Annotated in this window: 86 protein-coding genes (1 of these 86 only partly in view); 27 read left to right on the top strand and 59 right to left on the bottom strand. The window is 71.9% G+C overall.

Annotated elements, in window-relative coordinates; translation table 11 throughout:
• From AB0D34_RS06625 to zapE, 17 genes are all read right to left on the bottom strand, one after another.
• On the bottom strand, positions 1–1,444 hold the 5' portion of the coding sequence (locus AB0D34_RS06625) for an alpha/beta hydrolase (RefSeq protein ID WP_362657448.1). Its footprint begins 167 nt before the window's first position; the window shows 1,444 of its 1,611 coding nt (coding positions 1–1,444); the start codon lies at positions 1,442–1,444; its stop codon lies beyond the left edge, outside the window.
• A gap of 114 nt (positions 1,445–1,558) precedes the next feature.
• On the bottom strand, positions 1,559–2,401 hold the full coding sequence (locus AB0D34_RS06620; RefSeq protein ID WP_362657445.1) for a TIGR04222 domain-containing membrane protein: 843 nt from the start codon (positions 2,399–2,401) through the stop codon (positions 1,559–1,561).
• A gap of 100 nt (positions 2,402–2,501) precedes the next feature.
• Positions 2,502–3,290, bottom strand: coding sequence for a DUF4142 domain-containing protein (locus AB0D34_RS06615; RefSeq protein WP_362657442.1), 789 nt, complete (start codon positions 3,288–3,290; stop codon positions 2,502–2,504).
• 273 nt (positions 3,291–3,563) lie between these two features.
• Positions 3,564–4,868 (bottom strand): DUF692 domain-containing protein, encoded by a 1,305-nt coding sequence (locus tag AB0D34_RS06610; RefSeq protein ID WP_362657439.1) that lies wholly within the window; start codon positions 4,866–4,868, stop codon positions 3,564–3,566.
• Positions 4,869–5,275: 407 nt separating this feature from the next.
• The gene (locus tag AB0D34_RS06605) at positions 5,276–5,872 is read right to left on the bottom strand and encodes a TIGR03086 family metal-binding protein (RefSeq protein ID WP_362657436.1); all 597 of its coding nucleotides are present in this window, start codon (positions 5,870–5,872) and stop codon (positions 5,276–5,278) included.
• The gene (locus tag AB0D34_RS06600) at positions 5,872–6,279 is read right to left on the bottom strand and encodes a hypothetical protein (protein WP_362657434.1); all 408 of its coding nucleotides are present in this window, start codon (positions 6,277–6,279) and stop codon (positions 5,872–5,874) included. The genes AB0D34_RS06605 and AB0D34_RS06600 overlap by 1 nt, the downstream gene beginning before the upstream one ends.
• An 82-nt stretch (positions 6,280–6,361) precedes the next feature.
• On the bottom strand, positions 6,362–6,964 hold the full coding sequence (locus AB0D34_RS06595) for a TetR family transcriptional regulator C-terminal domain-containing protein (protein ID WP_362657431.1): 603 nt from the start codon (positions 6,962–6,964) through the stop codon (positions 6,362–6,364).
• Positions 6,961–7,677 carry an aminoacyl-tRNA hydrolase gene (locus AB0D34_RS06590; protein WP_362657428.1) on the bottom strand — a complete coding sequence of 239 codons (717 nt, stop codon included), beginning with the start codon at positions 7,675–7,677 and terminating at the stop codon, positions 6,961–6,963. The genes AB0D34_RS06595 and AB0D34_RS06590 overlap by 4 nt, the downstream gene beginning before the upstream one ends.
• Before the next feature lie 16 nt (positions 7,678–7,693).
• On the bottom strand, positions 7,694–7,873 hold the full coding sequence (locus tag AB0D34_RS06585) for a hypothetical protein (protein ID WP_362657425.1): 180 nt from the start codon (positions 7,871–7,873) through the stop codon (positions 7,694–7,696).
• Positions 7,874–7,882: 9 nt separating this feature from the next.
• Positions 7,883–8,704, bottom strand: coding sequence for a polysaccharide deacetylase family protein (locus AB0D34_RS06580; RefSeq protein ID WP_362657422.1), 822 nt, complete (start codon positions 8,702–8,704; stop codon positions 7,883–7,885).
• Between the two features lie 60 nt (positions 8,705–8,764).
• Positions 8,765–10,282: an FAD-dependent oxidoreductase gene (locus tag AB0D34_RS06575; RefSeq protein WP_362657419.1), complete on the bottom strand. Its 1,518-nt coding sequence runs from the start codon at positions 10,280–10,282 to the stop codon at positions 8,765–8,767.
• 21 nt (positions 10,283–10,303) lie between these two features.
• Positions 10,304–11,191, bottom strand: a complete 888-nt coding sequence (locus tag AB0D34_RS06570) for a polyphosphate kinase 2 family protein (protein ID WP_362657416.1) — start codon at positions 11,189–11,191, stop codon at positions 10,304–10,306.
• A gap of 87 nt (positions 11,192–11,278) precedes the next feature.
• A complete protein-coding gene (locus AB0D34_RS06565; protein ID WP_362657413.1) occupies positions 11,279–12,646 on the bottom strand; it encodes a PhoX family protein in 1,368 nt (455 codons plus the stop codon).
• Positions 12,647–12,746: 100 nt separating this feature from the next.
• Complete coding sequence (locus AB0D34_RS06560; RefSeq protein ID WP_362657411.1) at positions 12,747–13,523, bottom strand: slipin family protein; 777 nt, start codon at positions 13,521–13,523, stop codon at positions 12,747–12,749.
• 99 nt (positions 13,524–13,622) lie between these two features.
• Positions 13,623–15,107, bottom strand: a complete 1,485-nt coding sequence (locus AB0D34_RS06555) for a SulP family inorganic anion transporter (RefSeq protein WP_362657408.1) — start codon at positions 15,105–15,107, stop codon at positions 13,623–13,625.
• A 5-nt stretch (positions 15,108–15,112) separates the two neighbouring features.
• Positions 15,113–15,691 (bottom strand): carbonic anhydrase, encoded by a 579-nt coding sequence (locus AB0D34_RS06550; protein ID WP_362657405.1) that lies wholly within the window; start codon positions 15,689–15,691, stop codon positions 15,113–15,115.
• 690 nt (positions 15,692–16,381) lie between these two features.
• Entirely contained in the window at positions 16,382–17,479 is a 1,098-nt protein-coding gene (gene zapE / locus AB0D34_RS06545; protein ID WP_362657403.1) for a cell division protein ZapE, read from the bottom strand.
• A gap of 475 nt (positions 17,480–17,954) precedes the next feature.
• Here zapE and AB0D34_RS06540 point away from each other — a divergent pair, with 475 nt between their 5' ends.
• The 4 genes from AB0D34_RS06540 (at position 17,955) to msrB (ending at position 21,159) form a co-directional block, all read left to right on the top strand.
• Complete coding sequence (locus tag AB0D34_RS06540; protein WP_362657837.1) at positions 17,955–18,674, top strand: pyrimidine reductase family protein; 720 nt, start codon at positions 17,955–17,957, stop codon at positions 18,672–18,674.
• A 153-nt stretch (positions 18,675–18,827) separates the two neighbouring features.
• The gene (locus tag AB0D34_RS06535) at positions 18,828–19,301 is read left to right on the top strand and encodes an indole-3-glycerol phosphate synthase (RefSeq protein WP_362657400.1); all 474 of its coding nucleotides are present in this window, start codon (positions 18,828–18,830) and stop codon (positions 19,299–19,301) included.
• A gap of 45 nt (positions 19,302–19,346) precedes the next feature.
• Positions 19,347–20,738 (top strand): UDP-N-acetylmuramate--L-alanine ligase, encoded by a 1,392-nt coding sequence (gene murC, locus AB0D34_RS06530; RefSeq protein WP_362657397.1) that lies wholly within the window; start codon positions 19,347–19,349, stop codon positions 20,736–20,738.
• Between the two features lie 13 nt (positions 20,739–20,751).
• Entirely contained in the window at positions 20,752–21,159 is a 408-nt protein-coding gene (gene msrB, locus AB0D34_RS06525) for a peptide-methionine (R)-S-oxide reductase MsrB (RefSeq protein WP_362657395.1), read from the top strand.
• 260 nt (positions 21,160–21,419) lie between these two features.
• Here the strand turns inward: msrB and AB0D34_RS06520 are convergent, their stop codons facing one another.
• The 19 genes from AB0D34_RS06520 to AB0D34_RS06430 all read right to left on the bottom strand — a co-directional run bounded on the left by AB0D34_RS06520 (position 21,420) and on the right by AB0D34_RS06430 (position 46,572).
• Complete coding sequence (locus AB0D34_RS06520; RefSeq protein ID WP_362657392.1) at positions 21,420–24,608, bottom strand: DUF6519 domain-containing protein; 3,189 nt, start codon at positions 24,606–24,608, stop codon at positions 21,420–21,422.
• A 10-nt stretch (positions 24,609–24,618) separates the two neighbouring features.
• Positions 24,619–26,628, bottom strand: a complete 2,010-nt coding sequence (locus AB0D34_RS06515; RefSeq protein WP_362657389.1) for a hypothetical protein — start codon at positions 26,626–26,628, stop codon at positions 24,619–24,621.
• Positions 26,625–29,288, bottom strand: a complete 2,664-nt coding sequence (locus AB0D34_RS06510; protein WP_362657386.1) for a putative baseplate assembly protein — start codon at positions 29,286–29,288, stop codon at positions 26,625–26,627. Before AB0D34_RS06510 ends, AB0D34_RS06515 begins: the two co-directional genes overlap by 4 nt.
• Complete coding sequence (locus AB0D34_RS06505; protein ID WP_362657383.1) at positions 29,285–31,774, bottom strand: putative baseplate assembly protein; 2,490 nt, start codon at positions 31,772–31,774, stop codon at positions 29,285–29,287. The genes AB0D34_RS06510 and AB0D34_RS06505 overlap by 4 nt, the downstream gene beginning before the upstream one ends.
• Positions 31,771–32,136: a GPW/gp25 family protein gene (locus AB0D34_RS06500; RefSeq protein WP_362657380.1), complete on the bottom strand. Its 366-nt coding sequence runs from the start codon at positions 32,134–32,136 to the stop codon at positions 31,771–31,773. The genes AB0D34_RS06505 and AB0D34_RS06500 overlap by 4 nt, the downstream gene beginning before the upstream one ends.
• Before the next feature lies 1 nt (position 32,137).
• Positions 32,138–32,458: a hypothetical protein gene (locus AB0D34_RS06495; RefSeq protein ID WP_362657377.1), complete on the bottom strand. Its 321-nt coding sequence runs from the start codon at positions 32,456–32,458 to the stop codon at positions 32,138–32,140.
• Positions 32,459–32,965, bottom strand: a complete 507-nt coding sequence (locus AB0D34_RS06490) for a phage baseplate assembly protein V (protein ID WP_362657374.1) — start codon at positions 32,963–32,965, stop codon at positions 32,459–32,461. It lies immediately after the preceding gene.
• Complete coding sequence (locus AB0D34_RS06485; RefSeq protein WP_362657372.1) at positions 32,962–34,059, bottom strand: hypothetical protein; 1,098 nt, start codon at positions 34,057–34,059, stop codon at positions 32,962–32,964. The genes AB0D34_RS06490 and AB0D34_RS06485 overlap by 4 nt, the downstream gene beginning before the upstream one ends.
• 5 nt (positions 34,060–34,064) lie before the next feature.
• Positions 34,065–34,367, bottom strand: coding sequence for a hypothetical protein (locus AB0D34_RS06480; RefSeq protein ID WP_362657369.1), 303 nt, complete (start codon positions 34,365–34,367; stop codon positions 34,065–34,067).
• Between the two features lie 2 nt (positions 34,368–34,369).
• The gene (locus AB0D34_RS06475; RefSeq protein WP_362657366.1) at positions 34,370–34,930 is read right to left on the bottom strand and encodes a hypothetical protein; all 561 of its coding nucleotides are present in this window, start codon (positions 34,928–34,930) and stop codon (positions 34,370–34,372) included.
• Between the two features lie 75 nt (positions 34,931–35,005).
• The gene (locus tag AB0D34_RS06470; RefSeq protein WP_362657364.1) at positions 35,006–39,007 is read right to left on the bottom strand and encodes a DUF4157 domain-containing protein; all 4,002 of its coding nucleotides are present in this window, start codon (positions 39,005–39,007) and stop codon (positions 35,006–35,008) included.
• Positions 39,008–39,102: 95 nt separating this feature from the next.
• Complete coding sequence (locus AB0D34_RS06465; RefSeq protein ID WP_362657361.1) at positions 39,103–39,390, bottom strand: hypothetical protein; 288 nt, start codon at positions 39,388–39,390, stop codon at positions 39,103–39,105.
• On the bottom strand, positions 39,381–41,291 hold the full coding sequence (locus AB0D34_RS06460; RefSeq protein WP_362657358.1) for an ATP-binding protein: 1,911 nt from the start codon (positions 41,289–41,291) through the stop codon (positions 39,381–39,383). Before AB0D34_RS06460 ends, AB0D34_RS06465 begins: the two co-directional genes overlap by 10 nt.
• Positions 41,288–42,550, bottom strand: a complete 1,263-nt coding sequence (locus tag AB0D34_RS06455; protein WP_362657355.1) for a DUF4255 domain-containing protein — start codon at positions 42,548–42,550, stop codon at positions 41,288–41,290. Before AB0D34_RS06455 ends, AB0D34_RS06460 begins: the two co-directional genes overlap by 4 nt.
• Complete coding sequence (locus tag AB0D34_RS06450) at positions 42,547–42,771, bottom strand: hypothetical protein (protein ID WP_362657352.1); 225 nt, start codon at positions 42,769–42,771, stop codon at positions 42,547–42,549. Before AB0D34_RS06450 ends, AB0D34_RS06455 begins: the two co-directional genes overlap by 4 nt.
• 568 nt (positions 42,772–43,339) lie before the next feature.
• Entirely contained in the window at positions 43,340–44,077 is a 738-nt protein-coding gene (locus AB0D34_RS06445; RefSeq protein ID WP_362657349.1) for a hypothetical protein, read from the bottom strand.
• Complete coding sequence (locus tag AB0D34_RS06440; RefSeq protein WP_362657346.1) at positions 44,077–44,604, bottom strand: phage tail protein; 528 nt, start codon at positions 44,602–44,604, stop codon at positions 44,077–44,079. The genes AB0D34_RS06445 and AB0D34_RS06440 overlap by 1 nt, the downstream gene beginning before the upstream one ends.
• Positions 44,605–44,606: 2 nt before the next feature.
• Entirely contained in the window at positions 44,607–46,142 is a 1,536-nt protein-coding gene (locus tag AB0D34_RS06435) for a phage tail sheath subtilisin-like domain-containing protein (RefSeq protein WP_362657343.1), read from the bottom strand.
• Positions 46,143–46,188: 46 nt separating this feature from the next.
• Positions 46,189–46,572, bottom strand: a complete 384-nt coding sequence (locus AB0D34_RS06430; RefSeq protein WP_362657340.1) for a hypothetical protein — start codon at positions 46,570–46,572, stop codon at positions 46,189–46,191.
• An 858-nt stretch (positions 46,573–47,430) separates the two neighbouring features.
• Between AB0D34_RS06430 and AB0D34_RS06425 the strand changes: the two genes are divergently transcribed.
• Genes AB0D34_RS06425 through AB0D34_RS06415 form a run of 3 tightly spaced genes read left to right on the top strand, consistent with a single transcriptional unit; the run spans position 47,431 to position 58,517 of the window.
• Positions 47,431–55,467 carry a type I polyketide synthase gene (locus tag AB0D34_RS06425; protein ID WP_362657337.1) on the top strand — a complete coding sequence of 2,679 codons (8,037 nt, stop codon included), beginning with the start codon at positions 47,431–47,433 and terminating at the stop codon, positions 55,465–55,467.
• Positions 55,468–55,512: 45 nt separating this feature from the next.
• Positions 55,513–56,988 carry a tryptophan 7-halogenase gene (locus AB0D34_RS06420; RefSeq protein ID WP_362657334.1) on the top strand — a complete coding sequence of 492 codons (1,476 nt, stop codon included), beginning with the start codon at positions 55,513–55,515 and terminating at the stop codon, positions 56,986–56,988.
• A gap of 56 nt (positions 56,989–57,044) precedes the next feature.
• Positions 57,045–58,517: a glycoside hydrolase family 3 N-terminal domain-containing protein gene (locus tag AB0D34_RS06415; RefSeq protein WP_362657331.1), complete on the top strand. Its 1,473-nt coding sequence runs from the start codon at positions 57,045–57,047 to the stop codon at positions 58,515–58,517.
• 88 nt (positions 58,518–58,605) lie between these two features.
• Here the strand turns inward: AB0D34_RS06415 and AB0D34_RS06410 are convergent, their stop codons facing one another.
• Complete coding sequence (locus AB0D34_RS06410; protein WP_362657834.1) at positions 58,606–59,907, bottom strand: glycosyl hydrolase; 1,302 nt, start codon at positions 59,905–59,907, stop codon at positions 58,606–58,608.
• An 8-nt stretch (positions 59,908–59,915) separates the two neighbouring features.
• On the opposite strand from AB0D34_RS06410, the gene AB0D34_RS06405 reads away from it, so the two are divergent.
• Positions 59,916–60,998: a BadF/BadG/BcrA/BcrD ATPase family protein gene (locus AB0D34_RS06405; RefSeq protein ID WP_362657328.1), complete on the top strand. Its 1,083-nt coding sequence runs from the start codon at positions 59,916–59,918 to the stop codon at positions 60,996–60,998.
• Positions 60,995–63,214 (top strand): glycoside hydrolase family 3 N-terminal domain-containing protein, encoded by a 2,220-nt coding sequence (locus AB0D34_RS06400; protein ID WP_362657325.1) that lies wholly within the window; start codon positions 60,995–60,997, stop codon positions 63,212–63,214. Before AB0D34_RS06405 ends, AB0D34_RS06400 begins: the two co-directional genes overlap by 4 nt.
• Here AB0D34_RS06400 and AB0D34_RS06395 read toward each other — a convergent pair.
• The 6 genes from AB0D34_RS06395 to AB0D34_RS06370 all read right to left on the bottom strand — a co-directional run bounded on the left by AB0D34_RS06395 (position 63,204) and on the right by AB0D34_RS06370 (position 72,495).
• Positions 63,204–64,088, bottom strand: coding sequence for a carbohydrate ABC transporter permease (locus AB0D34_RS06395; RefSeq protein WP_362657322.1), 885 nt, complete (start codon positions 64,086–64,088; stop codon positions 63,204–63,206). The two genes, AB0D34_RS06400 and AB0D34_RS06395, sit on opposite strands and share 11 nt — an antisense overlap.
• On the bottom strand, positions 64,085–65,086 hold the full coding sequence (locus AB0D34_RS06390) for a sugar ABC transporter permease (RefSeq protein WP_362657831.1): 1,002 nt from the start codon (positions 65,084–65,086) through the stop codon (positions 64,085–64,087). The genes AB0D34_RS06395 and AB0D34_RS06390 overlap by 4 nt, the downstream gene beginning before the upstream one ends.
• 17 nt (positions 65,087–65,103) lie before the next feature.
• Complete coding sequence (locus AB0D34_RS06385; RefSeq protein WP_362657319.1) at positions 65,104–66,480, bottom strand: extracellular solute-binding protein; 1,377 nt, start codon at positions 66,478–66,480, stop codon at positions 65,104–65,106.
• A 118-nt stretch (positions 66,481–66,598) separates the two neighbouring features.
• Complete coding sequence (locus AB0D34_RS06380) at positions 66,599–67,288, bottom strand: peptidyl-prolyl cis-trans isomerase (protein ID WP_362657316.1); 690 nt, start codon at positions 67,286–67,288, stop codon at positions 66,599–66,601.
• The gene (locus AB0D34_RS06375; RefSeq protein WP_362657313.1) at positions 67,285–71,499 is read right to left on the bottom strand and encodes an NEW3 domain-containing protein; all 4,215 of its coding nucleotides are present in this window, start codon (positions 71,497–71,499) and stop codon (positions 67,285–67,287) included. Before AB0D34_RS06375 ends, AB0D34_RS06380 begins: the two co-directional genes overlap by 4 nt.
• A gap of 111 nt (positions 71,500–71,610) precedes the next feature.
• Positions 71,611–72,495 (bottom strand): MurR/RpiR family transcriptional regulator, encoded by an 885-nt coding sequence (locus AB0D34_RS06370; protein ID WP_328779795.1) that lies wholly within the window; start codon positions 72,493–72,495, stop codon positions 71,611–71,613.
• 119 nt (positions 72,496–72,614) lie between these two features.
• On the opposite strand from AB0D34_RS06370, the gene AB0D34_RS06365 reads away from it, so the two are divergent.
• Positions 72,615–73,379 (top strand): SIS domain-containing protein, encoded by a 765-nt coding sequence (locus tag AB0D34_RS06365; RefSeq protein ID WP_362657309.1) that lies wholly within the window; start codon positions 72,615–72,617, stop codon positions 73,377–73,379.
• 85 nt (positions 73,380–73,464) lie between these two features.
• Here the strand turns inward: AB0D34_RS06365 and AB0D34_RS06360 are convergent, their stop codons facing one another.
• The 4 genes from AB0D34_RS06360 to AB0D34_RS06345 all read right to left on the bottom strand — a co-directional run bounded on the left by AB0D34_RS06360 (position 73,465) and on the right by AB0D34_RS06345 (position 79,351).
• Positions 73,465–76,542 (bottom strand): beta-N-acetylglucosaminidase domain-containing protein, encoded by a 3,078-nt coding sequence (locus AB0D34_RS06360; protein WP_362657306.1) that lies wholly within the window; start codon positions 76,540–76,542, stop codon positions 73,465–73,467.
• Between the two features lie 47 nt (positions 76,543–76,589).
• The gene (locus tag AB0D34_RS06355) at positions 76,590–77,666 is read right to left on the bottom strand and encodes a lysylphosphatidylglycerol synthase transmembrane domain-containing protein (protein ID WP_362657303.1); all 1,077 of its coding nucleotides are present in this window, start codon (positions 77,664–77,666) and stop codon (positions 76,590–76,592) included.
• Between the two features lie 221 nt (positions 77,667–77,887).
• Complete coding sequence (locus AB0D34_RS06350) at positions 77,888–78,346, bottom strand: hypothetical protein (protein ID WP_362657300.1); 459 nt, start codon at positions 78,344–78,346, stop codon at positions 77,888–77,890.
• A gap of 90 nt (positions 78,347–78,436) precedes the next feature.
• Positions 78,437–79,351, bottom strand: coding sequence for a hypothetical protein (locus AB0D34_RS06345; protein ID WP_362657297.1), 915 nt, complete (start codon positions 79,349–79,351; stop codon positions 78,437–78,439).
• Between the two features lie 382 nt (positions 79,352–79,733).
• Here AB0D34_RS06345 and AB0D34_RS06340 point away from each other — a divergent pair, with 382 nt between their 5' ends.
• The 5 genes from AB0D34_RS06340 (at position 79,734) to AB0D34_RS06320 (ending at position 89,089) form a co-directional block, all read left to right on the top strand.
• Positions 79,734–83,231, top strand: coding sequence for a BTAD domain-containing putative transcriptional regulator (locus AB0D34_RS06340; RefSeq protein WP_362657295.1), 3,498 nt, complete (start codon positions 79,734–79,736; stop codon positions 83,229–83,231).
• Between the two features lie 162 nt (positions 83,232–83,393).
• Positions 83,394–84,059, top strand: a complete 666-nt coding sequence (locus AB0D34_RS06335; RefSeq protein ID WP_362657292.1) for a M15 family metallopeptidase — start codon at positions 83,394–83,396, stop codon at positions 84,057–84,059.
• A gap of 88 nt (positions 84,060–84,147) precedes the next feature.
• Positions 84,148–84,687, top strand: coding sequence for an RNA polymerase sigma factor (locus tag AB0D34_RS06330; RefSeq protein WP_362657289.1), 540 nt, complete (start codon positions 84,148–84,150; stop codon positions 84,685–84,687).
• Positions 84,688–84,923: 236 nt separating this feature from the next.
• The gene (locus AB0D34_RS06325; RefSeq protein ID WP_362657286.1) at positions 84,924–86,069 is read left to right on the top strand and encodes an NlpC/P60 family protein; all 1,146 of its coding nucleotides are present in this window, start codon (positions 84,924–84,926) and stop codon (positions 86,067–86,069) included.
• 152 nt (positions 86,070–86,221) lie between these two features.
• Positions 86,222–89,089: a SpoIIE family protein phosphatase gene (locus AB0D34_RS06320; RefSeq protein WP_362657283.1), complete on the top strand. Its 2,868-nt coding sequence runs from the start codon at positions 86,222–86,224 to the stop codon at positions 89,087–89,089.
• On the opposite strand, the gene AB0D34_RS06315 is transcribed toward AB0D34_RS06320, so the two are convergent.
• Positions 89,076–90,377 carry a hypothetical protein gene (locus AB0D34_RS06315; RefSeq protein WP_362657280.1) on the bottom strand — a complete coding sequence of 434 codons (1,302 nt, stop codon included), beginning with the start codon at positions 90,375–90,377 and terminating at the stop codon, positions 89,076–89,078. The genes AB0D34_RS06320 and AB0D34_RS06315 overlap by 14 nt on opposite strands.
• Before the next feature lie 114 nt (positions 90,378–90,491).
• Here AB0D34_RS06315 and AB0D34_RS06310 point away from each other — a divergent pair, with 114 nt between their 5' ends.
• The gene (locus tag AB0D34_RS06310; protein ID WP_362657277.1) at positions 90,492–91,718 is read left to right on the top strand and encodes a molybdopterin-dependent oxidoreductase; all 1,227 of its coding nucleotides are present in this window, start codon (positions 90,492–90,494) and stop codon (positions 91,716–91,718) included.
• A 298-nt stretch (positions 91,719–92,016) separates the two neighbouring features.
• On the opposite strand, the gene AB0D34_RS06305 is transcribed toward AB0D34_RS06310, so the two are convergent.
• Genes AB0D34_RS06305 through AB0D34_RS06295 form a run of 3 tightly spaced genes read right to left on the bottom strand, consistent with a single transcriptional unit; the run spans position 92,017 to position 94,135 of the window.
• A complete protein-coding gene (locus AB0D34_RS06305) occupies positions 92,017–92,829 on the bottom strand; it encodes a methyltransferase domain-containing protein (RefSeq protein WP_362657274.1) in 813 nt (270 codons plus the stop codon).
• Entirely contained in the window at positions 92,826–93,434 is a 609-nt protein-coding gene (locus tag AB0D34_RS06300; protein WP_362657271.1) for a DUF2064 domain-containing protein, read from the bottom strand. The genes AB0D34_RS06305 and AB0D34_RS06300 overlap by 4 nt, the downstream gene beginning before the upstream one ends.
• Positions 93,431–94,135, bottom strand: a complete 705-nt coding sequence (locus AB0D34_RS06295) for a glycosyltransferase family 2 protein (protein ID WP_362657268.1) — start codon at positions 94,133–94,135, stop codon at positions 93,431–93,433. The genes AB0D34_RS06300 and AB0D34_RS06295 overlap by 4 nt, the downstream gene beginning before the upstream one ends.
• 103 nt (positions 94,136–94,238) lie before the next feature.
• On the opposite strand from AB0D34_RS06295, the gene AB0D34_RS06290 reads away from it, so the two are divergent.
• Together AB0D34_RS06290 and AB0D34_RS06285 are read left to right on the top strand one after the other, a co-directional pair.
• Positions 94,239–94,952 carry a response regulator transcription factor gene (locus AB0D34_RS06290; RefSeq protein ID WP_362657265.1) on the top strand — a complete coding sequence of 238 codons (714 nt, stop codon included), beginning with the start codon at positions 94,239–94,241 and terminating at the stop codon, positions 94,950–94,952.
• A gap of 2 nt (positions 94,953–94,954) precedes the next feature.
• Positions 94,955–96,067, top strand: coding sequence for a HAMP domain-containing sensor histidine kinase (locus AB0D34_RS06285; protein WP_362657262.1), 1,113 nt, complete (start codon positions 94,955–94,957; stop codon positions 96,065–96,067).
• A 113-nt stretch (positions 96,068–96,180) separates the two neighbouring features.
• Here the strand turns inward: AB0D34_RS06285 and AB0D34_RS06280 are convergent, their stop codons facing one another.
• Genes AB0D34_RS06280 through AB0D34_RS06270 form a run of 3 tightly spaced genes read right to left on the bottom strand, consistent with a single transcriptional unit; the run spans position 96,181 to position 99,369 of the window.
• Positions 96,181–97,182: an NAD-dependent epimerase/dehydratase family protein gene (locus AB0D34_RS06280; RefSeq protein ID WP_362657259.1), complete on the bottom strand. Its 1,002-nt coding sequence runs from the start codon at positions 97,180–97,182 to the stop codon at positions 96,181–96,183.
• 52 nt (positions 97,183–97,234) lie between these two features.
• Positions 97,235–98,683, bottom strand: coding sequence for a HAMP domain-containing sensor histidine kinase (locus tag AB0D34_RS06275; protein WP_362657256.1), 1,449 nt, complete (start codon positions 98,681–98,683; stop codon positions 97,235–97,237).
• Positions 98,680–99,369, bottom strand: a complete 690-nt coding sequence (locus tag AB0D34_RS06270; protein WP_362657254.1) for a response regulator transcription factor — start codon at positions 99,367–99,369, stop codon at positions 98,680–98,682. Before AB0D34_RS06270 ends, AB0D34_RS06275 begins: the two co-directional genes overlap by 4 nt.
• Before the next feature lie 151 nt (positions 99,370–99,520).
• Between AB0D34_RS06270 and AB0D34_RS06265 the strand changes: the two genes are divergently transcribed.
• From AB0D34_RS06265 to AB0D34_RS06255, 3 genes are read left to right on the top strand one after another with little or no spacing between them, the layout of a single operon-like run.
• A complete protein-coding gene (locus AB0D34_RS06265; protein ID WP_362657251.1) occupies positions 99,521–100,861 on the top strand; it encodes a ferredoxin reductase family protein in 1,341 nt (446 codons plus the stop codon).
• A 10-nt stretch (positions 100,862–100,871) separates the two neighbouring features.
• Positions 100,872–101,576 carry an FMN-binding protein gene (locus AB0D34_RS06260; RefSeq protein WP_362657248.1) on the top strand — a complete coding sequence of 235 codons (705 nt, stop codon included), beginning with the start codon at positions 100,872–100,874 and terminating at the stop codon, positions 101,574–101,576.
• A gap of 8 nt (positions 101,577–101,584) precedes the next feature.
• Positions 101,585–102,316 (top strand): FAD:protein FMN transferase, encoded by a 732-nt coding sequence (locus tag AB0D34_RS06255; protein WP_362657245.1) that lies wholly within the window; start codon positions 101,585–101,587, stop codon positions 102,314–102,316.
• Positions 102,317–102,339: 23 nt separating this feature from the next.
• Here the strand turns inward: AB0D34_RS06255 and AB0D34_RS06250 are convergent, their stop codons facing one another.
• Positions 102,340–104,253: a glycosyltransferase family 39 protein gene (locus AB0D34_RS06250; protein ID WP_362657242.1), complete on the bottom strand. Its 1,914-nt coding sequence runs from the start codon at positions 104,251–104,253 to the stop codon at positions 102,340–102,342.
• A 227-nt stretch (positions 104,254–104,480) separates the two neighbouring features.
• On the opposite strand from AB0D34_RS06250, the gene AB0D34_RS06245 reads away from it, so the two are divergent.
• The 5 genes from AB0D34_RS06245 to AB0D34_RS06225 all read left to right on the top strand — a co-directional run bounded on the left by AB0D34_RS06245 (position 104,481) and on the right by AB0D34_RS06225 (position 109,709).
• On the top strand, positions 104,481–105,944 hold the full coding sequence (locus AB0D34_RS06245) for an alpha/beta fold hydrolase (RefSeq protein ID WP_362657239.1): 1,464 nt from the start codon (positions 104,481–104,483) through the stop codon (positions 105,942–105,944).
• Positions 105,945–105,991: 47 nt separating this feature from the next.
• Positions 105,992–107,155 (top strand): RES family NAD+ phosphorylase, encoded by a 1,164-nt coding sequence (locus AB0D34_RS06240; protein WP_362657236.1) that lies wholly within the window; start codon positions 105,992–105,994, stop codon positions 107,153–107,155.
• 72 nt (positions 107,156–107,227) lie between these two features.
• The gene (locus AB0D34_RS06235; RefSeq protein ID WP_362657233.1) at positions 107,228–108,358 is read left to right on the top strand and encodes an ABC transporter ATP-binding protein; all 1,131 of its coding nucleotides are present in this window, start codon (positions 107,228–107,230) and stop codon (positions 108,356–108,358) included.
• A complete protein-coding gene (locus tag AB0D34_RS06230; RefSeq protein ID WP_362657230.1) occupies positions 108,355–109,044 on the top strand; it encodes an ABC transporter permease in 690 nt (229 codons plus the stop codon). The genes AB0D34_RS06235 and AB0D34_RS06230 overlap by 4 nt, the downstream gene beginning before the upstream one ends.
• Positions 109,041–109,709: an ABC transporter permease gene (locus AB0D34_RS06225; RefSeq protein WP_362657227.1), complete on the top strand. Its 669-nt coding sequence runs from the start codon at positions 109,041–109,043 to the stop codon at positions 109,707–109,709. Before AB0D34_RS06230 ends, AB0D34_RS06225 begins: the two co-directional genes overlap by 4 nt.
• A 32-nt stretch (positions 109,710–109,741) precedes the next feature.
• Here the strand turns inward: AB0D34_RS06225 and AB0D34_RS06220 are convergent, their stop codons facing one another.
• Genes AB0D34_RS06220 through AB0D34_RS06205 form a run of 4 tightly spaced genes read right to left on the bottom strand, consistent with a single transcriptional unit; the run spans position 109,742 to position 113,882 of the window.
• A complete protein-coding gene (locus AB0D34_RS06220) occupies positions 109,742–110,344 on the bottom strand; it encodes an ATP/GTP-binding protein (RefSeq protein ID WP_362657225.1) in 603 nt (200 codons plus the stop codon).
• Positions 110,331–110,747, bottom strand: coding sequence for a DUF742 domain-containing protein (locus AB0D34_RS06215; RefSeq protein WP_362657222.1), 417 nt, complete (start codon positions 110,745–110,747; stop codon positions 110,331–110,333). Before AB0D34_RS06215 ends, AB0D34_RS06220 begins: the two co-directional genes overlap by 14 nt.
• Before the next feature lie 19 nt (positions 110,748–110,766).
• Positions 110,767–111,243, bottom strand: a complete 477-nt coding sequence (locus AB0D34_RS06210; protein ID WP_362657219.1) for a roadblock/LC7 domain-containing protein — start codon at positions 111,241–111,243, stop codon at positions 110,767–110,769.
• On the bottom strand, positions 111,240–113,882 hold the full coding sequence (locus tag AB0D34_RS06205; RefSeq protein ID WP_362657216.1) for a sensor histidine kinase: 2,643 nt from the start codon (positions 113,880–113,882) through the stop codon (positions 111,240–111,242). Before AB0D34_RS06205 ends, AB0D34_RS06210 begins: the two co-directional genes overlap by 4 nt.
• Positions 113,883–114,251: 369 nt before the next feature.
• Here AB0D34_RS06205 and AB0D34_RS06200 point away from each other — a divergent pair, with 369 nt between their 5' ends.
• Complete coding sequence (locus AB0D34_RS06200; protein ID WP_362657213.1) at positions 114,252–115,217, top strand: ABC transporter substrate-binding protein; 966 nt, start codon at positions 114,252–114,254, stop codon at positions 115,215–115,217.
• The last annotated feature ends 126 nt before the right edge of the window (positions 115,218–115,343 follow it).

Genomic DNA, 115,343 nt, shown 5'->3' with positions numbered 1-115,343 from the left:
CGTCCCGCTCGGTCACCAGCACCGAGCCGGACAGCCGCCGGTGCAGCTCCAGGGCACCTTCGTACGGAGTCGCCGCGTCCCGCTCGGCCGCCAGGATCAGCGTCGCGGGCAGCTCCGCGGGCCCGGTGCGCACGTCCAGCGGCTCCTGCCGGGCAGCGGGCCAGTACGCGCAGGGCAGGTTCATCCACACGTTGTCCCACGTCTCGAACGGCGCCACCCGCGCCAGCCGCGTGTTGTCCCGGTCCCACACCGCCCAGTCCGTCGGCCAGGACGCGTCGTTGCACTCCACGGCCGTATAGACCGCGCTGGAGTTCTCCGCCTCCTTCGCCGCCTCCTGATGCGGCCCGGCCTGCTGGATCAGCGGCTTCGGATCGCCCTTGAGATAGGCCGACAGCGCCTGCGCCCGATGCGGCCAGAAGTCGTCGTAGTACCCGGTCGACAGGAACGCCCCCTGAAGCTGACCGGGCCCGACCTTCCCGCCCGCCGGCTTCGCGGCGAGCCGCGCCGCGGCCTTCTCGTAGCTGCGTTGCACCTTCTCCGCCGTGTCCCCGAGGCCGTACACCGCGTCGTGCTTGGCGGCCCACTCCCGGAAGTCCGCCCAGCGTCCCTCGAACGCGGCCGACTGGTCGAGGTTGTTGCGGTACCAGATCTGCTCAGGGTCCGGGTTCACTGCCGCGTCGAACACCATCCGCCGTACGTGCGAGGGGAAGAGCGTCGCGTACAGCGCACCGAGGTAGGTCCCGTACGACGCCCCCATGAACGTCAGCTTCGGCTCCTCCAGCGCGGCCCGCAGGACGTCCAGGTCCCGGGCGTTGTTCAGCGAGGTGTAGTGCTTGAGCGCCGCCCCCGTCCGCTTCGCGCACCCGCGCGCGTAGGCCTTCGCCTGCGCGATGCGCTCCTTCTTGTACGACTCCGAGGGGTGCGTGGGTGCCTGCGTGGGTGCCTTGAAGAACTTCTTCGGGTCCGTGCAGGACAGCGGTGCCGAACGGCCGACTCCGCGCGGGGCGTAGCCGACGAGGTCGTACGCCGCCGCGAGCCCCTTCCACTCGGGCATTACGCCGATCAGCGGGAAGTACATGCCGGAGGCGCCGGGGCCGCCGGGGTTGTAGACGAGGGCGCCCTGCCGGGGGACCCGGCGCTTGCTGTTGTGCGGGTCCCTGTGGGTGGCCGGCACCCGGCTGACGGTCAGTCTGATCTGCCGGCCGTCGGGGTGCGCGTAGTCGAGCGGTACGGACACCGTGCCGCATTGCACGGTGTCCGGCAGGTCCTCCACCGCGGGGCAGGCGCCGAAGCGGATCCCGGCATCCGCGGCGCGCGCGGCGGCGATCGCGGTGCCGTGCAGCTCCACCGCGCCGGGGGCGGCCGGAGCGCCCCCGGCCGGAGCGGCGGCGAGCGTGGTCAGGAGCAAGGACCCGGCGGCCGTGTAGAGGGCGGGAGCTCTCATCAGGTGTCCCTTCGGTGCGCGGCGGCGACAAAAGGGATGTTTCGTTCGGGTGTGGGTGAAGGCAAGCACCGACCGCGGGTGTCGTCCTCAATGCCTCCGTGCGCCCCCGGGCGCTCAGTCGCGCCAGTGCGGCCGACGGTGCTTCTCGCCGTGTCCGTCGTGCCGTACGCCTCGCCACTCCTGGCGGAGCGGGGCGCGGTGCGGCTCGCCGTGTGCGAAGGCCGCGCGCAGGTCCGGTTCGCCGATCGCGCTGATGCCGCGGACGGCGACGCAGGTGAGATACGTCCGCTCGTCCGTGCCGCCGGAGCGCCTGGTCAGGGCGCCGAGCAGCCGCTGACCGGCCGGTGAGGCCCAGCGCGAGTACGGGTGGACCTCCACCCGCGCGACGGCCAGACAGCTCAGGGACAGCGCGAGCGGCAGCGCGAACCAGAGGGCGACCAGGTGCCGCGGCATCTCCGACGGGGCGGGCGACAGCAGCGCGATCGCACCCAGCGCGACCACGGCCACCGCGGCCGACCGCACCTGGCGGAGCGCCGCCGCGATGCCGGACCGGGCGCCGTCGGGCACGGCGAGACCCGCGTCCACCAACCGGTCGGCGAGGCTGCGCACCGCGTCCGCCGAGGCCGCGTCCGCCCGCACCGGTGCGATCCGTGACTGCCCCTCAGGGCCGATGGCCCCGATGACCGTGCGCTCCATCTCGTCCCGCCCGCGCGGATCGACGACGGTGGCCCAGCCGGTGTGGGCCAGCAGCAGCCGTCTCTGCCGGGCCATGGAGACCAGCGTCAGATCGGCGACCCGCCGGGGGCCGCCGGACAGGAACGCGGCCTCGTACAGCGTCAGATCGTGTCCCCGGGCATCCGCGTCCGCGGCCGCCGCGTGTACGGCGGCCAGGCACAGCCGCGTACACGCGGTGCCGGCGGCGGCCCAGGCCAGCAGCAGAAGGAGAACCCAGAACATGCCGCGTTTCTATGCCAAAGGCTCCTGGCGGCGCCATGGGCTGTTCACAATCCGGACGGAGTGTTGTCGGTGTGTGACGTTCCGTTTGTCCGGAAGTGGACTACGACGCCACGGGGACCGGAGGCGGGCTGGAGGCGGCCGGGGGAAGGGTGAAGGTCGTCGCATACGGCGACGGGGTGACCGGAACGACCTGGCCCGGGTCGGTCGTCGGGCCCGGCGGAGCGGGGGAGTTGGTGATCGGCGGGGTGCTGCCCGCGGCCAAGTCCCGGGCCAGGGCGCCGAAATCGACGTACCCGGTGGCCTCCAGGACCTTGATGTGGTCCAGGACGGTGGTGTTGGCGTCGTCGGCCAGGGCACGGACCAGGGAGTTCTGGGTGCTCGCGCGGACCTGGGCGACGACCGAGAACACCCTGCCGTGCGCGAGGCGCAGGATGTTGGCGAACTGGCGGTCGTAGTCGACGCCCTGAGCCTGGTTCAGGGTGGCGAGCCACTGCTTCTGCTGCTCGTTGGGCTCGTTGGGCAGGGCGAGTCCGAGCTTCGCCGCCACGTCACGTACGCGCGCGTCGAGGAAGGTGTGCCCCTCGACGAGGTGCTCGCCGGCCGTCCGTACGGCCTGTGTCGTCCCCTTCTGCTCCGCCTGCTGACCCGCGGGCAGCTCCCACAGCCCCGCGAGACGCACCTTCTCGACGAACTCCCGGTCCAGCGCGGAGAGCGGCCCGTACGGCGTCGTCACGGTCCCGGCGTTGAACACGCTGAGTCCCGTGCCGGAACGGTCGGCGTACGACCACATCGGGATGAGCAACGCCACGAGGGTCGCTGTCAGCCCGGCGATGATGATTCCGGTGCCGGTGAAGATGCCTCGTCCCTTGACGGGCGGTCGGGATCGCATGGTGCCTCCTGTTGCGGCACCGCACGCTAGGGAGTCTCAGGTGCGGGATTGACATATTACCGTCGGGTCCGCGGGGGTCGTTTGTCGGCTGCGGGCCGTGGGGGGCTGGTCGCGCCCACGCGGCGGAGCCGCACATCGACACAACCCCGCGCCCCTGGGTGGGTTGCAGTAACCGTCGGCCGCTATGCCTGCGCAGCCCGCAGCCGCGGGCAGTTGTGCCGCTGGGACGGCTCCCGACCGAGCGACAACGCATCCCCCGGGCACCCCGCACCCTCAGTGCCGCAGCAACACCCTCCGCGTGGCCCGGGCCAGTCGAATCCCAGGCCTCCGGGACCTCGGCGTGGGTCCCGTCCGCTCCAGCCACCACTCCCGCAACTCCCGCCCCACCCCCGCGTCCCCCAACTCCCCACCCAGCAACAGATGTTCGGCAAAGCTCAACGCATCCCGCCGATACCCGTCCGTCATCGGAGCCCTCTGCGCATAGGCCAAGAACGCCGCCCGATAAGCCACCGCCCCGAGGATCACCGGCAACTCCGGCGCCACCTTCGCCACCACATCCGCCCGCTTCCCCGCCAGCGCCCGCGCCTGTACCCCCAGTCGCACCCGGTCGAACCTCTCCGGAACCGGCGTCCCCGCCACGAGCGCGGACAGCAGCGCGGTCTGGGCGAGGGCGAGCCGCTGGCGGGCCCGGTCGGTGGGAACACCCGGCGGCTCCTCGGGGGCAGCGGCGCGCCACGCGAGGCCCGGCTGCGCCCCGCCCTTCTCCACCGCCTCCCGAATCGCCCCCAACTCCCGCTCCAGCTCAGCCGGTTCGGGAAAGTTCTCGTCCCGCTCCAGCAGTACGCCCGGCGGCGAGATGCGCGACGCGAGGTCGGTGAGGATGTCGAGCACCGGCCGCGGGACCGGGTGGGCGTGGCTGTCGTGCCACACCCCGTCCCGCTCGAACCCGCCCGCGACATGGACGTACGCCATGGCCTCCAGGGGAAGCCCGGCGAGCGCCTCGGCCGGGTCCTCGCCGCGGTTGACGTGGTTGGTGTGCAGGTTGGCCACGTCGATCAGCAGCCGTACGCCGGTGCGGTCCGCGAGCTCGTACAGGAACTGCGCCTCGGTCATCTCCTCGCCCGGCCACGAGACGAGCGCGGCGATGTTCTCGACGGCCAGCGGCACCGGCAGCGCGTCCTGCGCGACACGGATGTTCTCGCACAGGACGTCGAGGGCGTCCCGGGTGCGGGGGACCGGGAGCAGATGCCCGGCCTCCAGGCGCGGGGACGCGGTCAGCGGGCCGCCCGCCCGGACGAACGCGATGTGCTCGGTGACCAGCGGCGAGCCGAGCGCCTCGGCGCGCTCGGCGAGCGCGGTCAGCCGCCCCTCGTCGGGCCGGTCCGCGCCCCCGAGCCCGAGCGAGACCCCGTGCGGCACTACGGTCACCCCGCGCTTGCGCAGCCGTCGCAGCGACTCGGGGAGATGCCCGGGGCAGACGTTCTCGGCCACGACCTCGACCCAGTCGATGCCCGGCATGCCCTCCACGGCGTCCGCGATCTCCGGCCGCCATCCGATACCCGTCCCCAGTCGCTGCATGGCCCGTCCCTCCGCCGTGAATCGGCCGCTCCCGCATCCGCTCGGTGGCCGCTCGCGCGGCGTGACGGAGATATGGCCCCGGCCCCCGGACCCGAACCGCGCCCAGGGGACCTTCAGAGCAACATTTGAGGTTCGGGCACGAGGTGGCCGGTGAGATCAGACACGGATTCCGGGCCGCGCCTCCGGCTCGCGGCCCAGCCGCCGCAGGATCTCTTTCAGTGGCCCGGCCTCGTACCGAGGTTCGACCTTGCCGCGGCCGGTGAGATCAGACACGGATTCCGGGCCGCGCCTCCGGCTCGCGGCCCAGCCGCCGCAGGATCTCTTTCAGTGGCCCGGCCTCGTACCGAGGTTCGACCTTGCCGCGGCCGGTGAGATCAGACACGGGTTCCGGGCCACGCCAGGTGAGGTCACAGACCTGTCCCCGGCCACGCCTCCGGCTCCCGGCCCAGCAGCCGCAGCGCCTCCTCCAGCGGCCCGGCCCCCTCCGGCACCTTCAGCGCGGGCGCGAACGCGAACCCCGGCCCCCGGCCGGCCGGATCGGTCGGCACACGCCGGGCCACGGCCAGCGCCGCCACGGTGACGTCCTCCGCCAGCCGGAGCCGCACACCCAGCGTGGCAGCCACGTCCCACGCGTGCACCACGTAGTCGACGAAGTGGAAGCCGATCGCGGTACGCCCGGCGAACCCTCCGCCCAGTTCGGGCAGCACGAACTCCCGCTCCTGCACGCCCCGTTCGGCGAACGCCCCGAGCACCTCGTCCGCGGCCGCCCGATGTGCCCGGGCGGGCTCTTCCGCCTCTACCGGCTCGCGCCAGTACCCCGGCTCACCGCCCACGCCCCGGGCGGCGGCCGCGAACCCGTGGTGCTGCGCGGTCATATGCGCCACGAGTCGGCGCAGGGTCCACCCCGCACAAGGCGTCTCCCGCTCCCAGTCGCCGCCCCGGACCGCCTCCACCACCCGCACGGCCTCCTGTACGGCGATACGGTCCAGCTCCACTACGTCCATCAGCGCTCCTCGGCGATCAGGTCCAGGGCGTACGCCCACACGGCATCGGGATCGAACTCCTCGAACTCCCGCCTGACCGACCGCAGTTCACCGCGCCCACGATGCGCGCGGACGATCCGCACATGGTCGGGGCGGCCGGTGAACCCCTTCAGCCCCCGCTCGTCGGCCCACACGGACACGGACCCGGAGCGCCGGCGGAGAGGGTCCGCCCACAGCCACATCCCGACCGCGCCGGGAGTCGACGGCCAGGTACGGCGCAACCGCATCCCGGCCAGCGCGACGGCGACCGCCTGCCCGTGAGCTTCGGCCGTGAAGTCCGTGACGCCGACGAGTACGGGACCGTCGAGCGGGATGGCGGGGCCCGACTTCCATCGGGAGCGAAGGATGCGTCGTCGAGGAGTACCCATTCCCCGACCATAAAACTAAACGAACGATCGTGCTACTAGTTTTCGAGCCGAAGTGACTGAAGCAGCCGACCGACTTCAGCTCTCAGGCCCGCAACCGCGCGGCAATGCCCCGCCGCGCCCTGACATAGGGCGTGGACTCGCCGTGGAGCACCGACATCGCGTTCGCCGTCTCCATCAACGCGACAACCTCGAAGGCGAGTTGTGCCGGATCGGTGTCCGCGCCCAGCTCACCCGCGGCCCTCGCCTGCTCGGCGCACCTCTCCAACTCTGCGAGCCACGCGTGCTGTGCCTCCACGAGGGCGTCATGGACCGCTCCCTCGCGGGCGTCGAACTCGGCCATCACGCCGTAGAAGAAACAGCCCCCCGGGAAGACCCGCTGCTCCGAGTACCGGAGCCAGCTCTCGCACAGCCCGCGCAACCGGGCGAGCCCGTCGGCCGCCTCGGAGACCGGCTCCAGAACCTCGGCGACGAAGATCCGCGAGGCCTCCCGCACGGTCGCCAGCTGCAGCTCCTGCTTGGATCCGAACAGCGCGAACACGCCGCTCTTGCTCAGCTCCAGCTCCCCGGCCAGCCGTCCCACGGACAGCGCCTCCAGCCCCTCCACGGATGCGATGTCGACGGCCCGTCGCAGCACCGTGCGCCGGGTCCGGTTGCCACGCTCGACGCGACCGTCGACCCTGGTCATCGCAGCGCCGGATGGTCGGCGACGACCGTGCAGGAGCCGGGCGCGATCTCGGTGAACCCGGCGTCACGGACCAACGGCAGTCCGCCGGCGGTGAGTTCGGGCCAGCGCCCGGGATCCGCCGTCCGTACGGCGAGCGGGAACCCGGCGTCCCGCCAGGCGGCCCGCTCCTCGTCCGACAGTTCCCACCAGGCCAGTTGGGCGCCGTGTCCGGCCTGGGCCATCGCCTTGCCGGCCGACATGTCGAGGTCCGGGTTGAGCCACAGCACGGGGGCCGTCGTATCCGCCTCGGCAAACGGTTCGGGGTCGTCGAGGTCGGTGCCGGAAACCTGCAGCTTGGCCAGCTCCTTGGGCCACCCGTCGAGCGGTACCGGCGGGAACACCCGCACCTCCGCCGCCTTCCCCGTCACGGTGATCCCGGGCAGCGCCTCGGCCCGCCGCCACTCGGCGCCCCGGGCCCGCCGTACGACCTTGCGGATCCGGGCGTCCTGCCAGTGCCGCATGGCCTCGGCCCACTCCCCGTCGCCGACGGAACGCTCGTCGCTGAGCATGACGAGAACGGCGCGCGCGGCGGTCTCCAGGGCGTCGGTCCGAGCGGGCGGCGCGGCCTTCTCGATGCGGACGACCAGGGGCAGCACGAACTGGGGTGCCTGGTCGCGTGCGGTCGGCTCGGAGCGGAAGGGGCTGTCGGTCGAAGGCGTCACATCGTGGCTCACCCGGACAACCCTAAGGTCACCCCGAACAAGCCGTCCGCTGTGCCTCCTGCCACTCGCACACCGGACACAGGGTGATCCCCTTGTACGACTCCGGATACTCCGTCGGCTCGCGGCACAGCACACACTCCGCGTACGGTGGCCCGTCGGCGACCGGAGGGTTCGGCACGTTCCCGATCGTGCAGTAGTCCTCGCTCATACCTCCAGCCTAGGACCCGATCAGCTCGGACACCCGTACGAACCGGAACCCCCTCTCCCGCAGCGCCGGCACCACCGCCCGCACCACCCGCTCCGTCGTCGGCGCGGCACTGTGTGTGCAGTGCATGACGACGACCGACCCCGGCCGCACCCCCTCCAGCACCTGCCGCGACACGGCCTCCGCGTCCGTCGCGAACGCGTCCCCGCTCACCACGTCCCACTGGACGGCGGTCACCCCGACCGGGGTCAGCGCCTTCAGCGCCCGCCGGTCGTAACACCCGCCGGGGAAGCGGAAGTACGGCCGCGCGTCCGGCACCCCCGCCTTCCGGAACGCCGCGTACGCCCGCTCCACATCCGCCCGCATCCGGTCACCGGAGACCGTCGGCAGCCCGTAGCAGTCGTCGGTGAAGGCGTAGTGGCTGTAGGAGTGGTTGGCGACCTCGAAGAGCGGGTCCCGCCCGATGGAACGCGCCTGTTCCGGGTACTCCTCGGCCCACCGCCCGGTCATGAACACGGTGGCCGGCACCTTCAGGGCGCGCAGCGCCGCGATCAGCCCCGGGTTGTCGAAGTGCTCGCCGGCCGCCGCCCGGGCCCCCTGGTCGGCGGTCATGTCGGCGTCGAAGGTGAGCGCGACCGTCTTGCCGTGGGTGCGGGAGCCGTTCTTGAAGACCGGGGTCAGCCCGCCCGGGCCGGGAGCGAGCGTAGGGGGCGCGCTGGTTCTCGCAGGGGCCGTGTGGACCGCCCCGGGGGCCTGGTGGGGCGTGGTGGCGCAGGCGGTGAGGGCGGCGCCGAGGACACAGGTGGCGGTGACGCGTCGTACAAGAGTGATCACCGTACGAAAATAGGGCGAACCGACTTATTCGCCTCTCACCCCGGCCGTGACGTCACCCGCTCAGATGTCCCGCCGCTCCAGGGGCTTGGTCGCCGGGCCCTGGATGACCTTGCCGTTGGTGTCGAAGCGGGAGCCGTGACAGGGGCATTCCCAGGCGTCCTCGGCGCCGTTGAAGGAGACCAGGCAGCCCATGTGCGTGCAGCGGGGGGAGACCGCGTGGAGGGCGCCCTCGTCGTCGCGGTAGACCGCGAGGCGGTCGCCGTTCACGCGGACCACCGCGCCCTCGCCGGGCGGGAGGGACTCCAGCGGGGGCGCGGGACGCAGCCGGTCGCCGACGAAGTGGCGGGCGACCTGGGCCTGGTGCTTGAGGAAGGCCGGGGCCTCGCGGACCGTCGAGCGAAGGCGGCGGGGATCGTACAGCTCGCTCCACGCGCATTCCTCGCCGGTGAGCAGCGCCCTGAGGAGCCGGCCTGCCATGATTCCGCCGCTCATGCCCCAGCCGCCGAAGCCGGTGGCGACATAGGTGTGCCGGGCGCCCGGGTGCAGGGGGCCGACGAGGGGCACGGTGTCGGTGGGGTCGTTGTCCTGGGTGGCCCAGGCGTGGGTGAGGTCCACGTCGGGGAAGTGTCGGGTGGCCCAGGCGGCGAGGTGGTCGAAGCGGGTCCGGGTGTCGCCCGTGCCGGGTGTGAAGTGCTCACCGGTGACGATGAGCAGGCGGCGGTCGCCGTCCCAGGGGGCCGTACGGACCGAGCGGGTGCCCTCGTCCGGGGTGATGTACATGCCGTCCGGGTCCTGGGCCCGGTCGATCGTGCCCGCGACGACCAACTCGCGCCGGGGGGAGAGCCGGGTGAACAGGAGGGACCGGTCGAAGATCGGGTAGTGGGTGGCGACCACGACGTCCCGGGCCGTCACCGTCGCCCCGGTGTCGGTCGACAGACGGCACGGCTCGCCCTCGTCGAGGCCGATCACGGCGGTGTGCTCGTGGACGGCCGCCCCGGCCGCGACCAGGTCCTCGACCAGGGCCAGCAGGTACTTGCGCGGATGGAACTGGGCCTGGTCGGTGACCCGTACCGCGCCCGCCACCGGGAACGGCAGCCCGGTCTCCGTCACGAACGACGCCGACAGCCCCGCCTCCCGGGCGGCCGCCGCCTCGGCCCGCAGCTCCTCGACCCGGCCGGCCTCACCGGCGTAGGTGTAGGCGCTACGGCGCTCCCAGTCGCAGTCGACGCCGAGCTCGTCCGCGATCTCCCCCGCCCGCTCGACCGCTTCGGACTGCGAGCGGGCGTACAGCCGGGCGCCCTCGGGGCCGCGGGTGCGGCGCAGCTTGTCGTAGATCAGGGTGTGCAGCACCGTGAGCTTGGCGGTGGTGTGCCCGGTGACCCCGGCCGCCACCTGGCCGGCTTCGAGGACCGCGACCCGCCGTCCGGCGCGCATCAGCTCCCACGCCGTGCTCAGCCCGGCGATGCCGGCGCCGATCACGGCCACGTCGACATCGAGGTCCTCGGTCAGTGGCGGCTGAGGTCCGCCGGGTGCCGTCTCCAGCCAGTACGAGCCCTTGACGTGTCGGTTCTCGGCCATGCGGGCCGAGTACCCCGGGATTCACTGTTCGAGCAGCCGCTTCCGGGCGTCCGCCACGTCGAAGTCCGCCTTGGGGTAGCGCGGGTCCAGCTCCGACAGATGCTCCAGGAGGAGGCGGCTCACCGCCCAGTTGCGGTACCACTTGTGGTCGGCGGGGACCAGGTACCAGGGGGCGTGCGGTGCCGAACAGCGCTCCAGGGCGATCTCGTACGCCCGCTGGTACGCGGGCCACAAGGCGCGGTCGTCGATGTCCGAGACGTTGAACTTCCAGTGCTTGTCCGGGCGGTCCAGGCGCTTGAGGAGACGGTCGCGCTGTTCGTCGTACGAGATGTGCAGGAAGCACTTGACCACGGTGACGCCGTCGTCGGCGAGGGACTTCTCGAAGCGGTTGATCTCGTCGTAGCGGCGCTCGATCTCGTCGGCCGGGACGAGTCCGCGGACCCGGGCGATCAGGACGTCCTCGTAGTGCGAACGGTCGAAGATGCCGAGCTCCCCGGCCTGCGGGAGGGCCCTCTTGATGCGCCAGAGGAAGGGGTGTTCGAGTTCCTTGGGCGTGGGGGCCTTGAAGGCCTGGATACGGCAGCCGGACGGGTTGAACAGGCCGATGACGTGCTTGACCGTGCCGCCCTTGCCGCTGGTGTCCATGCCCTGCAGCACCAGCAGGACCCGGCGCCGGTCGCCCGCCGTGCTCGCCGCCCACAGGCGTTCCTGGAGGTCGGCGAGCGGGGCACCCAGAGCGGTGATCGCGGCCTGGCCCGCCTGCTTGTCCCGGGGGCCGGCCGGGGTCTCCCGGGCGTCGTGGGCGGCCAGGTCGACCGGCTTGCCGCCCGGTACGCGCAACAGCTCGCGCAGGGAGAGGTCGTCCCCACCCTTCGTCGCCGCGCGGGACGTCGAGCCCTTCTTCGTCATCGGGCACCCCTTCCGGTCCGGGCCCGGGTCCGGTCCCTCGATCCTGCGCCAGGGGGACCGGGGCACGTCAGCCCTCGCGGCGGGCGGCTACCTGCGCCAGGGGCCCGTCACCGCGAAGGTCGTCCCGGGCGTGTAGCAGTTGACGTACATCGTCTGCCCGTCGGGGGAGAAGGTGACTCCGGCGAACTCGCCCCACTCCGGGGCGTCCGGCGTCCCGATGTTCTGCGCGTTGCGGGCCATCGCGTAGACCTCGCCGTGCCGGGTCACGCCGTAGACGTGCTGGGCGCCGTTGCCGTCCTCGCACACCATCAGGCCGCCGCTGGGGGCGAGACAGATGTTGTCGGGGGACTCGCCGGGCAGCTGGACGTCGGTGTCCGGGCCGAAGACGATCACCAGGGTGAGCCGGCGCGCCGAGGGGTCGTAGCGCCAGATCTGCCCGAAGTGGTCGGCGGCCGAGCCCTCGGCGCGGTGCGCGAACGAGGACACGAAGTAGACGGACTTCCCGCCCCAGTAGCAGCCCTCCAGCTTCTGGGCGTGCGTGATGCCCTTCGGGCCGAAGTCCTGGAGGCGGATGGGGGTTTGGGTGGCCAGCGGGTCCGGTACGTCGACCCACTCGATGCCCTCGAAGCAGGCACCGGTCTCCTGGATCACGGACAGGTCCGGTACGCCGGGCACCCGCATCGCCTGGAGCCGGCCACCCGCGCGCAGTGAACCGAGGCCGCCCTGCGGCTTGTTGGGCAGGAAGCGGTAGAAGAGGCCGAAGGGCTTGAGGAAGGCGTCCTCGGTCTCGTAGACGATGCCGCGCTTCGGGTCGATCGCGATGGCCTCGTGCTGGAAGCGGCCCATCGCGGTCAGCGGTACGGCCCCGGAGCGGTGCGGGTCGACCGGGTCGACCTCGAAGATGAAGCCGTGGTCCTTGGTGTAGCCGTTGGTGCCGGCCTTGTCCTCGGTCTCCTCGCAGGTCAGCCAGGTGCCCCAAGGGGTGGGCCCGCCCGCGCAGTTGACGGCGGTGCCGGCGATGGCGACCCGCTCCGACAGCACGTTGTCGCGGGCGTCCAGGGTGAGGGCCGTACAGCCGCCCTTGCCGGCCGGGTCGTAGGTCAGGCCCTTGACGGTGGGGACGGCGAGAGGCGCGGTGGGGCGGTTCTCGTGGTTGCGGACCAGGTGGACACGGCCGTGTCTGCCGGGCAGAGCGGTCATACCGTCGTGGTTGGAGGGAACCTTGCCCTCGCCGGAGCGGAGCTGGTCGCCCTCGCGGGAAAGGACCTTGTAGCGGAAGCCCTTCGGGAGGTCCAGCAGGCCCTTCGGGTCGGGGACGAGGGGGCCGTAGCCGGTGTGGCCGAGGGACTGGGCCGCGGCGGTACCGGCGAAGAGTTCGGAGAGGGCGCCGCTGAAGGCGATACCCACGCCCAAGGCCCCAGAACGGGCCAGGACCTGACGTCGTGTTGCGGACATGGCGAAGCAACCTTCCTGCTGGCGGACAGGACTGTGACGCCGCTGTGTCTATCACCTGGCTCGGCCCGCGGGAACCACGCGCGTAGCGTGTCCCTGCCCGTCAGGTCCCGGTCGGGTGCTCCTGCGCCCGCTCCAGGAAGCGCAGCAGCTCCACCGGGAAGGGCAGGACGAGCGTCGAGTTCTTCTCGGCGGCCACCGCCACGACCGTCTGGAGCAGCCGGAGTTGGAGTGCGGCGGGCTGCTCGGACATCTCCTTGGCGGCCTCCGCGAGCTTCTTGGAGGCCTGGAGTTCGGCGTCGGCGTTGATGATCCGGGCCCGCCGCTCACGGTCCGCCTCGGCCTGCCGGGCCATCGACCGCTTCATCGCGTCCGGCAGCGACACGTCCTTGATCTCGACGCGGTCCACCTGCACGCCCCAGCCGACGGCCGGGCTGTCGATCATCAGCTCCAGGCCCTCGTTGAGTTTCTCGCGGTTGGACAGCAGGTCGTCGAGCTCGCTCTTGCCGATGATCGAGCGCAGCGAGGTCTGGGCCATCTGGGAGACGGCGAACCTGTAGTCCTCGACCTTGACCAGCGCGCTCGCCGCGTCGACGACCCGGAAGTAGACGACCGCGTCCACGCGCACGGTCACGTTGTCCCGGGTGATGCCCTCCTGGGCCGGCACCGGCAGCGTGACGATCTGCATGTTGACCTTGTGCAGCCGGTCCACGAACGGCACGATCGCCGTGAACCCGGGCTCGCGCACCTCGCCCGCGAGGCGTCCGAGGCGGAAGACCACCCCGCGCTCGTACTGCTTGACGACCCGGGCCGCCGCCGCGAGGTAGACGATCCCCGCGGAACCGGCCGCCACGGCCGCCGTCAACAGTTCCTGGAGCATTCCGACCTCCTCGTCCAGAGGTCCGTATGTCTGCTCCTGTAACGATATGCCCGGTGCCCGGTCCGGGGCCACGACGGCCCCGGACCGGGCGGGAGAGCACTACGGGGCGGCGGTGGCCTTCACCGGCTCCGGCTCCGTGACCCGCACGGGTTCCGTGCCGACCGCGCTGTGCCGCTCGGCCCAGTTCTCCAGGGCCGTTTTGCAGGCGTGGTCCAGGTGGTGCAGACCGGAGAGGTCCAGCTCCACGGGACGGTCCTGGGGCAGCGACTCCAGGCTGTCGAGGATCTTCGGCAGCCTGAGGAAGGTCGCGTTGCCCGACAGGTGGGCCTGGATCGGGCCCGCGCCCTTGTCGACGATCTCCAGCTTGAGGTGCGAGGCCTCCCACGCGGTCTTGACGACCGACAGGGCCAGACCGATCAGCACGCCCTCGAACATGTTCACCGCGACGATCGAGACGGCCGTGGCCACCAGGATCAGCGCCTCACCGCGGTGTCCGCGCCACAGCGACACGATCTCCTTGAAGGGGATCAGCTTGAATCCGGCGTGGACCAGGATGCCGGCGAGCGCGGGCAGCGGGATCAGTGCCAGCGTCGAGGGCAGCAGGGCCGCGAACAGCAGCAGCCACACGCCGTGCATGACCCGGGACGCCTTGGTCTTCGCGCCCGCCTGGACGTTGGCGGAGCTGCGCACGATGACCGCCGTCATGGGCAGGGCGCCGAGCGCGCCGCACACCGTGTTGCCCACGCCCTGGGCCATGAGCTCCTTGTCGTACTCGGTGCGTGGACCGTCGTGCAGCCGGTCCACGGCCGCGGCGCTGAACAGGCTCTCGGCGGAGGCGATCAGGGTGAAGGCGATGATCGTGCCGAAGATGGCGGGGTTGGCCAGTTCGCCGAAGGCGTCCATGCCGGGCGGCTGGATGGAGGCCAGCAGGCCGTTCACCTCGACGGTGGCGATCGACAGACCGAAGACCTGGGTGACCAGGGTGGCCAGCAGGACCGCGGCGAGTGCGCCGGGCACCGTCTGCGCCTTCTTGGGCAGCTTCTTCCACAGCACGAGCACCGCGATGGTGCCCGCGCCGACGGCGAGCGAGGCGAGCGCCGTGGTGCTGCCGAGCGCGTCGGCGGCGGCGCCGGGCAGGCCGAGGATCTTGTCGAGTCCGGAGGCGGGGGCCTTCAGGCCGGCCGCCGAGTAGAGCTGGCCCGCGATGATCACTAGACCGATACCGGCCAGCATGCCCTCGACGACCGAGACGGATATCGCGCGGAACCAGCGCCCCAGTTTCAGGGCGCCCATGACGAGCTGGATCAGTCCGGAGACCAGCACGATGACACCGAGCGCGGGCAGCCCGAACTCGTTCACCGCTTCGAAGACGAGGACGGTCAGACCGGCCGCGGGGCCGGAGACCTGGAGGCTGCTGCCTCGCATCAGGCCGGTGACGATGCCGCCGACTATGCCGGTGACGAGGCCGAGTTCGGCCGGGACACCGGAGGCGACGGCCACGCCCACGCAGAGCGGGAGCGCGACCAGGAAGACGACCAGGGAGGCGGCGAAGTCCTGCCGCAGGTGAGGGTATTTGGTCATCATGCCGATCACAGACCCTCGAACGCGTCGGTCTCGGTGCGGTGGACGCGCACCGCGCCCGTGTGCACCTCGTAGTACCAGGCGTGCAGGGTCAGTTGCTCTTCCGCCAGCTTCTTGTCGATGAACGGGTACGACCGCAGGCGCAGCACCTGGGCGAGGACATGGCTCTGCACGCCCTCGGCCACTTCCGGGTCCTCGACCGCGCCGACCGGGCGCGGGGTGGCGTGATTGAGCCAGTCACGGACGGCCGGGACGGCGTCCAGGTCGTCGCCGCGCACGAGGGCGCCGACGGCGCCGCAGTGGGAGTGCCCGCAGACCACGATGTCGCGGACGCCCAGCACCTCCACGGCGTACTCGATGGTGGCCGCCTCGCTGGTGGGGTGCTCGGAGGCGTAGGGGGGAACGATGTTGCCCGCGGTGCGCAGCTCGAAGAGCTCGCCCGGGCGGGCGCCCGTGATCAGGGCAGGGACGACCCTGGAATCCGAGCAGGTGATGAACAGAACCTGGGGGGACTGGCCTTGGGCCAGCGGGGCGAACTCCTCAGGGCGCTGTCCGAACGTACGGGCGTTGTCGATGAGGGGCTGCATGTGGTGACTCCTCCTGGCGCGCCGTGGGGGCGCGTCGGGTTACCAGGCGCGCCGAAGGGCGCGTCGGCTTACATGACAGGTGGGGGAACAGAGGTGGGGCACTGCTCTGCTGTCAGCAGCGGAAAACCTGAAGTGCCGCCGGAGCATGGGCTGTCGAGGGTCTCGACAGGGGGAACTCGCCTGATGCGACCCGCTCGGGCGCGGCCGCCTGCTCCTGAGCAGGCAGTGAGCGCTCGGGCCCCTCGGGGGCGAAGTCGACGGCGCGGTGCCGGTCGCGGGTGCGCAGGGGACCGGTCGGGTCCCCGGCGTGGTTGCAGTGACGTTTGCCGGAGGCTTCGGCGCGTGACGCCTTGCCGGAGATCTTGGTTCCGGCCTGAGCTTTGGCCTCAGCCTGACGTCCTGTGTGCGCGGTTGCGAATCCCTCGGACGGTGCGAAGAACGGGAGCGCCAGAAGAACGGCGGCGAGGACCGCTACTACGGTCCGTACCGTCGCACCTCGGAACATGCGCCCCCCTCTCGGCAGTTCACACTTCTAGTCCAGACCAACCGTTGGTCAACGGTCGGTCAAGAAACACCTTAACTCGGCAAAGTTGTTTGCAGGGTTAACTTAACGTTTCCGGCTGAAGAGAGGCTGAAGCGCGCCGGGTCGCTGACGCGAACTGGCCCTTGACGTGCGAGGTTTCGCTGTGATTAAGCGACGAGACCCTTGGCGTCGCGCGCCAGGGCGGTCAGTCGGGATATCGCGCGGAAGTACTTCTTGCGGTAACCGCCGTTCAGCATCTCCTCGCTGAACAGCCGGTCGAAGGGCAGTCCGGACGCCAGGACCGGGACCTCGCGGTCGTAGAGGCGGTCCGCGAGCACCACGAGACGCAGTGCCGTGGACTGGTCGGGCACCGGCTGGACGTCCGTGAGGCACACCGCCTTCAGGCCGTCGGTCAGGGCGCCGTACCGGCTGGGGTGGACCTTGGCGAGGTGCACGAGCAGCTGCGGGAAGGTGTCGAGCGAGGCGCCCTCGGTGGCGTGCGCCGCCCTGGTGACCTCCTCGTCGGCGAACGGCGCCGGTGCCTCGGGCAGCCCGCGGTGGCGGTAGTCCTCGCCGTCGATGCGCAGGGGGCGGAAGCGCGCCGCGAGGCCCTGGATCTCGCGCAGGAAGTCGGCGGCGGCGAACCGGCCCTCGCCGAGCTTGCCCGGCAGGGTGTTGGAGGTGGCGGCGAGCGCCACACCCGCGTCGACCAGCTTGCCGAGCAGGGTGGAGACCAGCACGGTGTCGCCCGGGTCGTCCAGCTCGAACTCGTCGATGCACAGGAGGCGGTGGCCGGAGAGCGTCTGGACCGTCTTCTGGAAGCCCAGGGCGCCGACCAGGTTGGTCAGCTCGACGAAGGTGCCGAAGGCCTTGAGGGAGGGCTCGGCGGGGGTGGCGTGCCAGAGGGAGGCCAGCAGGTGGGTCTTGCCGACGCCGTAGCCGCCGTCGAGGTAGACGCCTCGGGGGCCGGCGGGGGCCTTCTCGCGGGGCTTTCCGAAGCCGAAGAAGCCGCGCTTGCCGCCGCCGGCCGCGTGGGCCCCGCCGAGTCCCGCCGCGAAGCCTTCCAGGATCCGTACGGCCTCGGTCTGGCTGGGCTGGTTCGGGTCCGGGATGTACGTGTCGAAGCGCACCGAGTCGAACCGCGGCGGCGGCACCATCTCGGCGACCAGCCGGTCCGCGGGGACGTGCGGCTCACGGGCGCACAGGGACAGCGGGGCGGAGTCGGCTATCGGGCCGAACCCGGACGCGGCGGGGGAAGTAGACACGGTTCACCATGCTAAGGGCCGTGCCACACTGCACGACATGCGACGCCTGTTCCCTGTGACCGACGAGACAGTGGCCCGGACCTCGGAGGAGGCGGGTGGTGCGGCTCCCGGGGCCGGTGCGGTCTCCGGGGCCGACGTGACTCCCAGGGGTGGCCGGATCACTGGTGCCGGCGGGCTTGATGGAGCGGCCGGGGTCGGTGAGGCCTTCGGTGCGGGCGAGGGCTTCCGTGCGGGCGGGGGCTCCCGTGCTGGCGGGGGCTCTGGTGCGGCTGAGGGCTCCCGTGCTGGCGGGGGCTCTGGTGCGGCTGAGGGCTCCCGTGCTGGCGGGGGCTCTGGTTCGGCTGAGGGCTCCCGTCCCGGCGAGGGCTCTGGTGCGGCCGAAGGCTCCCGTCCCGGCGAGGGCCCCCGTCCCGGTGAGGGCCCCCGTCCCGGCGAGGGGTCCGGTGCCGGTGATCGTGAATGGAGCCTCGCCGAGCTGGCTGCCGCCTACGTCTACCCCGAGCTGGGGCCCGGCTCCGGCCCCGGTGCTCCGGAGGTGTGGCTGCGCGCCAACATGGTCTCCACCCTCGACGGGGCCGCCCAGCATGACGGTCGTTCGCAGCCCATCTCCACCGCGACGGACATGCGGATCTTCGGGACGCTGCGGGCGCTGGCGGACGTGGTGATCGCCGGTGCGGAAACGGTCCGCCAGGAGGGCTACCGGCCCGCACGCGTGCGTGACGAGTTCGCGGGGATGCGGGAGGCCGCCGGACAGGGCCCGGTCCCGGCGATCGCGGTGATCACCGCCAGCCTGGACCTGGACTTCTCGCTCCCGCTGTACACCTCGCCCCTGGTGCCCACGCTGATCCTCACGGGCGCGGCGGCGGCCCCGGACCGGATCGCCGCGGCCGAGAAGGCGGGGGCCCAGGTGGTGATCGCGGGTGACGGCGTCGGCGTGGACCCCGTGCGGGCCGTACGGGAGCTGGCCGCCCTCGGACACACCCGGCTGCTGACCGAGGGCGGCCCCCGGCTGCTCGGGCAGCTGGTGGCGGCCGGGGTGCTCGACGAGCTCTGTCTGACCCTGTCCCCGATGCTCACCGCGGGGGACGCGCAGCGGATCGCCGGGGGACCGTCGGTCGCGGTTCCGGCGCGGTTCGTACTGGACTCGCTGCTGGAGGAGGACGGGTTCCTCTTCAGCAGGTACCGCAGGGCGTGACCGCTCGGACGGGGGTTCGATCGGTACCGCTGACGCCGACATCGGTGGAATCTGTCGTTCCGGTTGGCTTCCGGCGGGCACACTGAATCCGGCAGTACCCGTGCGATCACGGGGCAGGATGGTTTCCGCAGAGCGCAGAGAAGGGGACGCCCGGTGTTCACAAGCGTTTTGATGATCGAGAAGGCCCTGACATCCGCTGACGTGGAGTTCGTCACCACCTTGCACGGGGACGAGTCAGTCGCGTTCCACGTGCTGCTCCAGCCACGCGGGGACCAGGCGGACCGGCTCCTGCGGGCCATCGACGACGTGGCGCTGGGCGAGCTGGACGAGGCCGTACGGGAGCGGGAGACACCCGAGGGCGAGGCCGCGAAGGGCATGGGGGAGCGGGCACTCGAGGTGTCCCTGCAGGCGCTCAGAGCCTCCGGAAGCGAGGCCGAGGGGCGGCTCATCGAGGACCACCCGCTGGACGCTCTGAAGGCCCTGGTCGAGGAGATCGGCGCCGACGAGGTGATCGTGCTGACCGACCCCCACTACGTGGAGGAGTTCTTCCACCGGGACTGGGCCTCCCGCGCACGTCACAAGGTGGGCGTACCGGTGCTGAAGCTGTTCTCGCACAGCAAGGCATAGGCTGAGCCCCGCATCCGTACCGCACCACTCTGGGGAGACACACGCATGGCACCCGGCCTTCCTACCGCCATGGACCGACCGCACTTCATCGGGATCGGTGGGGCCGGGATGTCGGGGATCGCCAAGATCCTCGCCCAGCGCGGAGCGAAGGTGGCCGGCAGCGACGCCAAGGAGTCGGCGACCGCCGAAGCCCTGCGCGCGCTCGGCGTGACCGTGCACATCGGCCATGCGGCGGAGCACCTGGCGTCCGACGCCACCTGCGTCGTGGTGTCCTCGGCGATCCGGGCCGACAACCCCGAGCTGGCCCGCGCGGCCGAACTCGGCATCCCGGTCGTGCACCGGTCCGACGCCCTCGCCTCGCTGATGGACGGCCTCAGGCCGATCGCGGTCGCGGGGACGCACGGCAAGACCACCACGACCTCGATGCTGGCGGTCTCCCTGTCCGAACTGCGCCTCAAGCCGTCGTACGCGATCGGCGGCGACCTGGACGCACCCGGCTCGAACGCCCTGCACGGCGAGGGCGAGATCTTCGTCGCCGAGGCGGACGAATCGGACCGCAGCTTCCACAAGTACGCCCCCGAGGTCGCGATCGTCCTCAACGTCGAGCTCGACCACCACGCCAACTACGCCTCGATGAACGAGATCTACGAGTCCTTCGAGACGTTCGTCGGCCGGGTCACCGAGGGGGGCACGCTGGTGGTCAACGCGGACCACGAGGGCGCCCGGGAGCTGACCCGGCGCGTCACGCCGAGTGGCGTGCGCGTGGTGACGTACGGCGACGCCGAGGACGCGGACGTGCGGGTGCTGTCGGTCGTCCCGCAGGGCCTGAAGAGCGAGGTGACCGTGGTGCTGGAGGGCGCGGAGCTCACCTTCACGGTCTCCGTCCCCGGCCGTCACTACGCGCACAACGCGGTGGCCGCGCTGGCCGCCGGAGTGGCCCTCGGGGTCCCCGCCGCCGAGCTGGCGCCGGCCCTGGCCGCGTACACCGGCGTCAAGCGGCGCCTCCAGCTGAAGGGCGAGGCGGCCGGGGTCCAGGTCATCGACTCCTACGCCCACCACCCCACCGAGATGACGGCCGACCTGGAGGCCATGCGCGCGGCGGCCGGCGACGCCCGCATCCTCGTCGTCTTCCAGCCCCATCTGTTCTCGCGCACGCAGGAACTCGGCAAGGAGATGGGCGACGCGTTGGCGCTCGCGGACGCCTCGGTCGTCCTGGACATCTACCCGGCCCGCGAGGACCCGATCCCCGGGGTGACGAGCGAGCTGATCATCGAGGCGGCACGGGCCGCGGGCGCGGACGTGACGCCGGTCCACGACAAGGCGGACGTGCCGGCGGTGGTCGCGGGAATGGCGAAGGCCGGTGATCTCGTTCTCACCATGGGTGCGGGCGATGTCACCGACCTCGGCCCGCTGATCCTGGACCGTCTCGCGAAGTAAGGGGCTGACAGTCATGTCGTACGACGTCGACAAGCCGGACGAGCAGTGGCGTGCGGAGCTGAGCCCGGCCGAGTACGCCGTACTCCGCCAGGCCGGAACCGAGCCCGCCTTCACCGGTGAGTACACCGACACCAAGACCGAGGGCGTGTACTCCTGTCGCGCCTGCGGTGCCGAACTCTTCACCTCCACCACGAAGTTCGAGTCGCACTGCGGCTGGCCGTCCTTCTACGACCCGAAGGACACCGACGCGGTCGAGCTGATCGAGGACCGGTCCCACGGGATGGTCCGCACCGAGGTGCGGTGCGCTCGGTGCGGCTCGCATCTCGGGCACGTGTTCGCGGGCGAGGGGTACCCGACCCCCACCGACCAGCGGTACTGCATCAACAGCATCTCGTTGCGGTTGACGCCGGACGAGAGCTGATCCGGCCGCGCACCCGAATCGTCCCAGGTGACGGCCTTGACCACGACCTCGGGTATGGGTTCCGCCTTTCGACGTGAATGCCCGCCGTAGTACTTGAGGTTGGCCGTGTACTGCGTGACGCCGTGAGTGAGTTCGTGGCCGATCACCTCAATGGGCAGGGTGAAGTCGGTTGACCGTGGCGAACGTACTGCTACCCGTCGCACCCTTCCACGGGGACCGCCATTGCCAGCCGTAGCCGGGGTAGGGCGTGCTCCGCGCGGTCAGACGATCCCGACCTCGATGTTCAGGCCTCCCACGAATGTTCTGGTCACCTGGCGGATCTGGACCAAACCGCCGCCGGGTTTGGCGTGGTTGGAGGAGACGACCGCCGAGTCGGCGATCGCCAGGGCGGCGGTTCGCAGAGGGGCCGCCGCGCTGGGCGCCGGTGGCAGGACGGCTCCGTCGGTGAACTCGTTGCCGGACAGCGTGATGTGGCGGGCCAGGGTGATGCTGTCCCGGTTCTCGAAGACGTTGTCCACGACGTGGAGGGTGTCGTACACGGTCGTCAGCGCGATCTGGTTGGTGATCCTGGTGCGCAGGGCGCTGATCATTCCTTCGGAGACCGTCAGCCGGTGCAGGTGGTTCTCCCGCACATGGACGCTTCCGCCGTGGGCGGTCAGCAGCGTTCCGCCCTTCACCCAGCCCCCGAGCTCGGCGAGTTCCCCGCTCGTGAGCTCCTCCCGGGAGCGCACACCGTAAAGGCTGAGGTCGCCGGCGATGTCGTTGCGGGCGACGACCACCTCGGCCTCACGGGTGAACGCGGGCTGCTCGATGGCGTCCTGGAACCCGTCCCGCGGACCGATCTCCAGGGCGACGCCCGCCTCGAACCCGCCGAGCGCCGCCGGGAGCAGTTCCAGCGCGGCCAGCAGAGCCGGTGCGGTGACGACGTCGTGGGCGAGGAGCCGGCCGAGGTGGTCCAGTCGCCGTTCCAGGAGCCAGGGCAGCCGTCGCCGTCCGTCGGCGGCCAGCCGGCGCAGCGCACCGCCGAGCTCGGCCCGGCGGTCCGCGGGGATCGCCTCCAGCTCCTCGGCGAGCGCGCGCACCGCGTCCGCGAACCTCTCGTGGTCCTCCAGCCAGGGGCGGTCCAGCGGCTTGAGGTCCTCCAGCAGACCGGACAGCCGGCCCAGTGCCTTCAGGGCCGGCGGCACCAGGCGACAGCCGATGACCGACACCCGCTGCGCGTCGTGGATCCGCACCTGTGCCCGCTCGTCGACGACGCCGGTGACATGGACGTTCTCCAGCCGTACCTCGAGTGTGTCCCACGTCGTCAGTCCGCCGCCGCGGGGCAGCCAGAGGTCGAGGTCGAGGAGCCGGACCGAGGCCCAGCCGGCGAGTTCCCACGCCTCCCGGAGAAAGACCCGGGTGCCGCGGCCGCAGCCGCGCAGCGAGAGGTGGAACGGGCGGCGCCGCACCCCGGCGTCGAGAGTGCCGCCCCTGACGAAGTGATCGCCCGGCGCCAGACACAGGCACAGGACGAGCTCGCCCCGGTCCATGAGGGTGGAGACGGCCTCGTCCACCGTCGGGAAGTCCCCGGCGGGGCCCACGGAGACACAGCAGTCCTCCCGGCCGAGCCGGGCGTTGAAGGCCACCACCTGATGGGCGATCTCCGTGCCGCCGCGATCGAGCAGACGCGCCTCCACCGTCTGTGCCGGGGTGGATCCGTCCGGTGTCCAGTCGGCCCGGGCGATGCCGTGGTCGTCGGTCGTGGCTTGCTGCGGCGACACCTGGCCCGTGCCCCGGGTCACCCGGAAGGCCACCTCGGCTCCCGGGACCGGGAAGGGGCCGTTGGCGACACGCGCCGTCAGCGGGGTCGGCAAAGTGAGGGGCGCCCCCGAGGAGGCCCGCCGGACCTCCTGCCCGTCTCCTCCGACGTACAGCAGATTCGTCAGGTCCGTCAGCGGAGGGACCAGGGGGCGGCAGTCGTGGGCGACCTCGGTCCGCCGCCTGGTGACGTCGACACGGGCGAGGGGGCAGTAGTGGTGCACGACCCCGGCGGGGGGCGCCTCCACCGGGTCGCCGTTGTCGTCGTGCGGCCACTCGATCGTGCCGGACTCCCGGTCGACCACGGCCGTCCGGGCCGGGAACTGCCAGTAGGCTCCGTTGACGTAGTCGCCCGCTGTGAACCTGATCCGGATGCCCTCCTCCAGATGGATCCAGCCGGATCCGTCCTGGCCGAAGGTGACGGCACGGGCCGCGTCCCAGCGGCGCAGCTTCGGATGGCGGTCCGGGGCCACCCCGTCGGCCAGGTCGGCCAGCCGGACCGCCGGGGAACTGAGCGTGATGATGTTCAGGTCCTTGTCGATGGCCTCCACCTGCCTCAACTGCCGGGGCAGACCTTCGAGTTCGACGGTGTCGTCGGTGAGCTCGACCCACTGGCCGGGCGCGAAGCCGAGCACGCTGTCGGGCCCGAGGTCGGTGACCGTCACCTGAGTGCCGTCGACCCGGGTCACGCCGGTCACCACCGACCCGTTCTCACGGGAGACCACCACCGCGGCCCGGGCCTTGCGCACGGTGGGCGCGTCGGCGGGCCCGATGTGCGGTACCCGCCCCGTGAGCGTGACGGTCGCCCGGTCGACCTCCACGACCTGGGCGAACGTGGCGTCGAACGGGTTGCTGCCCGGCCCGGTCGCCACCAGCTCGACGACATCGCCCGCGGCGAGCGTGGCCGCATCCGCCGCGGACAGCTCGACCCTGTCGTCCGTGCCCTCCGGAAAGGCGACCACAGGCAGCAGCGGGGCGGGGCCGAGGTCGAGGGCCGGGCCGGTCACGAGCACCTCCACCCGGTAGAGCTGGTTCTCCAGACCGGTGTAGCCGGCGAGCGGCGGCAGGAGACAGGGACTGGTCGGCGCGGCCTCCGGATCGGCCTGCGCCGCCATCCGCCCGGTGGTCCCTTGGGGAAGGGGCAGCCCGTCCTCGCAGGTCCAGCCGGGCTTCACCGGGACCTGCCTGACCTGCCACACCGTGCGTTCCCGCGCCGATGCCGTCGGCCCACCGAGCGCGACCTCGCGGATCGACGGATCGTCCAGCGCGGTCACGAGGCGCCGCCACACATCGAGATAGAGGGCGTACGAGCCCGGCGCGGGCGGCCAGTCGATGTGCTCGGTGTGCCGGTCGGGCTGGGCGTCGTAAGCGACGTCCTCCTCGTTGACGACGAGGACGCCGTGGGCGTAATAGCGTCCGGCCGACAGCCGCAGACCCACCCCGTCCGGGCTGGTCACCGCAAACCCGGCCGCACCCACCGGCGCCCCGCACAGGCCCGCGAGATCGGCCACGGCCGTCTCGTGGGCGCCGGAGAGGATCCGGTGCTCCTCGTCGAAGTCCGCGTCGGTGAGCACCCGGCCCTGCTCGTGCAGCACCGCGCTGTAGTGCTTGTGCGGTTGGTGCGTGCGCCGGCTGAAGTCGCCCTTCATACCCGTCCTCTCAGGTTGCGTACACAAGGCCCACTTCGAGGCCGAAACGGAGGTAGTCGTCGAGGCGTGCCCGCAGGTAGGCCTCGCGCAGCGGCTGGCGCAGATGGTGGTAGACACCGAGTTCCGACCTGTCGTCGGCGCCCCGCCACACCGCGTCGGGGGTGCGCCGGTCGAGCCGGCAGTACGCGGGGTCGCCGTAGCGGGCCGACTCCAGCACGGGCCGCAGCCGCACGTCCTCGGGCACGCAGCGGTGGCGCCGCGGGGTGCGCGAGCCCGGGGGCACACTGCTGAAGCGCACACAGCCGCGCTGACGCCGGTCGGCGAGGACGGGCCGCCCGGCCCCGTCGTCGGCCAGGACGATCGAGTTGGAGAGCCGGTCCAGGATCCGTGCGTGGACCCGGCCGAGCACCGTGCACGCGTCGTACGCGACCCGCCCGCCACCCGTCGCCGCGCCGCCCGGCGCCGCATGGGCGACACCCGCCCCGCCCGCGTCCACGACACAGTCACGGAAGGCGGCCTCGGCGTCGACGTGGCAGCGGACGCCGCCGAGGATGCTGCGCTCGACGGCCACCGATGTCTCCCCGGTGTCCACATGCAGGCTGGGCTCGCCGGGCCGCACGGGAGCGCCCGCCGCGTCCAGGGCGATGCCGGGCACCAGGGTGCAGTGGCGTACGCCGAGACTGCCGTCGCCCGCGACGCGCACGGCGCCGCCCGCGAGGAGCAGCCCGTTCAGCACGACCGCACCGCCGCCGGAGACGGTGACGTCGAGGTCCGCCCGCAACTCGACCGTGGGCCGGAACCGGTCGGCGGCGCGCAGCTCCACGGTGACCGAGTGCGCGGTGAGGGAGAGCGCCTCGCTGTAGCGGGCGTTGTCCCGAATCTCGACGACCCCGCCCCCCGCCGGAAGCGCCGCCAGCGCGCCCGCGATCGTCGTGTGATCGGCACCGCCGCTCGCCCGTACGGACACCAGGGCCGGGGGGTCGGTGACGGCAAAGCTGCCGACGCGCTCGTACTCGCCGCCGCCGAGATCGGCGCCGAATCCCCGGTGGTACGACACGGTCGGCGCCTGCGCCTGCTTGTCGCCGAACGCCACGCGGCCCAGCGCGGGGTCCAGCCGCACCCGCCCGCCCGGGACGGGTGTGTGCGCCCACGGGCCGCCCGGCGCCACGTCGCTCAGGTCGCACACCTCGACCAGCTCGCGCACGACGCCGTGCACGTGGACGGAGAGACCGGCGCCGTAGCAGGACGCCAGGTCGGCGTCCATCGCCCAACGGGTCAGCGGCATGGGCAGGTTGACGGGCTCGGCCAAACGCGTGAGGTCGGACTCGGCGACAGGTTTGGTGAACAACTGGACGGGTGCGCCCAGCGGATCGAGCAGGAAGCGGTGCGGGTCGCCCGGCGCGGCGGGGCGGGCGGTGACGTCGGAGACAGGACAGGCCCGCAGCCGCCACAGGAACAGGCCCACGTTCGGGATGCCGTAGCGCCCGCCGCGCGTCGCGGCGCGCCGCATCTCAGGCAGGTGGACGAGATCCGCCGCTCGGCCCCGCTCGAACGCGTCGCCCAGCCACGCCAGTTGTGTGGCGGATCGCATGCCGACCGTGGAGTGGTTGCCCGGCCGTGCATGGTTGACGTGCTGGGTCGTCGCCAGCAGTTCGAAGAACTCGACGGCACGGGCGGGCCAGCCGGTGGTGTCGCGGGCGACCTGCTCCAGCACGGCCGCCGTCCCCTTGCGCGTGCGGTACGCGATCGTGTTGGCCACCTCGGCGCGCGAGGTAAGCCCTGCCGCCTCCCGGCCCGGCAGCCCGCGCAGACCGATCAGATCTGCCAGATACGGCAACACCCACGGTGCGGCCGTTTCCACGAAGAGATCGTCGTGGAGCTGATCGATCCCGTCGGCCACGATCGCCAACTGGTCGGTGAGCAGCCGGAGATACTCCCGAAGCGCACCGCCGGAGGCCGCGTCCCGCTCGCGGTAGAGGGCAGGCAGCAGCTCGTACAGGTGGTCGCGCGGGATGCTCACCAGCCCACCTCCAGATCCAGGCCGTCGCGCGCCAGAGTGAGGATCTCGGCCGGGGGTGCGTCCGGCGGCCCGCCCGGGAGCGGGGCGTAGGCGGGCAGCCGGGTGTGCAGCGCGACCGACTCGCCCCGCCGGTGGAGCCGGTCGACCCGGACTCCGTCCACCCCGGCCACGGAATGGACCACAGCGGTGAGCTCGCTGAGCGACACGTCCTGGCCGAAGTCCCGTGCGGGCAGCGAGAAGGCGGCCAGCAGCGCGTCCACCACGGCGGCGCGCACCCGCGGCGCGTCGTGGTCCGCGGCCACCCGCAGCACCGCCCGGACGGCGAAGGACGCCGTGTCGCAGCCGGCCACGACGAGGGGGACCCGGGGATTCCCCGCGGCCGACAGCGCCTGGCGCAGGGAGGTGAGGAGGTCCGGGGCGGGCCCGTTCAGGACGACGGTCACGGCGACACCCTTGCGCGCCCCGTCCCAGGTCCACGCCGCAGTGGCGTTGGTGACACCGGCGTAGGAGGCGGCGAAGTCGGCGTAGTCGCGCAGGGAGACCACCCGGCCCAGTGTGAGGACGCTGCGCGGGGCGTTGGTGCGCGCGTCGGCGGTGCTCTGCGGGTCCTGCCCGCCGGTGGCCGGCAGCGGGTTGGTGACGGAGCCCAGGCCGAGCGGGCGGACCATCGGGAGCGTGAGCTGCCCGGCCTGTACGTTGCCGTCGGCACCGATGCCCCAGCGGTAGGTGGCGATGACGTTGTCGACGCCGGTCGGCGTGGCCGCGCCGCTGCTCCCGTTGCCGAACTCGACCGTGGTCGAGCCGTTCTCGTCGCTCCGGGTCGTGTAGAGGCGATCGCGTGGTCCGGTGCCGTACAGGACCTGCGTCTCGTGCCAGGCGAGGCCGTTGACCCGCAGCCGGAGCGTCGAGGCGGCGCCGGTGACGGTCTGGGCGGGGACCCAGGTCAGCGGCTTGTGGCGCACGGTGAAGCGCTGGTACGGCCGTGCGGCGTCGGCGCTTCCCAGCACCTCGTCGGTGACGGTCTCGCCGTGGGTGGCGGTCGCGACGTTGCCGTAGAGCTCGATGGGCGTCGGACCCAGCACGTCGTAGACGTGGGTGAGTGGTGTGCGCAAGGTGAGGGCGGACAGCGGCGTCGGCGAGGCCGTCACCGTGACGACCTCGCCGACGGTCTCGTCCTCGGGGCGCGCCGGCAGGTACTCCACGGCTTCGCGCCGGGCGAGTTGGACGTGGTCGATGCCGTCGTCGGTGCGGACCGTCCACCTCAGGAGGCCCGGCAGTTCGGCGACGGGGTGCACCGACAGGACGGTGGCCTCGACGTGGCGTGGTGTCGGGCGGGGCCGGTGGCGGCCGAACGGCCTGGGGCGCACGGCCGGGGTGATCTGCAGCCGTGCGCGGGCGCGTTTGCCGCGGACCAGGACCTGACGGTCGGCGGGCTGCGGCGGCAGCGGTTCCGCCAGCGGGACGGTCCGGCCGGTCAGCGGCTCGGTCAACGGGACGTTCGCGAGCGGGAGTTCACTGCTCTGGAACTCGACGACCGTCCGCCGGGTGGCTGGGCCCCCGTGCTGGTTCAGTGCCCCCTGGAGGAGTTGGACGCCGAGGACGGTGACACGGCCGCTCACGCCGTAGTCGGCGGCCGAGGTGACCGACACCGCGTCCACCCGGGCGAGGGCGACGGCGGTGTCCGACGTCAGCACGGCCCAACTGGCCGGGACGGTCCCCTCATACAGTGCGTCGAGCTTGATGCCGGCCGGTGTGAGCGCCGCGAACTTCCAGTCGATCCGGGGCTCTGCGACCAGGTCGAGCCCCGACCTGACGGACGGGTCGAACAGCCGTGGGTCCGGCGCGTTGAAGCCGAACAGGGCCGCCTGCCGGGCCAGTACATGAACGGTCACCTCGTCCCCGGCCACCAGGGCGAGCCCGGCCAGCGGCGGAGTGAAGACGACCGCCGTCCGTCCCGCGGCAGAGTCCGGCGTCACGTCGACCACGTGGGCCCTCGTCCACCGCAGGGCCGCTGACCACGGCCGTCGTCCGGCCACGAACAGCAGTGCGTCCCCGGCCCTGAGCCCGGTGGCCGTCCCGTCGAGCAGCACGGTCGAGTCGCCGGTGCGGGGCGGGCGCGGCCCCGTCGCCTTCCACCGCGGCCGGTTCCACGCCCCGACCGCCGTCACGTCCTCGGTGGTCTCGAACGTCTGCGGCCTCTCGCCGGGCCCCGGCAGCGACTGCACGCGGGTACCGGTCGGCAGCGCCGTCGCTGCCGGGGCTCCCGGCGCGGTCTCCAGGAAGAACGCCAGCCAGGTGCGGGCGGCCACTCCGGGCGCGAGACGGTAACCGATGAGCGCGGTGAGGTCGTTGACGGAACGGCGCTCCGTCGCCGTACGCAGATAGTGCTCGTTGGCGATCCGCTCCGTGTAGAAGGTGAGCACGTCGGCCACCGCCGCCCAGGCGTCGATGAGCGCGATCGCCGGATCGTCGTCCGCGCGCGTACGCAGCGCGGCGAGCGCAGACGACCCCGTCAGTTTCGCGTGCATGCTCGCCCGGAACGCCGCCCAGGTTCCGGTGCGGTAGGCGACGGCGGGCAGCCCGGGCCGGTTGACGATCTCGATCGGAGTCCGCGCGGTCGGGCCCAGACAGCACGCGCAGCGGCAGGCGGCCACGCTCATCGGCCTCCCTCCAGCTCCAGGGTCAGGGTTCCGCGGTCGGGGAAGTCGGGGTCGTTGTCGAGGCGGGCGATCTCCAGGTGTCCCATGGGGAGTTCGGCTACGGGAACCGTCGCCCGCCGGGCGGTGGCACGGCGCCGGAAGGTGACGGGTTCGACGAAGACGACGCCCGCGACCTCGTGCGCGGCGGCCAGCAGCGCGCTCAGGACGACGGGAGCGCCGAAGGTGAGGTTGTCGGGGTGGAAGAACGCCCTGCGCCCGTCGGCCAGTCGGCCCGGGCCGAGCCGTTCCAGCAGGGCAGCGGCCACGTCCGAGCGGTGGTAGTCCGGGCCCACGCAGACCCGCAGGACGACGTCCAGGGCGGCGAAGTACGGCCCGTCGATCCGCAGGTCGTCCCCTGCCATGCGGTACTTCTCCAGGAACTCCCGCAGTCCGGCGGCGAATCGGGCGTCCACCGGCCGCCCGCCGGACCGGTCCACGGCGAGGAAGACGGTGTACCAGGAGCCCGTGTAGCGGGCGACCGCCACGGCGCGCTGCACTTCAGGGTGGCGTGCCGCCATGCGGGCGTAGTCCTCGGCGGTCACCGCCCGTTCGGGGACGAGGAACGCGGCGGGAGCGTCCTGCCGTATCCGGGCAAGGTTGTCGGCGTCGGTGCCGCCGTGGCCCGGCAGGGGGTTGGTGGCCCCGGTGATGCCCGGCAGGGCGGTGACGATGTGGGCCAGGGTGTCGCCGCCGATGTTCCCCGCCCGGCCGTTGCCCTGCCGCCAGATCAGGTCGAAGACCGTGCCGGCGTGCGGGCGCATGCCGTGCCCCTCCGTTCCGAAGCGGCAGACGGCCGTGCCGTCGGACTCGACCTCGACGACGAAATCGCGGGCGAACGCGTCGCTGCCCAGCAGGTCGGGCACCGGCCTCCAGGCATGACCCGCACCGTCCTTCAGCCGTACGGCGGGCAGCACATGGCGGCGCTCCCAGGCCGGCGCGGATGCCGCCGGGGCGCCCGGGTCGAACCGGGCCATGTCCCCGGGGCGGCCGCCGGGCAGGACCCGGCCGAGCGTGCTGACCATGGTGACGTCCGGCTCGGGCACGGGCAGGGTGAAGCGGGCGGGCCGGAGGCCGGCCCGTCCGGGAGAGCAACGGCGGTCGGCGCCGGGCAGCGCCAGTCGGGAATCGGGATCGGGGACCGTCGCGATGCGCTGTGCCGTCCGAGTGCGTCCGTGGTCGGCGAGCACGATGTTCCCCCACACCACGCCGATGTCCCGGATCACCCGGTCCGCAGTCCGCGCCGACAGACACAGATCGAACGGCAGCGCGTCCTCGTCGGCCCACGTCAGCTCAGTGACGTCCATCCCACCCAGCGGGTCGGTACCGGGGGTGGCCGCAGTCAGTCGTACGGCGTGCCGGTGCGCGGGGTCGGCGCCGGCCGGCGTGCCGGTGCGCGCGTCGACGCGTTCGCCAAGGACGACGACATCATCGGGATCGAGCGGCGGACGGCCGAGCACGGTCGCCGACGTCGCCCCCGCGGGCAGGCAGCACTCGTCGTCGCCCCAGGTGTACAGCGGCAGTTCGGCGCGGCCCACGGCCACGACCGCGTCGTGCATCGTCTCGAAGACGACCGGCCCTTCCGACAGCGCCTGGTGATACGCGGCGGAGCCGGGCTCCACGACCGGGCCGAGCCAGGGGAGCCGGGTGAGCAGCTGAGTGCCCGCCGGGACGGTCGTGTCAGGGGCGCCGGGTGTGGTGAGGATACGGACCCAGGTGCGGGCGTTGCTGCCGTCGTGCGGACGATGGGCGACGAGACGGGCGTGGCGACGGGCGGAGATCCGCGAGCGAGCGGTGGCCAGGGTCGACTCCATGCCGATCGCGTCCAGGCGGTAGCTCTGGTGGTCGGCGCTGTAGGCCAGTGCCTCCACCAGCACGACCGCGAGGTCCGCGGCGTGGCGCTCGCGCAGCTCCGGGGCCAGCACGGCGAGCCGGTCGAGCATCAGCCGGCGGAAACCGGCGTAGTCCCGGGTCAGATAGTCGATGTCGGGCGGCTGGAGCGGGAGTGCCTCGGGGCCGTGGCTCGGGCAGCGGTGGTCGCAGTCGAAGTCCGAGGGGCAGTCCGCCTTGAAGGAGAAGCCGATCTCGCTGAGCCGCTCGTCCAGATCGGGCAGGGGCGCTCCCGACCGTGTCCGCAGCCGCAGGGTGTAGACGGAGTGGTCGCCGGGGCGTCCGACCCGCACGGTGAGGACTTCGTTCGCCCACGCGACGCTCTCCACGGGCACCTGGGGGATCCGTACTCCGCCCGTGACGGCGACACAGTCCGAGGTGAGTGCCGACACGAGCGCCGGAGCGGGCGCGCGGAGGAAGTGGACGTCCAGCAACCGCTGCCGGTCGGCCGCCGGTACCCCGGGGCCGTCGTGTACCTCCAGGTAGTCGATGCCGTTGGACACGCCGTCGCGCCGGATGGCTTCGCGGCGGTCGTCACGGCAGCAGTCGAGGTCCGTCATGGCGCCACCGGCCCGCGGAAGGCGGCGCTCGTCCGCTCGCCGGTCGCCCGGACCACGTATCCGACCCGCACCGCGAGCGTCGACTCGACCGCCTCGACGGTCACCGTCTCCACCTGGATCAGCTCACCGAGCCACCGGTGCAGGGCCGCCTCCACGCGGGCCCGCACCGCCGAGGCCAGCGCCTCGCTGTGGGGCTCGAAGACAAGGCCGAGCAACCCCGATCCGAAGTCAGGCCGGTTGACCCGCTCGCCCGGCGCGGTGAACAGCACCTGCTCCACCAGGGCGCGCAGGTGGTCCTCGGCGCCGGTGGTGGCGGTACGGCCGTCGCCGCCGATGCCGAAGGGATGATCCAGGTACGTCATCTCACACGCCCTTCGCCTGGTTCTGGCCGCCGCTGATCGTCGCGGGGGTGCCGTTCGGGGCGCACACCGCCTGGCTGTCCTGGAGCAGCACCGGAGAGCCGAGCGACGTCAGCCGGGTCGCGGCCGAGGTCCACTGGGCGAGGACGCACGGCATCGGGGAGCCGCCGGCGTTGAACGGGCAGCCGGTCACCGTGTGCGGGGTGCTCATGACCGTGATCGGGTTGCCGCCGACCCGGACGCGCGGGCTCGGCATCGTGGGGGTGGCGCTGCCGCCGTGCGTGCAGGACACCGTCGCGGAGACGTCGAGGAGCGGGCCGGGCACTCAAGTCACCTCCAGCGCACCGTCGTTGACCGAGACGCGGGGGCCCTGGAGGCTGATCCTCGCGCCCGTACCGCTGTCGATCTCGATCCCGTTCGCCGACAGGACGATCTTCTGCCCGGCCGCGGTCTGGAGCGTGATGCCGCCGGTGCCGGGGGTGTCGTCGAGGAGCAGACTCGCCCCGTCCGCCGTGCGCAGGAGTACCTTGCCCGCCTGCGGCGGCGTGACGGCCGACCTCGGCATCTCGGCCGCCGCCCCCCACCACGAGCCCGACCAGATCGGCCGGTCCCGGTCACCCTGCTCGTACTCGATCCACACCCACGCCCCTTTCGCGGGCAGTGCGAGGAAGCCCATTCCGGAACCGGCGAACGGCATGCACGGCAGGGCCCAGCCGCTCTCGCGGTCGCCGAAGGCGGGCACTCGGGCATTGATCCGCCCGGTCCGTTCCGGGTCCTCGTTGTCGACGACGACTCCCCGGTACTTCCCGAAGTGCTTGGCCTCATCGCTCATATGGGAACCCCCGGGGTCGTCGTTCCCAGCCCTTCGCGGCTGATCCGGAAGCGCTGGGTGTACTCACCGCGTGCGAGCTTGTGGGTGACGGAGTCGACCAGGTACAGGCCGTCCAGGGACAGGCCGCAGCCGCGGATGCCCACCAGCCTGCGTGGGCGCAGGACGTGCCCGTAGGCGCTGGTGTCCAGTTCGCCCTCGCCCGACACCGCGTTCGGGGCCGCGGTGGCGGTGGCGAGCAGTTCGGTCGCCGCGGCAACCGTGTCCTTGCCCGCGGTGGTCCGCAGCTTCGTCGAGCGCAGGGCCGGGGCGGGGGAGGCGGCCAGCGGCGGGATCTTCAGGGAGGGCAGGGCAGGGACCGGGAGGCTCAACTTGAAGAGGGGATCCGTGAAGACGCCCTGGGGCTGCACGGGTTCGAGGGCGTCGAAGGAGAAGGACAGGGACTTGACGTTCGACATCGAGCCCATGTCCTTGCTCAGGGCGGGCTGGGGAAGCCCGAGGCGGATCTCGGGCCCCCAGTGCGCGGTGTTGACGCCGAGGGTCAGGGGCTGGACGTAGAAGACGAATCCGTTGCGCCGGGCGATGCGTTCGAGGAAGGCGCGGTCCGTCTCGTGCTGCTGCGGGGTGTGCTGCACGGACAGCGGCACGTGGGGGGTGTTGGTGACGTCCGGGATCAGGCCGAAGCGTGCGTACCGCGTGATGATGCGCGTCGCGATCGTCGAGTCCGACTGGTTCTCGAAGGTGTCGTCCTTCTCCTCCAGGCTCATCACCCCGCCGACGATGTCCTGTCCGGTGAGGGTGAGCGTGTCCCCGCTGACCTGCTGATGGATGAGGGTCCCGTCCATCAGGATGTGCGGGACGATGCCGGTCAGTACGCCGATGACGACCCTGGTGCCGGGCGTGAACAACGGCTCACGCAGCAGCGGGAAGTCGAGCGTTCGGTCCTTCACCAGCGAGAAGGTCAGCTGGAAGCCGTCTCCCTTCTCACGGTCGGCGGTGACCTCGGCCGAGGTGAGGGCGTGCAGCACGTACGGCGGAGCGGGGCGCGGCACGGTCGCCCCCAGCCAGAGCAGCAGCCGTGTTCCGAGATCGGGCACGCCGTTCACCGCCTCGCCATCGCGATGCGCACGACGCGGCCCACCGCTTCGAGTTCGGCGGGGTCGAGGACGGAGTTCGCGTCGCAGATCATCCAGAACAGGGTGGGATCCCCGGCGTGACGGGCCGTCAGTACGTCGAGGCGCTCGCCCTCGGCGACCCGGTGCTCGGCGAGGACCGGCTGGTCCTCGTAGGAGGGGATCACACGGCGCCGGGTGTAGGCGACAGTACGCAACGTCCCGTCGACGTCCGGCACTTGGAGATGGACGGTCTCCAGCCCGAGGTAGCGGCTGCCGGTCTCGTACGTCATGATCACCATCCCAGTCCGGCGAGCACTTCTCGTCCCACATGTGCCGCCATCGACAGCGCGCCGGCCTCACTCAGCATCGGCACGTCCGGGTGGTTGACGACCTTCAGGCCCAGATCGACCTTGGCGCGGATCGGGTTGAGGGTGGTGTCGAAGGCATCCTCAGTGACGGAGAGCTCCGTGACTCGGACCGGGAGGATGCGCTGGGCGCCCCAGACGAGGACGGTCAGCGGAGCCTCGGCGGGGAGGATCTCGACGACTCCCGCGCGCAGCAGCGCCTCGTTGGCGATGACGGTCGCAGCGGCAGGCTGCACCAGCAGTTCGAGCCGCGCCAGCGCGGGCGCGATCCCCACGGCTCTGGTCAGCGGGTCCCCCTGCTCCAACTGATCGGTGGCGTCCAGTTCGACTGCCAGCTTCAGCGTCTGCTCCGCGAGCCCGGCGAACCGGGGAGGGCCGGTGCCGCTCTGGTCACCTGCGGTGCGGGCGGTGAGGGTGCGGGTGAGGGTCTCCGGGTTGTACTGGAAGACGATGACGCCGGTGGCGGGGCGCAGGGGGTCGGTGGTCACCAGGGCGCCTTTGAAGACGGGTGGGGAGATCGGGCTCGCCATCGCACTTGCCTTTCTGACGTGTGCTGCGGATGCCTAGGAGGTGGTTCCGGCCCTGGCCCTTTTCACGCGTTCCATCGCGGTGTGCGCGGCCTCGGCGAAAATGCGGCCGCTGACGGTCTGCTTCGATTTCGCTTTGAGTTGACTGAGCTCCCAACCCGCGGTGGCTAGTTGGACGAGACCGCCGAAGGTCGTCTTGTCGTCGGTGAGCTGCACGCGGTTCAGCCGCTCGCGGATCAGGGCTTCCTTCGAGCGGCCCAACTTTTTGGCCAATTCCCCCAATTCCTTGCGCTGCGCGTCGATGACGGAGGCCTCCAGTGCCTCCGTCGGCTCGTACAAGCCCGTCGGGGTGAGGACGAAGCGGACGCGCTTCTTCAGTGATTCCTCGACCGCGTTCAGGGCGTTGACGAGCTTCGTCGTGCAGCTGCGGCACGGAGCTCGGTTGATCGCGACAGCGATCACCGGCTTGGCATTCCGGTTCTCGGCGATTGCTTCCCTCGCACGAGCAACCACCCCGTGCCAGTAGCGGTCGAGCAGGTTCTGTTCCGCGTGTCGGTTCCTGTCGCTGGGGGCAACCTCACCCTGACGCTCGCCGTTGAACGCGATGGCCGCGTGCGTCTCGTTTCTCGGCTGGACGGTGAAGAGAGCCTTTGCCGGATCGCCGACTCCGAATATCTCGGTCCACTCGATCACCCTCTGCTCCGGCGGGCTCGCGGCGGCGACGAGACGTCCCTTGAGGGTCGTTGCCTCGACGATGTCGAACCGCAGTGAGGTAAGCCCGCGCTGCCTGAACTCCTTGAAGACGGTTGCGACGACATCTGCGATCTGGTCCGGGGAGGACAACTGTCCCGCCGTCAGGCGACGTGCGGCCTGAGCAAGGGCGTCCCGTTTGACCGTTGGGCTCTTGGGGCCCGCGGCTGCCTTCTTCGAGGAACCACCCTTGCGGGAGCCGAACGCTCCCGCAGCCCGCCGCAGCAGCCCCTCGATGCCCCGGTCGACCACGCCCCGGATCCGCTCCACGATCTCCCGGACTTTGTCGCCGACGCCCCCGAGTCCGAGCAGCCGGGCCAGAAGGTCGATGGCGAGGGGTAGGAGGCGGGCCAGCACGCCCTCCACGGCGGTGGAGGCCTTGCCGGTCAGGCCGCGTGCGATGTCGCCGATCGCGTTCACCACGCTCGCGACCAGCTCGCCCAGGCTGCGCAGCTGATCCCGCAGGAACGTGTAGAGGTTCCAGAGCGAGAGGACCAGCTGGACCAGCGCACCGACCGGCGAGAACAGTGAGGCCAGTTTGGTGATCGCCGCCCTCACGACCCGCTCGACGAGGAAGGTCCGGATGGCGCCGAAGACGGTGTCCCGGACCGTCCCGACCGAATCCATGATCCTTGCCCAGAGCGCCGACCAGCCCTGAGTCACCAGAGTGCTGAGGAACTCGTAGACCACCGTGAGGCGTTCGACGTTCTTCTCGCCGATCAGCCGGGCCGCCTTCACCCGCAGGCGGTCCCACGTCAGGCCCAGGATCTGCCGTGCGAGGTCGAGCACCCCCATGACATCGAACGTCCGCGGCACCACGATCCCGGCACCGCCGAGCGCACCGGTCAGCCAGCCCACGAGACCGGCCTGGAGATGTGTGCCCAGGTTCTGGCCGAAGCCCCGTACGCCCCCGGACACCGCGTCGAGGACATGCCCGAGGAAGGCTCCCGGCCAGGACACGATGATCTGCCAGGTCTCCCGCGCCCGCCCGACGAACGCATAGAAGGCACTCGGCTCCACCCCGAGCAGAGCCAGCACCGCTTCCAGGGCCTTTTGCGCCAGCGTTCCCCAGTCGCCGGTCACGACGGCCCCGATGACGGTGATCGCCGTCGTGACCGCGCTGCGGAAGGCGTCGATCGTCGCGAGGAGAGCGGTGCGCAGCTTCTCCGTCAGCGCCTGGACACCGGCCTTGAGGCCGTTCGCGACGTCGTCCACCGCACGCGTCGCGCGCGCGGCCGCCTGGTCGATGAGCCGGGTCAACGCCCGCGCCAGCTCAGGGAAGATCCGTCCGAGGAGCCCCTCCACGGCGGCCTTGAGCAGCCCCGCGAAGACGGCGATCGCCTCCCGGAGGAAGGCCGCCACCCCGTCGATGAGAGCCAGCACGGCGGCCTTCACCGCGTCGAGGACCGCGTTGACCGCCGCCCGCACGGCGTCGAAGATCACGCCGATCGCGCGCACCAGCGCCTGGAAAGCGGCCCTGACCCAGCCCACGGCACGGTCCCACCAGCTCTCCTCCTCGGCCGCGCGTTCGGCCCGGTCCTTCTCCTCCGCGGCCCTCCGCTCGCCCTCGGTCACGTGCGCGTCGATCCGCGTCTGCGCGCCCGCGTACTCGGCATGAATCCTCTGCCGGTCGTCGGCGACCCGCGTCCGCATGCACTCCTCGTCGGCCTGGCGCCGTGTCTCGGCGTCAGACGCGACGCGGTCGACCTCGCGTGTCTGTGCCTCCAGCGTCTCCCAGCGGGCGGTCCTGATCTCGTCCCGGGCCTCGCTCACGGCGTCGGCCTGCTGCTGTCGCGCCGACTCGTTCAGGTCGGCGGTGGCGCTCTCCGCCTCGGAGACGGCTGCCTGCCGGGCCTGGTCACGGGCAGACGTCGCCGCCTCCACCTGCTCCGCGACCCCGGTGGCCGACCGCTGCATGGCCGCCGCCTGCTGTCGGTCGAACGACGCCTGCACCTCCGCGGGCAGCCCCAGGGCGAGGTACGCCTGCGGGCCGTCCACCGGGGCCTGCTGCGCCGCTTCGGCGAGCGGTACCACCACGGGCTGCACCACCAGCTCGCCGACCGCGAACCCCTCGTCCACGTCTCGCGGCTGGACCCGCTCCGCGCCCGGACCCTCCAGCACGGCACGTGCCGCCTCGGCACCGGCCGTGCCCGCCTCCTCGTGCGCGGCCGACTGCGCCGCCGTCAGACGCGCCGGGTCCTGGTCCCCGGTCAGCGCGATCTCGGGGGCCGCCCCCAACGACCGCCGCAGATCGGGATCTTGAGTGGGTACGGCGCTCAGGGACACGTCGATCCGGTCGGCCACGACCTCGGGGGCGGCGGTCGTGAGCCCGTTGAAGGGGAGGTACACGTCCTGCGGGGGCGTGTAGGCGGCCAGTGGTGGCGGTGTCTGGATCTGCGGTCGCGGTGCCGGGGCCGCGGAAGATCCGGACACGTCGATCGTGCGGGGCGCCGGAGCGGTGACCGTCGTCGGCCCGGGCGGCGCCGCGGCCCCCTCCGACCGGGCGCGCAGCTCGGGGACGCCGGAAGGGACCGATCGCGCTTCGTCGTCGGCAAGGCGTGCGACGGTGTTGCCCAGGCCGGAGGCCTGCTGGGCCTTGGCGGTCGGGGGTGCGGTGGCAAAGGCTCGCAGCCACTGGGCGGCCGAGGCCGGGGCGGGCTTCTCCGCTGCCGGCGCCGGGACTTCCCCGAGTGCCGTCGGGACCGCCGGCAGTGCGGCCGGGTCCGACCGCACGGCCGGGGCGGGGGATGCGGTCGGGGGCGAGAGCGCGGCGAGGGCTGGAGGAACAGGGGGAGCGGGGAGCGCGGTGGAGGTCGGGAGCACGGCGGGCGTCAGCCGCGCCGCGTCCATCTCCGGCCCGTGCGCGGCCTCGACGGGTACCGGCGGCCCCTCGTCCTGCGCCATCCCGCCGGCCGAAGGAGACCTCCGCAGCAACGCCACCGCCTGCCACGGCAGCGCCGCCTCGACCGAGAGCGGTGCCTGCGCCGCCCCGAAGGTGAAGGCAGCCGAGTCGGCGACGCGCACGGCCTCCCGCTCGGCCGCCGCACCCGGCTCCACGACCACCGAACCGCCACCGGGCACCGCACGCTGCAAGGCGTGGACCACCTCGTGGGTCACCACGCGAAGGTCCGGTTCACGGTCGGCCAGGAAGACGCACCCGCCCTGGACCGCAGCGAGCGCGTCGTACCCGTCGAGCGCCGCACCCACCTGCGGTCCGCTGTAGACGGGGATCGAGTCCAGCGGACGCCCGAAGCGCTCCTCCAGCCGTGACCGGTAGGGCAGAGACACACGCTCGGACCCGGGGGCGGGCAGCGGGCGGGCAACGGTCCGCGCCTGCCCGGCAGGTCGTGGAGCGCCGGCGCGGCGTCGTTCGGCGGTGGCCTTCATCCCCCACCACCGCCCGCCTCGCCGAAGACCGCGTCGTAGAGGCAGGCGGCCAGCGCCCGGGCCAATCCCTCGTCACCGCCCCGTCCGTCCCACCCGAGGTCGAGGACGACGCACGAACGGGCGGCACAGTCGGTCGGTTCGGACAGCCATTCGCCCGGCACCCCCCGCTCCGCGACCAGCAGCGCGAAGTGCCGCTCGATGCCCGCCCGCAGAACGCGCTCGGTGCACTGCCCGACACCGTCGGCGGTCAGGTGGCCGACGGTCAGCTCGAAGGTCACGTCCATCCGCGCACCTGCGCTTCCGGCAACGGACGGTCGAGCTTGGCGAACTCGGTACGGGCGGCGCGCAGAACGTGGGCCATCCGCACCGGCGTGTCCTCGGCGGCGGCACGGAAGGCGGCGTTGAGGGCCATCGTGCGGATGCTGCCGCCGGCCACATTGAGCTGCCCGAGCCGTCCGAAGTTCAGGCCCTCCAGGGGAACCTGGGGCGGGAAGACCCGACGCCAGATCCGGGCGCGGGCCGACTCGTCGGGGAAGGGGAAGGGCACCACGAAACGCAGGCGGCGCAGGAAGGCCGGGTCCAGGGCCTCGCGCAGATTCGTGGTGAGGACGGCCAGGCCGTTGTACGTCTCCATGCGCTGGAGCAGATAGCTGACCTCCAGGTTGGCGTAGCGGTCGTGACTGTCGCGCACCTCGCCACGCCGTCCGAAGAGAGCGTCGGCCTCGTCGAAAAGGAGGATGACGCCCGCGCCCTCGGCCTGGTCGAAGACGTCGGCGAGGTTCTTCTCGGTCTCGCCGATGTACTTGCTTACGACCCGGCTGAGGTCGATGCGGTGCAGATCGAGTCCGAGTTCGGTGGCGACGACCTCGGCCGTCATCGTCTTGCCCGTCCCGCTCGGACCGCTGAACAGCGCGGATATCCCGGTGCCGCGGCTGTCGTACGCCTCGAAGCCCCACTCGCCGTACACCTTCGCCCGGACCCGTACCTGTGCCGCCAGATCGCGCACGACGGACAGCTGGTCCGGCGGCAGCACCAGCATGTCCCAGGCCACTTGGGGCGTGACCCGCTCGGTGAGATGGTCGAGCCGGGGCCGGGCCCGCTCACGTACGAGGTGCCAGAAGCGTGTGGCGTCCCGCTCGTCCTGTACGGCGAACTCGGCGGCGGTCGCGCGAATCGCGGCCGGGTCGAGGTCGAACCATTCGGCGGCCCGGACGACTTGGCCGTCGAGCGCGGCCGCGGCCGGACCGAGCGCGCTCGCCCACACGCGCAGCCGCTCCTGCGCGGTGGCGCCCGGGACCGCGAGCCGTAAGTCGGCGCGGCGGGTCGGCAGAGCATGCCGCGCCAGCAGCACCACCGGCCCGGACAGCTCGTCGGCCAGCAGGGCAGCCGCCTCGCCCGAGCCGTTCACGGTGTCGACGACGACCAGTACACCGGCGAGCACGGCCTCCCGCTCGAGCCTGCGGGCCAGAGCCGCCCGCCCGGCACCGTCCGCGGGTACGTCGGCCGTGTCCAGGACGGCCACGGCGAGCCCGTGCTCACGCGCGGCGGCGCAGGCGACGCCGGTCGCCGTGGCCGCCGACCGGCCCAAGAGCTGGACCACCGGCGCCGCCCCCGCCGCCAGGGCTGCCGCGGCCTGTTCCGCCGTGCGGGACTGCCCTGACGTGAGAGTGGGAGTCTCGCCCGGCGCCCGTAACCCGGTCGACTCATCGAGATACCGGACCCCGACCAGGGCGTGCAACACGCGTTCGGCGACGGCCAGTTCGCGTGCCGTCAGGATGTGTCCGGGACCGGCACCGGGACCGAGTTCGACGAGCCGCCAACGGCGCAGCGGCGCCTGCGGGGCCAGCGCGCTCCAGTGCGGCTCGGGCAGTACGGCCAGCGCCACCCCGAACGTCACCGCCGCGAGGCCGGGGCCGTCCGCCGACCGCAGCAGTTCCCGCCGTACGCCGGAGTCGAGTTCCAAGGCCGCACCCAGCATGACCACATCGCATTCGAACCCGCTCAGCCCGAAGGCCTCGCGCAGCGCGGTGATGACCGGCGGCTGTGCCATTCCGGCCCGGAGCTCGGCGAGTTCGGCCTCGATCGCGGTGACGTCCGCGTCCGGCCCCTTCGCGAGCAGTGCCGCCACCCGCCGCACCAGCAGCGTGGTGCAGCGCTGGTTCTGAGTGGCCCAGGACGTCGTCATGACACACTCACCCGCGGTTCCACGGGGGTCCCGTCCTCGGCCGTGTCCAGCGGGCTGTGGGCGCCGGAGACGACAAGGCGGACCAGGTAGTCGCCGCCGGGCAGACGGGTGAGTGGGAGGGCGAGGTCATGGGTCTCGGCAGGGCTGCCGGGGCCGTCGCGGCGGTCGTCGAAGAAGGCGAACCCGGCCCCACCGCCGACCGGGTCGAGCAGCACGGACACGTCCTGCGCGGCCCGTACGGCCGGATCGACCGTCATGCGAAGAGTGCCGCTGCGCAGCCCCTCAGCGTCCCGTACCAGGTCGGTGACCGAGACCTTGTAGCCGCCAGGGGTGTGACGGATCCGGGGGTGCACGACGACAGGGCGGACGTTCGAGCGGCCCGACGGACGCAGGCGTGGCGGGCTGCCCAGCCGCCGTCGATGCTCCACGACCACGGGAACCGTGCCTGCCGGGACCGTGTCCGGGACGGTGGCCAGCAGATGCCCCGGGCTCGTCGACGACGGCACCGCCTCGGCGTCGCCGAACCGCACGACGGTCACCTCGTCACCGGCCAGGCCGGCCCCGGTCAGCGCCACGGAGCTCCCCGCGAAGAGGGGCTCCTCGGCGTCCGGGGAGGCGACCACCCGGTGCAGCGCCGGCCCGCGCGCGGTCGACACGACCAGGCGCCGCTCACGGACCGGACGCGGCGACGCGGGCGCCGACGGCGGCGTCAGCAGCACGGTCTCGGCCCGGTAGGCCACCGACAGCCGGTAGTCCACCTGGAAGAACGACGACCACAGACCGGACAGGTCGCCCGTGCTGAGGGGCACCGGCGTGAGTCTGATCAGATCGGGCTGGGCGGCCACGTCGACCCCGGCGAGCGGGTGGCCCGGAGCGCGGGAGGCGGTCATCCGTGCGATGTCCGCGCGCGACAGCACCGGATGGAAGTGCAGCGCCCCGGCGACGCTGCCGAGCATGCGCTGGGGCTCGTACTCGCTCTCGTTGCCGGCGAAGGTCAGCAGGTAGTGCAGGGTGAGGGCGGCGCGGGGCCGTGTACGGAGCTCGCCGCCGGCCGCACGGGTCGGCAGGTCCTCGTTGCGCCAGGCCGCGTTGGATTCGACCCGGTAGAGGAACACCACCACGTGCGGGCGCGCATCCGTCAGGCTCTTGTCCGGTCGTCCCCCCGCGGCGGTGGCGCCGGGCAGATCGCGACCCACCACATCGTTCAGCAGCTCGACGACGGTGGCCGTCACTCCCGCGAGTGCCAGATGGTTGCTCATGACCGCCGCCGGGCTCGTTCGAGGTAGGTGTCGAGGCTCAGCGGTGAGCTGTCCGCGGCGGCGGCCCGTGCCGCGGGGGCGGACCGGGGCGCGGCGGGCGGGGGCGGCGAGGGGTGCGCCCGTACGTCCACGCGGTCTATGCGTACGCGGACCACGATGTGCTGCTCGGAGACAGGCCGGGGGACGGCGACCGGGGCCCGCGAGGGCGAGCCGGTGGCCAACGGGCCGACAGCAGGGCGCTCTTCACGGCCCGGGGCGGGTTCGGGCGCCGGGGGCGGGGCGTGCGGTTCGGCCGTGGGGAGTCGGGAGTCGAGGGCGGGGGCGGGGGCAGTGGCGGGTCGCTGCGTTCGTACGGTCGTGGGCGTCTGCCCGTTCGGGCGGGCCGGGGCCGCTCGGGTGACCGGCGGCGGATTCGGTGGAGGGGGTGGGGAGGGGTGCGGTTGCCGCGTCTCGGCTTCGCCATGAACAGGTTGGGGCGCTGACAGGCGTCGAGTCGGCCGGGGCTGTGGGGTGATCGGCGTGGCCGTGGGGTGAGGGGCGTCGGGCGGCGGATTCTCGGCGCGTTCGGGCACCCGTGGAACCCCGGGCACTTCCAGTGCGTTGGCCACTTCGCGCGCCACGGGAACCTCAGGTCCTTCAGGGACCTGAAGGACCTCAGGTACCTCTTGAGCCGCGTCCGCATCCCCGAACAACCCGCCGGCCCGCTCCACTCGTTCATACGGCCCCGCACGCGGCGGCGTCAGCACGGACGCCGTCCCCTCGGCCCGGTCCAGCAGCCGGTCGAAGTAGTCACCCATCACCCACCAGCCCCAGGTACACCGCCCGGCGTGAGGCGGGCAGGGCGAGCACATCGTCCTCACGCCACCCGTAGGCCCGCGCGAGAACGTGCACGTTCTCTGTCAAGCGCCGTCCCCACTCGGCCAGTTCGCACCACACGTAGCGCGCCGGATCGAGCACCGCGTCCCACGAGCCGCCGCATTGTGCGCACACCAGGCGCAGCCGGATCTCCGCGAACGGGTCCGCCTCGGCGACGGCCTCGACCACCGACGCCGCGACCGGGGGCGGGAGTTGAGCGGTTGGAACCGGCAGCCCGTCCCGCTCCGCATCGACCACACATGAGGTCAGGAGCCGCAGCCTTGCCTCGGCCCGGTCGGATGCGCGCAGCGCGTGAGTGAGGTCCGCGCTCGTCAGCGCCCGGCAGATCACCGTCCAGCCGTCGGCCTCCACCCGCGCGGGAACGGCCGAGGGCGTGGCGACATCATTGAGCTGATGGAGCGTCAGCGTGCAGGTCATCACCTCGGCGCAGTGCGGGCAGGTGTCCTGGACGTTCACCGACGCACCGAAAAGGAGACCGCGCAGACGCAGAATGCGCCGATCACGCACCCCGAGCGGCAGCTCGGCAACAGCGATGTCGCTCGCCGAACCCTCCGCCCCCGCCAGCAGCAGGGCCTGCTCATGGGCCGACAGTCCCTCGCCCGTGTCGAGCATGCCGAGCAGGGCCCGCTCGTCCCCCGGACGGCCGCTCATCACACACTCGGTTCGCTGAAGGAGGGCTCCGTGAGTTCGGTGACGTCGTAGTCGCGCTCCCAGCCCTCGTTCTCCAGTTTCAGGCTGCTGATCAGTACGGCGTTCGCGTTGGCGTCGAGCTCGGCGAGCGCCTGGAACTCGGAGACCCAGCACCGGAAGATCCGGTAGGCGAGGGCGAGTTGGCCCGCCTCGTTGTAGATCTCCAGGGTGATGTCCTTGCGGAAGTCCGCGAGCGAGACCTCCGAACCCAGTCCGGAACCGAGGTTCCACACCTTGTTCGCCCAGCGCTCGAATTCAGTGTCGTGGGTGACGCCTCGTTCCAGTGAGATCGCGTCGAAGGACGTACGCCCCGGCTGTGGACTGCCGTTGCTGGGATCCCCACCCGACCGATGGTTCACCACCTCGGTGGTGCGCTTGAGGGGACTGACCTTGCTGACCCCGGCGACGTAGCGGCCGTCCCACATCACCCGGAACTTGAAGTTCTTGTAGGGGTCGAGACGCTGGGTGTTGACGGTGAACTCTGCCATGATCACGCCCCCGGCCGGATCTGCTGGATGCTGATGACCACGAACTCCGCCGGCTTGACCGGGGCGAAGCCGACGACGATGTTGACGATGCCGCGGTCGACCTCCTCCTGCGGATTGACCGTCCGGTCGCACCGCACGAAATACGCCTGCGCCGGTGTCGTGCCCTGGAAGGCGCCCCGACGGAACAGCCCCTTCATGAACGCGCCCACATTGAGCCGGATCTGCGCCCACAAGGGTTCGTCGTTCGGCTCGAAGACCACCCACTGCGTGCCGCGGTAGAGGCTCTCCTCGATGTACAGCGCGAGCCGCCGCACCGGCAGATACGCCCATTGGTGGGCCAGTTGGTCGGCGCCTTTGCCGGTGCGGGCGCCCCACACGACGCGGCCCGCCGAGGGGAAGGTGCGCAGGCAGTTGACCCCTTCGGGGTTGAGCGTGCCGTGCTGCTGATCGGTGAGCCGCACGGTGAGCTCGGCGGCGCCGTTCAGCGTGGCCTCCTGGCCGGCGGGAGCCTTCCACACACCGCGCGTGGCGTCGGTGCGGGCGATGACACCGGCGACTGCGCCGCAGGGGACGAAGGTCCCCAGCCGGTTCTCGCGGAGTGGGTCGGCGACCCGGATCCGCGGGTAGTAGACGGCGGCGTTGGCGGAGCGTGTCATGAGCGAGGGCAGGGCAGCGGGCACACCGAGCGGGTCGGTCCACCCTTTGGGCGGATCCACGATCAGCATCGCCCGGCGGTCCGCGCAGTACTCTGCGGCGTTGTCCCAGGTGGCCTGGTCGGGGTCCACGTCCGGTGCGAACGGCGGAATGCACAGCAGGTTGAACAGGTCGGCCCCGTCCAGGGCGTAGATGCCCTTCCGCTCGGCCTGGAGGCCGGGGTCCGACACCTGGGCGGGTGTGATGCGTCGGCCGTCGTCGCCGCCGGTGAAGGCGATCGGCTCCTGGGTCGTCCGGGGCCGGTCGGCCGGATGCGGTGCGGTCGTGTCGACGGCGGCCAGCCGGGACTGTGCGGCCAGGATGCCGCCGACGTAGCGCGGATCGTCCTTGGCGGTGGTGAGGTTGAGGAAGCGCTCCTCGTGCACGACCTGGCGCGGGTTGGCGGCCGAGACCTCCAGCAGGGTGAGATGGAAGGCCGTGTTGTCCGCGGGGTGCGAGGGGACGACGGCGCGCACCTGCCGGCCCCAGGTGCCGGGTGTGGCGGCCACGAGCCGCAGGGGTGTTCCGCCGTCGGCGGGTACGTCGGCGGCGGTGCGGTCGCCGTCCGTGTTCGAGGGGCTCGGACGGTGTACCCGGACGATCAGCGCCTCCGAGCCGCCGTTGGCGAAGAACTGGGCGACGGCGTGGCCCATGGGGCTCTCGTCCCACAGGTCGCCGAATCGGCGGACGTACTCGCCGAAGTCGCCCACGCTGGTGGGGGAGTCGACGGGACCGCGCCGGGCCCGGCCGACGAAGGCGGTGATGGAGGTCGACACCCCGGTGATGGCCCGCACGCCCGAGTCCAGCTCCTGGATGTACACACCGGGGTAGGACGTAGTCACCATGGTTCGGGGACCCTTTCGTGAGGGACCGGGTGTTCGGAAGAGGCCTTCAGGGAGTGGGATCGCGCCCGACGAGGATGTCGACCGTGACGTCCGCGGCGGTGCCATTGCTCAGGCGCAGCGTCTGCAGGGCGTCGGCGAGCAACTGGACGGCCCCTGATCCGATCAGCACGAAGGGCCCGTCGAGGGGATGGGGCGTGCCCCCGTCGGCAGTCAGCGTGACATCGGCGGCGGGCGTGCTCGCCCGTACGACGAGAAGGCTCACTTGCTTCGCGGTCTTGGCCGGCTGCAACTCGACCTCGACGTCCTTGGCCCCTGCAGGGAGGGGGATGCTCAATCTGTCGTACGCGTCGACTCTGACGGAGTCCGATGCGGACACCGACGGTCCTTGGGCAACATTCACCGAAAATGACCAGCGGATGATTTCAGGCACTCTGCCCCCTTGAATGCCGGCGAGTTCAGGTATCGCGGAGAAATGCACATCACTGGAAATCGAGAGGTGCGATTCCGGTATGAGCTTCGATGGGGCAGGGTTTCCGGGTTCAGCGGCCTCGCGTAATCGAGTGGCAGCAGTGTGCCGCGACCGAAATCGATCAACAAGTCCTTTGGCGTAATTTGTTACCCATGATGCGAAGAGTGGAAAATGGCCTCGGATGGGACGAGCCCGGAAGGGTGGGCGTGCGTGCCGGTCGGACTGCGGGGCGATCAGTCGGATCGGCTGGCCGGCGGCTGAAGGCGTGCGCTGCGGCGGCGGCATCCGCGGCGAGTTCGGCCACGGGGCGCTTGCGGACATCCCTGTCGAGCAACATGAGTTGGGAGTCGAGTACGTCCCCGCGGTCGGGTTGAATTGGCGCCGTACTTGCACTGGCCGGAGATCTGCCCTGGCGTCTGCAGACCTTTCTCGCGGAGGCTCACTGACTGGGCGTGCTCCGCCAGGTCGGGCCGGTCTACCAGTTCCGACACGCCCTTCTCCAGGAACGGCCGGCGGAGAGAACCGACGCGCCGCCCACGCTTCCCCGGCCCCGCGGAGCCACCTCGCTCAACAGCAGGACATGGGCGTGTTCGTTCGGATGGCGCACATCCCCCAAGCTGCGCCGTGAGCTTCAGCAGATCGTCCTGCTCGGACCGTGGAGTGACCTGATGCCGTGCGGGTGGGTCGGGTCCGGGGGCGGTGGCCGGCGGTTGTGGGCTTCGATCGGTCAACTCCGGCCAAGTGCAGACCCTTTGCGATGCGGTGTCCGGCGCGTGGGCGGGATACGGTGCGGATTCGGTGATCCAGAGGGAGGCCCGGATGCGTGTCGGGGGAGTGGCCGAGGTCCGGCCCGTGGCGGAGCTGCTGGTGGGGAACTCCTCGCGCTACGGCGGGAAGGTCGCGTTCGCCGACGACCGGCGGCAGGTCAGCTGGGCCGAACTGGAGCTACGGACACGGCGGTTGGCGGGGGCGCTCGGTGTGGAGCGGGGCGCACGGGTGGCGTTCTGTCTCGACAACAGCGTGGAGTTGGTCGAGGGACTGCTCGCGACGGTCCGGGCCGGTGCTGTCGGGGTGCCGTTGAGCCCGCGCGGGACTCATGCCGAACTCGCGGCGCTGCTCGCCGACTGCGATCCGGACGTACTGGTCGTCGACCGGCGGCAGTTGGCGCGGATCGCCAGTGTGGTCGGGGAGCGGTCGCCGCGGCTGGTGGTGACAGGGGAGGGGCCGGTGCCGGAGGGGGTCGCGCACTTCGACGACCTGGTGACGGACGGCCGTTCACCCGAACCCCGCGACGATCTCGGGCTGGACGAGCCCGCCTGGCTGCTCTACACCTCCGGCACCTCGGGGAACGCCCGGGCCGCCGTAGCCAGTCAGCGGTCCGCGCTCTGGTCGCCGGTGGCCTGCTATGTGCCCCGGCTCGGGCTGTCGGAGGAGGACCGGCTGCTGTGGCCGTTGCCGCTCGCCCACACCTACGCCCACTCGCTCTGCGTCCTCGGCACGACTCTGGTCGGGGCGAGCGCGCGGATCACCGCCTCGCGTGAACCGGCGGCTCTGGTACGGCTGATCGGTGAGTTCGCGCCGACCGTGCTGGGCGGAGTGCCGCTCACCTACCAGCAGTTGCTCGACGCCGGACTGGACGCGGTGCCCTCGCTGCGGGTGTGCGTCACCGCGGGCGCGCCGAGCGACCCGGAGCTGCGGGAACGGGTCGAGGCGCGGGTCGGGGCGCCGTTGCTCGACGGGTACGGCTCCACCGAGACCTGCGGCAAGATCGCGATGGAGTCGTTGGCGGGGCCCCGGGTGCGGGGGAGCAGCGGGGCGGTGCTTCCGGGGACGGAAGTGCGGCTCGTCGACCCCGGAAGCGGGGAGGAGGCCGTCGACGCCGAGGGGGAGATCTGGGTGCGCGGGCCCGGACTCATGCTCGGCTACCACGACGGGGACGCGGCGGACGGCGACGGCTGGTACCGCACCGGTGACCTCGGGCGGTTCGGCGAGCACGGGACGCTCACCGTCACCGGGCGCGTGAACGACCGTATCGTCCGCGGTGGCGAGAACGTCGACCCCGTCGAGGTCGAGCGGGTGCTGCGTGGACTGCCCGGGGTGCTGGACGCGGCCGTGGTGGCTCGGCCGCATCCGCTGCTCGGGGAGGTCCCGGTCGCGTTCGTCGTACCGGAGACAGAGGGCCTCGACACCCGCGTGCTGCTGCGGGCCTGCGCCGAGGTGCTCTCCGCGCACAAGGTGCCCGACGACGTCCTGTTCACCCCGGCCATCCCGCGCACCGCGGCCGGCAAGCCACGCCGGGCAGTCCTCCGGGAGGGCCTCGCCGCCCGCCCGGCCGAGGAGGCCCTCGCGGGGCTCGCCGACCGGCCCCCGGGGGAGCGGCGGGCGGCACTGACCGAGCTGGTGTGCGCGGAGACGGCGGCCATCGCCCAGGCGGCGGTGGGCAACGGGGGCGTGGGTGTCCGCGAGGGTGTGCCGGTCGGTGGGGCGGCAGCCCTGCGTGAGGCGACGACACCGGGTGGGACGGCCGTAGATGGTGAGGTCGCCGCCGGGGACCGGTCGGTGATGTTCGGTGGAGGGACCGCGACCGACGGCGCGTCGCCCGCGCTCGGGCGGGTCGTCACGGGGCACGAAATGGCTGATGGGGGCGAGCCGTTCGTCGGTCGTGGCAGTGGCGCCGGGCGTGAGCCGTTCGTCGGGCGTGGCAGTGGCGATGGGCGTGAGTCGACCGCCGGGCGCGAGCCAACCCTCGGTCGTGGCAGTGCCGTCCGGCGTGAGCCGAACGCCGGGCGTGAGCCAAACCTCCGGCGCGAGCCGACCCTCGGCCGTGACACCGGCGTCCGCCCCGAGGCCCCCGTGACCGACGCCGCGGCCATCGACCCCCACAGCGCCTTCGCGGACCTCGGGCTCACCTCCATGGCGGCGATGACCCTGTGGCACCGGCTCAGTCTCCGCACTGGGCTGCGGCTGCCCGCCACCCTGGTCTGGGATCACCCGACGCCCGCCGCGGTCGCCGCCCACCTGGACGAGCGGCTGCACGGCGGTGCGCCCGCCGGCACCGCCCCGCGCCGCGGTCCCGCCGCCGAGCCGATCGCGATCGTGGCCGTCGGCTGCCGCTACCCGGGCGGGGTGCGCTCGCCCGAGGACCTGTGGCGGCTGGTGTCCGACGGTGTGGACGCCACCGGGGAGTTCCCGACCGACCGCGGCTGGGACGTCGACGCCCTGTACGACCCCGACCCCGACCGGCTCGGGACGACGTACACCCGGCGTGGCGGCTTCCTCACCGACGCCGCCGACTTCGACCCGCTGTTCTTCGGCATCTCACCGCGCGAGGCCACGGCCACGGACCCGCAGCACCGGCTGCTGCTCGAGGTCGCCTGGGAGACGCTGGAACGGGCCGGCATCCCCGCGCCCTCGCTGCGCGGCAGCGCCACCGGTGTGTACGTCGGTCTGATGCACGGCGGTTACGGCGGCGGGGCGGCCCCGGGGCACGCGCTGGAAGCGCACCTCGGCGTCGGGTCGGCGGGCAGCGTGGCCTCCGGGCGGATCTCCTACACGCTGGGCCTGCGCGGCCCGGCCCTGACCGTCGACACGGCCTGCTCGTCCTCCCTCGTCGCCATGGACCTGGCCGCGGCCGCCCTGCGCGCGGGCGAGTGCACGCTCGCGCTGGCCGGCGGGGTGACCGTGCTGGCCGGTCCGAAGCCGTTCGTCGTGTTCAGCCGGCAGCGCGCGCTGTCCGCGGACGGCCGCTGCCGGTCCTTCGCGGACGGCGCGGAGGGCACCGCGTGGGCCGAAGGGGTCGGCCTGGTGCTGCTGGAGAAACTGTCCGACGCCCGCCGCAACGGCCATCCCGTGCTGGCCGTGCTGCGCGGCTCCGCCGTCAACCAGGACGGCGCGTCCAACGGCCTGACCGCCCCCAACGGCGAGGCCCAACGGGAGCTGATCCGGCTGGCGTTGGCCGATGCCGGGCTGGACACGACCGACGTCGACGTCGTCGAGGGCCACGGCACCGGGACCGCGCTCGGCGACCCCATCGAGGCCGGCGCCCTGCTCGCCACCTACGGCCGGGACCGCGACCCGGCCGACCCCCTGTGGCTCGGCTCGGTCAAGTCGAACTTCGGACACACCCAGGCCGCGGCCGGAGTGGCCGGGGTCATCAAGATGATCGAGGCGATGCGCCACGGCGAACTGCCCCGCTCGCTGTACGCGGAACAGCCCTCACGCCATGTGGACTGGGCCGACGGGTCGGTACGACTGCTGGACCGGGCCCGGCCCTGGCCGGAACGCGACCGGCCGCGCCGGGCGGGCGTCTCGTCCTTCGGCATCGGCGGGACCAACGCGCACGTGATCATCGAGGAGCCGCCGGAGAGCATCGACGCCGGTGTCGAACCCACCTGGCGTACGACCACACCCTGGCTTGTCAGCGGCAGCGACGAGCCGGGACTCCGCGCCCACGCACGGTTGTTGGCGGACACACTCGCCGACGCGAACCCGCTGGACGTGGCGTACTCGCTCGCCACCACCCGGGCGGCACTTCCCCACCGCGCCGCCGTCCTCGGCACCGATGCCGACGAACTCCTCGCCGGACTGCGCGACTTGGCCAGTGGCACCGACAGTCCCGCAGTGCGCCGGAGCCCCTCCCGCCGCCACCCCAAGGTGGCGCTGCTCTGCGCGGGCCAGGGCTCCCAGCGCGCCGGCATGGGCCGCGAACTGGCCGCCGCCTTCCCCGTCTTCGACAGGGCCTTCACGGAACTCTGCGCCGCCTTCACGCCGTTGCTCGACCGCCCCCTGAGGGACGTGATCGACGACCCCGAACTCCTGAACCGCACCGACTACGCCCAACCCGCCCTGTTCGCCTACGAGGTGGCCCTGCACACGCTGCTCGCAGAGTGCGGTGTACGACCGGACTTCCTGGTCGGCCACTCCGTCGGAGAGCTGGCCGCCGCGCACCTCGCCGGTGTCCTCTCGCGCGCCGACGCGGTACGGCTGGTTGCCGCGCGGGGCCGGCTGATGGCGGCGCTGCCGGACGGCGGGGCGATGGTCGCCGTACGGGCACCGCTCGCCGAGGTGGAGAAGTGGCTCACCGAAGGGGTCGCCGTAGCGGCCGTCAACGGGCCCGAGTCCGTGGTGCTCTCCGGCGACGAGGAGGCGGTGACCTCGCTGGCCGGTCGACTCGGGCGGACGGCGACCCGGTTGCGGGTCAGTCACGCCTTCCACTCGCCGCTGCTCGACCCGATGCTGGACGGGTTCCGGGAGGTCGCCGAGTCGGTGACCTACCACCGGCCCTCGGTACCGGTGGTGTCCACGCTGACCGGCCGTCCGGAGCCGGACGCCGTCCGGACTGCCGAGTACTGGGCACGGCAGGCGCGCGAGACCGTGCGCTTCGCCGACGCGGTGGAGTGGCTGGCGCGGGCAGGAGTGACGGCGTATGTGGAGGCCGGGCCGTCGGCGACGCTGAGCGCGGCGGCCGAGGAGTGCGTCGAGCCGGGTTCCGGGGCGCTGTTCACCTCGGGTGCCGACACGGCCGTGGCGCTGGCGGAGCTGCATGTGCACGGTGTGCCGGTGGACTGGCGGTCCGTGTACGCCGGTAGCGGTGCCCGGCGGCGCCCCCTGCCGACGTACCCCTTCCAACGGCAGCGCTACTGGCTGGACCAGGGCCTCCGCCGGAGCCAGGGCGAGGGCGAGGGCGGCCACCCGCTGGTGGGCGAGGCGCAGCCCGACGCCGACGGGCCCGGGACCCGGTACAGCGGGGTGCTGTCCACCGCACGTCAGCCGTGGCTCGCGGACCATGTGATCGGCGAGCGGACGCTGGTGCCCGCGACGGTCTTCGCCGAGCTGGCACTCCGGACGGCGAAGGGTTCCGCACGGCTGGCCGAACTGTCCTTCCACGAGCCGCTGGTGCTGCCCGCGTCGGACGCGGTGCGCATCCAGGTGGTCGCCGAGGCGCCCGACCCGGAGGGGCACCGCCAGGTCTCCGTCTGGGCCGAGGCGGCGGGAGGGTGGACCCGCCACGCCCGTGCGACAGTCGTTCCCATCGCTGCCCATGCCCCGACCGCGGACGAGACCTGGCCCCCCGTCGGCGCCGAGGAAGTCGTGGTCGACTACGAGCGGCTCGCCGCGTACGGCCACCACTACGGCAGGGCGTTCCGCGCGGTTACCGGGCTGTGGCGGCGGAACACCGAGATCTACGCCGAGTTGGCGCTCCAGCCCACCGAGGCGGCGGAAGCCGGCGCCTACGTCCTGCATCCTGCGCTGTTCGACGCGGCCCTGCACGCCGCACTGCTGGCCGACGGGCCGGGCGAGGCCCGGGTCCCGCTCGCCTGCACCGGGGTGACCGTGCACGCGACCGGGGCCACCGCGGCGAGGGCGCGTCTGGAGCGGCTCGGCCCTGACGAGGTACGGGTGACGCTGACCGGTGCGGACGGACGGCCGCTGGCCGGCGTCGAGTCCCTGGTCACCCGGGTGATCAGGGTCCGGCCCGCGGAGCTGTACAAGGTGACCTGGCGACCCGCCGCCGGCGCGGGACAGGCCGACACCGAGCACGAACTGCTCGATGTGGCGGACCTGTCGGCCGCGCACGCCGAGGACATGCCCGGCCGAACCCGGGATCTCGTCACCGCCACGCTCGCCCGCGTCCGCGACTGGGTCGCCGGCGCCCGTCCCGGCCGTCTGCTGGTGCTCACCCACCACGCCACCGGCGAGAACCCGGACCCGGCCGAGACCGCGGTGGCGGGACTCGTGCGCAGCGCCCAGTCCGAGCACCCCGGCCGGATCGTGCAGGTCGACCTCCGCGGCGGCACCGCCACGCCCGCCGCGCTGGCCGCCGCCCTGCGCACCGGCGAGCCCCAACTCGCCCTGCACAACGGCACGGTCATGGTGCCCAGGCTGACCACCACGGACCCGGAGACCACCGAGCCACCCGCTCTCGACCCCGACGGCACCGTGCTGGTCACCGGCGGCGCCGGAGCACTCGGCGCGAGCCTCGCGAGGTACCTCGTGGCCGAACACGGCGTACGGCACCTGCTGTTGGCGAGCCGCAGCGGCCGTACGCCCGACTGGGCGGCCCAACTGCCCGCGAAGGTACGGGTGGTGGCCTGTGACGTGAGCGACCGGGCCGCCGTGGACGCCCTGGTCGCGTCCTGTCGGCCGCCGCTGACCGCCGTGTTCCATCTCGCCGGAGTGGTGGCCGACGGAGTGGTGGACGGGATGACTCCGGAGCGGTTGGCGCAGGTGCTGGCTGCCAAGGCGGACGCCGCCTGGCATCTGCACGAGGCGACGAAGGGCCTGGGGCTGTCCGCGTTCGTCATGTACTCCTCGGCCGCCGGGGTGCTGGGCCGGCCGGGGCAGTCCAACTACGCGGCCGCCAACGGCTTCCTCGACGCGCTGGCGGAGTACCGGGCCGCCCGTGGGCTGCCCGCGCAGTCGTTGGCGTGGGGTCCGTGGACCACCGCGGACGACGAGGGCATGGCGGGCCGGGTCGCACCGAACCTGATGGCCGAGGGCGGAGTGCCCGCGATCACCGAGCGGGAAGGCGTCGAACTGCTGGAGGCGGCACTGCGCACGGCGGAACCCGTGCTGGTGCCCGTGCCGTTCGGGCGGGCTGGCGCAAGCGGGTCGACCATGCACCCGCTGCTCGCGGACCTGCTTCCGGCGCGCCCCGCACCGGTCGCCGTCGCGTCGACGACCGCAGCCCAGGCTCCCGGTTCCTGGCGCAAGAGGCTCGCGGCGACCCCCGAGGCCGAGCGCGGGACCGTGCTGGCCGGTCTGCTCCGTGCCGAACTGGCCGCGGTGCTGGGCTTCCCGGACGCGGACGCGTTCCCCGCCGACCGGGAGTTCGGCCAGCTCGGCTTCGACTCGCTGACGGCCCTTCAGTTCCGCAACCGGCTCAGCGCGTTCACGCGGGTCCGGCTGGCGCCGACGGTGGTCCTCGAACACCCGACGCTGGAGGGGCTGGCGGCGCATGTCCTGGGTGTGTTGCGGGAGGCGGGGGCGTTGCCGGAGACCGGGACGGCGGCCGAAGCTCCGTCGGCCGGCTCTCGGTTCACCACCGTCTACCACCGGGTCCTGCGCGAAAGGGGTCCGCTGGAGGCGATGACCCTGCGGTACCTGTCGTCGTACGCCCTGCCGTCCTTCACCTCCGCCGACCGTGCCGGTCACACGGTGGCACCCGTCCGGCTCGCCCGTGGCCGCGGCATGGGTACGGCCGCGGCGCTCGTATACCTCCCCGACTACCTCGCTCCCTTCCATCGCGTCCCCACGGGTCTTGCCCAACAGTTCGACGGCGAACGGGACTTGTATCTGCTGGAGCACCCCGGATTCGGTGCCCGCAGGGCGGTGCCGGACTCGATGGACACGCTGATGCGGGCCCACGCCGACGCGGTGCGCGGGATCGCGCCGGGCGGCCCCGTGGTGCTGGTCGGTTACTGCGCGGGCGGAGTCATCGCCCACGAGGTGGCACGTCATCTGGTGACTTCCGGGGAGCCGCCGGCCGGAGTCGTCCTGATCGATTCCCATGCGGGCGTCCTGCAGCGCGGTGACGCGCGCGCACTCGCCCTGATGGCCGCCGGTGCCGCCCTGCCGGACGACGTGGTCGAGGAGTTCGACGACTCGCTGCTGATCGCAGGGGGCGGCTATGCGCGGGTGCTGGAGGGATGGCACCCCGAGCCGTCCCCGGTGCCGACCCTGCTGCTGCGGGGCCGGCCGACCGCGGAGATGCGAGGGATCGACCCCGAAGGGGACTGGCTGCCGCACTGGCCGCTGCCGCACGACACCACCGACGTGCCCGGCGACCACTACACCGTCGTCCACCAGGACGCAGAATCCACGGCCGCGGCGATCCGCGCCTGGCTGACCAGGTGACCCCACGACCCGCGCGAAGCCCGATACGAAGAACTGGAGGTCACGATGGACCCCGAGTACGACCTGATCGTCGTCGGTGGCGGGCCGGCCGGCTCGACCGCCGCGGCCGCCGTCGCGATGCGCGGACACCGGGTGCTGCTGCTGGAGCGGGAGACCTTCCCGCGGTACCAGATCGGCGAGTCGCTGCTGCCGGCGACCGTGCACGGCCTGTGCGGCATCCTCGGTGTCGCCGACGAGGTCGCCGAGGCCGGGTTCACCCTCAAGCGCGGCGGCACCCTGCGCTGGGGCCGCGACCCGAAGCCGTGGCAGTTCTCCTTCGCCATGACACCCCGGCTGCCCGAGCCCACGGCGACGGCCTTCCAGGTGGAGCGCTCCCGCTTCGACGAGATCCTGCTGCGCAACGCGGCCCGCGTCGGCGCCGAGGTCCGCGAGGGCAGCACGGTGCGCGGGGTCGTCGCCGACGGGGAGCGGGTGCGCGGGGTCGAGTACACCGACGCGGACGGCAACAGCCGTACCGCTCACGGCCGTTACGTCATCGACGCGTCCGGCAACACCAGCCGGATCCACTCCGGCGTGGGCGGACCGCGCGTGTACTCGGACTTCTTCCGCAACCTCGCCGTGTTCGGCTACTTCGCGGGCGGACGCCGGCTCCCCGAACCGAACCGGGGCAACATCTTCTGCGCCGCGTTCGACGCCGGCTGGCTCTGGTACATCCCGCTGCGCGACGACCTGACCAGCGTCGGCGCCGTGATCTCGCCCGAGCACAACCCCTCCGTCCAGCGCGATCCGCGCGCCGCCTGGCAGGACATGATCCGGGCCTGCCCGGAGGTCGCCGAACTGCTCGACGGAGTGCCGGCCGCGACCGAGCCGCCGTACGACCGGGTGCGGGTGCGCAAGGACTGGTCGTACTGGAAGAAGTCCCTGTGGAAGCCCGGTATGGCGCTGGTCGGTGACGCCGCCTGTTTCGTGGACCCGGTGCTGTCGTCCGGGGTCCATCTGGCCACCTACGGCGCCCTGTTGGCGGCCCGCGCGGTGAACTCGGCGCTCGACGGGAGTGTGCCCGAGCAGCGCGGCTTCGCCGAGTTCGAGGCCCGTTACCGGCGCGAGTACGGGGTGTTCTACGAGTTCCTCATCGCCTTCTACGACATGGAACGCAACGACGAGTCGTACTTCTGGTCCGCGAAGAAGGTCACGAAGGTCGACAGCACCGAGGTGGCGGCCTTCGCCGAGCTGGCGGGCGGACTGGTCTCGGGTGACACGGCGGTGCTGGGACCGGAGCGGTTCGGGGACCAGTGGAGTGCCGCGGCGGCCGAACTGGACGGCGCGGTGGGCCGGTTGGCCGCCTCGGGCGACCGGGCCAACCCGCTGCTGTCCACGCGGATCGTCGGTGAGACCTTCCGGACCGGCAACGACCTCCAGGAGCAGGCGCTCTACGGCGGCCCGCTGGACGACACCGCGCCCGCCGCGCCGGGCCGGCTCGTCGCGTCCACCGACGGGCTGGGCTGGGAGCGGCAGCGATGAATGATCGAACCGTTGGTATGTTGACTTTCGGCTGAACGAGCCACAGGATTCCGGGGGTGACCCACACCGAGCGCCCGTCTGCCCGCACCGCCCTCCCCGTCGACCTCGACGAGGCGGCCCACCGCTGTCTCGTCGCCGGGTTCGAAGGCACCACGGCCGTCCCCGACACCCTGAAGCGGCTCATCGACCGCGGGCTCGGCGGGGTCATCCTGTTCACCCGGAACGTGCGCGACGCGGAACAGGTGCGCCGGCTCACCGACACGCTGCGGGCCCTGCGCCCCGATCTGCTCGTCGCCATCGACAACGAGGGCGGCGGCATCGGGCACCTGGTCGCCGCGGGCGCCCCGGAGGTCCCCGGCTCCTACGCCCTCGGAGTCGTCGACGACCCGGACCTCACCGCCCGCTGCGCCGACGCGCTCGCCGGGCACCTGGCCACGCTCGGCATCACCGCCTCCTACGCCCCCGTCGCCGACGTCCAGCGGCAGGCCGACAACCCGATCGTGCGCACGCGTGCCTTCGGCGAGGAGACCGAGCTGGTCTCCCGGCACCTGAGCGCCTGGATCGCGGCCACCGAGGCACGGGGCATCGCGTCCTGCGCCAAGCACTTCCCCGGGCACGGCGGCACGGTCACCGACAGCCACCACGAACTCGCCGTCGACCCGAGGCCGTACGACGAGCTCGACCTCGAACCCTTCCGGGCCGCGATCGCGGCCGGTGTGCCGATGCTGATGAGCGCGCATGTCGTCTTTCCGGCGCTGGACGCGAACCGGCCGGCCACGCTCAGTCGGCGCATCCTGGGGGATCTGCTCCGGCACGAGCTCGAGTTCGACGGGGTGCTGGTCAGCGACGCGCTGGAGATGAAGGCGATCTCCGACCTGTACGGGGAGGCCGCGGGCGCGCGGATCGCCCTCGCGGCCGGGGCGGACCAGGTCATCGTCGCCGTATCCGATCTGGCGGTCACCCTCGAGTGCCGGGACGCGGTGCTGGAGGCGCTGCGGGACGGGGTGCTGGGCGAGGAGCGGGTCCGGGAGGCGGCGGGGCGGGTGCAGCGGCTGGTCTCGCGGTACGCGACGCCGGACGACGAGGTCACTCCGTGGGACGCGGAGGCGGGGCTGGAGGCGGCTCGGAGGGCCGTGCGGGTACCTCCGGTGGGGGTGCGGGGGGCGCATGTCGTGGACCTGTTCCCGGCGCCGCATCCCGCGTTGAACTGGGGTGGGGAGGATTTGCTGACCCAGGTGCTGGCTGTCGATCCGACGGCTACGGGGACGGCGGTGGCCGGGGCGCCGGTTGATCCGGGCGGGGTGGTCGAGGGGATTCTGGCCAAGGCCGGGGGTGCGGCGCTGGTCGTGGCCACGTGTGATGCGGGGCTGTACCCGTGGCAGGCCCGCATGCGGGATGAGCTGCTGGCCCGGAGGCCGGGGGCGGTGCGGGTCGCCACGGGGCTTTCGGAGGACGGTGCGGTGTGTTCTTACGGGCGGGGGAAGGTCAATTTGCGGGCGGTGGCGGAGGTGCTGGTCGGGGCGCGGTGATGTGGCTGCGGGCCGGTGGGGGCTTGTCGCGCCCACGCGGCGGAGCCGCAAATCGATACAGCCCCGCGCCCCTGAAGGGACGCACACCTCACGGAAGTCGTATGAGCTGTTTGATTCCGCGGGCCTTCAGGTAACCCTCGTCCTCCGCTCGTTCCGCCAGTACCACCGCCGGGCGCACCCCCTGCTGCCGCAGCCGCATCCACTCCTCGAAGTACGCCCCGCCCGGGCCCGACATTGAGCGCGTGGACGGTGTGCAGTCCAGGACCAGGGCCGTGTCCCGGGGCTCAAGGGTCAGGGGTCCGGCGCGGAGTTCGGAGATCGTCTCCGCCAATGCCTTCGCTATCGGCTTGGCCCGGCCCTCCGCGTCGAACAGCCCCAGCGTGTACTCCAGTTCCGGGAAGTCCGCCAGGGAGCGGTCCACGTCGTGGGAGCACCACCAGGTCACGCCCCACAGGTCCGCGCAGCCCGATGCGTTGAGGATCGTCTCGCGGGCGAAGTGGGGGGCGTCGGCGGTGGGGATGTGGGGTTCGGGGGCGCCTGTCTCCTGGATCCAGACCGGGCGGCCGGGGGTCTCGGCGTAGGCCTTGGCCAGTTCCGTGCCGTATTCGGCGAGGTGCAGGACCTGGGGGGAGCGGGGGCCGTAGAGGCGGGCGCAGCCGCCGGAGAAGACCCAGGGGTGGACCGTGGTGAGGTCGCCCTTGCGGGCCGAGGCCTCCGGGGTGAAGGGGTGGTCGTCGCCGTACCAGGCCGCGTCGTACGCGGAGTGCGTCACCAGGCCGGACGGGCCCATGCCGTCCCGGGCGGCCGCCAGCAGCGAGTCGAGGTAGTGGTCGACCTCCTCGACCGTCGCCGGGTTGTGCTCGATCAGGTTGTTGAGCTCGTTGCCCAGCTGGAGGCCGATGAGGTTGGGGCGGCTGGACAGGGCGCGGCCGAGGGTGCGCAGCAGGTCGGCCTGGGCGGCGATGGCCTCCGGGTCGGTGAAGACGTTGCGGTGGTGCCAGCTGCGGGTCCACTCCGGGTAGAAGTCGAAGCTCGACAGGTGGCCCTGCACGCCGTCCACCATGACGTCGAGGCCCGCCTCGGCGGCCAGGTCGACCAGCTGCGCCAGCTGGTCCACGGCGGCGGTGCGGATCAGCGTGCGGTTGGGCTGGAGGAGCGGCCAGAGGTGGAAGACCCGGACGTGGTCGAGGCCGAGTCCGGCGATCTGGGCGAGGTCCTCGCGGGTGCGGGCCGGGTCGAAGTCGTGCCAGGCGTGGAACCAGCCGTGGCGGGGCGTGTAGTTGACGCCGAAGCGGAGCGTGGGAATGGGATCCTCCTCGGGTTCGGCCCGGTCCGACCTCGGCCCGGCTCGGGTTCCGCTCTTGTCCTGGGCGAATGTATCAATCACCATAGTCATCGATGGGTAATTATTTGAACCACGATCCGCGAGACCCCGGCGCCCTGGTCATCGGCCTCGACGCCGGAGGCACCCGCACCCGCGCGCTCCTCGCCGCCGCCTCCGCCACCGACGGCCGGGTGCTGGGCGAGGCCGTCGGCGGCCCCGGCAACGCCATGACCGTGCCGATCCCGCAGCTCACCGAGCACCTCGTCGAGGCACTCGCCCAGGTGGTGCCGGAGGCGGCGCGCGCCCGGGTCGTGGCTGTGACCGGCGGTTTCGCGGGCGCCACGGCGGCCTCCGCGGACGACCCCGGCACTGTCAGGGCCCGCGCCGCCCTCACCGAGGCCCTGGGCCGCCTGGGCATCCCGTCCGACCGGGTCGGCATCTGCAGCGACATCGAGGCCGCCTTCGCCGCCGCCCCGGGCACCCCGTCGGACGGCCTCGCGCTGGTCGCGGGCACCGGCGCGGTCGCCATGCGCATCACCGACCGGCACGCCACGACCACGGTCGACGGCGACGGCTGGCTCCTCGGCGACGAGGGCAGCGGCTTCTGGATCGGCCGCAGCGCGGTCCGCGCCGCCCTGCGCATGGCCGACGGCCGCGGCCGCGCCACCGTCCTCGCCGGCTGGGTCGGCCGCACCCTGGGCCTGCCGGTGGACGTCCTGCCCACGGGAAGCATTCCGTCGTACGACAAAGGCGGCACCGCGGGTCCGGTCGGCACCGGCACCCCCGGCACCGGCGTCCCCGGCTGGCCACGCGCCCGGCGTGAGGACTTCCGCCGCCATCTGCTGCCCGCCGTGATGGCCGATCCGCCGATCCGGCTGGCCCGTTTCGCCCCGCTGGTCGCCGAGGCGGCCGCCGAGAAGGACGCCGTGGCCCAGGAGATCATCGGCGAGGCGGCCGACCACCTGCTGGAGACCGTACGGGCGCTGGAACCGCGTCCCGGCGAGCGGATCGTCGCCACGGGCGGCCTGCTCGGACCCGAGGGCCCGCTCACGGCCCCGCTGACCGAGCGGCTCGGCGCCCACGCCCTGAGCCTCGACTGGGTGGCCGACGGCTGCCCCGGCGCGGTCGCTCTCGCACGGCTGGCGCACCTGTCATGAGCGATGCCGTGTACCGCGACCCCACCGCCCCGACCGACGCCCGCGTCCAGGACCTCCTCTCCCGGATGACCCTGCGCGAGAAGGTCGGCCAGCTCAACCAGCGGATGTACGGCTGGGACGCCTACCGCCGCACTCCCGACGGCGACTTCGAACTCACCGAGGTCCTCCACGCCGAGACCGACCGCTTCGAGGGACTCGGCGCCCTCTACGGCCTCCAGCGCGCCGACGCCTGGTCCGGCGTGGCCCACGGGAGCGGGCCCGGCGCCGAGGACGGGGCCGCCCTCGCCGAGCTGGTGCAGCGCCATGTCGTGGGCCGGAGCCGCCTCGGCATCCCCACGCTCTTCGTCGAGGAGGTCCCGCACGGCCTCATGGCCCTCGACGGCACGGTCCTCCCGGTCAACCTCGCCGTCGGCGCCACCTGGGACCCGGACCTGTACGAGCGGGCCGCCGCCCACGCCGCCGCCGAACTGCGCTCCCGCGGCGGTCACATCGCCCTCGTCTCGGCCCTGGACATCGCCCGCGACCCGCGCTGGGGCCGCACGGAGGAGTGCTTCGGCGAGGACCCCCACCTGGCCGCCCGGCTGACGGAGGCGCTGGTCCGGGGAATGCAAGGGGCCCCCTCCGCCGATGGCGTCTTCGCCGCCGACAAGGCCCCCGTCGTCCTCAAGCACTTCGCCGGGCAGGGCGCCACCGTCGGCGGCCGCAACTCCGCCGAGTCCGAGCTGGGATGGCGTGAGCTGCACGAGATCCACCTCCCCGCCGCCCGCGCCGGTGTCCGCGCGGGCGCCGCCGCCGTCATGGCCGCGTACAACGAGGTCGACGGCATGCCCTGCTCCGGCAACAGGGCGCTGCTCACCGGGCTGTTGCGCGAGGACTGGGGCTTCGACGGGCTGGTCATGGCGGACGGTCTCGCCGTCGACCGGCTGGCCCGGATCACCGGCGACAAGGTCTCAGCGGGTGCGCTGGCCCTCAACTCCGGTGTGGATCTGAGCCTTTGGGACGAGGGTTTCACTCACCTGGAGGAGGCGGTCGAGCGCGGTCTGGTGAGCGAGGGAACTCTCGACACCGCCGTCGCCCGGGTCCTGCGCCTCAAGTTCCGGCTGGGGCTGTTCGAGCAGCAGCACGCGACGGCCTCTCCGCCGACCGGTGGCGCGGAGCTCAGCAAGGAAGTCGCCCGGGCCGCGGTCACCCTCCTGCGCAACGACGGCGTGCTGCCCATCGGCGGGAACGTCTCCCGGATCGCCGTACTCGGACCCCAAGCCGCCACCACCGCACACCAGTTGGGCGACTACACGGCCCCGCAGCGCCCCGGCACCGGCGGCAGCGTCCTCGACGCCCTGCGCCGGCTCGCCCCGCCCGGCCTCGACATCCGGCACGCCCCCGGCTGCACCCTCACCGGCACGGACCTCTCCGGCATCCCGGCGGCGATCGCCGAGGCCTCCGGGTCCGACCTCGCCGTGCTGGTGCTCGGCGGCAGCAGCGCCCGTACGCCCGAGACCGAGTTCGACGCCAACGGGGCCGCGCTCAAGGCCGTCTCCGAGATGACCTGCGGGGAAGGTGTCGACCTCGCCGGACTGCGGCTGGGAGCGGCCCAGTACGCGCTCCTTGACGCCGTCGTGGCGACGGGTACACCGACCGCGGTCGTGCTGGTGCAAGGGCGCCCGCATGTCGTCCCTGACACCGCGCCCGCCCTGCTCACCGCCTGGTATCCCGGCCCCTGGGGCGGTGAGGCGATCGCCGAGGTACTGCTCGGGCTCGCGGAACCGGCGGGCCGGCTGCCGGTCTCCGTGCCGCGCTCGGCGGCCCAACTCCCCGTCCACTACAACCACAAGGACACCGAGTACGGCGGCTACGTGGACGAGAGCGCCGAGGCGCGGTACTCCTTCGGGCACGGGCTGTCGTACACGAGCTTCGAGTTCGGCGAGCCACGCCTGACGGGACGCACGGTCGAGGTCGATGTCACGAACACCGGTCAGCGGTACGGGCGTTCGGTCGTCCAGGTCTACCTGCGGCGCCTGATCACCCCCACCTGGCCGCGCACCCTGGAACTGTGCGGGTTCGAGGGTGTCGGCCTGGCGCCGGGCGAGTCCCGCACGGTCGCGACACGACTCGGCGCCGACCAGCTGGCCGGCGCCGACGTCGTCGAGGTCCGGGTCGCCCCGTCGGCACGGGCGGCCCTCACCGCCGTACCGCTGACCCTGGACCTCAGATCTTGACCGCTCCCGCGGACACTCCCTTGTAGAACCAGCGCTGCGTGATCACGAACAGCACCAGTACCGGGATCACGGAGATCACCGAACCGGCCATGACCATCCGCTGGTCGTAGCCGAACGAGGACGACTGGAGCCGTGAAAGGCCCAGCGTCAGCGTCATGTTGCTCTCCGAGCGCAGCACGATCAGCGGCCACAGGAAGTCGTCCCAGGCGCTGATGAACGTGTTGATGACGACCACCATGATCGCGCCCCACGCGGACGGCAGATACAGGTAACGGAAGCGCTGCCACTCGTTCGCGCCGTCGAGCATCGCCGAGTCCTCGATCTCGCGCGGGACCGCGAGGAACGCGCCGCGCATGAGGAGGACGTTGATCGCGCCGACGAAACCGGGCAGCCACACGCCGGCCAGGCTGTCGACCAGGCCCAGGTCGCGGATGCTGATGAACAGCGACACCATGATCGACTCGAACGGGAACATCATCGAGGCGACCAGCACCACCCAGACCGCCTTGCGGCCCTTCCAGGCGGGCTTGGAGAGCATGTAGCCGGCGGTGGTGGAGAAGACCAGCTGGCTGGTGACCGACAGGGCGACCACGATCAGGCTGTTCTTGATGTACGACCACACCGGCACCTGGTCGAAGACCGTGCGGTAGGCGCGCAGGGTCGGGTGGTGCGGCAGCAGGGTGGCGTTCGCGCCGAAGACGTCCTCGCTCGTGCCCTTCAGGGAGGCCAGCAGCTGCCACAGCAGCGGGCCCACGGTGAGGGCGAGCACCAGGAGGAGGAGCAGATAGCGGACGACGAGCTCGCGCGGGCGGCCGTAGTCCCGCCAGCGCGGCATCAGGCGACGGCCCTTGGTCTCGACGACGCTCGTCGTCATGACTCGTCCTCCTTCGTCAGACGCTGCGCCAGCAGGGTCAGCCCCAGCGTCAGCGCGAACAGGGCCACGCTGACGGCCGAGCCGTATCCCGCGTTGCCGGTGATCGGGTCCAGGCCGACGTCCCGGATGTAGAACGGCAGGGTGCGGTCGGCGCCGCCCGGGCCGCCGGTGGAGCTGCCGAGCATGTAGATCTCGGTGAAGACCCTGAGGGAGCCGATGCCGGTGAGGGTGCCGACGAGCATCATGGCCTGCCGGACTCCGGGGATCGTGATGTGCCAGAAGCGGCGCACGGCACCGGCGCCGTCCATCTGCGCGGCCTCGTGCAGTTCCCTGGGCACGTTCCCGAGGGCGGCCAGGTAGAAGACCATGTACCAGCCGAGGCCCTTCCACAGGGTCAGGCCCATCGCGGACAGCAGGATCAGCCAGGAGTCGGAGAGGAAGGGGATGGCCGACCTGATCAGGTGGGCCTTCTCCAGCCAGGTGTTGACCAACCCGTCGTCGGCGAGCAACCACTGCCAACTCAGACCGACGACCACGCTGGACGCCAGCACCGGTGTGTAGAAGGCGGACCGGAAGAAGCCGATGCCGGGGAGGTTCTTCTCCACCAGGACGGCCAGCATCAGCGGCAGCAGCACCATCAGCGGTACGACGATCACCGCGTACAGGATGCTGTTGCGGGTGGCGAGCCAGAAGTCGTCGTCCTGGAGCATCCGCGTGTAGTTGTCGAGTCCGACGAAACCCGCGGTGCCGCCCAGCGGCTTGGCGTTGGTGAACGACAGCAGGACCGTGTTGAGGAACGGGAACACCCCGAAGACGACCGCGCACGCGATCGCGGGGGCGGTCCACAGCCACGGCAGCCACCAACGCCGGTACATGGCCGCTCCGTTGGCCCCGGGAGCGGGACCGGGCAGCGCGGCCCTGGCGAGTCGGCGGAGGCGGGACGGGCCCGGGCCCGGCGTGGGGGTCGGGGACTCCGCCACGCCGGACACCGGCTTCATGGTCTGTGCCGTCACCGTCAGCTGCCCTGCTTCAGCAGCTCGTTCGACTTCTCCTGGGCGTCCTTCACTGCGTCCGCGGCGCTCTTCTTGCCCTGCATGGCCAGCTGCACCTGGGACACGATGGCGTTCTGCACGGCCGGGGAGAGGTTGGTCTGGTTGGTGTCGGCCGTCTTGAGCTGGTCGGCGACGAGCTTACGGGCCTGCGAGAACGGGTCGCTGCCGGTGACGTCCTGGAAGAACGGGTCGTTCAGCGACTCGGTGGTGGTCGGGAAGATCACCACGTTCGGGTCCTTGCACCAGGCCGTCTGGTTCTCGGCGTTGGTGAGGAACTCCGCGAACGCGAGCGCCACCGGGGCGTGCTTGCTGGTCGCGGCGACCGAGATGTACTGCGGGGCGCCGGCGGAGGCGCGGCCGAGGGCGTCGTAGGGCTGCTGGCCGACGGCCGTCTTGTCGTAGACGGACGGGCTGTTCTGCTTCACGAACCGCACGAAGCTCGGGTTCGTCGAGCCGTACGCGACCTTGCCCTGGCTGTAGAGCGTGGACGGGTCGTTGCTGGAGGACAGCGAGTCCTTCGGCATCGCGCCCTCCTTGTACAGCTTCGCCATCCACGCGACCCACTGGGTGGTCCGCGGGTCGTCGCCGAAGACGGCGGACTTGCCGTCGGGGGAGAGGACCTTGATGCCCATCTGGTCGAAGTCGGCGGGGATGCGCCAGATCGGGTTGGCCATCGTCGCGAAGTACTTGCCGTCGGCGGCCTTGGCGACCTTCTCGTAGTCGGCGAAGAGCCCGAAGATGCTGGTCGGCGGCTTGGCCGGGTCGACGCCGGACTTCTCCAGGAGGTCCTTGTTGTACGTCAGGATGACACCGCCGGTGTACCAGGGCAGCGTGGTGTGGATCGACTTGCCGGAGGCGTCCGCGAAGGTGCTGGTCTTCCAGAACGAGGGGACGAAGGGCTTGGCGGCGTCCGGGTCCTTGGTGCCGATGTCCAGCAGGTAGCCGGCCTTGGTGAGGGCGGTCGCCGTCGGCGCGTTGACGTTGATGACGTCGGCCATCGTGCAGGCCTGGGCGTCGGCGACGGTCCGGCTGGTGAAGGTGTTGTCACCGGGGTCGTCGATCCACTTGACCTTGGTGCCGGGGTGGGCCTTCTCGAAGTCGCTGATCACTCCGTTGAAGAAGCTCCCGAAGTCTTTCTTCAGGTTGGTGGTCTGGAAGGTGATGTTGCCCTTGACCTCACCGGTGAGCTTCCCCGACCCGACGTTGCCCTTGTCGACCTTGCAGCCGCCGGCGGTGGCGTCACCGCTGTCGGATCCGCCGCCGGACAGGCCGCAGCCGGCGGCCGTCAGCGACAGAACGGCGATACAGGTCAGGGTGCGGGTCAGTCTCTTTGCGCGCATGTGATGCCCCTCCATGGCTGGTTCAATGAACCAACTCCGACTCCGATTGATGAAAAGGTGGACCAGAATTCATCGGAGGTCAATGGTTTCCCGTGTTGCGTTTAGGTTCCGTACGAGATCAGTGACGGTGTTCGTGGTCCGGGTGCGAGGGGTCGCCGGGGTGTTCATGGCCGTGGGAGTACACGACTCCGCTGCGTGCCTGGTCCAGCCAACCGAAGAAGGCCTGGCGGCCGGCTGCCCGGTGGAGTTCGCGTTCGATGCCCTCGCGGACCTGGTCGTACGGCAGTACGTCGTCGGGGCTCGCCCCGTCGAAGGGGGTGACGCCCCGCCTCAACGCCTCCGGGGTGAGGAAGCGGTCCTGGTTGCGGGCGTAGTAGTCCCGTACGGCGGTCTCCGGGACCGTCTGTTCGGACTCCAGGGCGGCCAGGAGGGTGCGGGCGGCGGGGGAGTGGGCCAACGCTGCCGCGACGATGCTGCCGAGGTCTGCGACGTCGGACTCGGCCAGGGTGAGGGTCTTGGCCGGGGAGACCTCTTCCGGCACCTTCAGACCCCGGTCCGCGCAGGCCCTTCGGGCGAGTTCGTCCGTCACCAGGACTTGAGTGGCCCAGCGGCGGCGTTGTCTCGCGACAGAGGGTGCCTCTGTCTGGCGTCTGGCGGGTGCCGGTTCGTCGTGGCTTGTCGCGCCCCGCGGCGGAGCCGCAGATTGATACAGTCCCGCGCCCCTGAAGGGGCGCCTGTCCAGGAACGAGTCCACCCGTTCTCTTGGCAGTGGTTCGCCGTCTATCAGTGCCGCGTGTTCCGGCGTCACGGAGTCACCTCCAGGGGGATCGTCTTCGTGTACGCCACCTGGCCGTTCCACGCCGCCTTCGCCATCAGCCAGTACGAACCCGGTGGGATCGACGAACCGTCCACCTCGATGACCGCCTCCCGCTGCTCTCCGCCCGGCACCGTGAAGCCCTGCAAGCCCGGCGCCACGCCCCGCCACGTGCCCCAGGACGACACCGCCCACAGCTGCCCGCCGACCGGGCCCCTCGTGGTGTTGTGCAGGCTCACCGGAACCTGAGCCCGCTCACCGCTGCGTACGGTGACCCGGTCGGCGTTCAGCTCGCACGTCAGTCCCGGACCGGCCGGTGGGGAGCCCGGCACGTCGAGGCCGACGACGTCCTCGTAGGTCTGGCCGCCGTACGAGAGGCGGGCCGTGAGCCAGTGGCGGCCGGGCTCGGCGTCCGGTGGCGGGGTCACCGTGACCTCGGCCAGCGAGAAGCCGCCGGGGCCGAGCGCGTACGGCAGTTCGGCCGGCTCGGTGGACCAGCCGGGCGGCACGTCGAAGACCACCGTGCCGTTCGTCGACGTGTCCGTGAGCTCCGAGCCGACCCGGACCGTCGCGGTGACGGGGCCGGTCGCCGTGAGGGCGGTGGGCGAGACGTAGACGGACACCGGCATGTTGCCGCGCGGGGCCGGGCCGGAGTTGTGCAGCCAGTAGCGGGTGTGGACGGGCTGGGCCGGCTCGTGGGCCGCGATGCCGGGGTCGGTCGTCGGCTCGGGTGCCTGTGGGGGCGTGGCCAGGACGGTGGCGACCTCGAAGCCGGTGAGCCCGGTCTCCAGGGCCCCCTCGGCGTCCGGCGTCAGGGACTCGCCGGGCCTCTCCAGTACGTCCGCACGGGCGCCCTCCGTCCACGTGACCGGTCCGCGCACGCGGGCCCGCACCGGGCGGCCGTTCACCTCGTGCACGCGGACCACGACCCCGCGTCCCGGGTCCGCCGGCGCCACACTGCCCCGGGCCAGGGGGGAGCCGAGCGGCTTGAGGGCGTCGAGGAGCACCTCGCGGGCCGGTTCCACCGCCAGGAGGGACAGCTCGCGGGGCAGGAGAGCGGACTCGCCCTCGCCTCGTACCCGGGCCGTGAGCGGGTGGTTGAACTCATGGCCGCGCGCCGGGAGTTGCAGGTCCCGCCAGTCGCCCTCGCCCGCGACGACCGCGTACTCGAAGGTGTGCGACCAGCGTTGGAGCTGGAAGCCCGAGCCGTCCGGTGTCGTGCGGCGGGGCGGGTCTACCCAGATGCCGGACGGCCAGCCGGTGCAGGAGCGCATCAGGGACATGTAGAGGTCGCCGGAGGTGGTGACCACACAGCCGGGCGTGCCCCGGTTCAGGACGGCGAAGCCGCGACCGTCCCAGGCGTCACCGGGCGGGAGTGCCTCGCCGCCGCCCGCCGCCGTGGCCGTGACGGTGAAGTCCTCCAGATCCGCGATCAGCACGTCGACCGCCTTCGCGTCCCCCGAGGGGTCGGCGCCCGCGATCACCAGCAGCGGCAGCCGTTCCAGGTCCCGCAGGTCGGCGCCGGGCACCCATTCCTCGCGCAGGGAGGCCCGGGGTGCGACCCAGACGGCGGCCACGCCCTGCCCGGCGATCTGGCGGCGCAGCTCGCGGCCGGCGGCCGGGTCCATGGCGAGGGCCTCGGCGACCAGGGAGTTGCGGTCGGGGCCGCCGACGGCGATCCGGAGGTCGGGGAGGTTGGAGTCGACTTCGAGGTCGCCGTAGCGGGGGCCGCCGGCGATGGTCGAGGTCGCGGTGACGCCCGCACGGACGAGGGCCGCCGCGAGCGGGGCGCCCAGCTCACCGGCCTCGTCCCAGTCGGCGTACACCAACTCGGCGACGCCGAAGGCCCGTTGGCCGAGCTGGGCCCCGGTGTCGTCCTGGAGCGCGACCCGTGCCGTGGAGCCCAGTGCGAACCAGGTGTTGGCCGGGTTGTCCAGGGTCCACGGGAACTCCTCGCTGTTCACCTCCACGAAGCCGAACCCGCGTCCGATCACCGCGTCCGCGACCTCGTGCACGGGCAGCCCGCCCCGCACGTCCGAGGGCCAGCGGACCCGGATCAGGCGGTCGGCACCGTCGTAGCCGTCGATCGTCGTGGTGATGTCGAGGCGGTCGACGCCCGCCCAAAGGGTCAGCCGCTGGGTGTACTTGAAGAGGCCGAGGTCGGCGCGGACGGTGATGCGGGAGCCGGCCGGGGAATGATCGACATCGATGTCGGCGGTCACGTCCCGGCTGCGGGCGGCGGTCGTGCCGGTCGGGGTGAGGTGCCAGGGGCCCTCGCCGAACCGGGGGTGCCTCGCGAACTCCTCCTGGACGACGAGTTCGTTGCCGATGTCACCGGCGGGCAGGAGTTCCCGGCCGCCCTCCGTGAAGGACCTGAGACTGCTCACGGCACCGCCGCGAGTCGCGTCGACCGTCACCTCGTAGAACTCGTTGCGGATGGTGGTGCCCTCGCCCGAGGTCCACTCGGGGATCGAACCGGCCGCCAGCGGCAGCGCCTTGAGGCCCATGCCGGGCACCTGCGGGACGACGACCCGCAGGGTGCCGTCCTCCTCGCGCACGGCGGGCAGCGGCTGGAAGTCGTCGCCGACGGGGACGAGCCCCGGGTCGTCGACGGTGAGCACGTCCTGGCGTTCCCAGGTCGTGGAGTTGAAGACCACCAGGTCGGGTCCCGTGCCCGGCTCCACCCGGTCGGCCAGCGCCTTCGTCGCGTCGGCGTGCACGGTCTCGGCGAGGTCCGCCAACTCCCGCCAGCCGGTGAGCAGATCGATGTACACCTGGTCCGACTCGGAGCCGGTGATGGCGTCGTGGTGGGCGCCGTAGACGAGTTGCCGCCAGGCCTTGTCGAGGGCCGCGTCCGGGTAGGGGTGCCCGGTGACGAGGGAGGCGAGGGTCGCCCAGGCCTCCGCGTCGGCGAGGAGCGTCTCGCCGTACCGCTGGGCCTGCTTGGTGTCGATGTAGGAGACGTCCTTGCCGGTGTAGACCGGGTTCATGTCCCGCGTCTGCGGTGAGGCCTTGCGGCCCTCGGTCTCCAACTCGGCGCGTACGGCGGCGAAGAAGTCCCGGGGGATGCCGGAGACGAACCGGGGCCAGACGTAACGGGCGTTCCAGTCCCGGTGGATGTCCATCACCCAGCGGCACGGCGGCGCGTAGTCCCCGCCGACCGGGAGCAGCACGTTGCGGGTGAGGGCGACCTGCTTGAGGCCCTTGAACAGCTTGAGGGCCTCGGCCTCCGCCGCGGGCAGCGTCGGCGCGTTGTCGATCCGCCAGCCCGCGCCGTAGTGGTTGACCATGTACGCGGTGAGGATCCCGCGCCCCGAGGGGGCGATCCAGTCGAACTCGGCCGGGAACTGCATCCGCTTGGGGTCCCGCGGCTCCTCGCCGAAGACGGAGAGGGTGGGGCCCCACTGGTGGAAGGGGCCGCGCGCCCACGAGCTGGACGTGACCCCCGCGTCCGCCATCAGCCCCGGGAACTGCGGGTCGTGCCCGAACGCGTCCAGCTGCCAGGCGGTCTCCGGGGACGCCCCGAGGATCGCCCGCTGGTATCCGTCGCCGTACAGGGCGTTGCGTACGGTCGCCTCGGCGCCGGTGAGGTTGGTGTTCGGCTCGTTGTAGGTGCCGCCCATGATCTCGACGCGGCCGGTGCGGATCAGCTCGCGCAGGAAGCCGCGCTCCTCCGGGAAGGCGTTCCAGTACGGCTTGAGGTAGTCGACCTCGGCGAGCACGAAGGTGTACGCCGGGTCGCGCCGGGCCAGGTCGGAGTGGGCCCGGACCAGGCTCATGCCCGACTGGCCGCGCGAGTCGAAGGTGCGGGCGGTGAGGCCGGTGCCGGCCGGGTCGTCGGCCACGTCCCAGGTCTCGGTGTAGGCGCCCTGGGTGTTCCACCAGACGGGGTCGTAGTGGAAGTGGCTGACCATGAACATGGTCCAGCCGGGCTCCGCGACGGTGAACTCGCCGGTCGCGCTCGCGCTCTCGTCCCCGTCGGCCGCGGTGACCGTGATCGGTCCGTCGGTGCCGGTCACGGGTATCTCGGCCCGTACGGTGCCGCCCTCGCCCACGGTGACGACTGTCTCCCCGGTGCCGCGTCCCTCGACGGTGACGCGGACCGAGCGGCCCGGGACGTGCTCGATCTCGGCCGCCACCACCTGGAGCGGTTGCTCGGGTGTACCGACGAACAGCTCGGTCGACTCAACAGAGGTGACGCGCATGGGGCTCCTACGAGATGACTCGGGGGGAGCCCCATCCTGGCACCGAGAGGATGATTCAAACAACCATCTTTACGTCATCTCGGTGGTTCATCCATGCATGATCGGTCACGGTCAACGCGAACGGCGGGCCTTCACCGCGTGCTGCGGGGTGATGTGGTCGGTCAGGGCGAGGGAGGCGCTGGCCCGCTGGTAGGCGACCTGGCCGACCCGGACGTAGAGGCAGTCGACGATCATCAGGACGGAGTGCCGGCCGCCGATGCTGCCGGTGCGGAAGCTGGTCTCCGAGGTGGCGGAGATGAGCCGGATGTCGGCGGCCTTGGCCAGCGGGGAGCGCGGGTCGGTGGTGATGGCGATGGTGGTCGCGCCCCGCTCCTTGGCCATCTCGAAGGGTTCGAGGGTCTCGCGGGTGGCGCCCGAGTGGGAGATGCCTATGGCCACGTCGGCCGGGGTGAGCAGGGCCGCGGAGGTGGCGGCGCCGTGCACCTCGGTCCAGCCGCGCACCTGGCAGCCGATACGGAACAGCCGGGTCTCGGTCTCCTGGGCGACCGCTCCGCTGCCGCCGACGCCGTACACATCGATCCGGCGGGCCTTGGCCAGTGCCTGGGCCGCGCGCTCCAGGGCGTCGAGGTCGATGCGCTCGATGGTCTGCTGGATCGCCCGCAGATCCGCGCTGCCGACCACCTGGACGACCCGCTCCAGGCTGTCGTCCGGGGAGATGTCGGGACCGATCTCGGCCGAACCCCAGTCGGAGACCTCGCCGCGACCGCGTTCCTGGGCCAGTTCGATCAGCAGATGCTGATAGGAGTCGAGCCCGATGGCCCGGCAGAAACGGGTCACCGTGGCCTGCGAGGTTCCGGTGCGGCGGCCCAGCTCGGCGGCGGAGCAGTGGGTGACGGCGGCCGGATCCTCCAGGATCAGCTCGCCGACCTTCCGCAGGGAACCGGCCAGCCGGGGCAGCTCGGTGCGGATCAGTGTGGTGACGTCGGTCGGAGGCATGGAAAGAAGGTATCAGCCACCCTTAGGGCCACTGATTGAATACCAGGACCGCACTGTGATTTATTGATTCATCGATGGGTGATTGTATGGTGGTTCAATCCATCAGTGGGGAGTGTCGCGTGTCCGTCGAGTCAGTCAGCGCCCAGGGCTTCGCCGAACAGAGCCTGGACGTCCTCCGTCACGTCACCGAGTCCGCCCGCGAGGACGTGCGCCGCGCCGCCGAGTTGATCGCCGACTGCATCCGCGCCGACGGTGTGATCCACGCCTTCGGCACCGGCCACTCCCAGGCGATGGTCCTGGAGGTCGCCGGCCGCGCGGGCGGGCTCGTGCCCACGAACCGCCTCCAGATCTCCGACCTCGTCCTTTACGGCGGTGACGCACCGAGCGTCCTCGACGACCCGCTGCTGGAACGGCAGCCGGGGGTGGCCGTCCGTCTCTACGACCTCGCCGCCCCGCAGACCCAGGACCTGTTCGTCATCATCTCCAACTCCGGTGTCAACAACGTCATCGTGGAGATGGCGCTGCATGCCAAGGCGCAGGGGCACCGGGTTCTCGCGATCACGTCTCTCACCCACACGTCGGCTGTGCCGGCCGGGCACACGAGCGGGAAGAAGCTCGTGGACCTGGCGGATGTGGTGCTGGACAACGCGGCGCCGGTCGGGGACGCGTTGGTGTCGTTGCCGGGGGGTGGGGCGGTGGGGGCTTTGTCCACTCTGACCGGGGTGATGCTGGTGCAGATGGTGGTGGCCGAGGCTTCGGGGTTGCTGCTTGCTGCAGGTCAGCGGCCGCCGGTTTACGTGTCGGCCAACGTGCCTGGTGGTTTTGAGGGCAACTTGGAGTTGGAGAAGAAGTACGCGGGGCGGGTTCGGCGTACGGCCACGTAAGGGTTTCTGGGGTGTCGCGGGGAGCTGCGGGCCGGTGGGGGCTGGTCGCGCAGTTCCCCGCGCCCCTGGGTGGGTTGCTCCTCCCTCAGTTGACAGGTACCGGAGTCAGGGCGACCGCCAGTGGATAGGCGCCGGTTGTGTAGGGCTTACCGGTGTTGCTTGTGCTGGTGTCCACCGGGACCAGGGTGTTGCCGTCGGCCGTCGTGACGTACGCCGTGCTGCCGTTCCAGTCCAGGGATACGTCGAAGGCGGACTTGCCGACCTTCACCTGAGTGCCCGGGGCGCCCGTGACCGTGTCCACCGGTGTGATCGTGTCGCCGTTGCTGGGGCTCACCCACAGGGTTCGGCCGTCCGGTGACAGGCCGAGGCCGTAGGCCTGGCCGGAGACCAGGAGCGTCGGTTCGGTGTCGTTGGTCGTCGTGTCGATCGGGGTCACCGTCGAGCCGCCGGAGTTGGAGACGTAGACCGTCTTTCCGTCGGGGGCGGCCACCACGTTGAAGGGGCTGGGGCCGACCGGGATCGCCGGGCCGGCCTTGCCGGTGGTGAGGTCGACGGGGCTGACCGTGTTGTCGTGGATGTCGGCCACGTACAGGGTTCTGCCGTCGGGCGTGATCGCCATGTTCTCGGGGCCGGAGCCGACGGGGACCGGTGTGCCGGTCTTCAGCGTGGCCGTGTCGATCGACTGCACAGTGCCGTCGGTGTAGTTGGCCACCCAGAGCGTGTCACCGTCAGGGGTGAGCGCGAGGCCGGCCGGGACCTTGCCGACGGCGACCGTGGCGGTGACCTTGCCGCTCGCCACGTCGATCACGCTGACCGAGTTCGAGCCCTGGTTGGCCGCGTACGCGGTACGGCCGTCCGCGCTCACCACGACCTCGCCGGGGTTGTTCCCGACGGCGATGTCCGTCGTCGTGTCCGTGGACAGGTCGATCGAACTCACCGACGCGCCACTGAAGTTGGCTGTCAGGGCGCGAGGTGTGCCGGTACCGTCGGTGACCTGGACCGGGAGGGCGCGGCTGAGGATGCCGGTGCCCTCGGCGACGACCGAGTGCACGCCCTCCGCCTTGCCGATGAGGGTGATGGTGACCTTCGCGTCCGGGGTCGTGGCCGTGCCCTCGGAGGGGGTGGCGGTGACGCCCTCGGGTACGTCGAGTCTCCAACTGACCGTCCTGGCCTGTGCGTCGGACAGGTCCAGGGTGACCGTCGCGGAGGCTCCGGGCTTCAGGGACAGCGAGCTGGGGGAGAAGGACGCGTCGACACCGGGGTCGGGGGCGTTCTCCAGCATCGTCGTGTAGAGGAACTGGTCCATCACGCCCGGCGAGACCTGCTGCGGGATCGCGTCCAACTCCTTGCGGTCCTGGCGGAGTTGGGCCCAGTACGTCGAGACCGCGTCCGCGTCACCGGCCTTGTGCGCCAGCAGCAGCTTCACGGCCGTCTCGCCCGCGCTGCCGTAGCGGCCGAGCTTGTCGAGCCAGGCGGAGGTCTCGTCCAGGAACCCCGGGTTGTCGAGACGGGCGCGCAACTGGGCGGGCGTGGCCGCCATGTCGGCGAAGTAGTCCGTGAGCGCTTCCGCTGCCTGATCGAGCCCGCTGTCCTGCTCGTAGGCCTCACGGAAGGCGGCGATCAGCTTGGTGAGGGTCGGCGACTCGGTGGCGTCGAGCTGGGAGGAGTAGTTGTTCTCGGCGAAGATCCGCAGCCACTTGGCGGCGCCGGTCCCCTCACCGGCCAGATCGCGGACCGAGGCGAGGAACGCCTTGCGCGGGTCGTAGGTGTTCGGGTTCCACAGGTAGTCGGCCGAGGTGAACAGGGCGATCCGGCTCGCCTCGCCCTGGATCATCGGGTTGGCGGTCACGCCCGTCGCCTCCGAGGCGACCGCGGGTTCACGGCCCGTGTAGGGGCCGAGCAGGAGGCGGCTGGTGACGTAGTCGTTGACCGGGTAGTTGTCCCAGACCAGGATCGGGTGCCCGTAGACCTCGCGGGCCTGCTTCACCTGCTCGGCGGTGATGGTGGGCGCGATGACGCCGACGCCGGTCCACTCGACGACCACGGACGGGTCGAGCTGCTCCCGCAGGGCCTTCTTGTACGGGGAGTCGGCGAGGTCGGAGTACTCGGTGGGGACCATCTCCAGGGGTTCGAGGCCCGTGTGGTTCGCGGAGAACTGCTTCCAGGCGGTGTTGAGGAGATGGGCCTGTGCGGCCCCGGCCGCGCCGCCGCCCGAGCCGAACTCCTGCTCGTCCGCGGGGCAGTTCCACTTCGTGTAGCTGATGTCGTCCAGGGGTATCGCGAAGGAGCGGACGCCGATGGCGTACAGCGAGTCGAACTTGGCGGTGAGCGCCTTGACGTCGGCGTCGGAGGAGTAGCAGACCGACAGTCCGGGGGAGAGGGCGTAGGTGAAGCGGACGTGGTCGGCGGTCGCCCGGTCGACCAGTTCCTTCAACTGGGCGAGCTCCGCGGGCGGGTACTCGTCGCGCCAGCGGGCCCGCAGATAGTCGTCGTCCTTGGGGGAGTAGACGTAGACGTTCTGCTTGGTACGGCCGTAGAAGTCGAGTTGGGCGAGCCGCTCGGCGTGCGTCCAGGGGGTGCCGTAGAAGCCCTCGATGACCCCGCGCAGGGCGGCGGTGGGCCAGTCGCGGACCTTGACGACGGGCAACTCATGTCGGTCGGCGAGGAGTTGGCGCAGGGTCTGGGCCGCGTAGAAGGTGCCGGTGGTGTCGACGCCGGACAGGGCGAGAAGGGCCCGGCCGTGGCTGCGCCCGGAGGCCAGGACGTAGCCGCCGGAGGCGAGGCCGGTCGGGGAGCCGGCCTGGAGCTGGTTCAGCGCCCGGGCGGTGGCGCTGTTCTCGCCGGGGCCGCCGAGATAGACGGTCAGGGCGGCAGCGGGCGGGCGGTCGCCCGCGTCGACCGTGGTGATGCGGTCGGCTCCGGTGGCCTTGAGAGCCGCCTCGACGACCCGTCGGGCGGAGGGATCGGTGCCGGGGCCGACCACCTCCACGACCCGGTCGGGGACGGGGAGTTGGCCGCGTCCGACACTCATGCTCTGCGGAGTCGGCCAGACCTGGGGCGCGGACTGCCGGGGCGCGGCCGCGGCGGGGGCCGCCGGAGCCGCGAGGCCGAGGGCCAGAAGCAGGGCGGCGGCCGTACGTCTGAAGTTGATGAATGAATCCACCCTGGAAGGCTAGAGATGTTGAATGAAGCATTCAATGGGGCGAAGGTTCAAAGAACCTTCCGGTGCACGAGGGCGGACATGCAGAGCACGCCCGGCAACAGGGGGAGCCACACCGTCAGCACGCGGTAGCCGATGAGGGCCGCCGTGCCGAGGCTCACCGGGACGCCGTAGACGGCCAGGGTGAACACCATGGCCGCGTCGATCGGGCCGATGCCGCCGGGTGCGGGCACCGAGCCGACCGCGGTGCTCGCGGCGAGATACGCGAATGCGACCTGCGCCCAGGACAGCGTCATGCCCAGCGAGGCGCCCACCGCGTGGATCACGCTCGCCTGGAGCAGGGGCGCGGCGGCCGCGCCGCCCCACAGGGCGAGGACCCGGCTCGGCATGGTGTGCAGTCGGCGGGCGTCCGTCAGGGCGGTGCGCACGAACCTGGCCGCGGGGCGCCGTAGCGGCCGTACGACGGTCAACAACAGGAGTGTGACGCCGAGTCCGAGCCCCGCGGCCACCGCGGGCAGGAACAGCATGCGGCCGTCCGGGACGAGATCACCGAGCCGCAGCAGACCGGGCAGGGTGACCAGGAAACCGAGCAGCACCAGCGTCTTGGCGATCGGCCTGACCAGTGCGTAGAGGGCGAGCGAGGCGGTGGCCCGGGCCAGCGGGATGCCCTGGCCCTGGAGGAAGCGCAGGGTGACGGCGTGGGCGCCGAGACTGGCCGGCAGGACGTGGTTGGCGGCACCCGCGGCGAACTGCGAGGCGACCAGGAGCCCCGGTGGCAGCCGCTCGGGCAGCGCGCCCTGCCGTACGACGGAGGCGGAGATCCAGCCCAGACAGGTGTAGAAGAGCCCGACGAGCAGCCACCCCGGATCGGCCGTGGCCAGCCGTGCGGTGCCGTCGTACAGCGCACGCCAGTCCAGGACCGCCCACACGCCGATCAGCAGGAGCGGGAGCAGGGTGAGCAGACGGCGGGCCGGGCGGCCCATACGGGTCAGGAAGCGGGGTGCGCCGCCCGACGGTGGGAGATCGGTGGCGATGGCACACGGCGCCGGGGCGGGGAGGGACCCGGCGGAGACGGCGGCGGGGGCGGGGAGCGGGCCGGTGGGGCCGTCCAGCGGAAGCAGGGACACGATGCACGTCGTCCTTTCGCGTCATGCCCCGTGCGGACACGGGGCATGACGGAGGCAAGGCGATGCAGAGGGGACGAGGGAAACGTTCCCGCTCGGTGTGACGTTCAAATGTCCGGCAGCCGAAGGAGCGCGGGCGGGTGGGCGACACGGGGTGGGTCGGCGGTGCGGAAACGGGTCGCACCGGCACCCGCGTCGGAGTGCCGGGGCGACCCGTGGCCTGGTCAGCCCTGGCTGCAGTAGTCGACCCAGCGGTGCGAGGAGATGTTGTTGTTGACGCTCTGCCCGAACTCCTCCAGGCCGGCGCCGTAGGTGAAGCGGTAGTTGCCGGTGGTGGTGTCCCACCAGCGGTCGCCCTGGCTGATGCAGGCGTGGGCGCCGCCGGCGTTGGGGGCCGTGTACAGGTCGACGGCGTCGAAGCCGCCCGCGTAGCCGTTGTTCCAGATGTCGGAGGTCAGGTTGCGGCAGCTGCCCCAGTCGTTGGAGTTGCCCGACCACTTGCACTCACGGCCACCGCCGTACGGCTGCGTGTACACGTGGAGGTAGCCGTCCGCGGAGGCCAGCTGGGCCGACTTGGTGCCCTGGGAGCCCGACTCCGCGGCGCCGGCGCCGGTGACCGGTGAGACGAGCACGGTGATGGCCGCGGCGGAGGCGGCGAGGGTGAGGACACGCTTGATGGACATGGGGTTCCTTCGTTTCGTGAGGGGTGGGTGACGGGTGGTGCGACCACGGTGGGTGCCGTGGTGGTCTGTGGGGCCGCGGGTGGCCGGGGCTCAGTCGCCGTGCGCGACGATCGCCCGGGCCCGGGGCAGTGCCTCCCGTCTGAGGCGGTCGAGATCGGCCGTCGGCGCGGGGTAGCGCCGGCGCAGCTCGGCCCGGTACTCGGTGTCCAGGGCCTTCGCCACGGAGGCCAGCCCGGTCTTTCCGGCACAGGCCGCCTCGGCCGACGCCAGCCGTACCTCCTTGGCGTGCGGCCATGCCTGGTCGGGCCGGGTGGCGGCGGCGCGGGCCCCGGCGGGGGTCGGGTACGTGTAACCCTTCTCCCGCATGCACCGCGCCCACGGTGCTACGGCCGCCAGGTAACGCTTGTCGGTGAGCACCGAGTTGACGCGCACACCGCTCAGGCTGTCCGTGACCCGGGTGGCCCGGAACCAGGCCGGCAGGTCCTTGTACAGCGCCCGTTCGGCCTCGGCGACACAGCCCTGGTCGCTGTGCGTGACCTGGACGCCGTTCGGCAGACGGGCGGAGAGTCCTTTCGGTTCGGCCCCGTTGAGGGCACTCACCAGCTCGGGGGCCCGGTCGGCGGGCATGGACCGGAAGTACCGCTGGTTCGGGTCGCGCAGGGCCTGCTGCTGCCGCTCGCGGTACAGGTCGGTGCCGTATCCGTGCCGGGCGGCCCAGGCGGGGTCGTCGACGACGTAGGGGAAGCGGTTCGCCCCACCGGCCGCCGGCCGGTCCTCCACCCAGTAGCGGTATCCGCGCTTCTCCATGCACTTCTTGATCAGGAGCTGCTCGGCGAGATGAAGAGTCTGCTCCGGGTCGGCGGAGGCCCGACGGCCGGTGCCGGGGGCTCGGTCGGCGTCCGTGCTCCGGGTGGCGGCCGGTGCCGACGACGTACCGTCCGCGCACCCTGCGAGCGTCGCCGACAGCAGCGCGGCGGTCAGGAGGAGCAAGGTCCGGCGTGGCATCGGGCGACTCCCGGGCGCGGGGAAACGGCTTGTGCTTTCAGGCCGTTGACGCCTCTCAAGCCCCATCCGTATGACCTCGGAGCGCAGGAATTCCCGGCGCGGGAAACTTCGCGGACGACTCATACGAACGCCCCCGCTGGGCTGTCCCTCAGCTGAGGGGTGCCTGTGCGGTTCCGTCGAAATCCGGCCAACCGCCGTCCGGAGGGGGAGTCGGGCGGACGTGTCGTCCGTGCCGGGCACGCGGCCCTTCCAAGGCCTGTCTCCCGAGGACCGGCCCACCGGATCCGGCCACGGTGAACCACGGCTCACTCTTCGCCGACACCGCCCGTCGATATCGTCGAACACGCATCCGTGGGGCGGGCGGTACGGCGATCGGGGAACGATGCTCCAGGTACGTCTTCTCGGTCCGGTGGAGGTGTGGGAGGGGGACCGAAGGGCCCCGCTCGGCGGGACCAGACCCCTGGCGGTGCTGTCCGCACTCGTCGTCCACCTGGGCGAAGTGCTCTCCACGGAACGGCTCGTCGACTCCGTCTGGGACGACCGGGCGCCCGCGACGGCCGGCGCCCTCGTCGCCACCCATGTCTCCGCGGTACGCCGTGCGCTGACCCGCGTCGGCGCCGCCGAGGTGATCCGCACCCAGTCACCGGGATACGTCGCCGAGCTCGACCGCTCCCAGGTCGACGCCCGCCGCTTCGAGGAACTGCTCGCGTCCGGCCGCGCCGAGGCCGCCCAGGGCCGCCCGGAGGAGGCCGCCGACCTGCTGTCGGAGGCGCTCGGACTGTGGCGGGGCCAGGAGGCCCTCGAAGGGCTGAACCAGTCGTTCGCCCGGATCGAGGCGGCCCGGCTGGCGGAACTGCGGCTGGTCGCCCAGGAGGAGACCTTCGGCCTGCACCTCGAACTCGGCCGCGCCGACCGCACGATCGCGCCCCTGCTCGCCCATGTCGCCGCCCACCCGCTGCGGGAACGGCCGCGGGGCCAGCTGATGACCGCCCTGTTCCGCACGGGCCGGGTCTCCGACGCCCTGCGCACCTACCAGGAGGGCCGCGAGGTCCTGCGGGAGGAGCTGGGCATCGACGCCGGGCCTGAGCTGCGGGCGCTGCACAAGGCGGTGCTGACCAATGATCCCGCGCTGCTCGGTGCCGATCCTCGGGTCGGGGACGCCTCGCGGTTCGGCACGGGTCTTCGGTTCCAGGAGCGCGTGCAGTCCGGAAGCGGTTCCTGGTCTGCCGGGCCTTCGGGGGGTGGTGGGGGCTCGGGGTTGTATGAGTCTTCGGGGGGTGGTGGGGGCTCGGGGTTGCGTGAGTCCTCGCGGGGTGGTGGGGGCTCGGGGTTGCATGAGTCTTCGGCGGTTGGTGGCGGTTCCGGGGTCCGCGAGTCCTCAGCGTCCGGCGGCGGTTCCGGGGTGCGCGAGCGGGGCGGCGGCGGTTCCGGGTTCTTTGAGTCTTCGGCGTCCGGCAGTGGCTCCGGTTTGCAGGAACCCTCACCGTCAGACAGCAGATCCGGGTTCCGCGAGCGGGGCGGCGGCTCCCGGCCCCACGAGGAGCGGGAAGCCGGCGGTGCTCCGGGAACCCGGCACGAGGTCACGGTCCGTGCGGTGGGCGACGTCGGTGGCCCCGGCACGCACGCGAGACCCGCCCCGTCCCATCTCCCCCCGGACATAGCCGACTTCGTCGGCCGGTCGGACCAGATCGACTGGGCCGTCTCGCTGCTGGGCGGAGTCGACGACCACGGCCGCACCGCCCCGCCCATCGGCGTGATCTCGGGCCGCTCCGGTACGGGCAAGACCGCGCTCGCCGTCCACGTCGGCCACCGCACCGCCGAACTCTTCCCGGACGGCCGCCTGTTCGTGGACCTGAGAGCCGCCGACACCGCCCCACTGCAACCCGCCGACGCCCTCGCCCGGCTGCTGCGGGCCATGGGCGTCGAACCGGAGTCACTGCCCAGCTCGGTCGAGGAGCTGACGGGGCTGTACCGCACCCACACCGGCCACCGCCGCATCCTGCTGATCCTCGACAACGCCGCCGGCGAGGCGCACGTACGGCCGCTGCTGCCGCCCGGCCCCGGCTCCGCGGTGCTCGTCACCAGCCGCCGCAGGCTGGTCGCGCTGGAGGGCGCGGCACACCTCGACCTGACCGTGCCGGACCAGGAGGAGGCACTCGACCTCCTGCGCCGCGTGGCCGGCGGGGACCGTGTCCTCGCCGAGCCGGAGGAGACCGCCGAGATCGTCTCCCTGTGCGGACGGCTGCCGCTCGCTGTGCGCATCGCCGGAGCACGCCTCGCGGCCCGGCCGCACTGGGTGCCCGGCCGGCTCGCCGCCCGACTGCGCGACGAACGGCTCAGACTCAACGAACTGCGCGCCGGGGACCTGGAGTTGCGCACCAGCCTCGAACTGGGCTACGCCGACCTCGATCCGCAGGAACGCATCGCCCTGCGCCGCCTGGCCCTACTCGACCTGCCCGACTTCGCGGCCTGGATCGCCGGACCCCTGCTGGACATCGGGACGGAGGAGGCCGAGGAGGCCGTCGAACGCCTGGTGGACTGCCACTTCATCGACGTGATCGGCGTGGACGGCACGGGCCGCGGCCGCTACCGCATCCACGACCTGGCCCGCGAACACGCCCGCGAACGGTGTCTGTCGGAGGAGAGCCCCGAGGAACGGGCTGCGGCCGTGGGGCGGTTGGTGGAGTGCTGGCTGGGACTGGCCGAGAAGGCCGCGGCGCGGGGCCCCGGCGGCGCGGCACGGTACTTCCCCGAACCGGCGGCCGTCCGGCCCGTCGACCCGCTCGACCCACAGGCCGACGAGGACCTGCTCAGCCGCCCCGCGGCCTGGTTCGCCGCCGAACAGGCCGGTCTGCTGGCGGCGGTGGAGTACTGCGCCGACCACGGCATGGACCGCGCGGCGCGTGACCTCGCCGGTGCGTTGATCGCGAGCTCGGTCGCGCTGTACAACCAGTTCGACGCGTGGTCCCGTTCGCACACCGCGGCGATGGCGGCGGTCCGGCGCAGCGGGGACGGCGAGGGGGAGGCGTGGCTGCTCACGGGGCTGGGGCAACTGCGGTACGAACAGGACGAGTTCGAGGAGTCGTACGGCTACTTCCGGGACGCCCTGAGGCTGTTCGAGGCGTTTGAGGACGTACCGCAGGGAACGGGCCAGGCCCTCGTCGGCATGGCCACGGCCCGACGTGAACAGGCCTGCTTCCCGGAGGCGTTGGAGCTGCTCGGCGCCGCGCTGGAACGCTACGGGCCGGACGGTGACCGCGGTGCCCGGGCCCAGGTGCTGTACGGCATCGGCTGTGTGTACCGGGAGCAGGGGAGAGTGGCGGAGTCCCGCGAGGCCCTCGCGCGGGCGCTGGAGCTGTACCGGGCGGAAGGCGACCGGTTCGGTGAGGCGCTGACCCTGCGTTCGCTGGCCCTGTGCCATCGGGCGGAGGGCGCGTGGCAGGAGGCCGAGCGGATGCTGCGGGACGCGCTGCGGGGGTTCGCGGACCTCCACGACACGTTCGGCGTGATGTACACGGAGCAGTCGCTGGCGAAGGTGGAGCTGCGGCAGGGGCGGCTCGACGCGGCGCGGGAGCGGCTCGAACGGTGTCTGGAGGTGGCCCGCGACCGGCAGGACCGGTTCGGTGAGGCGCTGGTGTCGCGGACGCTGGGGGAGTGGTACCTGGCTGCCGGTGACGCGGTTGCTGCGCGGGAGTCGTTGGAGCGGGCGCTGGGTGGGTGGGAGGTGTTGGGGCTTCCCCTGTGGCGGGCGCGGACGCTGTGGGATCTGGCGGAGGTGTTCGAGGCGGAGGCGTTGTCGAGCGTGGCTTCGGGGGCCCGGGCTGAGGCGATGGGGGTTTTTCGGGAGTTGGGGGCTCGGGAGGCGCGGGAGCGAGGTTAGGTGCCTACTGGGGTGCCGGGTGCTGTTGTTGGGCGGCTGCGGGTTTGATGTGGCTGGTCGCGCCGTTCCCCGCGCCCCTTTGGGGCGCGCTGCACAACCGTTGGTCCGATGCCTACAGGTGATCTGCAGAGCAATTGCAGGCCGCCCCGCGACCCTGTTCCCGTGACCGACATCATCACGCTCGCCGATCCCCGGGTCGCCGGCGTCGTACCGGACGAATGCGGGGAACCGCTTGTCGATCTGCGGGCCGACGGGGAGTTGCTGCTCGATTCCCGGCAGGCCGACGACGAGGGGAGCTATGCGCATCTGCGGGTCGGTGCGCTGCGGCGGCTGGTGCGGGCGCAGCGGCTGTTGCCCGCGGGGGTGCGGTTGCTGGTGGTGGAGGGGTACCGGCCGCCGGAACTCCAGAGCCGGTACTTCGAGCAGTACGCGGCGACGCTGCGGCGGGACCATCCGGACGCGGCTCCCGAGCGGATCCGTGAGCTGGCCAGCGCCTACATCTCGCCGCCGGAGGTCGCCCCGCACGTCAGCGGCGGTGCGGTCGATCTGACCCTGTGCGACCACGCGGGCCGCGAACTGCCGCTCGGCACGGAGGTCAACGCCACCCCGGAGGAGAGCGGCGGCGCCTGCCGCACCGACGCGCCCGGTATCGGTGCCGAGGCACGCGAGAACCGGGCCCTGCTGGGCCACGTGCTCACCGCGACGGGGTTCGTCAACTACCCGACCGAGTGGTGGCACTGGTCGTACGGCGACCGGTACTGGGCCCTGATGCGCAGGGTGCCAAGCGCTCGTTACGGGCCCGCCGAACCGCCTTGCTTTCCGGCCTGACCACCGGAAGCAGGGCGGCGAAACGAAGAACACGGCACGGGATCACTGCGAGGGATCACCGCAAGAGATCACCGCAAGGGGGAAAGAAATGGACCACAGTCACGCCACCTGTCCGCCACCGCCGCGCGAGGCCGCCGACGAGCGGATGAGCCCGGGGGACTTCGACGCGTCCTTCACCGCCGACATGCCACGCCTGCGAAGACGTCTGCTGGCACTGACGGGCAATCCGCACGACGCCGACGACCTGCTCCAGGAGACCTATCTGCGGCTCTCCCGACGGGCCCGCGACCGGAGCCTGACGCGGCAGCAGTATCCGTACGCCTACACCTGCGCCGTAGCCCTCAACCTGCTGCGCGACTCCTGGCAGCACCCCTCCCGCCGCGAACGCACCACGGACCAGCTGCCGGAGGCCGGCTGGGACGGCGGACTCGCCTCCTACGAGGCCTCCGCCACCGCGCTCGCGCTGCTGAGCACGCTCTCCGAGAAGGAGGCGGCCGCGGTGATCCTCGTGGACCTCGAGGGGCTCACCCACGACACGGCCGGGGAGCACCTCGGCGCCCACCGCGGCACGGTCCAGCGCAACCGCCTGCGGGGCCTCGCCAAGATGCGCGCCGCGCTCCACAACTAAAACCTGTCCGACGGAACATGCCGGCGGCGCGGGGCCTGGCACGCACTCCCGTAGAGGGGGACCCCCATGGCCCCGCGCACCTGCGCCGACAAGGCGCCGTTCCTTGGAGCCGGCCTTGTCCGCCGGACAGGCCCAGGCCCCCGGTGGCGCACCCCACGGGGGTGGGTGCGTCTCCGGCCCCACTCCGCCGGGTCACCGGCACCCCGGTGACCCCACCCAGACGAAGGAAGAGTCCCTTGACGACCATCAGCACACGCCGTCGGACCAGCGGCGCGATCCTGGGCGCCTCGGCCCTGGCCCTCACCGCGTTCTTCTCCGCCCCGGCCCAGGCCGCCCCGGACGCAGCGGACGCCACCTGCGGTGTCCTCGCGTCCGGCGCCTCCGCCACCGCCCAGGCCGCCGTCGACGCGGCCTGTTCGCAGGTCGGCGTCTGGTACAGCTGGGGCGGCGGCCACGCCGCGACGCCCGGCGCAAGCTACGGCTTCTACGACGGCTCCGACCCGGACAGCCTCCACGACGGCGAGCGCAAGGGCTTCGACTGCTCCGGCCTGATGCGGTACGCCTACTACCGGGCCACCGGCAAGGACCTGCTCAACGGCACGGCCGACGACCAGTACCACACCTCGCAGGCCTCTGCCCGGTTCTCCGCCGGGCAGGGCACCGCCCCACTGCTGCCGGGCGACCTGATGTTCTGGGGCAACGGGCACATCCACCACGTCGCCATGTACCTGGGCGACGGGCAGATGGTCGAGGCGTACGAGTCCGGCACCCGCATCAGAGTCGCCCCCGTCCGCACCGGCGGCGACTACGCGGGCGCCGTACGGATCAACGGCTCCGGCACCCCGATCCCGCCGCCCGCGAACGGAGGCACGGTCTTCGAGACCTGGGGCACCGGCGTGCGCACGCACCGGTCGCCGAGCGTGGGCTCCGCCACCGTCGACACCTTCCCCGGGCCGACCCAGGTGTCCGTCCAGTGCCAGCAGCACGCCAAGACGGTGACCGCCGAGGGCTACACCAACGACGCCTGGGCCAAGCTCGCGAACGGCTCGTGGATGACCGTCATCTACATCAAGGGCCCGGCCTGGCTGCCCGGCGTCCCGGACTGCGGCGGCAGCACCACTCCGCCGCCGTCCGGCGGCAGCAAGGCGTTCCAGACCTGGGGCACCGGGGTGCGCACCCACAGCGAGCCGAACGTCAACGCCGCCGTGGTCGACTACTTCGCCCAGCCCACCACGGTCAACGTGGTCTGCCAGAAGCACGCCCAGGAGGTCACGGCCGAGGGCTACACCAACGACGCCTGGTCGAAGCTCACCGACGGCTCGTGGATGACGAACATCTACATCAAGGGCCCGGCCTGGCTGGACGGCGTGGCCACCTGCTGATCCGGCTCTCCTGAAGGGCCCGCACCCGCTCCCGACAGGTGTTGTGATGCGCGTCACAAGGGGTCTACGGTGTAAGGGCTTGGAGAGCGCCGTGGGGCGAGCCGAGTGGCGGCGAGCGGCCGGGCCCTCTCCGGGTGAGGGAAGTGATTCCGTTGTCCGTCACCTGGGACGACATCGGCGGGTTGGTCGATGCCCACGAACGGTTCCTGGCCGGTGCCCGCGTGGACTCGGACGTCCGGGGCGCGGTGCTCGAGTCCTGGAAGCGGTGCAGGTCCGTGGGTGTCGATCCGGACCGGCTGCTGGTGCCGGACGCCGCCGATGTGGTTCTCGACGAGGGCTTTCTGCGAGCCGCCGAGCCGGTGCTGCACCGGCTGTCCGGCTCGCTCTCCGAGGTGGGCATGGCGATCGCCCTCTGCGACGGCCAGGGCAGGATGGTCCAGCGGCTCGGCGGCGACCGGGTACTGCGGGGGCGACTGGACGAGGTGCGGTTCGCCCCGGGATTCGACGCCTCGGAACAGGTCGTCGGAACCAACGGGGTGGGCACCGCGCTGGCCGAGCGGGGGCCCGTCTACGTCGTCGGGCGCGAGCACTTCGCGGACTGTCTGCAGCCCTTCGCCTGCGCGGGCGCGCCGGTGCGCAATCCACTCAGCGGGCACATCGAGGCCGTACTCGACCTCACCTGTCTGCGGGACGACGGCGACCCCCTCATGGTGCGGCTGGTCCGTGAGGCCGCCCGGGACATCGAGGCGCGGCTGCTGGAACAGGCCACGGAACGGGAGCGGGCGCTGCTCGCCGCGTACCGGCGTGCGGGGCGGGACGCCGGCGGGTGGCCGCAGCAGCCCACCGACGCGGACATGACGCGCGGGAGTGACGGCGAGGGTGCCGGTCGTCTCGGCCGGATCGACCTGGCCGTCCTGCGCGAGAAGGCCGAGGAACTCCTCGCCGCGCCGACGCACCGGACCCTCGACGAAGTGATGCTGTCGGGCGGCCGCAGCGCCATGCTGCTGCGCCGCCAGGTGCGGGGAGCGGCGGGGGAGACGGGGGTGGTGGTCGAGGCACGCATCCTCGGAGGAGCGGGCCTCCCGGGGGCGGGAGTGGTCAGGACGACGGCGACCGGGGTGCTGCCGGTGCCCGAGGCGGCCCCCCTGCACAGAGCCTCGTCGGCGCCGACAGCGGCAGCTCCGAAGACGTCCTGGGTCTCGACCTCACCAGTGATCGAGCAGCACCCCGTTCGGACGGTCGTCCCCACCCTCTTCGAACGCCCCGGCGCGCCGCCCGCGCCCGGAACCGAAGACCGGCTGCTCCTCCTCGGCGATCCCGGCGTGGGCCGGCTCGCCCTGCTCGCGCGCAGGCGGCTGGAGTTGCTGCACGAGGCCGGGGGGAGGATCGGCACCACCCTGGACGTCGCGCGGACGGCGGAGGAGCTCGCCGAGGTGGCCGTGCCGCGGTTCGCCGACTTCGCCGCCGTGGATCTACCGGACCTCGTGCTGCACGGCGAGGAACCGGGCCCGCTCGGCGCGGAGACCCCGCTGCGCCGCGTCGCCGTGGGCAGTGTGCGCGCGGAGCCCGACCTGTACGGCGTCGGCGACCAGGTCGGCTATGTGCCCTCCACCCCGCAGTCCCGCAGCCTGGAGACCGGCCGGGCGGTGCTCGAACCGGTCCTCGCCCAGGCGGGCGGCTGGCTCGCCCAGGACCCGGCGCGGCTCGTGCGGGTGCTCAGGGCCGGCATCCACTCCCTGATCACCGTGCCGCTGCGGGCCCGCGGCACGACCCTCGGCGTGGTCAGCTTCTACCGCTCCGGGCAGCCCACCCCCTTCGAGGAGGACGACCTCTCCCTCGCCCAGGAACTGACCGGCCGCGCCGCGATCTGCATCGACAACGCCCGCCGCTACACCCGCGAGCACAACACCGCGCTCGCCCTCCAGCGCAGCCTGCTGCCCAAGGGGCGCCCCGAGCAGAGCGCCGTCGAGGTCGCCTACCGCTATCTGCCCGCGCAGGCCGGCGTGGGCGGCGACTGGTTCGATGTCATCCCGCTCTCCGGGGCCCGGGTGGCGCTGGTCGTCGGCGATGTCGTGGGCCACGGACTGCACGCCGCCGCCACCATGGGCCGGCTGCGCACCGCCGTGCACAACTTCTGCTCCCTGGACCTGCCGCCCGACGAACTCCTCACCCACCTCGACGACCTGGTGGCCCGACTGGACCGCGGCGAGGGCTGGGCGGTCGACAGCGACCAGGCGGACTCCGGCATCGTCGGAGCGACCTGTCTGTACGCCGTCTACGACCCGGTGTCCCGGCGCTGCACCCTCACCCGCGCCGGCCACCCCCTCCCCGCGGTCGTCGCACCCGACGGCAGGGTGGAGTTCGTCGACCTGCCCTCGGGCCCGCCGCTCGGACTCGGCGGGATGCCCTTCGAGACCGTCGAGCTGGAACTCGACGAGGGCAGCCAACTGGTGCTGTACACCGACGGGTTGATCGAGGACCGGCACCAGGACATCGACACCGGTCTCGCCCGTCTGGGGACCGTCCTGGCCCGAGCCGACCGGCCACCGGAGGAGACCTGCGAGGCCGTCCTGGACGCGATGCTCCCGGCCCGCCCCAGCGACGACGTGGCCCTCCTGGTCGCCCGCACCCGCGCCCTCGGCCCCGAGCGGGTCGCCCAGTGGGAGCTGCCGAGCGACCCGGCGGTGGTCTCCCGCTCCCGCGCGGCGGTCACCCGCCAGCTGGCCGCCTGGGGCCTGGACGAGCTGTCGTTCACCGTCGAACTCGTCGCCAGCGAACTCGTCACCAACGCCATCCGCCACGCCACCGGCCCGGTCCGGCTACGGCTGCTCCGCGACCGTGCCCTGATCTGCGAGGTCTCCGACGGCAGCGGCACCTCCCCCCGGCTGCGCCGTGCCCGCACCGAGGACGAGGGCGGCCGCGGCCTCTTCCTCGTCGCCCAGCTCACCGAACGCTGGGGCACCCGTCACGCCCCCGAGGGAAAGACCATCTGGACCGAACTGCCGCTCACCACCCCGTGAGCAACAGATGGTTGACCAGCAACGCGAGCAGCGCCTGCGCGACCAGCCACCCCCGCACCCGACCCAGCAACGCACCAGCAGGCAACAACCACACGGCGAACGGCAACCAGATCCGCTCGGTCTCGGCTTTGCTCATCCCGGACAGATCGGCGATGAGAAGTGCCAGTGCGGCGGCGACCACCAGCACCTCGAAGGGGCGTGGGGAACGCACCCGTACCCCAGCAACAATCCTCCGCAGCCCCGCAACGCCGGCCGGCCCCACGAGGAAAACCGCGCACGCCAGATTCCCCCACACCCAGTACCAGTACGGCCGAACCCCACCCGACCCCTGGTAGTACCGCGTCACGAGCAACCGATACGCCTCCCACCAGTCGAACCCCAGCGAGGTGAACACCACCGGCACCACCACGAACCCAGCCACCACAAAGAACAGAGGCCGCCGGGACCCCAGGAACACCACCGCCCCCATGACGACGACCAGCAGCGTCAGGCCGTACGACAGATAAACGGTCACCCCGAACAACAGCCCCGAGCAGAACCCGTTCAGCCTCGGCCAGAACCCCCGCACCGAGAGCGCCAGCAGCGCGACCCCCCACGCCCCCACCGCCGCGAAGTACCCGTCCGCCGACGTCCCCACCCACACCGCACCCGGCGCCAGCACCAGGAAGGGCGCGGCCCGACGGGCGAGTGACTCGTCGGCGAGGGTCCGTACGGCGACGAGAACCGCGACCGCCGCCGTCGTACCGACGGTGATGCACCAGGCCCCCGCCCAGCCGCCACCCCCCAGCCCGACCCGGTCGAGGAGCACGAACGTGAGCGTCGCGCCCGGCGGATGCCCGGCGACATGCGCGGGCCAGTTGTCCGGGGAGTCGATCAGGATGTGACGGGTGAAGTCCCGCAGGGCCGCCGGGATGTCGTGGAAGCGGCCGACGACCGTCAGGTACTCGTTCCTGGTGGTCAGCTGCTCGGCGACCCCCCGGTGCCAGCCGTCGACGAGGGCCAGGGACCACGTCCAGGCCATGCTCGCGCCCCATGCGGCGAACAGCAGCGGGCGCCAGGGGAGCCGGGCGGCGAGCGAGGGGCCGTACGCCACCGCGGTGGCCGCGACGACCACCGCGGCCGGGGTGCCGGGGCCGACATGCGGGTCCCAACTCGCCAGCAGCGGCGGCCAGTCGACGCGGAGCGAGCCGTCACGGTGCTGGATCGCCCTGCCGACCAGGACGGCGGTCACCACGAGGAGCGCGGCGCACACGGCCGCGTACAGATCACGAAGGAGGTCCCGGTTCACGCCGAAGACGCTAGGTCGCGAGACCTCCTCCGGACGGCTGACATGCGACGACGTCAGAGTTTCGTCATGGTTCGCGGGCCCGTTTCCGGGTCGGCACGGGCCTACGGTCGGGGCATGGCACGGTCTGTCTTCTCCCCCTCCTTCTGGCGCAGCCCGCTGCGCGGTCCCTGGCTCACCTCGGTCCTCGGGGTCGTGCTCCTCGGCGGGATCACGGTGCTGTTCGTGACAGGGCTGCTGTCGTACGCCTCCTACAACCCGGACCTCGCGCGGGTGAACGACAAGACCCCGGACAAGGGGCTCCTCGGCTTCTACCTCTTCTCCTGGCCGACCGACCCGCACTGGCTGTACCGGCTCACCCAGGGCGTCCACGTCACCCTCGGGATCACCCTGATCCCCGTCCTGCTGGCCAAGCTGTGGTCGGTCGTGCCCAAGCTGTTCACCCTGCCGCCGGCCCGCTCGCTCGCGCACGCCCTGGAGCGGATCTCGCTGCTGCTCCTGGTCGGCGGCGCCCTCTTCGAGTTCGTCACCGGCATCCTCAACGTCCAGCTGGACTACGTCTTCCCGGGCTCCTTCTACCCGCTGCACTTCTACGGGGCGTGGGTGTTCTTCGCCGCGTTCGTCGCACACGCCGTGCTGAAGACGCCCCTCGCGCTGCGCAATCTCCGCCAACTCCGTGAGGAGAGAACCGAGCTGGTGTCACCGGATCCCGCAGAGCCGACCGTGTCCCGGCGCGGCGCCCTCTGGTTCGTCGGGAGCGGCTCGCTGCTGCTGTTCCTCACCACGGTCGGGCAGAACTTCGACGGCGTGCTCCGCAGAACCGCCCTGTTCGCCCCGCACGGAGGCGGTGACCCGGGCTCCGGGCCGGGCGGCTTCCAGATCAACAAGACCGCCGCCTACGCCGGGATCGACCCGGTCGAGACGGACGAGGAGGCCTGGCGGCTGGTCGTGGTGGGGCGCGAGGGCCGTACCGTCCGCCTCAGCCGCGCCGACCTCCTCCAACTCCCGCTGCACAGCTCGGCGTTGCCCATCGCCTGCGTCGAGGGCTGGTCCACCTCCGACCAGTGGTGGCGCGGAGTACGGCTGCGCGACCTCGCCGCGCTCGTCGGCTACGAGGGCGATCCGCCGGACGTCTTCGTGGAGTCGCTGCAACGGCACGGCGCCTTCCGCCGGGCCGCCCTGCGCGCCAACCAGGTCGCCGACCCGCGCTCCCTGCTCGCCCTGTCCGTCAACGGCGAGGACCTGACCCCCGACCACGGCCACCCGGCCCGGATCATCGTGCCCGCGGCACCCGGTGTGCTCAACACCAAGTGGGTGGCCCGGCTGACCTTCGGAGACCTGTGATGCGCACCAGGATCCCTCTCGGCAGTCCGCTCCAACTCCTCTTGCTGGTCTGCTCGTTCGCCCTCGCGGGATACGCGGGTGTACAGCTGCTGGCCGACGACTGGTTCGGGGTCGCGCTGTGGTTCGTGGCAGCCGCCGTCCTCCACGACCTGGTGCTGCTGCCGCTGTACGCGGCGGCGGACCGCGCCCTGGTGAGGACGGCGGGCCGGCACGTGCTGTACGTCCGGGTCCCCGCCGCCCTCTCCCTGCTGCTCCTGCTCGTCTGGTTCCCGCTGATCACCGGGCGGGTCGCGGACCGCTACGCCTCCGCGACCGGTCTGTCCCCGGACGGCTTCCTGGCCCGCTGGCTGCTGGTGACGGCCGCGCTCTTCGGCGGTTCCGCGGTGGTGTTCGTCGTACGACGGCGAAGGGCGGCGGCAGTACGGCGGCGCAGGGCGACGAAGGAACGGCCGCCCGCCGTCCACTGACCGACGGCACGCCAGCCCGCGCGCTCCGCGTGCCGCAACAGGGCAGGGGTGCCGAGCCGGGCCCACGGGAACGGGCTGCCGGTGGCCCCGCGGGCGTCCGTGACATGCACCTGGACCCGTTCGTCGAGGTCGGGTCCGGTGACCGTCTCGGCTATCAACAGGCCGCCAGGGGTGAGGAGTTCGGCCATCCGGTCGAGCAGGGTGTGCGGGTCGCCGCCGATGCCGACATTGCCGTCGATCAGCAGCGCGGTGCCCCAGCGGCCCTCGCCGGGCAGCGGCTCGAAGACGGACCGCCGCAGCGCCGGTCCGCCGAGCGCGACGGTACGGGCGACCGCCGCCTCGCTCACGTCGATGCCCAGCACCTTCGTCCCGCGTGCGGCGAGCGCCGCGACGAGCCGACCGGGACCGCAGCCCACGTCCAGTACGGCACCCTCGCAGCGCCGCAGCACCTCCAGATCCGCGGCGTCCGCGGCCGCACACCAACGTTCCAGTTCCAGCAGGAGCAGCCAGCCGTCGGCGCGGCGCAGGAACAGAGGGCCCCGGCCGGTGCGGAGGGCGTGGGCGTAGGGGTCGGCGGACCAGGTGTCGTCGGCGGCGGAGTCGACTCCCCGCTGCCGACCGACCCCGGTCGTGACCGCCCTCACCGGCCCACCTTCTGAAGCCGCCCCCACTGCGCAGCGAACCGCCCGCCGGGCGCCGCCTTGGCGACCACCTCCGCGTCGTACGCCGTGTCCACGTCCCGCAGGACGGGCAGTTCCCGCACCCGCAGTCCGGCCAGCCGGGCCCGCTGGGCCGCCCCGGTGTGGGGGGTCGACATCGGCACCCCGCGCAGCAGCGAGGGGTCCGGTGCCGCGAGGCCCAGCGCCCAGAAGCCGCCGTCCTCGGCCGGGCCGAAGTACGCGTCGCAGTCGGCGAAGTCCACCGTGAGCAGCTCCGGAGTCACCTGGGGTGTGTCCATGCCGATCAGCAGGGCAGGGCCGTCGCAGCCCGCGAAGGCCGCCGCCAGCCGTTCGTCGAGGCCGCCCGGGGACTGTCGTACGACCTCGAAACCCGGCGGCAGCCACGGGCCCGGTGTGCCTTCCAGGACCAGCACCCGGCGCCGGGCAGGGGTGCGGGCCACCACGGTGAGGGTGTCCGCGAGGGCCGCCTCGGCGAGCGCGGCCGCCTCCTCGGGGGTGAAGGGCGGGGTCAGCCGGGTCTTCACCCGGCCGGGGCGTGGTTCCTTGGCGATGACGAGCAGCGTGGTCACGCGTGCGCCCCCTTCTCGTTCAGGACGTGGCTCATGTCGCGTACCGCCTGCCAGGTGCCGCGCCAGGTGCCCGTCACCTTGGAGGCACCGGTGCGCGGGTGGTACGGCACGTCGTGCTCGGTGATCCGCCAGCCCGCGTCGGCCGCCCGCACCACCATCTGCAGGGGGTAGCCGCTGCGCCGGTCCGTGAGGCCGAGGGCGAGCAGCGGCTCGCGCCGGGCGGCGCGCAGCGGGCCCAGGTCGTGCAGCCGCAGCCCGGTGCGGCGGCGCAGCAGCCGGGCGAGGGCGAGGTTGCCCGCCCGGGCGTGCGGCGGCCAGGCACCGCGGGCCTGCGGGCGGCGCCGGCCGAGCACCAGGTCGGCCTCGCCGCTCAGGAGCTCGTGCACGAACGGCACCAGGTCCGCCGGGTCCAGCGAGGCGTCGCAGTCGCAGAAGCACACGATGTCGGCCGTGGCGGCGGTCAGCCCCGCGTGGCATGCGGCGCCGAAACCGCGCCGCTCCTCGCGGACGACTCGCGCGCCGAGAGCGTGGGCGATACCGGCCGAGTCGTCCGAGGAGCCGTTGTCCACGACGAGCGCGCGCCAGCCGGGCGGGATGCGCTCCAGCACCCAGGGCAGGGCCTCGGCCTCGTCCAGACAGGGGAGCACGACGTCCACGGACGCCGCCGGTTCGTTTGCGGAAGGGGTCGTCACAGCTTTCACCCTACGAGCACAAAAGGGGCATAGTGGACTCGGGCTCCTTACGAAACCAGGACGTCGGGAGCGGACGGCGGCACAGCCGCACGCGCGGTGCGAGGCTGGCGGCATGGAGCAGCAGCAGTACGCACAGACCCGGCCCCGGGTCCTCGTCGTCGACGACGACCCCACCGTCGCCGAGGTGGTCTCGGGCTACCTCGACCGGGCCGGATACGCCGTGGACCGGGCCGCCGACGGCCCCGACGCCCTCGCCCGTGCCGCCGCGCACCGCCCGGACCTCGTGGTCCTCGACCTGATGCTGCCGGGCATGGACGGCCTGGAGGTGTGCCGCCGGATGCGCGGACACGGGCCCGTCCCGGTCATCATGCTCACCGCCCGCGGCGACGAGGACGACCGGATCCTGGGCCTGGAGGTCGGCGCGGACGACTACGTCACCAAGCCGTTCAGCCCCCGCGAACTCGTCCTGCGCGTCGAGTCCGTACTGCGCCGCACCCGGCCCGCCCAGCCGTCCGGACACCTGAGCGCCGCCGGCCTCTCGGTGGACCAGGCGGCCCGCCGAGCCCTCAAGGACGGCATCGAACTCGCCCTCACCATCAGGGAGTTCGACCTCCTCACCTTCTTCCTGCGGCACCCCGGCCGGGTGTTCAGCCGGGAGGACCTGATGCGTGAGGTGTGGGGCTGGGACTTCGGTGACCTGTCCACCGTCACCGTCCATGTGCGCAGGCTGCGGGGGAAGGTCGAGGACGATCCGGCGAGGCCCCGGCTGATCCAGACCGTGTGGGGCGTCGGCTACCGCTTCGACGGCCCGGAAGCGGAGGCCTGACCATGCGCGACACCCTCCTCATCGCCCTCTACGCCTTCCTCGGCGCGGTCGCGGCCGGGCTGCTCGGTGCCTTCGTGCTGCTGCTGATCCGGCGCCGCTCGCTCGCCCTGCACCTCACCGTCATCGCCGCCGTCGCGGTCACCGCGATGCTGGCGGGCACCCTGGCCGTCGCCCAGGCGATGTTCCTGTCCGGGCACGACCTGAGTGTGGTCACGACGGTCGTCTTCATGGCCGCCGTCGTCTCCCTGGTCACCGCCCTGCTGCTGGGCCGCTGGGTCGTCGCCCGCGGCCGTGAACTCGCCCGCGCCGCACGTTCGTTCGGCGACGGCGGTTCCTTCACCGCCCCCGTCGGTCCGGCGACCGCCGAACTGGAGGCGCTCAGCCGCGAGTTGGCCACCACCAGCGCCCGGCTGGCCGAATCCCGCGACCGGGAGCGGGCGTTGGAGACCTCACGCCGTGAACTCGTCGCCTGGATCTCCCACGACCTGCGTACCCCGCTCGCCGGCCTGCGCGCGATGTCCGAGGCCCTGGAGGACGGCGTCGCCGCCGACCCCGCCCGCTACCTCCGCCAGATCCGCACCGAGGTCGAGCGTCTCAACGACATGGTCGGCGACCTCTTCGAACTCTCCCGCATCCACGCCGGGACGCTGGCGCTGAGCCCGAGCCGGATCTCCCTGTACGACCTGGTCTCGGACGCGCTCGCGGGCGTGGATCCGCTGGCACGCGAACACGGCGTACGGCTGGTCGGGGACCGGGTGGCGGCCGTACCGGTCGAGGTGGACGGCAAGGAGATGAGCCGGGTCCTCGGCAACCTGCTCGTCAACGCCATCCGGCGCACACCCGCCGACGGCACGGTCGCGATCGCCGCCGAGCACCGCGCCGAGGGGGTCGTGCTGTCCGTCACGGACGGCTGCGGAGGCATCCCCGAGGAGGACCTGCCCCGCGTCTTCGACACCGGCTGGCGCGGCACCCACGCCCGCACCCCGCCCGCCGGGGCGGGCCTGGGCCTCGCCATCGTCCGCGGCATCGTCGAGGCCCACGAGGGCCGCGCCACCGTACAGAACGTCCCGGGCGGCTGCCGCTTCGAGGTACTGCTCCCGGCGACGGCTTCCTGAGCGGTCTCCCTGTGCGGGTCGCTTCCTGGGCCCGGGTGTCCGTGGCCCGGGGCAAAGGCGGTGCCGCCCGCGGCCGCTTTCCTTCGCGGGCGGCACCACCGGTCCACCGCGGGCTACGCGCCCCGCATGCCCGCGCCCGCGAACTCCCGCATCCCCTCGGCGAATCCGACCTCCGCCTTCCACCCCAGCTCCGCCCGCAGCCGCGCCGAGTCCGCCGTGATGTGCCGTACGTCCCCGAGACGGTACTCCCCCGTGACCACCGGCGAGGGGCCTCCGTAGGCATCCGCCAGCGCGTGCGCCATCTCGCCCACCGTGTGCGGATCGCCGCTTCCGGTGTTGTACGACGTGAGGGCGCCCGGGCACGAACCCGCCTCCAGCGCCGCCACGTTGGCCGCCGCCACATCCCGTACGTGGACGAAGTCCCGGCGCTGACGGCCGTCCTCGAAGACCCGGGGCGCCGCACCGCGGGCGAGCGCCGAGCGGAAGAAGGAGGCGACCCCGGCGTACGGGGTGTCGCGGGGCATGCCCGGGCCGTACACGTTGTGGTAGCGCAGCGCCACCGCCGAACCCCCCGTGGCCCGCGCCCAGGACGCCGCCAGATGCTCCTGGGCGAGCTTGGTCGTGGCGTACACGTTCCGCGGATCGACCGGCGCGTCCTCACCGACCAGTCCGGGGGAGAGCTCCGCGCCGCACTGAGGGCACGGCGGTTCGAAGCGCCCCGCGTCCAGGTCGGCGACGGCTCGCGGACCCGGCCGCACGGTCCCGTGCCGGGCGCAGGTGTAGCGGCCCTCGCCGTACACCACCATCGACCCGGCCAGCACCAGCCGCCGTACCCCCGCCTCGGCCAGCGCGGCGAGCAGCACCGCCGTACCGACGTCGTTGTGGGAGACGTACGCCGGGGCGTCGGCGAAGTCCACGCCCAGGCCGACCATCGCCGCCTGGTGGCACACGGCGTCCACGCCGGCCAGGGCGCCCCGGACGGCGGCGGCATCCCGTACGTCGGACGCCGGGTCGGTGCGGACGTCGTAGACGACGGGTTCGTGGCCGTGCGCCGTGAGCGCCTCGACGATCCGGGACCCGATGAAACCGGCACCGCCGGTGACCAGTACACGCATGTGCCCAAGCTAGGGCCGTGACCGGCCAGGAGGACCGGTCCGCGCCGTCACGTCACGGCTTCGTAAGACCCAGCGGGAACGACACCGTGAACTCCGTGGAGCCGGGCGCACTGGTCAGCTCGATCGTGCCGCCGTGCGCCCGGACCAGCGAGGCGGCCACCGCGAGGCCGAGCCCGCTGCCGCCCCGGTCCCGGCTGCGGGCCTTGTCGACGCGGTAGAAGCGGTCGAAGACCCGTTCCTGGTCGGCCGGCGGGATGCCCGGGCCCGCGTCCGCGATCCGCACGCGCGCGTGGCCGTCCCGTACCCGCACCCCGACCGAGACCTGGGTGCCCGCCGGAGTGTGCATGGCCGCGTTGGCGAGGAGGTTGTCGAGGACCTGGCGGACCCGCTGCGGGTCGAGCCGCAGCTTCAGTGCCTGCGGGCCCGGCGTCACCGTCAGCGGATGGTCCGGGTGACTCGCCCGGAACGCGTCGGCCGCGTGCTCCACCAGCTCGACCAGGTCCACCTCGGCGGCCCTGAGCGGGGTCTGAACCTCCGCCGCGTCCAGCCGGGCGAGCAGCAGCAGGTCGTCCAGGAGGAACCCCATGCGGGCGGCCTCGGCCCGCAGCCGGGCCAGGTGCTTGTCGCGCTCCTCGGGGGCGTTGGCGGCGGCGTACTGGAAGAGGTCCGCGTAGCCCCGTACGGACATCAGGGGCGTGCGCAGCTCGTGCGAGGCGTCCGCGACGAACCGGCGCAGCCGCTGCTCGGCCTCCGCGCGGACCGCGAGCGAGTCGTCGATGTGCTCCAGCATGGTGTTGAACGCGGTGCGCAGCTCCTCGACCTCGGGCCCGCCGCCCCGCTTGTCGGCGCGCAGCGGCAGCCGGGCCGCCGTCTCGGTGAGGTCGTGCGAGGCGATGCCGTGCGCGGTGGACGCCATGTCGCTCAGCGGCTGCAGACCGCGCCGCAGCAGCTTCCGGCCGATCAGCACGAGCACCAGCAGGGCCAGCCCGAACGCCACGACCTGGACGGTGATCAGCCGCCGTACGGTGTCGTCGATCTCGTCCATCGGGGCGGCGCTGACCAGCACCACCCCCGGCTCGACCTCACAGGCGCGCAGCCGGTAGTCGCCGACGCCCGCGAGGTGCTCGGTGCGCAGCAGCTCCGTGTGCGCGGCGGTCTGCGCCCCGGCCAGGGCGGTGAAGTCGGCGACGTCCTTCGGCAGGTCGCCGGCGTCCTCGGGCTTGCGGAGCGCGGGGGCGCCGTCCGTGACGTCGTACACGGCGTAGAACCAGCTGTAGTACTTCTTGCCCGTGAGCGTGCCGTAGTCCGCGATGCTCTTGGACTGGGCGATCTGGGCCTGCGCGAGCTGGGTGTCGAGCTGGGCCGACAGATAGTCCCGCATGTACGTCGTCAGCGCGGTGCCCACGACCCCGAACACCACCAGGGCCAGCACCCCGAGCCCGAGCGCCAGCCGGGTGCCGAGCCGCATCCGCCGGTACGCCGACCGCAGCCGCCCGATCACTCGGCCGCCTGCCGGATCACGTACCCGAAGCCCCGCACGGTGTGGATCAGCGGATCGCCGGTGTCGTCGAGCTTGCGGCGCAGTCGGCTGACGACCAGCTCGACGACGTTGGAGCGGCCGCCGAAGCCGTACTCCCACACATGGTCGAGGATCTGCGCCTTGGTGAGCACGGTCGGCGACTTGCGCATCAGGTACCGGAGCACCTCGTACTCGGTCGGGGTGAGCGTGAGCAGCTTGTCGCCGCGGCGCACCTCGCGGGTGTCCTCGTCCATCGTGAGGTCCGCGACCTGGAGCACCGAGCGCTGGAAGCCGGGTCCGGCGCTGCGCCGCAGCACGGTCCGCAGCCGGGCCATCAGCTCCTCCACAGCGAACGGTTTCACCAGGTAGTCGTCCCCGCCCCGGGTCAGCCCGGCCACCCGGTCGGCGACCGCGTCCCGCGCGGTGAGGAACACCACGGGCACCATCGTCCCCGAGCGGCGCAGCCGGTCCAGGACGCCGAAGCCGTCGATGTCGGGCAGCATGAGGTCGAGCACCACGATGTCGGGACGGAATTCGGCGGCACGGCTCAGCGCCTCCTCACCCGAGTTGGCGGTGACCGCCTCCCAGCCCTCGTAGCGGGCGACCGTCGCCACGAGATCGGCGATCGGCGGGTCGTCGTCCACGACGAGGAGTCGTACTTTTTCCACCTGCTCATAGTGCTTCACAGCCGCCGGAAAGCCAGAGCGGGATGGGCACCGAGAACATATCGATAAGCTCTTGAAAGTTGTACGACAGCTGATCGACAGCTCCCGCCGGAGAAGCTCGGTTACCCAGGCCCCGATCAAGGAGCTCCCTCCTGTGACGACCGTCCAATCGCCCCCCGCGCCCCCCACGGCGATAAAACGCCCCAGGGTGGTGGCCCGCACCGGGCTCTACGCCGTGCTGGCCGCCAACGCGGCCGTGGTCGCCTGGTTCTTCACCCAGGCGGGCTTCGCCTCCAACGCGCTCATCGTGCTCGGCCGCCTCACCGGCCTGTACGCCGCGCTCGTCATGGCCTTCCAGCTGGTCCTGGTGGCCCGGCTGCCCTGGCTCGACCGCCGCATCGGCATGGACCGGCTGACCTCCTGGCACCGCTGGACCGGCTTCGCCCTCCTGTGGACGCTCCTCGGGCACGTCGTCTTCATCGCCTTCGGCTACGCCGACGGCACCGACGTGGGCCCGATCGGCGAGATCGTCGACCTGGCCGAGACCACCGAGGGCGTGCTCCGCGCGGTTGTCGCGTTCTTCCTGATCCTCGTGATCGGCGCGGTCTCCGCCCGCTACGCCCGGCGCCGCCTCGCCTACGAGACCTGGCACTTCATCCACCTGTACACGTACGTGGCCGTGGTGCTGGCCTTCACCCACCAGGTCTCGGTCGGTACGACCTTCACGTCCTCGTCCGTCGCCACGGCCTACTGGTACGTCCTGTGGGGCGTCGCCCTCGGCTCGGTCGCCCTGGGCCGTCTCGTGCTCCCGCTGTGGCGGAACTGGCGCCACCAGTTCCGGGTCACCGCCGTCGTCCCCGAGAACGACAACGTCGTCTCGATCTACATCAGCGGCAAGGACCTCGACCAACTCCCCGCCCGGGCCGGACAGTTCTTCCTCTGGCGCTTCCTGACCGCCGACCGCTGGTGGCAGGCCAACCCCTTCTCGCTCTCCGCCGCCCCCGACGGAAGGACCCTGCGCCTGACCGCCAAGGCGGCCGGCGAGGGCAGCGCGGCCCTCAGGCACGTCAAGGTCGGCACCCGCGTCTTCGCCGAGGGCCCCTACGGAGCCTTCACCGCCCTGCACCGCACCCGGCCCGAGTCGGTGCTCATCGCCGGAGGAGTCGGCGTCACCCCGATCCGGGCCCTTCTGGAGGAGCTGGAGGGCCACGCCGTGGTCATCTACCGGGTCGGCTCCGACCGGGACGCCGTCCTCTACGACGAGCTGCGCGACCTGGCGATGGCCAAGGGCGCCGAACTCCACCTGGTCACCGGACCGCCGGTGCCCGACAAGCTGGCGGCGGGCGAACTGGCCCGCCTGGTGCCCGACATCGCCGAACGGGACGTCTTCCTGTGCGGACCGCCCCCCATGATGAACGCCGTGCTGGGCAGCCTGCGCGAGCTGAACGTGCCCAAGGCGCAGACCCACTTCGAGCGCTTCAGCCTGGCGGGATGAGGAAGACACCGTGAAACGAGCCATACCTGTCGTCGTCCTGAGCATCGCGGGCCTGGTGCCCGTGTGGCTGTACCAGCCCTCGGCCGGCTCCTCGACCGTCCAGGCCACCGCGCCGGCGCCCTCGTCCTCGTCCTCGTCCGGAACGTCCGGCACGAACGTGGTCACGACCACGACGATCGACACCGAGAAGGGCCCTGTACAGCTCCAGGTGACTTTCACCGGCACGAAGATCACCGCCGTGAAGATGCTCCAGCAGCCGGACCACCCGCAGACGACGGCCGCCGTGCCGAAACTGATCGCGGAGACGTTGGAGGCGCAGAGCGCGGACATCGACACCGTCTCCGGTGCGACCATCACCAGCGAGGCCTACAAGGAGTCCCTCCAGGCCGCGATCGACGACAACGCGAAGACGGCGTCGGCTTCCCCGTCGGCATCGGCGTCGGCCGCGCAGGAGTCGTCCAAGACCGTCGACGGCACCGCGGTCGACACGGAGAAGGGCACCGTCCAGGTACAGGTGACCTTCGAGGGCGACAAGATCAGTGCCGTCACCATGCTCCAGCAGCCGAACCACCCGCAGACGACGGCGGCCGTGCCGAAGCTGATCGCGGAGACGTTGGAGGCGCAGAGCGCGGACATCGACACCGTCTCCGGTGCGACCATCACCAGTGACGGCTACAAGGAGTCCCTCCAGGCCGCGATCGACGCGAAGGGCTGATCACCGCGATGCACCGGGTCGAACACGTCATGGGCTTCCCCGTCTCGCTGCGGGTCGACGACGAGGGCGTACCCGAGTCGGCGGCCGACGAGGTCTTCGCGTGGCTGCGCGAGGTGGACGCCCGGTTCAGCCCGTTCAAGGACGACAGCGAGGTGTCGCGGTACGACCGCGGCGAACTGTCCTGGGACGACTTGAGCACGGAGCTGCGCGAGGTCCTCGACCTGTGCGAGCACTACCGCCAGGCCACCGGCGGCGCCTTCGACGTACGGCTGCCCGGTCGCCGTCTCGACCCCTGCGCGGTGGTCAAGGGCTGGTCGGTGCAGCGCGCGGCGGAGCTGCTGGCTGCGGCGGGCGCCACGAGGTTCGTCCTGAACGCCGGCGGTGACGTGGTCGCCGCCGGCGGCCCCTGGCGGGTGGGCGTACGGCACCCCGAGCACGCCGACAAGCTGTGCACGGTGCTGTCGCTCACCGGCGGGGCGGTCGCGACGTCCGCCCGCTACGAACGCGGCGACCACATCCTCGACGGCCGCACCGGCCGCCCGGCGACGGGCCTGCTCAGCCTGACGGTCGTGGCGGCGACGCTGACCGACGCCGACTCGGTCGCCACGGCAGCCTTCGCCATGGGTCCCGAGGGCGTCGACTGGGCGGCCTCGCTGGACGGCTGCGAGGTCTTCGCGGTGGACGCCGGGCGACGAGTGCTGCGTACGCCTGGATTCCCCGCGGTTCCCGCGGACGCCTGAGCGGACATCAACGCAGGCGGGTGTCAGCCGACGTCGGAGGCGTCCAGACGGTACAGGCCGCTGTAGGCGCTCACCGCGGTGCCGTTCTTCTTGACCCAGGTGGAGATCTCGGAGTTCGAGGAGCCCTGGCCGGAGTCGCTGACGACGATGTAGTGCAACTTCCCGGACTTCACCAGGCTCTTGAGCTTGGCGAGGGTCATGGCGTCGTCGGAGCCGGACCAGCCGCCCATGGAGATCACCGGCCGGCCGGACTCCAGGATGATCGAGGAAGCGGTCTGGTCGGTGGCGACCGCGACCAGCCAGGTGGCGCCGTCCTGGTTCTGCTTCAGGTAGGTGATCATCGCGGAGGAGACCTCGGTCCCGCCCATGCCGCCACCGGTTCGGCCGGTCTGGGGCCGGCCCATGGAGCCGCTCGGGCGCCGGCCACTGCCCATGCCCTCACCCATACCGCCACCGGTGCTCGGACCGGCCGTCGGATTGGTGCCGTTGGTGCTGGAGCCGGCCGCCGACGCCGAGTACGCGGCGGGACCGGCGAGCAGGGCGACGACCGCGGCGAGGGCCGCGATGCCCGTCAGGCGCTGCCTCGTGGTGAACCGGCCGAGCAGCAGACCGATCACCGCGACCGCACCGGCGACCCCGGCCACGACCTCCGCGACCGTGTACAGCGTCCCGGAGCCGGAGACCCGCTGGAGCAGGACGACCGCCCACACCGTGCTGACCGCGATCGCCGCAGGCAGTACCCAGCTCCACTTCGCGGCCGACCCTTCCTGGAAGGCCTGGTGGAGTGTCACGCCGCCGATACCGGCCAGGGCGGCGATGCCGGGCGCCATGGCGGTGACGTAGTACGGGTGGAAGGTGCCCTCGGCGAGGGCGAAGGTCAGGTAGTGGAGGACGAACCAGCCGCCCCACAGCATCAGCGCCGCCCGCCTGGCGTCCGTACGGGGAGCCCGGCCGCGCAGCACCAGACCGCCGACCAGGGCGATCAGCGCGAAGGGGATCAGCCAGGAGATCTGGCCGCCCATGATGCTGTTGAACAGCCGGTACAGGCCCGCCTCACCGCCGAAGCTCGCGCCGTTGCCCTGCGAGCCGACCGAGGAACTCGCCCCGAAGATCCGGCCGAAGCCGTTGTAGCCGATGACCAGGTCCCACACGGTGTTGTCGGTCGAGCCGCCGATGTAGGGCCGGGAGGAGGCGGGGACGATGTCGACGACCACCATCCACCAGGCGCTGGAGACGACCAGGGCGACGGTGCCGACGGCGAGGTTGCGGACCCGGCGGCCGAGCGAGCCCTTGGCGGCCCACAGGTGGACGAGGAAGAAGGCCGGCAGGACGACGTACGCCTGCATCATCTTCGTGTTGAACGCGAAGCCGATCGCGACCCCGGACCACACCAGTGGCATCAGCCGGCCGGTGCGCACGGCCTTCATCAGCGCGGCTGCGCCGAGCAGCATCAGGAAGACCAGGACCGGGTCGGGGTTGGTGTCCCGGGTGATGGCGACGGTGATCGGCGTGAGGGTGAGCGCGAGTGCCGCGATCGTGCCCGCGACGGCGCCGAAGTCGCGCTTGACCATGCGGTACAGCAGCGCCACCGAGCCGGTGCCGACCGCCACCATCGGCAGCGTCAACTGCCAGGTGCCGTACCCGAAGACGCGGGCGGAGAGCCCCATCACCCACAGGGCGAACGGCGGTTTGTCGACGGTGATGAAGCTGCCGGAGTCGAGGGCGCCGAAGAAGAACGCCTTCCAGCTCTTCGTGCCGGAGTAGACGGCCGCGTCGTAGAAGGTGTTGCCGGTGACGGACGACAGGTTCCAGGCGTACAGCGCCGTGGCGAGCACCAGGATCGCCCAGAGGGCGGGGCGGGCCCAGCGCGGGTCCTTCGGGGCACCGGTCCGGCTGCGCGCGGCGGGCGGCGCGGGCGATGGGGCGAGGGTCGTCATGGCACGTACTCCAGGTCTCCGAGCGGTGGTTGCCATGACCATCGGGCCCGGTTCTGGGCGATCCCTGTGGCTTCACTGAACGGACGATGAGAATCAGGGGACTCACAGGAAGCTCATAGCGGAGCCGGATGCGGCACCTGGAAACGACGGTTGGCGCGGTACCGGGACGGTTATATTCCTGGGAACTGAGACGGGCCGCCGGGGGCGGAGGCAGCAACGGGGGAAGCATGGAGGACGACAAGGCCGCGATCGTTTTCGTTCATGGGCTGTTCTCCTCGTCCGAAACCTGGCGCGACCTCAACGCACAGTTATCGGGGATGCCCGAAATTGCACGGGGTTTCGATTTACTTCTCTTCGACTACGCGACCCCTCGCGCGTCGTTCAATCCGCTGCGCAAAATACCGACCCTCGACACCGTCGCCGAGAGCCTGCGGAGTTATCTCGACAGTCAGCCGATCTCCCATCAGCGCCTGGTCTTCGTCACCCACAGCCAGGGCGGACTCGTGGTCCAGCGGTATCTGTCGAGGATGCTCGCGGAAGGGCGGGGCTGGGAACTCGCCCGAATCCGGCGCGTGGTGATGTTCGCCTGCCCCAACAACGGCTCGGAACTCCTCCTGTTGGTGCGCCGCAGTCTCAGGGGCGGCATCGTCAACATCCAGGAGCGCGAACTGCGGCCGCTCCAGGCTTCGGTGCAGGAAGCCCAGCGCAGGGTCGTGACGGGCATCGTCCACGCCCAGTACGTGTCGAGCGACCGCTGCCCCATTCCGTTCATGTCCTACGCCGGGGAGAGCGACAACGTGGTCTCGCACTCCTCGGCCGTGAGCGTCTTCCCCGAGGCCGCCGTACTGCCGGGAGACCATTTCTCCATCATCAAGCCGGGCCTGGACGGACGGCTGGTACGCGCCCTGCGGAACGATCTGGACAAGGCCCTGGGTGAGCCCTTTCCCGAGGAGTCCGTTTCCGGCGCTCCCACCCATGCGCAATCGGGAGCGCGGGGCGAGGAGTTCCTGGCAGAACACCAGATGTTCGGACCCGTGGTCGTCCGGACCGGCGATTCCACCACCCCGTTCTTCATTCACGGCGGCCCGCTGGAACGGCTTTCCGGAATCGACATCATCGTGTCGTCGGAGAACATCTACCTGCAGATGTCCCAGTTCTTCAAAGCCTCGACCTCGGGCAGTCTGCGCCGGGCCGCCGCCGTCAAAGGGGACGGGGGCGAGATCCTGGAGGACGTGGCGGGGGACAGCCTCATCGCGTGGCTGCGTGCCCACGCCCGCTACGGACTTCCGGTCCTGGAGGGCACGGTCGCGCCGACTCCCTCGGGCGCGCTCCGTGAACGCCGCGTCCAGCGCATCTACCACGCGGCCGTCGTCACCCCCGTGGACGGCACCGGGGACTACACCGTCAACCCGCGCGCCATCACACGGGCCACGCACAACATCTTCGAGCTGGCCCGCAAGGAGCGCCGCGACCTGAAACTGCCCCTCAGTTCCATCTGTCTGCCCCTGCTCGGGTCCGGACGCGGCGACATCACGCTCTCGCGGAGCTTCGAACTCGTCTGGGGCGCGCTGATGGACGAGCTGTCCGACGACGGCTCGTGGAGCATCCACTTCGCCGCCCGCAGAAGCAGCAGCTTCGACCTGATCAAGAAGCTGCTGCTGGCCAAGAAGGCGGAGAACGAGGCCGGGTAGACGTGCGTCGCGCTGTTGTGCCGATCCACCGGCTGTACCGTTGGCTCATGGAGAGCGCCGACGGCGACGACGGGGCCGCGTCCTGGAAACCGGCCGCGGTCGCCAGTGCTCTGTGCTTCGCCCACATCGACGACAGGTGTCTGGAAGCAGAGCTCCAGGGCTCGTCGTTCGAGGGCGCATGCACCTTCTGCCCCGACGCCGGGTGCCCGCCGGTGCGGGTCGTCCTCCTACCCCGGCTCGCCGAGACGGTCCTTCTCGCGCTGTCCGGCTTCGGCTGCCCGGCCGACACCGCCGTGGAGTGGACGGACGCCGACTCCCACAAGGTGCCGCCCGATCCGGCCCAGGCGGTCGCGGAGGCCTGTGACCCGGTGCTTGACCCGGACGTGCTCACCGCTGTCCAGGAGTACATCGACCAACGCAGGTGGGACGGTACCCCCATCCCGTTCGCGCCCCGCTCCCGCACGGTGCAGGACAGCTGGGAGGGTTTGTGCCGGACGGTGGCCGAACGCGACCTCGGCTTACCCGACCGGGTCCGCCTCGAATCCCTCATGGGCCGGATCGCCGGCATCGTCCGCGACGAGAACCTGATCAAGCGCCTCGACGCGGGTGTGAGGATCTGGCGCGGCCGGATGCGCTCGGACCGGACACCCCCTGGCTACCGCGCCGTAGACATCGGCTCGGTACCCCCCGAACGCGCGGCGGAGAACCGTATGAGCCGTGCCGGAGTGCCGTTGTTCTACGGCTCCTCCGCCGTCGGTACGGCCGTCGTGGAGATCTCCGCCCGCGACAACCGCCCCTTCGCCGCCGTCGCCGCCTTCGAGACCACCCGGCCGCTACGGCTCCTCGACCTCGTCGACATCCCCGAGCCGCCGAGCCTGTTCGACCGGAGGCAGGCCGCCCGCCGCGACTCCCTCGTCTTCCTCCAGGACTTCGCCAGGGACCTCAGCAGGCCGGTCTTCTACGACGGCCGTAAGCACCGTGACTACCGGCCCACCCAGTACCTCACCGACTACGTCCGCCAGTCCACCGAACTCGGCGTCGACGGCATCCGCTTCCGCTCCGCGCACAACGGCGGCGTGAACTACGCCCTCTTCGTCGACGCCGCCCACTGTCTGGAGCCCGAGGCCGACGGCCAGGGCACCCTGCGCCTGATCAAGGGCTCCGAGCGGGTCGAAGACCTCGGCCGCGATGACGTAACACAAGCCGTCTAGACTCTGCCGGACGGCCTGCAGGATCGGCCGAATGCGGACAACTTCTGCCAGACCCGAAGGGTATTCGGCGCTTTGATACGGATAGATTCAGTCACCAAGCGGTACCCGGACGGCACGGTGGCGGTCGACCGGCTCTCGTTGGAGATACCCGACCGCTCGATCACGGTCCTCGTCGGCCCCTCGGGCTGCGGCAAGACGACTACCCTGCGCATGATCAACCGGATGGTCGAGCTCAGCGAGGGCACCATCCTCATCGACGGCAAGGACAGCAGGCAGCAGCCGGTCAACACGCTGCGCCGGTCCATGGGTTACGTCATCCAGAACGCCGGTCTCTTCCAGCACCGCACGATCGTGGACAACATCGCCACCGTGCCCCGGATGCTGGGCTGGGGGAAGGAAAAAGCACGGACGCGGGCCCGGGAGCTGATGGAGCGGGTCGGGCTCGACGCCTCGCTCGCCAAGCGGTACCCCTACCAGCTCTCCGGCGGACAGCAGCAGCGCGTCGGGGTCGCCCGGGCGCTCGCCGCCGATCCGCCGGTGCTGCTCATGGACGAGCCGTTCTCCGCCGTCGACCCCGTCGTACGCAAGGGGCTCCAGGACGAACTCCTGCGCATCCAGGACGAGTTGGGCAAGACCATCGTCTTCGTCACCCATGACATCGATGAGGCCGTCAAGCTCGGCACGATGGTCGCCGTGATGCGCACCGGCGGCAAGCTCGCCCAGTACGCGCCGCCCGCCGAACTGCTCTCCCACCCCGCCGACGCCTTCGTCGAGGACTTCCTCGGCGCCGACCGGGGCATCCGGCGGCTCTCCTTCTTCACCTCCGCGGGCCTCCGACTGCTCACCGGGCCGGTCGTCGCGGTCGACGCCACCGCCGAGCAGATCGCCGGGCGGGAGACCTCGGATGCCCCCTATCTCCTCGTCACGGACGTGGACGGCAAGCCCCTGGGGTGGAGCGAGCGTGGCGACCTGACCGCAGGAAGCGTCGACGTCGGGCAACTCCTGCCGTACGGGCGGCCGTTCGTCCCCGGTACCGACTCGCTGCGGGCCGCCCTGGACTGTGCGGTGCTCTCGCCCACAGGGTGGGCCGTCGGCGTCGACGCGGACGGGCGGGTGGCCGGGGTGGTCTCCCAGCAGGCCATCGGCGAGGCGATCCGCGGGGCGCACGCCGAAGGCCGTACGGACTCCAAGGTTGGCCCGTGAACGGCTTCTTCGACATACCCAGCGACCTCCAGCACAGCTGGCTCGGGCTCGTCGGGCTGCACCTCAGGGAAGCCCTGCTGCCGGTCCTCGCCGGACTGGTGATCGCGCTGCCGCTGGCCCAACTGTGCGTGCGGTTCCGCTGGTTGTACCCGCCGGTGCTGTGGGTGACGACCGTGCTCTACGCCATCCCCTCGCTGGCGTTCTTCGTCATCCTCATCGACTACACCGGCCAGACCGAGCTCACGGTGATGATCCCGCTCACCGTGTACACCCTCGTCGTCCTCGTGCCGGCGATCGTCGACGGGGTCCGCTCGGTGCCGCAGGAGACGCTCGCCGCGGCCACCGCCATGGGCTTCGGGCCCGTACGCCGTTACGTCCAGGTGCAGTTGCCGATCGCCGTGCCCGCCATCATCGCGGGACTCAGGGTGGCGACCGTGTCCAGCATCAGCCTCGTGAGCGTCGGCGCCCTCATCGGCAACCAGGGCGCGCTCGGCAACCTCATCAACGACGCGAACATCTACAACCGCCCCGAACTCGCCGTGAACGCCGTGGTCAGCATGGCGGGCCTGGCGATCCTCGCCGACGGACTGCTGGTGGTCGTACGCCGTCTGCTGACCCCGTGGATGCCGAGCGGTACCCGCAAGCGGCGCGCGGTGCGGCCCGAACCGGAGGGCGCGGCCCTGTGAACGTCCTGAACTTCATCAACGCCTTCTTCAGCGACAGCGCCCACTGGCAGGGCTACGACGGCATACCCACCCGGATGGGGGAGCACGTCCAGTACACCCTGGAGGCGCTCGCCATCGCCGTGGCGATCGGGCTGCCGGTCGGTCTGGTCACCGGGCACTTCGGGCGGGGCGGCAACACGCTGGCCCTCATCGCGGTCGCGGGGCGGGCCCTGCCCACCTTCGGTCTGCTGGTGCTGATGACCCTGTCGCTCGGGTTCGGTCTGGTGAACGTGATGATTCCGCTGGTCGTGCTGGCCGTGCCGCCGATCCTGGTCACCACGTACGAGGCGATGCGCTCGGTGGACCCGGCGCCGGTGGACGCGGCGCGCGGCATGGGGATGCACGGGGTGGAGGTCCTCTTCCGGGTCGAGCTTCCCGTGGCTCTTCCGCTGATCCTGGGAGGGATCCGCTCGGCCGCCATCCAGATCGTGTCGACGGCCACGATCGCCGCGTACGTCTCTCTCGGCGGCCTCGGGCGGTACATCGTGGACGGCCTCTACCAGCGCAACTACGAGAAGGTCGTCGGCGGCGCGACACTGGTCGCCGCCCTGGCGCTGGCCACACTGGCGCTGTTCTGGGGGATCACCAGGCTCACCGTGTCGCGCGGGGTGCTCAGGAGCAACTGAGCGACGGGCCGGGGAGTTGCCCCCGGCCCACCTCAAGCCTCGGTGCGGGCCAGCGCTTGTTCCAGCACCACCAACAACGCGTCCCGCACCGAACCCCGCTCCCTCGCGTCGAAGACGATCACCGGGACCCGGTCGTTGACGTCCAGGGCCCAGCGGACCTCGTCCAGGGTGTGTTCGACCCTGCCGTCGAAGGCGTTGACGGCGACCGCGAACGGGATCTGCTTGTGCTCGAAGTAGTCGACCGCGGCATAGCAGTCGTCGAGGCGGCGGGTGTCGACGATGACCAGGCCGCCGACCGCGCCCTCGACGATGTCGTCCCACATGAACCCGAAGCGCTCCTGGCCCGGCGTGCCGAACAGGTACAGCTTCAGGGTCGGGTCGACGGTGATGCAGCCGAAGTCCATCGCGACCGTGGTCGTGGTCTTGCGCGGGGTGTGGCTGAGGTCGTCCACACCCGCGGCGACCTCGGTGATGGCGGCCTCGGTGGTCAGCGGCTCGATCTCGGAGATCGAGCCGACCGCGGTGGTCTTGCCCACCCCGAAGCCGCCCGCGATCACCATCTTGACCGGCAGCGGCGGTCGTACGGCGGCGGAGGGCGCGGCCGAGGGCCGGGTGACCGGTTCAGTCGGTGTCACGGAGTACCCCTCGTGAGTCGGGGATGGCACGCAGGCCGTCGATGAGCCTGCGCAGGACGGAGGCGTCGTGGGTGACGCCGGTGTCGGGCACGTGCACCGTCAGCTGTCCCGCCGTACGCAGGTCCTCGGCGAGGATCCTGACCACGTTCAGGTGCAGCCGCAGCCGGGCCGCGATCTCCGCGATGGACTGCGGGATCCGGCACGCGGCGACGATGTCGTGCTGTTCGAAGGCGAGCCGGTCGAGCACGGCGAGTCCCTCGGCGGTGGCCACCACCTGGGTCTCGACGGGCATCGTCCGGCCGGACGGATCGGGTGCCACCCGGCCGGCGGTGACGAGGAACGGCCGTACGGCGGGCACAAGGCCGCCCGGCTCCGGGTCCGGAGGCGTGCTGCCGTCCGCCATGACTGCGCTTCCTCCTCGGTCAGCGCTTCGACGTGGCGCCGACGCTGTTCTTCAGTTCCAGCACGAGCTGGGGGCTGAGCGCGCTGCCGGCACGGTTCGCGAACAGCGTCATCTCGTACGCGATGTTGCCGAGCTTGGCCTCCTTGTCGGTGACGACGCCGAGCACGGCGCCGCTGCCGATCGCGGAGACCAGGACATGGCCGCCCTCCAGGTCGATGATGACCTTGTTGAGGCCGCCGAGTCCGTAGTTGCCGGAGGCGCCGGCGGCCAGGCTCGTGATGCCGGAGACGATCGCGGCCAGGCGCTCGGAGTCCGCGGGCTCGCGCAGCTCCGACACGGCGATGAGCAGCCCGTCCGAGGACACGGCGATGGCGTCGACGACGCCCGCGGTCTCCGTCGCGAAACGGTTCAGCAGCCAGGTGAAGTCGGCTGCGGCGGCCTGCAGGTCGGCGGGCGTGGTGCCTTCCGTAGGCGTGTCACCTGTGGACGTGCTCACTGCTCCGCTCCTTCCGGGGAGTGGTTCTGGTTGTGCGGGGGGTTGGATGCGGTCTGGTGGGTTTCCACGTCGGCTCTGTCGTCCGCGAACACCGGTCTGGTGTGGCTGCCGGTCTCGCTGTCCCGGTGGGCGCGCTCCACGGCCGCCTCGAACTCGTCGAGAGCGTCGCGTACGGCCTCGGCGTCGACGGGCTGGAGCGGAGCCGTCTTCTGTGCGGCCTCGGCGCCGACGGTGGTGCGCAGGGTGGCACCGCGGACGCGGCGGCGCAGCGGGCGGGCAGCCTCGCCGCCCTCGCCGTTCCCGGGTTCCTCGCCGATGCGGGCCTTCGGGACGAACGGGGCTGTGGGGGAGGAGGGTTCGCTGTCGCGGTGGGGGACCCGGCGAGGCAGCGGGGCGTGATCGCCGTCGCCGGAAGCCGCTCCTGTGACGCCGGGCTCGGTGGCCTCGGTACCCCGGGCCACCGGGCCGGTGGGCGCCTCCTGGCCGGAGTCGGGCCGTACGGCCGTAGGACCTGTTGTTCGGGCCGGATCCGGGGGCGGTGTCGTGTCCGGGCCGGTGTCCGAGGCCCAGGCCGGTACCGGGCGTGTCCCCGCGCCGGAGTCCGTCCCCGCCGCCGTCGAGGCGCCGGCGGCGACCGTCACCGGGCTCATCGTCAGCAGGAGGGAGGAGGGGATGGTCACCTCGGCCGTGACGCCGCCTCCCGGGGTGCGGGAGAGGGCCACGCTCACCTCCCAGCGGCGCGCGAGCGTGCCGACCACGAACAGGCCGAGGACCTTCGTCGGGACCAGGTCGAGGCGTTCGCGGCGGATGAGGCGGGCGTTCTCCTCCTCCAGGCGCTCGGCGCTCATGCCGAGACCGTGGTCGGAGATCACGACCAGCGCGCCCTCGTGGCTGTCCTTGACAATGACCTCGACGGGGCTGCCCGCGGGCGAGAACGCCACGGCGTTCTCGACGAGTTCGGCCACCATCAGTGTGAGGTCGCCGATGATGTCGGGCTCGACCATGACCTCTGTCGCGGCCTGGAGCGAGACCCGCTGGAAGCCCTCGATCTGGCCGAGCGCGGCCCGCACGACGTTGGTGAGGGCGAGCGGCCCGGAGTCGAGGACCGTCTCCCGGATGCCGGCCAGCAGCATCAGGCTGTCGGCGTTGCGGCGCAGCCGGACCGCGATGTGGTCGATGGAGTAGAGGCGTTCGAGGAGCGCCGGGTCGGTCTCGCCGCGCTCGACCGCGTCGATCAGGGCCAGCTGCCGGGTGGTGAGGTTGCTGACCCGGCGGCCCACGTTGCCGAACATCTCGGCGACGTTGCGGCGGCTGAGCACCTGGCGTTCGAGGAGCGCGAGCGACGTGGTCTGCACCTGGTTGAACACGTCGGCGAGGTCACCGATCTCGTCCTTCGCGGTGACCGGCATCTCCCGGAGCCGCGGCGGGCCGTCGTCCTCGGCGTCGTCGTCGGCCACGCGGGCGAGCTCACGGCCCGCCACCTGGGCGACCTCCTTGGCGGCACCGGTCAGCGCCTGCACCGGGCGCACCACCGAGCGTCGTACGGCGACCGAGAAGGCCAGCCAGAGCACGAAGCCGAGGAGGGCGGAGCCGAGCAGCCAGATCGCGTTCGAGCGCGCGTCCCGGGAGGCGGTGTCGGCGCGGTCGGCGATCTGGTCGATCAGCGAGGTGGTGGTCTTGAGCCGGGTCCGCGCCTGGGTGCGGTAGTCCGGGTAGGAGTCGAGCGCCGTCTGGAAGGCGGCCTTGATCTCGGACTGGCTCTCCGCCTGGAGCGAGCTGGGGTCGATCTGGAGCTCGGCGTACTGCCGGGCGATCGTCGCCTGGGCGGTGTTGTGCTCGATGTCGCCGAGCTCCTCGGACTGCGCCGGGGTCGCGAACCGGCCGAAGCGCTCGACCTGGTGGGTGTACTCGTCGTAGGAGCCGATCGCGCCGATCAGCTCGATGAGGGCGTTGGAGTCACCGGTCGTAGCGGAGAAGACACCGGTCTCGAAGGCGCCGTGCGCGGCGTCGGCGCGCAGCAGGGAGTCGAGGAGGTTGCCGGTGAAGGTGGCGGCGAGGGCGGGGTTGCGGTCGAGTCCGAGGCCGTCGATCAGGCCCTTGGCCGCGTCGCTGTAGGCCGGGTCGATGTTGTCGGCCGGCAGATAGGCCTTCTCGATGGTGTTGCGCAGGTCCTCCAGACCGTTGACCTCGCGCAGCGCCTGGGCCTCCTCCTCCGGCAGCCGGTCGTCGAAGGTCGTGCGGACCACCTCGACCTGGTTGTCCACGCGGGTCTGGGCCTCGCGGTAGGCGGTCTGCGAGGGGGTGTCGCCGGCCCGGTTGGACTGGTGGCGCACGGAGAGCAGTACGGCCTGCTGGTGCTCGGCCTCCAACTGCCCGACCAGCTTGGCCACCTGGGCGCTGTCCCGAACCAGCTGGGCCGCGTCCGCCGCGTCGTCGGACTGGCCGACCTGGTCGGCGAAGAGATAGGCCAGCAGCGCGGTGACCACCGCGAGGGGCACACCCACCAGGATGTTCAGCTTGCGTCGGAAGGGCCAGCGCTCGGCGAAGTCCCGTATGCCCCGTATACCGCTGCCACGGGTGCCGCCCCGGGCCGGCGACGGTGCCGACCGGGTGGACGCGCCCACCTCGTTCGTGGACACCAGCCCTCCTTCGTGGGTGTCTCGGCCGGCGCGCGCGGACGCGCATGACCGATTCTGATCGCTACGGGACGGTGCATAGGGACACCTGAGTGGCTCCTGCACGCCTGTGTGACCGGCGCCAACTTCGGCGAGACTACAGGCTCTTCGGACAGCGCTTGCCGCCGCCCTGAGTCAAGAATCCGTTACAACCTGTCGGCCATCCGGCGTGCCGGTTTCGCTCTTCCTTCACAACCGACCGCGGACTGGCGTCAATTGTGACCGGTCTGGTCTTGACTGACCGAGAACCGGCTGGATTGGATCAGTGCAAGGGCTTCCCCACGCGAACGCCCCTGAACCACCTTGCGCCCCCTGAGTTCCGGAACGGGAATCGTGACTATCACCGCCGCACACCGCAGGTCCATACGGAAGAACCCCGGCGTGGCCGCCGTCGCGCTCGCCGCCGCCACGGTCCTGCTGGCGGGATGCGGGTCCTCCGACGACACCTCCGACCCGCTCTCCGAGGACACCGCGGGCGCCGGCAGCGGCGACACCGTCGTCGTCGGCTCCAACAACTTCGCCGAGAGCATCCTGCTCGCCGACATCTACGGCGAGGCCCTGAAGGCCAAGGGCGTCAAGGTCACCTACAAGCCCAACATCGGCAGCCGCGAGACCACCTACGGCCTGCTGAAGAACGGCTCCATCACCGTCCTTCCCGAGTACAACGGCTCGCTCCTCGCCTACCTGGACAAGGACGCGAAGCAGGAGTCGGCCGAGGCCGTGAACGCCGGGGTCAAGGCCAAGCTCGACTCCAAGCTGACGCTGCTCGACTCGGCGCCGGCGGAGGACAAGGACTCGGTCACCATCAACGCGGACACCGCGAAGAAGTACAACCTGACCTCCGCGTCCACGCTCGCCGACCTCAAGGACATCGCCCCGGACCTGGTCATCGGCGGCTCCCCGGAGTTCCAGACCCGGCAGCAGGGTCTGCTGGGCCTCGAGTCCGAGTACGGCCTGAAGTTCAAGTCCTTCAAGGCGCTCGACGCGGGCGGCCCGCTGACCCAGGCGGCGCTGAAGAAGAACACCGTGCAGGCCGCGGACATCTTCACGACCGACCCGACCATCACCAAGGAGAAGTTCGTCGTCCTCCAGGACCCGAAGAACCTCTTCGGCTTCGCGAACGTGACCCCGCTGGTCTACAAGTCCGGTCTCTCCTCGGAGGGCGTCGCCGCGCTCAACGCGGTCTCGGCCAAGCTGGACACCAAGGCGCTCCTCGACATGGACTCCCAGGTCCAGCTGGAGAACAAGGACCCGCTGGACGTGGCGAAGGCCTGGCTGAAGACGAACGGCCTGGGCTGACCGCGGTCGGCGACCGGCGCGGGCGCCCGCCTCCACGGGGAGGGCCCGCGCTGGTCACGCCGGCCGGACCGGCAGTTCGCCCCGCCGTGGGCCCGGGCGCCCGGGCACCCCGCCGTGGGCCCGGGC

Source organism: Streptomyces sp. NPDC048420 (genome assembly GCF_040651535.1).
Taxonomy (GTDB): Bacteria; Actinomycetota; Actinomycetes; order Streptomycetales; family Streptomycetaceae; genus Streptomyces.
Note: the sequence above shows the minus strand (reverse complement) of the source record. Positions and strands in the feature narration are given on the sequence as shown.

Excerpts from the sequence above, each read along its gene's own strand:
- AB0D34_RS06255 (WP_362657245.1), top strand. The coding sequence starts at position 101,585 with ATGCACCGGGTCGAACACGTCATGGGCTTCCCCGTCTCGCTGCGGGTC.
- msrB (WP_362657395.1), top strand. The coding sequence starts at position 20,752 with ATGTCGTACGACGTCGACAAGCCGGACGAGCAGTGGCGTGCGGAGCTG.
- AB0D34_RS06400 (WP_362657325.1), top strand. The coding sequence starts at position 60,995 with ATGAGCGATGCCGTGTACCGCGACCCCACCGCCCCGACCGACGCCCGC.
- AB0D34_RS06250 (WP_362657242.1), bottom strand. The coding sequence starts at position 104,253 with ATGACGACCCTCGCCCCATCGCCCGCGCCGCCCGCCGCGCGCAGCCGG.
- AB0D34_RS06290 (WP_362657265.1), top strand. The coding sequence starts at position 94,239 with ATGGAGCAGCAGCAGTACGCACAGACCCGGCCCCGGGTCCTCGTCGTC.
- AB0D34_RS06455 (WP_362657355.1), bottom strand. The coding sequence starts at position 42,550 with ATGAGCAACCATCTGGCACTCGCGGGAGTGACGGCCACCGTCGTCGAG.
- AB0D34_RS06465 (WP_362657361.1), bottom strand. The coding sequence starts at position 39,390 with ATGGACGTGACCTTCGAGCTGACCGTCGGCCACCTGACCGCCGACGGT.
- AB0D34_RS06215 (WP_362657222.1), bottom strand. The coding sequence starts at position 110,747 with ATGGCGGACGGCAGCACGCCTCCGGACCCGGAGCCGGGCGGCCTTGTG.
- AB0D34_RS06600 (WP_362657434.1), bottom strand. The coding sequence starts at position 6,279 with ATGGGTACTCCTCGACGACGCATCCTTCGCTCCCGATGGAAGTCGGGC.
- AB0D34_RS06385 (WP_362657319.1), bottom strand. The coding sequence starts at position 66,480 with ATGCGCGCAAAGAGACTGACCCGCACCCTGACCTGTATCGCCGTTCTG.
- AB0D34_RS06520 (WP_362657392.1), bottom strand. The coding sequence starts at position 24,608 with ATGAAGGGCGACTTCAGCCGGCGCACGCACCAACCGCACAAGCACTAC.
- AB0D34_RS06550 (WP_362657405.1), bottom strand. The coding sequence starts at position 15,691 with ATGCAGCCCCTCATCGACAACGCCCGTACGTTCGGACAGCGCCCTGAG.
- AB0D34_RS06310 (WP_362657277.1), top strand. The coding sequence starts at position 90,492 with ATGGCACGGTCTGTCTTCTCCCCCTCCTTCTGGCGCAGCCCGCTGCGC.
- AB0D34_RS06405 (WP_362657328.1), top strand. The coding sequence starts at position 59,916 with ATGGGTAATTATTTGAACCACGATCCGCGAGACCCCGGCGCCCTGGTC.
- AB0D34_RS06350 (WP_362657300.1), bottom strand. The coding sequence starts at position 78,346 with ATGTCCATCAAGCGTGTCCTCACCCTCGCCGCCTCCGCCGCGGCCATC.
- AB0D34_RS06490 (WP_362657374.1), bottom strand. The coding sequence starts at position 32,965 with ATGAGCGATGAGGCCAAGCACTTCGGGAAGTACCGGGGAGTCGTCGTC.
- AB0D34_RS06510 (WP_362657386.1), bottom strand. The coding sequence starts at position 29,288 with ATGAGCGTGGCCGCCTGCCGCTGCGCGTGCTGTCTGGGCCCGACCGCG.
- AB0D34_RS06370 (WP_328779795.1), bottom strand. The coding sequence starts at position 72,495 with ATGCCTCCGACCGACGTCACCACACTGATCCGCACCGAGCTGCCCCGG.
- AB0D34_RS06285 (WP_362657262.1), top strand. The coding sequence starts at position 94,955 with ATGCGCGACACCCTCCTCATCGCCCTCTACGCCTTCCTCGGCGCGGTC.
- AB0D34_RS06330 (WP_362657289.1), top strand. The coding sequence starts at position 84,148 with ATGGACCACAGTCACGCCACCTGTCCGCCACCGCCGCGCGAGGCCGCC.
- AB0D34_RS06280 (WP_362657259.1), bottom strand. The coding sequence starts at position 97,182 with ATGCGTGTACTGGTCACCGGCGGTGCCGGTTTCATCGGGTCCCGGATC.
- AB0D34_RS06440 (WP_362657346.1), bottom strand. The coding sequence starts at position 44,604 with ATGGCAGAGTTCACCGTCAACACCCAGCGTCTCGACCCCTACAAGAAC.
- AB0D34_RS06595 (WP_362657431.1), bottom strand. The coding sequence starts at position 6,964 with ATGACCAGGGTCGACGGTCGCGTCGAGCGTGGCAACCGGACCCGGCGC.
- AB0D34_RS06500 (WP_362657380.1), bottom strand. The coding sequence starts at position 32,136 with ATGACGTACCTGGATCATCCCTTCGGCATCGGCGGCGACGGCCGTACC.
- AB0D34_RS06585 (WP_362657425.1), bottom strand. The coding sequence starts at position 7,873 with ATGAGCGAGGACTACTGCACGATCGGGAACGTGCCGAACCCTCCGGTC.
- AB0D34_RS06345 (WP_362657297.1), bottom strand. The coding sequence starts at position 79,351 with ATGCCACGCCGGACCTTGCTCCTCCTGACCGCCGCGCTGCTGTCGGCG.
- AB0D34_RS06375 (WP_362657313.1), bottom strand. The coding sequence starts at position 71,499 with ATGCGCGTCACCTCTGTTGAGTCGACCGAGCTGTTCGTCGGTACACCC.
- AB0D34_RS06410 (WP_362657834.1), bottom strand. The coding sequence starts at position 59,907 with ATGGTGATTGATACATTCGCCCAGGACAAGAGCGGAACCCGAGCCGGG.
- AB0D34_RS06565 (WP_362657413.1), bottom strand. The coding sequence starts at position 12,646 with ATGTCCGCAACACGACGTCAGGTCCTGGCCCGTTCTGGGGCCTTGGGC.
- AB0D34_RS06420 (WP_362657334.1), top strand. The coding sequence starts at position 55,513 with ATGGACCCCGAGTACGACCTGATCGTCGTCGGTGGCGGGCCGGCCGGC.
- AB0D34_RS06460 (WP_362657358.1), bottom strand. The coding sequence starts at position 41,291 with ATGACGACGTCCTGGGCCACTCAGAACCAGCGCTGCACCACGCTGCTG.
- AB0D34_RS06560 (WP_362657411.1), bottom strand. The coding sequence starts at position 13,523 with ATGCTCCAGGAACTGTTGACGGCGGCCGTGGCGGCCGGTTCCGCGGGG.
- AB0D34_RS06505 (WP_362657383.1), bottom strand. The coding sequence starts at position 31,774 with ATGACGGACCTCGACTGCTGCCGTGACGACCGCCGCGAAGCCATCCGG.
- murC (WP_362657397.1), top strand. The coding sequence starts at position 19,347 with ATGGCACCCGGCCTTCCTACCGCCATGGACCGACCGCACTTCATCGGG.
- AB0D34_RS06240 (WP_362657236.1), top strand. The coding sequence starts at position 105,992 with ATGGAGAGCGCCGACGGCGACGACGGGGCCGCGTCCTGGAAACCGGCC.
- AB0D34_RS06570 (WP_362657416.1), bottom strand. The coding sequence starts at position 11,191 with ATGACGAAGAAGGGCTCGACGTCCCGCGCGGCGACGAAGGGTGGGGAC.
- AB0D34_RS06555 (WP_362657408.1), bottom strand. The coding sequence starts at position 15,107 with ATGATGACCAAATACCCTCACCTGCGGCAGGACTTCGCCGCCTCCCTG.
- AB0D34_RS06435 (WP_362657343.1), bottom strand. The coding sequence starts at position 46,142 with ATGGTGACTACGTCCTACCCCGGTGTGTACATCCAGGAGCTGGACTCG.
- AB0D34_RS06245 (WP_362657239.1), top strand. The coding sequence starts at position 104,481 with ATGGAGGACGACAAGGCCGCGATCGTTTTCGTTCATGGGCTGTTCTCC.
- AB0D34_RS06575 (WP_362657419.1), bottom strand. The coding sequence starts at position 10,282 with ATGGCCGAGAACCGACACGTCAAGGGCTCGTACTGGCTGGAGACGGCA.
- AB0D34_RS06605 (WP_362657436.1), bottom strand. The coding sequence starts at position 5,872 with ATGGACGTAGTGGAGCTGGACCGTATCGCCGTACAGGAGGCCGTGCGG.
- AB0D34_RS06610 (WP_362657439.1), bottom strand. The coding sequence starts at position 4,868 with ATGCAGCGACTGGGGACGGGTATCGGATGGCGGCCGGAGATCGCGGAC.
- AB0D34_RS06445 (WP_362657349.1), bottom strand. The coding sequence starts at position 44,077 with ATGAGCGGCCGTCCGGGGGACGAGCGGGCCCTGCTCGGCATGCTCGAC.
- AB0D34_RS06340 (WP_362657295.1), top strand. The coding sequence starts at position 79,734 with ATGCTCCAGGTACGTCTTCTCGGTCCGGTGGAGGTGTGGGAGGGGGAC.
- AB0D34_RS06395 (WP_362657322.1), bottom strand. The coding sequence starts at position 64,088 with ATGACGACGAGCGTCGTCGAGACCAAGGGCCGTCGCCTGATGCCGCGC.
- AB0D34_RS06615 (WP_362657442.1), bottom strand. The coding sequence starts at position 3,290 with ATGCGATCCCGACCGCCCGTCAAGGGACGAGGCATCTTCACCGGCACC.
- AB0D34_RS06425 (WP_362657337.1), top strand. The coding sequence starts at position 47,431 with ATGCGTGTCGGGGGAGTGGCCGAGGTCCGGCCCGTGGCGGAGCTGCTG.
- AB0D34_RS06620 (WP_362657445.1), bottom strand. The coding sequence starts at position 2,401 with ATGTTCTGGGTTCTCCTTCTGCTGCTGGCCTGGGCCGCCGCCGGCACC.
- AB0D34_RS06390 (WP_362657831.1), bottom strand. The coding sequence starts at position 65,086 with ATGAAGCCGGTGTCCGGCGTGGCGGAGTCCCCGACCCCCACGCCGGGC.
- AB0D34_RS06480 (WP_362657369.1), bottom strand. The coding sequence starts at position 34,367 with ATGACGTACGAGACCGGCAGCCGCTACCTCGGGCTGGAGACCGTCCAT.